The sequence below is a fragment of the Peptococcaceae bacterium 1198_IL3148 genome (assembly GCA_036763105.1).
In the GTDB taxonomy this organism is placed as follows: domain Bacteria; phylum Bacillota; class Desulfotomaculia; order Desulfotomaculales; family Desulfohalotomaculaceae; genus JBAIYS01.
The window spans coordinates 1-115,343 of sequence record JBAIYS010000001.1 but is presented as its reverse complement, the minus strand read 5'-3'; the positions used below and the strand labels follow the sequence as shown (position 1 = coordinate 115,343).

At 43.2% G+C, this 115,343-nt stretch carries 118 protein-coding genes, 8 tRNA genes and 1 other annotated feature (1 of these 127 running past the window's edge); of the genes, 110 read left to right on the top strand and 16 right to left on the bottom strand.

The window, feature by feature from the left end:
• Nucleotides 1-470 carry the 3' end of a metallophosphoesterase gene (locus V6C27_00630; GenBank protein MEG6614932.1) on the top strand. 685 nt of this gene lie to the left of the window's left edge, so the window shows 470 of its 1,155 coding nt (coding positions 686-1,155); its start codon lies beyond the left edge, outside the window; the stop codon is at nucleotides 468-470.
• A gap of 30 nt (nucleotides 471-500) precedes the next feature.
• Here the strand turns inward: V6C27_00630 and V6C27_00625 are convergent, their stop codons facing one another.
• The gene (locus V6C27_00625) at nucleotides 501-761 is read right to left on the bottom strand and encodes a MarR family transcriptional regulator (protein ID MEG6614931.1); all 261 of its coding nucleotides are present in this window, start codon (nucleotides 759-761) and stop codon (nucleotides 501-503) included.
• Between the two features lie 322 nt (nucleotides 762-1,083).
• On the opposite strand from V6C27_00625, the gene V6C27_00620 reads away from it, so the two are divergent.
• Nucleotides 1,084-1,815 (top strand): amidohydrolase family protein, encoded by a 732-nt coding sequence (locus V6C27_00620; GenBank protein ID MEG6614930.1) that lies wholly within the window; start codon nucleotides 1,084-1,086, stop codon nucleotides 1,813-1,815.
• Between the two features lie 57 nt (nucleotides 1,816-1,872).
• Here the strand turns inward: V6C27_00620 and V6C27_00615 are convergent, their stop codons facing one another.
• Complete coding sequence (locus V6C27_00615; GenBank protein MEG6614929.1) at nucleotides 1,873-2,748, bottom strand: pyridoxamine kinase; 876 nt, start codon at nucleotides 2,746-2,748, stop codon at nucleotides 1,873-1,875.
• A 24-nt stretch (nucleotides 2,749-2,772) separates the two neighbouring features.
• A complete protein-coding gene (locus V6C27_00610) occupies nucleotides 2,773-3,105 on the bottom strand; it encodes a CGGC domain-containing protein (GenBank protein ID MEG6614928.1) in 333 nt (110 codons plus the stop codon).
• Nucleotides 3,106-3,226: 121 nt separating this feature from the next.
• Here V6C27_00610 and V6C27_00605 point away from each other — a divergent pair, with 121 nt between their 5' ends.
• The 6 genes from V6C27_00605 (at nucleotide 3,227) to V6C27_00580 (ending at nucleotide 9,832) form a co-directional block, all read left to right on the top strand.
• Nucleotides 3,227-3,907 (top strand): response regulator transcription factor, encoded by a 681-nt coding sequence (locus V6C27_00605; protein MEG6614927.1) that lies wholly within the window; start codon nucleotides 3,227-3,229, stop codon nucleotides 3,905-3,907.
• Nucleotides 3,897-5,315 (top strand): HAMP domain-containing sensor histidine kinase, encoded by a 1,419-nt coding sequence (locus V6C27_00600; GenBank protein MEG6614926.1) that lies wholly within the window; start codon nucleotides 3,897-3,899, stop codon nucleotides 5,313-5,315. The genes V6C27_00605 and V6C27_00600 overlap by 11 nt, the downstream gene beginning before the upstream one ends.
• 182 nt (nucleotides 5,316-5,497) lie before the next feature.
• On the top strand, nucleotides 5,498-6,667 hold the full coding sequence (locus V6C27_00595) for a trypsin-like peptidase domain-containing protein (protein ID MEG6614925.1): 1,170 nt from the start codon (nucleotides 5,498-5,500) through the stop codon (nucleotides 6,665-6,667).
• 33 nt (nucleotides 6,668-6,700) lie between these two features.
• Nucleotides 6,701-7,384 (top strand): polyphosphate polymerase domain-containing protein, encoded by a 684-nt coding sequence (locus V6C27_00590; protein ID MEG6614924.1) that lies wholly within the window; start codon nucleotides 6,701-6,703, stop codon nucleotides 7,382-7,384.
• Nucleotides 7,385-7,414: 30 nt separating this feature from the next.
• The gene (locus V6C27_00585; protein ID MEG6614923.1) at nucleotides 7,415-8,098 is read left to right on the top strand and encodes a DUF4956 domain-containing protein; all 684 of its coding nucleotides are present in this window, start codon (nucleotides 7,415-7,417) and stop codon (nucleotides 8,096-8,098) included.
• A gap of 21 nt (nucleotides 8,099-8,119) precedes the next feature.
• On the top strand, nucleotides 8,120-9,832 hold the full coding sequence (locus tag V6C27_00580) for a CotH kinase family protein (protein MEG6614922.1): 1,713 nt from the start codon (nucleotides 8,120-8,122) through the stop codon (nucleotides 9,830-9,832).
• 47 nt (nucleotides 9,833-9,879) lie between these two features.
• On the opposite strand, the gene V6C27_00575 is transcribed toward V6C27_00580, so the two are convergent.
• Nucleotides 9,880-10,428, bottom strand: coding sequence for an NADH peroxidase (locus tag V6C27_00575; GenBank protein MEG6614921.1), 549 nt, complete (start codon nucleotides 10,426-10,428; stop codon nucleotides 9,880-9,882).
• A 28-nt stretch (nucleotides 10,429-10,456) separates the two neighbouring features.
• Nucleotides 10,457-10,876: a Fur family transcriptional regulator gene (locus V6C27_00570; GenBank protein MEG6614920.1), complete on the bottom strand. Its 420-nt coding sequence runs from the start codon at nucleotides 10,874-10,876 to the stop codon at nucleotides 10,457-10,459.
• Between the two features lie 423 nt (nucleotides 10,877-11,299).
• On the opposite strand from V6C27_00570, the gene V6C27_00565 reads away from it, so the two are divergent.
• The 3 genes from V6C27_00565 (at nucleotide 11,300) to V6C27_00555 (ending at nucleotide 12,884) form a co-directional block, all read left to right on the top strand.
• Nucleotides 11,300-12,208: a VanW family protein gene (locus tag V6C27_00565; protein MEG6614919.1), complete on the top strand. Its 909-nt coding sequence runs from the start codon at nucleotides 11,300-11,302 to the stop codon at nucleotides 12,206-12,208.
• Nucleotides 12,209-12,294: 86 nt separating this feature from the next.
• Entirely contained in the window at nucleotides 12,295-12,573 is a 279-nt protein-coding gene (locus tag V6C27_00560) for a hypothetical protein (GenBank protein ID MEG6614918.1), read from the top strand.
• A gap of 5 nt (nucleotides 12,574-12,578) precedes the next feature.
• Entirely contained in the window at nucleotides 12,579-12,884 is a 306-nt protein-coding gene (locus V6C27_00555) for an HD domain-containing protein (GenBank protein ID MEG6614917.1), read from the top strand.
• A gap of 40 nt (nucleotides 12,885-12,924) precedes the next feature.
• On the opposite strand, the gene V6C27_00550 is transcribed toward V6C27_00555, so the two are convergent.
• The 3 genes from V6C27_00550 to V6C27_00540 all read right to left on the bottom strand — a co-directional run bounded on the left by V6C27_00550 (nucleotide 12,925) and on the right by V6C27_00540 (nucleotide 13,996).
• Nucleotides 12,925-13,305 carry a type II toxin-antitoxin system HicB family antitoxin gene (locus V6C27_00550; GenBank protein MEG6614916.1) on the bottom strand — a complete coding sequence of 127 codons (381 nt, stop codon included), beginning with the start codon at nucleotides 13,303-13,305 and terminating at the stop codon, nucleotides 12,925-12,927.
• Nucleotides 13,306-13,328: 23 nt separating this feature from the next.
• Complete coding sequence (locus V6C27_00545; GenBank protein ID MEG6614915.1) at nucleotides 13,329-13,571, bottom strand: toxin HicA; 243 nt, start codon at nucleotides 13,569-13,571, stop codon at nucleotides 13,329-13,331.
• Nucleotides 13,572-13,919: 348 nt separating this feature from the next.
• A tRNA-Arg gene (locus V6C27_00540) sits at nucleotides 13,920-13,996 on the bottom strand.
• Nucleotides 13,997-14,399: 403 nt separating this feature from the next.
• Between V6C27_00540 and V6C27_00535 the strand changes: the two genes are divergently transcribed.
• From V6C27_00535 to V6C27_00525, 3 genes are read left to right on the top strand one after another with little or no spacing between them, the layout of a single operon-like run.
• Nucleotides 14,400-15,251 (top strand): hypothetical protein, encoded by an 852-nt coding sequence (locus V6C27_00535; GenBank protein ID MEG6614914.1) that lies wholly within the window; start codon nucleotides 14,400-14,402, stop codon nucleotides 15,249-15,251.
• Between the two features lie 28 nt (nucleotides 15,252-15,279).
• Nucleotides 15,280-16,053, top strand: a complete 774-nt coding sequence (locus V6C27_00530; GenBank protein ID MEG6614913.1) for a PRC-barrel domain-containing protein — start codon at nucleotides 15,280-15,282, stop codon at nucleotides 16,051-16,053.
• A complete protein-coding gene (locus V6C27_00525) occupies nucleotides 16,037-17,407 on the top strand; it encodes a VanW family protein (GenBank protein MEG6614912.1) in 1,371 nt (456 codons plus the stop codon). Before V6C27_00530 ends, V6C27_00525 begins: the two co-directional genes overlap by 17 nt.
• 38 nt (nucleotides 17,408-17,445) lie before the next feature.
• Here V6C27_00525 and V6C27_00520 read toward each other — a convergent pair.
• Nucleotides 17,446-17,521: transfer RNA gene (locus tag V6C27_00520), tRNA-Thr, on the bottom strand.
• A 3-nt stretch (nucleotides 17,522-17,524) separates the two neighbouring features.
• Nucleotides 17,525-17,600: transfer RNA gene (locus tag V6C27_00515), tRNA-Val, on the bottom strand.
• 167 nt (nucleotides 17,601-17,767) lie between these two features.
• On the opposite strand from V6C27_00515, the gene V6C27_00510 reads away from it, so the two are divergent.
• From V6C27_00510 to V6C27_00495, 4 genes are all read left to right on the top strand, one after another.
• Nucleotides 17,768-18,775 (top strand): ABC transporter substrate-binding protein, encoded by a 1,008-nt coding sequence (locus V6C27_00510; GenBank protein ID MEG6614911.1) that lies wholly within the window; start codon nucleotides 17,768-17,770, stop codon nucleotides 18,773-18,775.
• Nucleotides 18,776-19,540 (top strand): ABC transporter permease, encoded by a 765-nt coding sequence (locus V6C27_00505; protein ID MEG6614910.1) that lies wholly within the window; start codon nucleotides 18,776-18,778, stop codon nucleotides 19,538-19,540.
• On the top strand, nucleotides 19,537-20,316 hold the full coding sequence (locus V6C27_00500) for an ABC transporter ATP-binding protein (GenBank protein MEG6614909.1): 780 nt from the start codon (nucleotides 19,537-19,539) through the stop codon (nucleotides 20,314-20,316). The genes V6C27_00505 and V6C27_00500 overlap by 4 nt, the downstream gene beginning before the upstream one ends.
• Before the next feature lie 134 nt (nucleotides 20,317-20,450).
• Nucleotides 20,451-20,753, top strand: coding sequence for an alpha/beta-type small acid-soluble spore protein (locus V6C27_00495; protein MEG6614908.1), 303 nt, complete (start codon nucleotides 20,451-20,453; stop codon nucleotides 20,751-20,753).
• An 83-nt stretch (nucleotides 20,754-20,836) separates the two neighbouring features.
• Here the strand turns inward: V6C27_00495 and sigK are convergent, their stop codons facing one another.
• Nucleotides 20,837-21,535 carry an RNA polymerase sporulation sigma factor SigK gene (gene sigK / locus V6C27_00490; GenBank protein ID MEG6614907.1) on the bottom strand — a complete coding sequence of 233 codons (699 nt, stop codon included), beginning with the start codon at nucleotides 21,533-21,535 and terminating at the stop codon, nucleotides 20,837-20,839.
• A 167-nt stretch (nucleotides 21,536-21,702) separates the two neighbouring features.
• Here sigK and V6C27_00485 point away from each other — a divergent pair, with 167 nt between their 5' ends.
• The 14 genes from V6C27_00485 (at nucleotide 21,703) to V6C27_00420 (ending at nucleotide 34,411) form a co-directional block, all read left to right on the top strand.
• Complete coding sequence (locus tag V6C27_00485) at nucleotides 21,703-21,915, top strand: hypothetical protein (protein ID MEG6614906.1); 213 nt, start codon at nucleotides 21,703-21,705, stop codon at nucleotides 21,913-21,915.
• Nucleotides 21,916-21,990: 75 nt separating this feature from the next.
• On the top strand, nucleotides 21,991-22,473 hold the full coding sequence (locus V6C27_00480) for an HIT domain-containing protein (GenBank protein MEG6614905.1): 483 nt from the start codon (nucleotides 21,991-21,993) through the stop codon (nucleotides 22,471-22,473).
• Nucleotides 22,474-22,592: 119 nt separating this feature from the next.
• Complete coding sequence (locus tag V6C27_00475) at nucleotides 22,593-24,305, top strand: diguanylate cyclase (protein MEG6614904.1); 1,713 nt, start codon at nucleotides 22,593-22,595, stop codon at nucleotides 24,303-24,305.
• Between the two features lie 55 nt (nucleotides 24,306-24,360).
• Nucleotides 24,361-24,437 (top strand) — tRNA-His (locus tag V6C27_00470).
• A 19-nt stretch (nucleotides 24,438-24,456) separates the two neighbouring features.
• A tRNA-Gln gene (locus tag V6C27_00465) sits at nucleotides 24,457-24,531 on the top strand.
• 10 nt (nucleotides 24,532-24,541) lie between these two features.
• Nucleotides 24,542-24,617, top strand: a tRNA-Lys gene (locus V6C27_00460).
• Nucleotides 24,618-24,628: 11 nt separating this feature from the next.
• Nucleotides 24,629-24,713: transfer RNA gene (locus V6C27_00455), tRNA-Leu, on the top strand.
• Between the two features lie 283 nt (nucleotides 24,714-24,996).
• Nucleotides 24,997-26,289: a trigger factor gene (gene tig / locus V6C27_00450; GenBank protein MEG6614903.1), complete on the top strand. Its 1,293-nt coding sequence runs from the start codon at nucleotides 24,997-24,999 to the stop codon at nucleotides 26,287-26,289.
• 33 nt (nucleotides 26,290-26,322) lie between these two features.
• Nucleotides 26,323-26,913, top strand: a complete 591-nt coding sequence (gene clpP, locus V6C27_00445; GenBank protein ID MEG6614902.1) for an ATP-dependent Clp endopeptidase proteolytic subunit ClpP — start codon at nucleotides 26,323-26,325, stop codon at nucleotides 26,911-26,913.
• 15 nt (nucleotides 26,914-26,928) lie between these two features.
• Nucleotides 26,929-28,170 carry an ATP-dependent Clp protease ATP-binding subunit ClpX gene (clpX, locus tag V6C27_00440; GenBank protein ID MEG6614901.1) on the top strand — a complete coding sequence of 414 codons (1,242 nt, stop codon included), beginning with the start codon at nucleotides 26,929-26,931 and terminating at the stop codon, nucleotides 28,168-28,170.
• Between the two features lie 111 nt (nucleotides 28,171-28,281).
• Nucleotides 28,282-29,997 (top strand): ATP-dependent protease LonB, encoded by a 1,716-nt coding sequence (gene lonB, locus V6C27_00435; GenBank protein MEG6614900.1) that lies wholly within the window; start codon nucleotides 28,282-28,284, stop codon nucleotides 29,995-29,997.
• 202 nt (nucleotides 29,998-30,199) lie between these two features.
• Nucleotides 30,200-32,614 carry an endopeptidase La gene (gene lon / locus V6C27_00430; protein ID MEG6614899.1) on the top strand — a complete coding sequence of 805 codons (2,415 nt, stop codon included), beginning with the start codon at nucleotides 30,200-30,202 and terminating at the stop codon, nucleotides 32,612-32,614.
• Nucleotides 32,611-33,195: a ribosome biogenesis GTP-binding protein YihA/YsxC gene (gene yihA / locus V6C27_00425; protein MEG6614898.1), complete on the top strand. Its 585-nt coding sequence runs from the start codon at nucleotides 32,611-32,613 to the stop codon at nucleotides 33,193-33,195. The genes lon and yihA overlap by 4 nt, the downstream gene beginning before the upstream one ends.
• A 91-nt stretch (nucleotides 33,196-33,286) precedes the next feature.
• Nucleotides 33,287-34,411, top strand: a complete 1,125-nt coding sequence (locus V6C27_00420) for an endospore germination permease (protein MEG6614897.1) — start codon at nucleotides 33,287-33,289, stop codon at nucleotides 34,409-34,411.
• Nucleotides 34,412-34,584: 173 nt separating this feature from the next.
• Here V6C27_00420 and V6C27_00415 read toward each other — a convergent pair whose 3' ends face one another.
• On the bottom strand, nucleotides 34,585-35,676 hold the full coding sequence (locus V6C27_00415) for an ABC transporter substrate-binding protein (protein ID MEG6614896.1): 1,092 nt from the start codon (nucleotides 35,674-35,676) through the stop codon (nucleotides 34,585-34,587).
• A 146-nt stretch (nucleotides 35,677-35,822) separates the two neighbouring features.
• Here V6C27_00415 and V6C27_00410 point away from each other — a divergent pair, with 146 nt between their 5' ends.
• The 29 genes from V6C27_00410 (at nucleotide 35,823) to V6C27_00270 (ending at nucleotide 64,484) form a co-directional block, all read left to right on the top strand.
• Entirely contained in the window at nucleotides 35,823-36,263 is a 441-nt protein-coding gene (locus tag V6C27_00410; GenBank protein MEG6614895.1) for a TIGR04086 family membrane protein, read from the top strand.
• Nucleotides 36,264-36,670: 407 nt separating this feature from the next.
• Nucleotides 36,671-36,907: a binding site (T-box leader), on the top strand.
• Between the two features lie 78 nt (nucleotides 36,908-36,985).
• A complete protein-coding gene (locus V6C27_00405; GenBank protein ID MEG6614894.1) occupies nucleotides 36,986-39,625 on the top strand; it encodes a valine--tRNA ligase in 2,640 nt (879 codons plus the stop codon).
• Between the two features lie 91 nt (nucleotides 39,626-39,716).
• Nucleotides 39,717-39,944 carry a type II toxin-antitoxin system HicB family antitoxin gene (locus tag V6C27_00400; protein MEG6614893.1) on the top strand — a complete coding sequence of 76 codons (228 nt, stop codon included), beginning with the start codon at nucleotides 39,717-39,719 and terminating at the stop codon, nucleotides 39,942-39,944.
• A 3-nt stretch (nucleotides 39,945-39,947) separates the two neighbouring features.
• Entirely contained in the window at nucleotides 39,948-41,249 is a 1,302-nt protein-coding gene (locus V6C27_00395) for a folylpolyglutamate synthase/dihydrofolate synthase family protein (GenBank protein MEG6614892.1), read from the top strand.
• 54 nt (nucleotides 41,250-41,303) lie between these two features.
• Nucleotides 41,304-43,136 (top strand): spore germination protein, encoded by a 1,833-nt coding sequence (locus tag V6C27_00390; protein ID MEG6614891.1) that lies wholly within the window; start codon nucleotides 41,304-41,306, stop codon nucleotides 43,134-43,136.
• Nucleotides 43,066-44,361, top strand: coding sequence for a Ger(x)C family spore germination protein (locus V6C27_00385; GenBank protein MEG6614890.1), 1,296 nt, complete (start codon nucleotides 43,066-43,068; stop codon nucleotides 44,359-44,361). Before V6C27_00390 ends, V6C27_00385 begins: the two co-directional genes overlap by 71 nt.
• Before the next feature lie 11 nt (nucleotides 44,362-44,372).
• A complete protein-coding gene (locus V6C27_00380; protein ID MEG6614889.1) occupies nucleotides 44,373-44,603 on the top strand; it encodes a hypothetical protein in 231 nt (76 codons plus the stop codon).
• Between the two features lie 134 nt (nucleotides 44,604-44,737).
• Entirely contained in the window at nucleotides 44,738-45,388 is a 651-nt protein-coding gene (locus tag V6C27_00375; protein MEG6614888.1) for a redox-sensing transcriptional repressor Rex, read from the top strand.
• Between the two features lie 99 nt (nucleotides 45,389-45,487).
• Nucleotides 45,488-45,748: a DUF4321 domain-containing protein gene (locus tag V6C27_00370; GenBank protein ID MEG6614887.1), complete on the top strand. Its 261-nt coding sequence runs from the start codon at nucleotides 45,488-45,490 to the stop codon at nucleotides 45,746-45,748.
• A 12-nt stretch (nucleotides 45,749-45,760) separates the two neighbouring features.
• Nucleotides 45,761-46,351 (top strand): Maf family protein, encoded by a 591-nt coding sequence (locus V6C27_00365; protein MEG6614886.1) that lies wholly within the window; start codon nucleotides 45,761-45,763, stop codon nucleotides 46,349-46,351.
• Between the two features lie 37 nt (nucleotides 46,352-46,388).
• Nucleotides 46,389-47,072, top strand: coding sequence for a DNA repair protein RadC (radC, locus tag V6C27_00360; GenBank protein MEG6614885.1), 684 nt, complete (start codon nucleotides 46,389-46,391; stop codon nucleotides 47,070-47,072).
• 18 nt (nucleotides 47,073-47,090) lie between these two features.
• Nucleotides 47,091-48,122, top strand: coding sequence for a rod shape-determining protein (locus V6C27_00355; GenBank protein MEG6614884.1), 1,032 nt, complete (start codon nucleotides 47,091-47,093; stop codon nucleotides 48,120-48,122).
• Nucleotides 48,123-48,136: 14 nt separating this feature from the next.
• The gene (gene mreC, locus V6C27_00350; GenBank protein ID MEG6614883.1) at nucleotides 48,137-48,997 is read left to right on the top strand and encodes a rod shape-determining protein MreC; all 861 of its coding nucleotides are present in this window, start codon (nucleotides 48,137-48,139) and stop codon (nucleotides 48,995-48,997) included.
• Nucleotide 48,998: 1 nt separating this feature from the next.
• Entirely contained in the window at nucleotides 48,999-49,499 is a 501-nt protein-coding gene (gene mreD / locus V6C27_00345) for a rod shape-determining protein MreD (GenBank protein MEG6614882.1), read from the top strand.
• A gap of 13 nt (nucleotides 49,500-49,512) precedes the next feature.
• Nucleotides 49,513-51,483 (top strand): penicillin-binding protein 2, encoded by a 1,971-nt coding sequence (mrdA, locus tag V6C27_00340; GenBank protein ID MEG6614881.1) that lies wholly within the window; start codon nucleotides 49,513-49,515, stop codon nucleotides 51,481-51,483.
• A 150-nt stretch (nucleotides 51,484-51,633) separates the two neighbouring features.
• Entirely contained in the window at nucleotides 51,634-52,026 is a 393-nt protein-coding gene (minC, locus tag V6C27_00335; GenBank protein ID MEG6614880.1) for a septum site-determining protein MinC, read from the top strand.
• A 52-nt stretch (nucleotides 52,027-52,078) separates the two neighbouring features.
• Nucleotides 52,079-52,876, top strand: a complete 798-nt coding sequence (minD, locus tag V6C27_00330; GenBank protein ID MEG6614879.1) for a septum site-determining protein MinD — start codon at nucleotides 52,079-52,081, stop codon at nucleotides 52,874-52,876.
• A gap of 14 nt (nucleotides 52,877-52,890) precedes the next feature.
• Nucleotides 52,891-53,160 (top strand): cell division topological specificity factor MinE, encoded by a 270-nt coding sequence (gene minE, locus V6C27_00325; protein MEG6614878.1) that lies wholly within the window; start codon nucleotides 52,891-52,893, stop codon nucleotides 53,158-53,160.
• 118 nt (nucleotides 53,161-53,278) lie between these two features.
• Nucleotides 53,279-54,457, top strand: coding sequence for a rod shape-determining protein RodA (rodA, locus tag V6C27_00320; protein MEG6614877.1), 1,179 nt, complete (start codon nucleotides 53,279-53,281; stop codon nucleotides 54,455-54,457).
• A gap of 360 nt (nucleotides 54,458-54,817) precedes the next feature.
• The gene (locus V6C27_00315; GenBank protein MEG6614876.1) at nucleotides 54,818-55,663 is read left to right on the top strand and encodes a M23 family metallopeptidase; all 846 of its coding nucleotides are present in this window, start codon (nucleotides 54,818-54,820) and stop codon (nucleotides 55,661-55,663) included.
• 13 nt (nucleotides 55,664-55,676) lie between these two features.
• Nucleotides 55,677-56,549 carry a M50 family metallopeptidase gene (locus V6C27_00310; protein MEG6614875.1) on the top strand — a complete coding sequence of 291 codons (873 nt, stop codon included), beginning with the start codon at nucleotides 55,677-55,679 and terminating at the stop codon, nucleotides 56,547-56,549.
• 207 nt (nucleotides 56,550-56,756) lie between these two features.
• Nucleotides 56,757-58,619 carry a TIGR03960 family B12-binding radical SAM protein gene (locus tag V6C27_00305; GenBank protein ID MEG6614874.1) on the top strand — a complete coding sequence of 621 codons (1,863 nt, stop codon included), beginning with the start codon at nucleotides 56,757-56,759 and terminating at the stop codon, nucleotides 58,617-58,619.
• A complete protein-coding gene (locus V6C27_00300) occupies nucleotides 58,606-59,295 on the top strand; it encodes a TIGR03936 family radical SAM-associated protein (GenBank protein MEG6614873.1) in 690 nt (229 codons plus the stop codon). The genes V6C27_00305 and V6C27_00300 overlap by 14 nt, the downstream gene beginning before the upstream one ends.
• Nucleotides 59,296-59,354: 59 nt before the next feature.
• A complete protein-coding gene (locus V6C27_00295; protein ID MEG6614872.1) occupies nucleotides 59,355-61,022 on the top strand; it encodes an Rne/Rng family ribonuclease in 1,668 nt (555 codons plus the stop codon).
• A gap of 181 nt (nucleotides 61,023-61,203) precedes the next feature.
• Nucleotides 61,204-61,515 (top strand): 50S ribosomal protein L21, encoded by a 312-nt coding sequence (rplU, locus tag V6C27_00290; GenBank protein ID MEG6614871.1) that lies wholly within the window; start codon nucleotides 61,204-61,206, stop codon nucleotides 61,513-61,515.
• A 46-nt stretch (nucleotides 61,516-61,561) separates the two neighbouring features.
• Entirely contained in the window at nucleotides 61,562-61,834 is a 273-nt protein-coding gene (gene rpmA / locus V6C27_00285; protein ID MEG6614870.1) for a 50S ribosomal protein L27, read from the top strand.
• Between the two features lie 232 nt (nucleotides 61,835-62,066).
• Nucleotides 62,067-62,630, top strand: coding sequence for a Spo0B domain-containing protein (locus tag V6C27_00280; GenBank protein MEG6614869.1), 564 nt, complete (start codon nucleotides 62,067-62,069; stop codon nucleotides 62,628-62,630).
• 36 nt (nucleotides 62,631-62,666) lie between these two features.
• Nucleotides 62,667-63,938, top strand: coding sequence for a GTPase ObgE (obgE, locus tag V6C27_00275; protein ID MEG6614868.1), 1,272 nt, complete (start codon nucleotides 62,667-62,669; stop codon nucleotides 63,936-63,938).
• Nucleotides 63,939-64,025: 87 nt separating this feature from the next.
• Entirely contained in the window at nucleotides 64,026-64,484 is a 459-nt protein-coding gene (locus V6C27_00270; protein ID MEG6614867.1) for a hypothetical protein, read from the top strand.
• 27 nt (nucleotides 64,485-64,511) lie between these two features.
• Here the strand turns inward: V6C27_00270 and V6C27_00265 are convergent, their stop codons facing one another.
• Nucleotides 64,512-64,793 (bottom strand): hypothetical protein, encoded by a 282-nt coding sequence (locus tag V6C27_00265; GenBank protein ID MEG6614866.1) that lies wholly within the window; start codon nucleotides 64,791-64,793, stop codon nucleotides 64,512-64,514.
• Nucleotides 64,794-64,918: 125 nt separating this feature from the next.
• Between V6C27_00265 and sfsA the strand changes: the two genes are divergently transcribed.
• The 15 genes from sfsA (at nucleotide 64,919) to holA (ending at nucleotide 80,281) form a co-directional block, all read left to right on the top strand.
• Nucleotides 64,919-65,617, top strand: coding sequence for a DNA/RNA nuclease SfsA (sfsA, locus tag V6C27_00260; protein ID MEG6614865.1), 699 nt, complete (start codon nucleotides 64,919-64,921; stop codon nucleotides 65,615-65,617).
• Nucleotides 65,618-66,055: 438 nt separating this feature from the next.
• The gene (nadD, locus tag V6C27_00255) at nucleotides 66,056-66,661 is read left to right on the top strand and encodes a nicotinate-nucleotide adenylyltransferase (GenBank protein ID MEG6614864.1); all 606 of its coding nucleotides are present in this window, start codon (nucleotides 66,056-66,058) and stop codon (nucleotides 66,659-66,661) included.
• Nucleotides 66,662-66,755: 94 nt separating this feature from the next.
• Nucleotides 66,756-67,010, top strand: a complete 255-nt coding sequence (locus V6C27_00250; protein MEG6614863.1) for an RNA-binding protein — start codon at nucleotides 66,756-66,758, stop codon at nucleotides 67,008-67,010.
• A 75-nt stretch (nucleotides 67,011-67,085) separates the two neighbouring features.
• A complete protein-coding gene (yqeK, locus tag V6C27_00245; protein MEG6614862.1) occupies nucleotides 67,086-67,664 on the top strand; it encodes a bis(5'-nucleosyl)-tetraphosphatase (symmetrical) YqeK in 579 nt (192 codons plus the stop codon).
• A gap of 57 nt (nucleotides 67,665-67,721) precedes the next feature.
• Nucleotides 67,722-68,078: a ribosome silencing factor gene (gene rsfS / locus V6C27_00240; GenBank protein ID MEG6614861.1), complete on the top strand. Its 357-nt coding sequence runs from the start codon at nucleotides 67,722-67,724 to the stop codon at nucleotides 68,076-68,078.
• Between the two features lie 231 nt (nucleotides 68,079-68,309).
• Nucleotides 68,310-68,385: transfer RNA gene (locus V6C27_00235), tRNA-Ala, on the top strand.
• 174 nt (nucleotides 68,386-68,559) lie between these two features.
• Nucleotides 68,560-70,224 (top strand): AMP-binding protein, encoded by a 1,665-nt coding sequence (locus tag V6C27_00230; GenBank protein ID MEG6614860.1) that lies wholly within the window; start codon nucleotides 68,560-68,562, stop codon nucleotides 70,222-70,224.
• A gap of 93 nt (nucleotides 70,225-70,317) precedes the next feature.
• Nucleotides 70,318-72,801, top strand: a complete 2,484-nt coding sequence (gene leuS / locus V6C27_00225) for a leucine--tRNA ligase (protein ID MEG6614859.1) — start codon at nucleotides 70,318-70,320, stop codon at nucleotides 72,799-72,801.
• Nucleotides 72,802-72,923: 122 nt separating this feature from the next.
• The gene (locus V6C27_00220; GenBank protein ID MEG6614858.1) at nucleotides 72,924-73,451 is read left to right on the top strand and encodes a DUF5698 domain-containing protein; all 528 of its coding nucleotides are present in this window, start codon (nucleotides 72,924-72,926) and stop codon (nucleotides 73,449-73,451) included.
• A gap of 74 nt (nucleotides 73,452-73,525) precedes the next feature.
• Nucleotides 73,526-74,197: a DUF421 domain-containing protein gene (locus tag V6C27_00215; GenBank protein MEG6614857.1), complete on the top strand. Its 672-nt coding sequence runs from the start codon at nucleotides 73,526-73,528 to the stop codon at nucleotides 74,195-74,197.
• Nucleotides 74,198-74,431: 234 nt separating this feature from the next.
• Entirely contained in the window at nucleotides 74,432-75,076 is a 645-nt protein-coding gene (locus V6C27_00210) for a helix-hairpin-helix domain-containing protein (protein ID MEG6614856.1), read from the top strand.
• A 73-nt stretch (nucleotides 75,077-75,149) separates the two neighbouring features.
• Nucleotides 75,150-75,818 carry a lytic transglycosylase domain-containing protein gene (locus V6C27_00205; GenBank protein MEG6614855.1) on the top strand — a complete coding sequence of 223 codons (669 nt, stop codon included), beginning with the start codon at nucleotides 75,150-75,152 and terminating at the stop codon, nucleotides 75,816-75,818.
• A gap of 94 nt (nucleotides 75,819-75,912) precedes the next feature.
• Nucleotides 75,913-78,276 (top strand): DNA internalization-related competence protein ComEC/Rec2, encoded by a 2,364-nt coding sequence (locus tag V6C27_00200; protein MEG6614854.1) that lies wholly within the window; start codon nucleotides 75,913-75,915, stop codon nucleotides 78,274-78,276.
• Nucleotides 78,277-78,313: 37 nt separating this feature from the next.
• Nucleotides 78,314-79,204, top strand: coding sequence for a YegS/Rv2252/BmrU family lipid kinase (locus V6C27_00195; GenBank protein MEG6614853.1), 891 nt, complete (start codon nucleotides 78,314-78,316; stop codon nucleotides 79,202-79,204).
• Between the two features lie 30 nt (nucleotides 79,205-79,234).
• Complete coding sequence (holA, locus tag V6C27_00190; GenBank protein ID MEG6614852.1) at nucleotides 79,235-80,281, top strand: DNA polymerase III subunit delta; 1,047 nt, start codon at nucleotides 79,235-79,237, stop codon at nucleotides 80,279-80,281.
• A 472-nt stretch (nucleotides 80,282-80,753) separates the two neighbouring features.
• Here the strand turns inward: holA and rpsT are convergent, their stop codons facing one another.
• The gene (gene rpsT / locus V6C27_00185; GenBank protein ID MEG6614851.1) at nucleotides 80,754-81,017 is read right to left on the bottom strand and encodes a 30S ribosomal protein S20; all 264 of its coding nucleotides are present in this window, start codon (nucleotides 81,015-81,017) and stop codon (nucleotides 80,754-80,756) included.
• A 121-nt stretch (nucleotides 81,018-81,138) separates the two neighbouring features.
• On the opposite strand from rpsT, the gene V6C27_00180 reads away from it, so the two are divergent.
• The 29 genes from V6C27_00180 (at nucleotide 81,139) to V6C27_00040 (ending at nucleotide 109,483) form a co-directional block, all read left to right on the top strand.
• Nucleotides 81,139-81,471, top strand: a complete 333-nt coding sequence (locus tag V6C27_00180; GenBank protein MEG6614850.1) for a phage holin family protein — start codon at nucleotides 81,139-81,141, stop codon at nucleotides 81,469-81,471.
• Between the two features lie 115 nt (nucleotides 81,472-81,586).
• The gene (locus V6C27_00175; protein ID MEG6614849.1) at nucleotides 81,587-82,654 is read left to right on the top strand and encodes a stage II sporulation protein P; all 1,068 of its coding nucleotides are present in this window, start codon (nucleotides 81,587-81,589) and stop codon (nucleotides 82,652-82,654) included.
• A gap of 95 nt (nucleotides 82,655-82,749) precedes the next feature.
• Nucleotides 82,750-83,136, top strand: a complete 387-nt coding sequence (locus V6C27_00170; protein ID MEG6614848.1) for a hypothetical protein — start codon at nucleotides 82,750-82,752, stop codon at nucleotides 83,134-83,136.
• A 66-nt stretch (nucleotides 83,137-83,202) separates the two neighbouring features.
• On the top strand, nucleotides 83,203-85,014 hold the full coding sequence (gene lepA, locus V6C27_00165; protein MEG6614847.1) for a translation elongation factor 4: 1,812 nt from the start codon (nucleotides 83,203-83,205) through the stop codon (nucleotides 85,012-85,014).
• Nucleotides 85,015-85,375: 361 nt separating this feature from the next.
• Nucleotides 85,376-86,509: a radical SAM family heme chaperone HemW gene (gene hemW, locus V6C27_00160; GenBank protein MEG6614846.1), complete on the top strand. Its 1,134-nt coding sequence runs from the start codon at nucleotides 85,376-85,378 to the stop codon at nucleotides 86,507-86,509.
• Between the two features lie 84 nt (nucleotides 86,510-86,593).
• The gene (gene hrcA / locus V6C27_00155; protein ID MEG6614845.1) at nucleotides 86,594-87,625 is read left to right on the top strand and encodes a heat-inducible transcriptional repressor HrcA; all 1,032 of its coding nucleotides are present in this window, start codon (nucleotides 86,594-86,596) and stop codon (nucleotides 87,623-87,625) included.
• Nucleotides 87,626-87,661: 36 nt separating this feature from the next.
• Nucleotides 87,662-89,227 (top strand): TCP-1/cpn60 chaperonin family protein, encoded by a 1,566-nt coding sequence (locus V6C27_00150; GenBank protein MEG6614844.1) that lies wholly within the window; start codon nucleotides 87,662-87,664, stop codon nucleotides 89,225-89,227.
• Nucleotides 89,228-89,243: 16 nt separating this feature from the next.
• Entirely contained in the window at nucleotides 89,244-89,771 is a 528-nt protein-coding gene (gene grpE / locus V6C27_00145; protein ID MEG6614843.1) for a nucleotide exchange factor GrpE, read from the top strand.
• Nucleotides 89,772-89,929: 158 nt separating this feature from the next.
• Nucleotides 89,930-91,783, top strand: coding sequence for a molecular chaperone DnaK (gene dnaK, locus V6C27_00140; GenBank protein MEG6614842.1), 1,854 nt, complete (start codon nucleotides 89,930-89,932; stop codon nucleotides 91,781-91,783).
• A gap of 211 nt (nucleotides 91,784-91,994) precedes the next feature.
• Entirely contained in the window at nucleotides 91,995-93,125 is a 1,131-nt protein-coding gene (gene dnaJ / locus V6C27_00135) for a molecular chaperone DnaJ (protein ID MEG6614841.1), read from the top strand.
• Between the two features lie 22 nt (nucleotides 93,126-93,147).
• A complete protein-coding gene (prmA, locus tag V6C27_00130; protein ID MEG6614840.1) occupies nucleotides 93,148-94,077 on the top strand; it encodes a 50S ribosomal protein L11 methyltransferase in 930 nt (309 codons plus the stop codon).
• A gap of 4 nt (nucleotides 94,078-94,081) precedes the next feature.
• Nucleotides 94,082-94,822, top strand: coding sequence for a 16S rRNA (uracil(1498)-N(3))-methyltransferase (locus V6C27_00125; protein MEG6614839.1), 741 nt, complete (start codon nucleotides 94,082-94,084; stop codon nucleotides 94,820-94,822).
• Nucleotides 94,823-94,978: 156 nt separating this feature from the next.
• Nucleotides 94,979-96,289 carry a tRNA (N(6)-L-threonylcarbamoyladenosine(37)-C(2))-methylthiotransferase MtaB gene (gene mtaB, locus V6C27_00120; protein ID MEG6614838.1) on the top strand — a complete coding sequence of 437 codons (1,311 nt, stop codon included), beginning with the start codon at nucleotides 94,979-94,981 and terminating at the stop codon, nucleotides 96,287-96,289.
• Between the two features lie 86 nt (nucleotides 96,290-96,375).
• Nucleotides 96,376-96,717, top strand: a complete 342-nt coding sequence (locus V6C27_00115) for a histidine triad nucleotide-binding protein (GenBank protein ID MEG6614837.1) — start codon at nucleotides 96,376-96,378, stop codon at nucleotides 96,715-96,717.
• A 195-nt stretch (nucleotides 96,718-96,912) separates the two neighbouring features.
• The gene (rpsU, locus tag V6C27_00110; GenBank protein MEG6614836.1) at nucleotides 96,913-97,101 is read left to right on the top strand and encodes a 30S ribosomal protein S21; all 189 of its coding nucleotides are present in this window, start codon (nucleotides 96,913-96,915) and stop codon (nucleotides 97,099-97,101) included.
• Nucleotides 97,102-97,217: 116 nt separating this feature from the next.
• On the top strand, nucleotides 97,218-97,709 hold the full coding sequence (locus tag V6C27_00105) for an NfeD family protein (protein ID MEG6614835.1): 492 nt from the start codon (nucleotides 97,218-97,220) through the stop codon (nucleotides 97,707-97,709).
• Nucleotides 97,710-97,785: 76 nt separating this feature from the next.
• The gene (gene floA / locus V6C27_00100) at nucleotides 97,786-98,808 is read left to right on the top strand and encodes a flotillin-like protein FloA (GenBank protein MEG6614834.1); all 1,023 of its coding nucleotides are present in this window, start codon (nucleotides 97,786-97,788) and stop codon (nucleotides 98,806-98,808) included.
• 8 nt (nucleotides 98,809-98,816) lie between these two features.
• Complete coding sequence (locus V6C27_00095; GenBank protein MEG6614833.1) at nucleotides 98,817-99,230, top strand: hypothetical protein; 414 nt, start codon at nucleotides 98,817-98,819, stop codon at nucleotides 99,228-99,230.
• Between the two features lie 109 nt (nucleotides 99,231-99,339).
• A complete protein-coding gene (yqfC, locus tag V6C27_00090; protein ID MEG6614832.1) occupies nucleotides 99,340-99,627 on the top strand; it encodes a sporulation protein YqfC in 288 nt (95 codons plus the stop codon).
• Between the two features lie 33 nt (nucleotides 99,628-99,660).
• Nucleotides 99,661-100,908, top strand: coding sequence for a sporulation protein YqfD (yqfD, locus tag V6C27_00085; protein MEG6614831.1), 1,248 nt, complete (start codon nucleotides 99,661-99,663; stop codon nucleotides 100,906-100,908).
• Nucleotides 100,909-100,942: 34 nt separating this feature from the next.
• Nucleotides 100,943-101,920, top strand: coding sequence for a PhoH family protein (locus V6C27_00080; protein MEG6614830.1), 978 nt, complete (start codon nucleotides 100,943-100,945; stop codon nucleotides 101,918-101,920).
• A 5-nt stretch (nucleotides 101,921-101,925) separates the two neighbouring features.
• The gene (locus V6C27_00075) at nucleotides 101,926-104,076 is read left to right on the top strand and encodes an HDIG domain-containing metalloprotein (GenBank protein ID MEG6614829.1); all 2,151 of its coding nucleotides are present in this window, start codon (nucleotides 101,926-101,928) and stop codon (nucleotides 104,074-104,076) included.
• Entirely contained in the window at nucleotides 104,057-104,515 is a 459-nt protein-coding gene (gene ybeY, locus V6C27_00070) for an rRNA maturation RNase YbeY (GenBank protein ID MEG6614828.1), read from the top strand. The genes V6C27_00075 and ybeY overlap by 20 nt, the downstream gene beginning before the upstream one ends.
• Before the next feature lie 4 nt (nucleotides 104,516-104,519).
• On the top strand, nucleotides 104,520-104,879 hold the full coding sequence (locus tag V6C27_00065) for a diacylglycerol kinase family protein (GenBank protein ID MEG6614827.1): 360 nt from the start codon (nucleotides 104,520-104,522) through the stop codon (nucleotides 104,877-104,879).
• Between the two features lie 76 nt (nucleotides 104,880-104,955).
• A complete protein-coding gene (locus tag V6C27_00060; GenBank protein MEG6614826.1) occupies nucleotides 104,956-105,399 on the top strand; it encodes a cytidine deaminase in 444 nt (147 codons plus the stop codon).
• Nucleotides 105,400-105,503: 104 nt separating this feature from the next.
• A complete protein-coding gene (era, locus tag V6C27_00055; protein MEG6614825.1) occupies nucleotides 105,504-106,391 on the top strand; it encodes a GTPase Era in 888 nt (295 codons plus the stop codon).
• 234 nt (nucleotides 106,392-106,625) lie between these two features.
• Nucleotides 106,626-107,969, top strand: coding sequence for a magnesium transporter (gene mgtE / locus V6C27_00050; protein ID MEG6614824.1), 1,344 nt, complete (start codon nucleotides 106,626-106,628; stop codon nucleotides 107,967-107,969).
• 164 nt (nucleotides 107,970-108,133) lie between these two features.
• Nucleotides 108,134-109,078, top strand: coding sequence for a diguanylate cyclase (locus V6C27_00045; protein ID MEG6614823.1), 945 nt, complete (start codon nucleotides 108,134-108,136; stop codon nucleotides 109,076-109,078).
• A gap of 42 nt (nucleotides 109,079-109,120) precedes the next feature.
• Nucleotides 109,121-109,483: a DUF5305 family protein gene (locus V6C27_00040; protein MEG6614822.1), complete on the top strand. Its 363-nt coding sequence runs from the start codon at nucleotides 109,121-109,123 to the stop codon at nucleotides 109,481-109,483.
• Nucleotides 109,484-109,520: 37 nt separating this feature from the next.
• Here the strand turns inward: V6C27_00040 and V6C27_00035 are convergent, their stop codons facing one another.
• Entirely contained in the window at nucleotides 109,521-109,928 is a 408-nt protein-coding gene (locus V6C27_00035; GenBank protein ID MEG6614821.1) for a VanZ family protein, read from the bottom strand.
• A 77-nt stretch (nucleotides 109,929-110,005) separates the two neighbouring features.
• A complete protein-coding gene (locus V6C27_00030) occupies nucleotides 110,006-110,641 on the bottom strand; it encodes a spore coat protein (GenBank protein MEG6614820.1) in 636 nt (211 codons plus the stop codon).
• 259 nt (nucleotides 110,642-110,900) lie between these two features.
• Here V6C27_00030 and galU point away from each other — a divergent pair, with 259 nt between their 5' ends.
• The 5 genes from galU to V6C27_00005 all read left to right on the top strand — a co-directional run bounded on the left by galU (nucleotide 110,901) and on the right by V6C27_00005 (nucleotide 115,301).
• Entirely contained in the window at nucleotides 110,901-111,776 is an 876-nt protein-coding gene (galU, locus tag V6C27_00025) for a UTP--glucose-1-phosphate uridylyltransferase GalU (GenBank protein MEG6614819.1), read from the top strand.
• Nucleotides 111,777-111,943: 167 nt separating this feature from the next.
• The gene (gene recO, locus V6C27_00020; GenBank protein ID MEG6614818.1) at nucleotides 111,944-112,720 is read left to right on the top strand and encodes a DNA repair protein RecO; all 777 of its coding nucleotides are present in this window, start codon (nucleotides 111,944-111,946) and stop codon (nucleotides 112,718-112,720) included.
• 26 nt (nucleotides 112,721-112,746) lie between these two features.
• Complete coding sequence (locus V6C27_00015; protein MEG6614817.1) at nucleotides 112,747-113,175, top strand: DUF4342 domain-containing protein; 429 nt, start codon at nucleotides 112,747-112,749, stop codon at nucleotides 113,173-113,175.
• Between the two features lie 389 nt (nucleotides 113,176-113,564).
• A complete protein-coding gene (locus tag V6C27_00010; GenBank protein MEG6614816.1) occupies nucleotides 113,565-113,903 on the top strand; it encodes a tRNA-binding protein in 339 nt (112 codons plus the stop codon).
• A 114-nt stretch (nucleotides 113,904-114,017) separates the two neighbouring features.
• Nucleotides 114,018-115,301 (top strand): IS110 family transposase, encoded by a 1,284-nt coding sequence (locus V6C27_00005; GenBank protein ID MEG6614815.1) that lies wholly within the window; start codon nucleotides 114,018-114,020, stop codon nucleotides 115,299-115,301.
• The last annotated feature ends 42 nt before the right edge of the window (nucleotides 115,302-115,343 follow it).

Genomic DNA, 115,343 nt, shown 5'->3' with positions numbered 1-115,343 from the left:
GTAACCACGAGCACATTAACGGCCATGTGCAGGAGACGGTGGAGAATTTAGAGGCAGCCAACGTGCAGGTGTTGATAGATGAAACAGTAAAAATAGCCGATAGCTTTTATGTTGTGGGCCGCAATGATTTATCCAGCACCTATACCACTGGGCAACCGAGAAAACCACTGACAGAATTAGTTAAAGAACTAGACAAAGGCTTACCAATAATATTGCTGGATCATCAGCCCTATAATTTAGCTGAAGCCGATCAGTTGGGCGTAGACTTGCAACTGTCGGGACATACTCACCGGGGGCAAATATTTCCCAACCATTTAATTACCCAGAGGATATTTGAAGTGGACTGGGGCTATTTAGCTAAAGATAATCTGCAGGTGATTGTTTCTAACGGTTTTGGTACTTGGGGACCACCCATTAGGCTGGGCAACCGACCTGAAATAGTGGATATAAAAATAACCTTTAAAAAATGACGGCACCCAAACTAAAGGTGCCGTCATTTTTTAAGATAATAACCATTCTTCTTTATAGAGAATGACATTTGGTTCCTCTTTATCTTGACCCTCCCGCACGTCAATGACACCTTGGCTCTCCAGATAATCTATGGCTTGTTTAACTTCAAATTCTGAATAGCCTAACTCACGGGCCATATTTTTAGCAGGGTAAATCAACATTCCGTCCGGCGTTGAATGGTTGGCAATAAACACCAAAACATTTCTCGGCACTTCGTCAAACTTGGCCAGTACGTTAACTGCCTTTAACATCCCTGCACCACCTCCAATCACTGACGTTATTATTCCCGAAAAACAAAGATTAACCACAAAATAATGTGGGTAACCATTTAGACATAAAAAAAACCGCCTGAAAATTAAGGCGGGTAAATCAAGTGAATATGATATTAGCTTATATTTATTTTATCATAAAGGCCATTAGAATACAATATTCAACAAAATACGACTAATTAACAATCCAAACAGAAATTTAGCAAATTATAATGGCTAAGAATTTATCGTAGGCGGCTTTTAACGAATTCTTTGATATAATGTATTTGTCTTTAAAATTTAAAATATATAAGGAGCGATAGTGGTGAAAAAAATTGATGCCCATGCACATATTGGTGATTTTGGTGGTTGGGCCGGTGTATCAATTGATGCCGAGGCTTTAATTAGCCAAATGAATGAATATGAAATAGAAAAAGTGATTTTATGTGGTACCGATATTATTGACAATGATAACGTTGCGGCTGCGTATAAAAAATATCCCGGCAGAATTTTACCCATTGTATTTGTCAGTCCCTTTGAAGGAGAAACGGTGGTTGGAAAAATACAGCATTATGTTAAAACAGAGGGCTTTGTGGGTATTAAATTGCACCCCCTAATGCATGCCTACGTTGCTGATGACGAATTTCTTGATCCCATTATGCAGGCAGCAGAGGATTTGAACATTCCGGTGTTTATCCACTGTGGACACCCCCCATACTCTTTACCATGGAGTATTGGTTTGTTAGCGGAGCGTTTTCCCAAAGTTAAAGTGGTGATGATCCACATGGGACACGGCCATGGTGTTTACATTGATGCCAGTTTAAAAATGGCTAAGCGCTACGATAATCTTTACCTGGAAATGTCCGGCATGCCCATGGGTAGCAAAATCAAACAAGCCTACGATGAAATTGGCAAGGATAGAATTATGTTTGGCACCGATGCCCCCTTCCACCATCCAACGGTGGAAATGCAGAAGGTGTTAACCAGTGGCTTAGATGAGCAAGGTTTAGCAGATGTTTTTTACAACAATGCAGCGAAACTAATGGGTGTGAAATAGATGTAAAGGGGTTATTCTACCATCAAAATGTAGAATAACCCCTTTACATTAGTGCCCTTATTCCACCAACTCATAGCTGTTGATCATCACCGGCAATCTTAGGGTATCTAACACCTTTTCTAGCAATACCCCTTCCCTTTTATCATAATTAAATCCGTAGCTGGCTCTTATGGCGGTGGTGATAAATTGTACTGATTTATCCAAAGCGATGGGTAAACTATTCCCGGTCAGCAAACTGCCAATTAATACACTGGTAAAGGTATCCCCGGTGCCGGGATATTCAGCGGGAATATATTTACAACCAACCTTCCAGATTTTGTTATTTGGTCGGTCGTAGGCCATTACATATGTATTGCCCAATTCATTAATATTCGGCACACTGGTAATAATCGCAATGGAGGGTCCCATAGCGGATAATTCCCTCAGCCACTGTTTAATTTCTTCTACCGTAATAGAATTGACAATGGGTTTATTTAATAAAAAGGCCGCTTCGGTGAAGTTTGGCGTAATTATGTCTGCCTTTTTAATTAATTCCTTCATTTTTTCAACCATGGTTTCATCCATCGTTGTATACAGTTTGCCATTGTCTGCCATCACTGGGTCCACCACAACCATGTTGGACTGGTCTCTAAAGTTGTCAATAAACCTTGAAATAATATCAATTTGTTTTGGTGAACCTAAAAAGCCGCTATAGATACAATCAAATTCTATTTTTTCTCTTTGCCAATGATTCATATAACTTTCCATATGATCGGTGAGATCTATAAAGGTAAAGTCTTTAAAACCCCCGGTATGGGTAGATAAAACTGCCGTTGGGAAAGGGCATACTTGGATACCCATAAATGAGAGCACAGGTATGATTGCGGTTAGGGAGCCTCTGCCAAAGCCTGATAAATCATGAATGGCAGCCACCCTTTTGACTAAATTATGCATAATTTTTGCTCCTTCAACGGGTACTTAGTGTGTATAATCAATGATTTTTATATTATCCCCTAATTTTTTTATAATTGCCGCTTTCATTTGTTCGTTAAAAGGACAGGTGAAAGAAATGGGACTACCTTTGGTGATACAGGAGGCTAAAGCGATGGCATCGGCACCTCTCTTTACCATTTCTGCCGCTCTGGTGACTGCTTTTTTACCGGGGCAGCCGCCGCAGGTATTGAAGCCGACAATTTCTATTTCTTCATTAATACCTTCGAAGGCCGCCTTTTTTTCTTTAATCACTTTGAGGCAGGTAGTGCTAGGACACATATCCTCGGTTTGTGCACATCTAATTAAGCCAAGTTTCATAATTCAAACCACTCCTTAATAAATCTATAACTAATTATACAATAAAATGCGTTTTCTTGACATTGTTCTGACATCTAGACATGATATAGTAAAGTAGATTTTATTGTTTGGAGCAGGAAGTATGAAAAAAATTTTAATTGTTGAAGACGAGTATCCCATTAGCCAGGTGTTAAAGGCATATCTGCAAAAAGCCAATTTCCACCCGGTGCAAGTATTTGCTGGCCATGAGGCCATGGCAAAATTTAAAGAGGTGAAGCCAGCCTTAGTGTTACTAGATGTCATGCTGCCGGGTAAGGATGGCTGGAAGATTTTAAAAGAAATTAGAGAGATAAGCAGTTGTCCCGTTATTATGCTGACCGCTTTGGGAGACATCAATTATCGGTTAAGTGGTTTAAATAAAGGCGCGGACGATTATATTTCCAAACCCTTTGTGGGCGATGAGGTGGTAGCCCGGGTGAAGGCAGTGTTGCGACGATCAGAAAAAAGTGATCATCCGGTAAAGCGCTATGGACGATTAGAGGTGGACCTGCAGGCCCACCGGGTGAAGGTTGACGGTGAAGAAATTGCTTTAACGCCCCGGGATTTGTCTTTATTGCTGTTTTTTGTCGAATATCCAAACCAAACCTTTACCAGGGAGCAATTGATTGAACAGGTTTGGGGCTGGGAGTACGAAGGCAGCGACCGGGCGGTTGATTTATCCATTAAAAGATTAAGAAAAGCGCTGCAAGACTGGCCAGTGTCAGAGGGAGAAATTAGAACACTTCGGGGATTGGGGTATCAGTTTAGTGTTTATGAAAAATAGCGATAAAAAAATACCACTGCAGCGTTACTGGATCACCCAGTATTTAATCACGCTGGTGGTTGGACTGGTGGTGGTGGCGATTATTTCGGCATTGTGGATTCGACATAGCACATTGGAGAACCGCTTAAATTTGATGGAGTTTATGGCCGAAGAAACTGCCAATCGCATTGTAAATAACAATGAAGAGAGAATGCCACCGGAAAGGGACGTCCACCGTTTTTTGGTTGATCGTGGTCGGCTTATAGATATGGAAATTAACCCCTTCATTTATATTGTCAATCCCGGAGGGAAAATACTTTTCAGCAACCGTCCGCCAAATCCAATGGAACAGCGGTTACATCCGGCAATATTAAATAATGAAGATGAAGTGCAAAGGTTAGCCGCTGATGAAAAATTAGGGCATTTATATGTGGTTAAAAAGCCCATTGAAACGGCATCATTTTTGTTGGGCTATGTGGTATTTATGGAATTAGAGCAAAACCTGTCCCGGGTGAATCAGGAATATCGGCAATTGGCCGTTATGATTATTAGCCTGGCTTTACTGGGTTGGGCGGCCATCTATTTTTTATCGGGAAGATTATCTAAACCGATTAAGCAGGTGGCAGCAGCGGCCCGGCAAGTGGAAGAGGGGGATTATAATATTGACCTTCCCAGTGATGTAAAGGAAGCAGAGGTATATGAGCTGATTAATTCCTTTAAAGAGATGTCCCAAAAGCTAAAGCAACTGGAAACACTGCGCACAGAATTGTTGGCCGGTGTTACCCATGAATTAAAGACCCCAGTCACATCCATCAGCGGGTTGTTACAGGCGGTGAATGATGGTGTGGTAGAAGGGGCTGAGGCCAAGGAGTTTTTGGAAATATCTTTAAAAGAAACAGCTAAAATAAAGAAAATGGTGGAAGATTTATTGGCCTTTAACACCTTCGCCGCCAATGCTGTGCCAGTGACAAAGGAAATTCATTCAATCAATAGGCTGGTGAGGGACTGTACTCGCCAATGGCAAATTACCCAGGACGAAGGGGATGTTGAAATAGCGGTGTCATTGCTGGATGAAACGGTAGAGGTAAAAGTAGATCCCATTCGATTTCAGCAAATCATCACCAATTTACTTAATAATGCTAAACATGTCATTGGCAGTGGGGGAACAATTGAAGTCAGTCTGGGAACGGAACAAAATCACGTTACCATTGATGTAACCGACACTGGCATAGGCATTCCCGAAGAGGAGCAAGCCTATATTTTTGAACGTTTTTACCGAGGGGCAAACAAAAAATATAAAGTGGGCGGACTGGGTTTAGGATTACCCTTTAGTAAAATGATTGCCCAATCTCTGGGGGGCGATCTCGAACTGCGAACCAGTTCGCCAGCCGGTACCACCTTCCGCGTTAGCTTACCGAAGGCGGATTAAATTGTAGAGAAGGCTTCCATGCTTGCCTGTGAACGAGCAAATGTTTCTTTAAGCTACTAACTTATGTTGGTAGCTTTTTTATTTTCAATTCCCCTTATATAAAAATTTACCTTGACATTTTCCTGACACATTGGGGGGTTACAATAACAATCGTTAGAGATAGAAGAAAGAGGTGATTAATTGTGGAAACTGCCACAAAAAAACCATGGTTAAAGGTATTTTTAACCAATATCGTTGCCGGTGTAATGGGAGCGGTATTAACCTTGGTAGCAGTACCAAGCATTAACTATTTCAATGGGGGGGTTGTCGATGGCGGTATGCAACAAGAAACATCTGCCTCTGTCAACGTTAAACCGCTAGCGACAACCATATCCTCTACAACCACTGTTTCAGTTGCCGATATTGTTGAACAATCTTCTAAAGCCATAGTTGGTGTGGTAAATATCGGACAGCAAAGCAATCCCTTTACCCGCTCCACTGTGGAACAGAAACAAGGTACTGGATCAGGGGTTGTCTACAAAGTGACCGCTAATGCCGCTTATATTGTGACCAATAACCATGTTATTGAAGGGGCGAAGGAAATTGAGGTTTCGTTATATAATGGTGAAACTGTGACGGCAGAATTGGTTGGCACCGATTCATTAACTGATATTGCGGTATTAAAAATTAGCGGTAACTATGATATTACGCCTTTGACATTTGGCGATTCCGACGCGCTGCGGGCGGGCGACCAAGTGTTAGCCATTGGTAACCCCCTGGGACTGGATTTATCCCGCACCGTAACCCAAGGAATTGTTAGTGCAGTTAATCGGACTATTTCGGTTGATACCTCTGCTGGAGAGTGGGACTTGGAGGTTATTCAAACAGATGCCGCCATTAATCCGGGTAATAGCGGGGGCGCACTAATTAATTTAGCGGGGCAACTGGTGGGCATTAATAGTTTAAAGATCACTGAAAGTGGCGTAGAAGGATTAGGCTTTGCCATTCCCAGCAATGATGTGGCCACGCTGGTTGATGAAATTACAAAAAATGGAGAGGTAGTGCGTCCTTATTTAGGGGTTAGTTTAGCAGGTCTTAATGAAATCTCGCCGTACTACAGGCAAAAATTGGCGCCGGGTTTAACAGATGGGGCAATGGTTGTTTATGTCGCTCAAGCTTCCGCCGCTGCCAAGGCTGGAATTCAACAGGGAGATGTAATTGTAGCCATAGATGGACAAGAAATTAAAGATGATAATGATCTGCGTAAATATTTGTATACCGAATCTTCCATTGGAGATGAAGTGCAAATTAAATTTTACCGCCAGGGTGATTTGCAGACTGTTGATGTTACCCTGACAAGTAATCAGCAATAAATGAGAAACTAAGGGAGTAGAAAGGAGTTTTTTATGACCGGCAAAGGACGGATGGAATTAAAACATGCCATTTCTAAAGCGGATTATTATGTGCTTAAAAACAAGCTAAGGTATTTAATGCCTCTGGATAAAAATGCGAAAAATGATGGCAAATATCTAATTCGCAGTGTGTATTTTGATAACTTTGATAACAAAATTTTAACCGAGAAAAAGGAGGGCTATTATAAACGCGCCAAATTCCGGGTGCGGCTTTATGATCATCAAAGGGATTATATCAATCTGGAAAAGAAAAGCAAGCGAGATTACATGACCTTTAAAGAAAAATGCCGGATTAGCGCCAAGGAATATGAACGCATTAGATGCGGTGATTATCAATGGTTGGAAGATGACAGTCGGCCACTGATGCGGGAGCTATATGTGCAAATGAAGCTCTATCAATTGAAGCCCATTACCATTGTGGACTATACCCGAGAAGCCTATATTTACCCCTATGGCAACGTGCGGGTAACCTTTGACAGTTCAATTAAAACCAGCTTTCGCAACAATGATTTACTAAATCCCAAAATAAATATGGTACCGGCTTTGGAGCCGAATTTAGTCATTCTGGAAGTAAAATATGACCAATATTTGCCGGACTTTATTAAGTATTCGCTGCAAATGATGGATCGGCGTAGAGATGCCTATTCAAAATATCAGCTTAGTAGAATGTATGGGTAAAAATACATATCTTGGAGGCCAGATATAATCATGGAAACCTTTAATTTTAATGACATCTTTAAATCAAGTTTTTTAGAAAAAACAATGAGTTTTTCGCTTGTTGATTCGGTAATTGCTTTAGTGGTGGCCTTTGCAGTGGGATTATTCATTTATGTGGTCTATAAAAAGACATTTTCCGGGGTGATTTACTCCCACACTTTTAACATCTCACTGATTATCATGACCATGGCCACAGCGCTGATCATTATGGGCATCGCATCCAATGTGCTGTTATCCCTGGGTATGGTTGGTGCGCTATCAATTGTACGTTTCCGGACCCCCATTAAAGACCCAATGGATTTAGTCTTTTTGTTTTGGGCCATTGTTTCCGGTATTTTATGTGGTGCCGGTTTTATCCCATTGGTCACCATCGGATCAGTGATGATTGGTTTGGTGATGGTGTTTTTTGTCAACCGCATTACCATTGAGAATCCATACTTATTAATCGTTAAGTACTCGGCGGATACAGTTGAAAAATCAGTGGAGAAAATCATTGCGCGGCAAGCAAAAAAATATTCTTTAAAGTCCAAGTCGGTGATCAGCGGTGAGGAAACGGAAGTTACTTATGAAGTGAGAGTAAAACCAAATCAAACCGATTTCTTAGCTGAATTATCAAAGCTTGCAGGGGTATCCTCTGCCGTTATGTTAAGCTATGATGGCAATTTTACAGCCTAGCCTGGTCAGAGGGGTATGTTGATGATCAAAAACAAATATATTTGGGGTGTCTTCGGCCTTTTGTTCATTATTTTCACTGGTTCAATTATTATTTTGCCACGTCTTGGTCTGGAAGCAAGTGACGTTAATTTTGCCTATGTGGAGCGGGTTTTTGATCAAAGCAAAGTCACCACCGTTAACATCACCCTGGCGGAAAGCGACTTAACAAAGATATTAGAAGATCCGCTGGCAGAAGAGATTGTAGAGGCCACTGTAGAAATCAATGGGGAGAAAGTAGAGCATGTTGGTTTGCGGGTGAAAGGCAATTCCTCATTGAGTTCGGTGGCGAGGATGGAAGATAGCGATCGTTATAGCTTTAAAATAGATTTTGATTACTACAATGGTGAGCAAAATTTGTATGGATTAAAAAAATTAAATCTGAATAATAACTTTAGTGATGCTACCCAAATGAAGGAATATGTTTCCTATAAATTAATAGCGGAAATGGGGTTGCCCAGCCCAGCCAACTCCTATATGTATGTCACCATCAACGGGAAGGAATGGGGACTTTATTTAGGGGTGGAACAGATTGATGAGATATTTATCGCCCGTAATTTTGCTGACAGTGGCGGTGATTTATATAAACCAGAAGGCACTGGCAGTGATCTGAAATGGATTAGTGATGATATAAAAGATTACCCAGGGTTAATATTAAAAACAAATGTGGAAACCTCAGATCAATCGGCAATGATAAATTTTCTCGCTGCCATTAATCATGGGGGAGATATAGCATCCCATGTGGATGTGGATGAGATGCTGCGTTACTTTGCCACCAATACCGCTTTAGTGAGTTTGGACAGCTACCAAGGACCAATGAAACACAATTACTATTTGTATGAGCAGGACGATGTGTTTTCCATTATCCCTTGGGATTACAACATGGCCTTTGGTGGATTCGCTGTCGGTGGAGCAAGAAACCGAGAGATTGATAAAAACGAACAGGTAGATCAGACACAAAATCCGGCCAATAAAAATGCCGACGTGCCCAACCGTAAGTTCATGGGTATGCCTGGCAACCAAAAACTGATAAACGAAAACAGTATTAATTTTAGCATTACTACGCCGGTTTCCGGAACAACATTGGCAGATCGGCCATTGTTAAACGCACTGCTATCGGTGGCTGAATATAGGGAACAATATGAAGCTCATTTGAAAGAAATTGCCATCAATTTATTAACAGAGGAACATATTCAATCCATTACCCAAGAGGTGGCAGCAATTATTTTACCCTATGTGGAAAGGGACCCAACTAAATTTTATACCACCGAGGAATTTAAACAGGGGGTGTCTGGGGAAAACAGCTTACCGGAATTTGCAGCCCAGCGCTCAGCGTCCATACTGGCTCAGCTTTCCGGTGAATTAGTTGTGGAAGCGGAAACCGGTGGTTTTGAACCGGGGAACATGCGGGGAATAATGGAAAAAGGGCCTGACAACATGATGCCGCCCAATCTGGGAGAAAACAATGGGGGAGGTGCTACACAGCCAGATTTTAATGGCGGTGAAAGGCTCCCAATGGAACCCGGCGGGTTTAATAATAATGGCCAGCATAGGGGGGCACCCGGTGGGTTCATGCCTGAGGAGCAAAGGGTTGAAAGCGGCGGCCAAATTTATATGGAAACAGTTGTAGCATCGTCTGCGGTTCTGGTGGGGGCCATTGTTTTTGTGTCTATATTTAAACGCAGAAAGTATCGATAAACAGAAACGGGTAGTTGACTTAACTACCCGTTTGGCTGTTCGGTGTTTTATTTGAAATATCTGTTTAACAGGCCATTAAAGGCTGCACCGTGGCGGGCTTCGTCTTTACACATTTCATGAACGGTGTCGTGAATGGCATCGTAGCCCAGTTGTTTAGCTTTGGTTGCCAAGTCCTTTTTACCTTGGCAAGCACCGTGCTCTGCTTCCACCCTTGCTTGTAGGTTGGCTTTAGTATCGGCAGCCACAACTTCACCTAACAATTCAGCAAATTTAGCTGCGTGTTCAGCTTCTTCCCAAGCAATTCTCTTATATGCTTCAGCCACCTCGGGATAACCTTGACGGTCAGCTTGCCTACTCATGGCCAAATACATACCTACCTCTGTACATTCACCCATGAAGTTATCTTTAAGGGCTTGCACCACCTCTGGATCTAAGCCTTTGGCAACGCCAACTTTATGCTCATCGGCCCAAGCCAGTGTTTCGCCCGCTTGTTTTTCCACAAACTTTTCAGCTTTCACTCCACATTGTGGACATTTTTCTGGTGCAGTTTCTCCATTGTGTACATACCCACATACTGTACAAACAAATTTTTTCATTCTAAATTCCTCCTTATATAATTTTCATTTATTTGTTATTAAGGCACCCATGACAAATGCCTTTAAAATATATGTGCTGTTCATTAACCTGATGCTTTTCTAACTCAGTTAAGTCCACATCAGATAAATCCACACTGATATCATAGACTTTACCGCATTGTTCACATTTAAAATGACCATGGGTTGAGGTATCGGCATCATACCTAGTTTCATTTTCTTCTATCACCAGTAGCTGTACGATACCTTGCTCTAAAAAAAGTTTAAGGGTGTTGTAAACTGTGGTTTTAGAAAGGGTAGGTATTTCATTAATCAATGCTTTGAAGATACCATCAACAGTAGGGTGATTTTTATGCTTAACAAGATAGTCAAAAATCCTAATTCTTTGAAAAGACGGCTTGATGCCATGGTCTTTCAGGTATTCTTCGATAGTTTTATTATTAAAGCTCATAATACCATCCCTTTTTTATAACTGTATTAACTTCAATTTTGTAATAATTACATTTTTATTATATTTACAACCTGCTCAAATGTCAATACTTTTTGTATAGTTTTTTAAAATATTATCCCAAATATTATATGTACAATTAGAAATAAAATATTAACACAATATTAACCACGGTTTAATAGTTAAAGGCTATAATAATATTTATACTTCCTTAATCCCCTCAGGGTTACCGGGCCTCACCGCCCGACCCTTAGGCTAATTAACTGAGCAAACAGCTCAGTTTTTTTTGTTTTTGGCACCACACAAGCGCAACTAAAGCTTGGTGGAAATCAGGTTGTTCTAAATAATTCCTCAAATTTATGGAGGATTTTACAATTTAATACCTAATTAGTAAATACATTTACAATGAAAAGGTGTTGTCTTGATGTGAAATTACCACGTTATATGATTATCATTTTGCTGCTAACTGTATCTTGTATTTATACTCCGCCAGTGTTGGCAACACAACCTAATCCAGTCAATGTTGTCGATATATCACAATATCAATTGCCGCTACCGGGACCAGAAATTCCTGGAGGTATTCATAACACATCCTATTCTGCCCAGTTGGTTGATGGCACCGTTATTCAGCCGGGAGAGGTGTTTTCTTTTAATAAAACTGTGGGACCGCGTACACTGGAGCGCGGTTTTGTATGGTCAGAGTCGATTGGCTGGACCAGTAGGGGGTACGCTCGCATTAAAGATGTAGGCGGTGGTGTTTGCCGTACGTCAACAGCCATTCATCAAGCTGCTTTAAGGGCAGGGGTGGCAGTGATGGAGAGGCACAATCATTCAATACCGGTTGAGTATGCAACTCCCGGTGACGACGCTGCTGTTTGGTATGGCTCTTGGGATTATAAATTTAAAAACAATAAACCTAACCCAATAATAATTAATACTGACAGTGTAGACAATCAGTTAGTTGTTACGTTAAAGGAACTAAGTCCGGTTATGTTACTGGTAGAAGGTGAGCAGGTACCATTAAATGCGGCCCCATTTATTGAAAAGGGCGTCACAATGATTCCGGTTAGACCGGTGTTAAACGCGTTAGCTGCCGAACTGCATTGGGGTCAGCACAACCAAACGCTTGCCGTTAGTTATCGTGGTCGACTGATAGAGTTAGATAATGGCTCGGTTTTAATTAAAAATGACATGATGTTTATGCCTTGCAGAGCATTGGCCGCACTATTGGCATGTGATTTAGAATGGGATTCAACTAACAGGATCGTCAACTTCAAACATCAAATGCAAGACTTTAATATAGAAGATGGTGAAAATGCACAGAGTAATGGATAAAGCTATTTAAACGCCTTTTACTTATGATTCTTAGGGAGAAGTCTTCCTAAAGGAATTATAAGTAAAAGGCGTTTTTTGTTTACAAATTGGAAATTGGCAAGTTAGAAATACACGTTCTTTCTCAACTTCATAGAGAAATGCAACTTCTAGCCAAAGCATTAGGGGTTGAAACAATTGAGTTATTGAAAGTTGCTGGAATAACAGAAAAAAATGCAATAATACAACCGGTTGAGGAATTACTTTCAAAAGAGGAATTTAGTGTTAATGGTAGAGAATTTAATAAACAAGAATACATTAAACTGGTATCAAAATTAAACGATGTAATAAATATGGTTATGTCAATGAGATTGCAGACGATGGCCTAAGGGAGATGGTACAAGCCATCTTGGAGAAATTTGAAACAGACTTAAAACTTGCCCCGGTCGCCGCTTTTCATCATCATGCCTATATCGGTGGGTTGCTGGAACACACAGCAAGTGTTTTATCAATTGCTGTGTCTATCAGTAATGCAACAGAAACCTGCAATAAAGATATGATGATAGCCGGTGCTGTCCTTCATGACCTCGGTAAATTTAGCGAACTGGATTACACCACAATAGATTTCAAATACACATTAGAGGGCAGTTTGCTCGGACACGCCACGCTGGGCAATAATTACGCCTTGTTATTTACTTAAAAAGCAATCCCCTGTTGCAATTGAACAGGGGATAATCAATTTATTTTCTTAACTCCATGTTTTTACCCAAGGCTGAAGAAAGCAAATAAGTAGTAAGCTGGTTTAAACTCACATTTTCTCTTTTGGCCCTATCAGCTAAATCACGGTGTAAGGACTTTGGCAAGCGTAAAACAAATCTGCCACTAAACTCATCATCCTCAGGCACTGGTTCCGGTATTTCGATTCCTAGTTCTATAGCTGTTTCTAGCCAACCAACCTTTGCATCCTCGATCATTGCCAAGGCCTCTTCTTTAGTTTCACCTTGTGATATACAACCCGGTAACTCCGGTATCTCAACGACAAAGCCACATTCTTCCTTATCCGGATGCAAGGTGATTTTATAAGGCAAAGACAGATAGTAGTCTAAATTTTTAACACTCATGTTTATACCTCCTTTAGAGGGGGTTACTCATCAAAGCAATCCCCTATTAGTTCTATTGCCCGTTCAACATATGTAGATTTTATGTGTGGTTGCTTATATGGCACGGATAACATTTTATCGCCTTTTACATAAATATGGTGACTTGAGCCACCCTTAGGTTGTCGTTTTGCAAACCCAGCCGATCTTAGTATTTTATCTAATTCTTCAAATCTTACTGCTTTAGGATTATTTTTGATCCTTTGGTAGAGTTTCTGGAGTTTACTCATTACAATTTTTTCACCCGCCTTTAACTCTTTTCTTTAAGTTTATAGTACCATATATAGTATCACATGTCAATTTTATCTAGGCAAAATAAATAACACTGGCGGCAATAATCTGCAACAATCTGGGGAACCGGCACCAGCGGTAGATTAACACAAACTAGGCTGTCTGGTGGATGAATCACTTGTTAAAGAAAGTGTCGTTTTTGATATAGGGTATTATTAAATCTAATCAAAGTATTTAAAGTATTGTTTTGTTAAGAATGTTCCCAAATTGTTCCCCTTACGCTACTTACGCAAGTTTCGCCAAAAAGCAAAAGACACCGCAAACCTTTGCGGTGTCTTAGTTTTTACTGGCGTCCCAGAAGGGATTCGAACCCCTGACCTACGGATTAGAAGTCCGTTGCTCTATCCAGCTGAGCTACTGGGACAAGATTTTTTTAACATCGAACGCATTACCAATAGTAACAAAAAAAAATAAGTATGTCAACTGCCATTTTTTATTGGTGTTTAAAAGCTGCTGTGGCACTATAATATTTGCTACAAAAATCTGTTGAAGAAAAAGGATTACTATGTTATTTGTAGAACAATATTTAAATTATGGATTTAAATGGAGGTTGTATGGCACCTTATTACATACTGATTTCTATAGTAGCAGCCGTTAGTTATTTTATAATCAAAAGACACCTGCCTATTAAGGGTGCCATTGGTATTAGCCTGTTGGGATTTATAATGACAGCTATTTTTCCTTTGGTAATAACACGGGTTAGTCCGCTGATAATTATAATAATTTATATTATAATCTATTTTTTGGCTGCTATTGTCGTAAAAAGAATGGAACTTACAGACTCTAAAGATAATGATACCACTGAGTTGCCGGAAGTGGCGGCTGGTTTGGCAGAAACAGCTGCCACAGCAGAGCCTGAACTGACAATGCAAGAGCAATATCATTTTGAGACTTCGACAGCAGAAATTGATGAAAGCGCCACAGGCGAAAGTGAGCATATAATCGACACTGATATTGAAGAAGCTAATGCAGAAGATGACATTCAAGACAGCTATTCAAATGAGCAGATCACCAGCTCTATAACTAGCGCCGAGCCTGAACTGCCAATGCAAGAGCAATATCATTTTGAGACTGCGACAGCAGAAATTGAAGAAAGCTCCGCAACCGAAAGCGAGCATGTAATCGGTACTGATATAGAAGAAGCTAATGAAGAAGCTGTAATGGCAGAAGAGCCAGAAGCTATTAATGAAGAGTTAGAACAAACAACAACTGAGGTTATTGAACCTGTGGTGGAGGTATTGACCGTCCAACAATTAGTTTCCAAAGGATTAAGTCAATCTCGCCTGGGTAACTATAATGATGCGGTTAAACTACTGATGGAGGCGTTAAAACAGCAGCCAGAGCCAATGCTAAAGTATTTGGCCGTTTCAGAAATAAGCACTATTTATCAGCATTTGGGTATCTACCAGTTCGCAGCTAACCTACTGGTGGCCTACATTAAAGAAAGCGATTTACAACAACACCCTGGCCTAAAGGCTTGGCGAGAAAAGCTGGTATATTTAAACATTATGATAGACCTATTAAAAGAAAACAAACTACCCAGTTTACCTTACAACCAGGTGCCGGATTTTATCAAAAAGAAGGCATTTTCCATGACTTTGGAGAAAATAAGTAAGTAAATGTGGAGCGGAAGGAGAAGGACACGCTGTGAAAACAAGCAAGGAGATTATTGGCCTGCCGGTTTTTAGCATTGCGGAAGTGTTGAAATTAGGCGAGGTTAAAGACCTGCTAATTAACCCGGAAAATGGTGCAGTAGATTATATTGTAGTGGCGCCCCTAAATACAATTAAAGAAAACGGGCTAATTCCCTTCGCAAATGTAGTCGGAATCGGTGAAGATGCACTAACAGTAAGAACTGAGGACAAAATGATACCATTTTCTACAGATGAAAATGCCTTAATGCTGTTGGATAAAAATGTAAGGGTTATTGGCACTAAGGTGATGACTGAAAAGGGAACCATTACCGGGATCATAAGTGAGCTATTAATAGATGATGAAAATGGTAAAATAGTTGGTTGCCAGTGGGTGCCTAACGGCGAAGAAAGTGCCAGTGGTTATATTCCATCCCAGCATGTAATAACCTTTGGTCGGGATTTAATTATTGTCGATAAGGATTTTAAACAGTACGTTACAGAAACTATTTTACCGGAGGATAACACCTTTAAGCCTGAACCAGAACAGCCTGCCCAACCAAAAATTAGCGATGAGCCAGAATCAGCTAAAAGTGATCCGTTAGAGTTCTTTGCAGACAAACAAAACGAATTTTTAATTGGTAGGAAAGTAACGGCTGATATCATCACAGATGGCGGTGAGGTTATTGCTAAAGAGGGAAGCATTGTAACACCAGAGATAATTGAACAAGCAATAGCTAATGATAAATATATTGATCTAACGTTAAATAACGTTGAAAAAGAAGTTTAATACCCCCGCTTTAATATGGGCACTATTACTTGGGCAATTAATTATTGGTGTTACTGTTGGCACGGCTTCTCTAAAATATAGCTACCAAGACAAAATAATTCCGGGTGTCACCATTAGTGGCGTAGACGTTGGTGGAATGAGGTCGGAGGATGCCCTGGTAAAAATAAAAGATGCATTACCCCAACCTACCCCCACCAGCAACCTGCTGCTTAAAGATCAGGAGGGTAATGGTTGGACGATTCAATACGGGGATGTAGAACTTAGTTATGATTACCAAGGGGCAATATCAGAGGCATACAAATTAAGTAAAAATGCCAACCCGTTGATTGGCATGACAAACTATTATAAATTGATGCAAGGTGACTTTAATTTGCCATTAAAGGTGAAATTTAACGAAGCTGCACTGCGTCAAATATTAGCCCAGCAAAAGGCCACCTATGATATTCAGCCCATTAATGCTAAAATTGCAAATTCTGAAGGAAAAGTGGTATTACTATCGGAAACCCTCGGTAAATTTATTGATATCAATGCCACTGTAGAAAGCTTTGCCAACTTGGATGTCAGAGAACATCAGGTGGAGTTGGTTACTAAAGCCATTGAACCTCAACTGACTGATGAAGATCTAAAGGATATCAATACTCAGTTAAGCATTTATGTCACAGCCTTAGATTCATCAAGCAGTTCAAGAATACATAATATTAAGCTGGCCAGCAATAAAATAGATAACACTTTAATGAAACCGGGAGAAGTATTTTCCCTTAACCAACAACTGGGTCCGCGCATTGAAGCGGAGGGCTATCAAAAGGCCAGCGTGATTGTAGATAATGAGATAGTTGATGATTATGGTGGTGGTGTATGCCAGGTGGCCACCACTTTATATAACGCTGTAAAAGTTGCAGACTTACCTGTGGTTGAACGGCATCGCCACACATTGCCGGTGGATTATGCACCCATTGGAGAAGATGCAACCATTGCTGGGGACATAAAAGATTTTAAGTTTAAAAATGATGGTAAAAAGCCGCTTCTGATTAAAAGTGCGGTGGAAGAAAATAAGTTAACGGTTAGCTTATTTGGCAACAAGGATGATGCCAAGAACGTGCAATATAAGATTGAAACCGAACGCAAATTAATTAAACACGACACTATATATAAAAGTGACAACAGCCTTAAACCCGGAGAAGTAAAGGTCGAAAAACCTGGTCAAGATGGCTACGATATTATTACTTATGAAGTAACCATAATTAACGGTGCCGAGGTTGAGCGCAAACAAATATCAGAACGGCATATCAAACCCGAGACGGCAGTAATTGTTTTACCTGCTGAACAACAAAACATTGATGGATATAAAAAATAAACACCAACCCTTTGGGTTGGTGTTTATTTTATTACAAGTGGAGCCACTGACCGGAATTGAACCGGTGACCTCATCCTTACCAAGGATGCGCTCTACCAACTGAGCCACAGCGGCGTTTGGTGGGCGATGACAGGATCGAACTGCCGACATCCTGCTTGTAAGGCAGGCGCTCTCCCAGCTGAGCTAATCGCCCTTATTGTGGAACGATATTTATCTTAACAGAAAACTATTTGGGGGTCAATGGTTAATTTGACTATTGCAACAAGTTATTATTTTAATAAACTAAATCGCTAATACGGGAAGGTATTATTGTTTTAACGTAGAATCCTTACTAAAGAATTTGTAAGGAGGAATAATATTATGTCGAAAAAACTAATTACCCTTGTTGTAATGCTGTTAATATCTTCACTGTTGCTGATGGGTTGTGGCGGTGAAGATAAAGAAACCACAGCCAATCAGGATCAAGCGGTAGCATTTAAACTGGCCCATGCCACTTGGGTAGGCTATGCCCCACTCTACATTGCCAAAGAGAAGGGATACTTTGAAAAGTACAATATCAACCCGGAACTGGTGCTGATTGAGGATGAATCACAATATGCCAGTGCATTGGCCTCTGGCCAAATTCAAGCTTTAGGTAATGTTCTGGATCGGGAAGTTATCCACTTTGCTAAAGGCACACCAGAAACATTTATATTTGCCATGGATGAATCGGCAGGTGGCGACGGCATAGTAGCTACAAAGGAAATTGCCACCGTAGCAGACCTTAAAGGCGCCACTGTGGGGTTAGATAAGTCATCGACATCATACTTTTTCTTTTTAACGGTGTTGGAGAAGTACGGTTTAAATGAAGAGGATGTAAACATTCAAGAAATGACTGCTGGCGATGCCGGTGCAGCCTTTGTGGCTGGCAAATTGGATGCGGCGGTAACTTGGGAACCGTGGATTACCAATGCGTCCCAAAGGGAAGGCGGTCATGTATTGGTAACCAGCAAAGAAACACCCAGAACCATTGTGGATGTAGTTACCATGCGGTCTGATTTTGTAAAGGAAAATCCCCAAGCGGCTGAAGGTTTAACCAAGGCTTGGTTTGATGCCATTGAATTTTATCGAGCAAACCCTGATGAAGGTAACGAGATTATGGCCCGGGTACTGCAAATAGATAAAGAAGAAGTGGCGGAAATGGCCCAAGGTGTGCAGTTTTTTGGTCAACAAGAAAACCTGGCCTTCTTTAGCAAAGACGGTGACGACACTGTTTATACCACCGCTGAACGGGCCGGTAAGTTTTGGCAACAAAAAGGCATTATTGATAATGAGTTAGATTTGGATGCTTTAATTACCGCAGATTTTGTACAAGAGGTTGCTAAATAAATGTTAAAAGGTCGGTCGCTGTCTTTAATGTCCTTTGCCTTTTTGGCTGCTGCTTGGTGCCTATTGTCCTATGGAGGCATAGTAAAAGAATTGTTTCTCCCCACCCCAGGGGCGGTAATAAAATCCTTAGGCGGCATGCAGCAAGAGGGCATTTTAATAGACTATACTCTGGTCAGTTTGTATCGAGTGCTGGTGGGCTGGGTAATGGCGGTGGTAATTGCTATACCTTTAGGTATTTTAATTGCTACCTCCCAAAGGGCAGAGGCGATATTTGAACCTACAATTGACTTTGCCCGTTATTTACCGGTGGTGGCTTTGGTGCCGCTAACACTGTTGTACTTTGGTATAGGCGACTTACAAAAATTTGTAATTATATTTTTAGGTACTTTCTTTCAATTGGTTTTAATGGTTAGTGATGTGGTGGCTAACGTACCTAGGGATTTAATGCGGGCGGCATCCACTTTGGGTGCCAGCCGATGGCAGACTTATAGATTGGTATTGCTACCGGCTTCATTGCCAGGGATTTTAGATAGCTTGCGCATTACCATGGGTTGGGCGTGGACTTACCTAGTGGTGGCAGAATTGGTGGCGGCCAACTCTGGACTGGGTTATATGATTTTAAAGGCCCAGAGATTTTTAGCTGTGGACCGTATCTTTGCCGGGTTAATCATTATTGGCTTATTAGGCTTACTGACAGATTATCTCTTCAAGTGCTTAGCTAAAGTGCTGGTTCCCTGGAGTGAAAAGGTTGGTGGTAAGGTATGACAAAATTATCTATTCAACAGGTAAGCAAGCTGTTTGGCAATGCCGACAACCAAGTTGAAGCCCTGGCCAGTATTAATCTGGAAGTGGCGGCAAACGAACTGGCGGTAATTGTTGGTCCCAGTGGTTGTGGTAAGTCAACGCTGCTCAACATCGTTGCGGGGCTAGAAACGGCAACCAGCGGTGTGGTTAGCATGAATGGTAAAGAAATTGTGGGACCGGGGGCAGAGCGGGGAATGGTTTTTCAAACCTATACGCTGTTTCCATGGTTAACTGTGCAGAAGAATGTCGAATTTGGTCTCAAGGTAAAGGGTGTTGACCCTGCCGAAAGGGCAAATATTGCTAGGCATTACATTGATTTGGTGGGGCTAAATAGCTTTGCAAATGCTTTGCCAAAGGCATTATCTGGGGGTATGAAACAACGGGTGGCCATTGCCCGGGCTTTGGCCAATAAACCAGAGGTATTGCTAATGGACGAACCCTTTGGCGCGTTAGATGCCCAAACTAGAGTGGTGATGCAAGAACTGTTACTATCGGTGTGGGAGCAAGAACGCACCACCATTTTGTTTATAACCCACGATATTGATGAAGCGGTGCTGCTGGCAGACAATGTCTATGTAATGTCCCGCCGCCCCGGCAAAATTAGAACCAAGATATCGGTGGACATCCCCAGACCCAGGGATCACAGAGTAACTGTTTCCCCACATTTTGCCACAATTAAAAAGGAGATAATGGAAATGTTGTGGGATGAAAGCAAAGACGCTGCGCTACAAAGATAAATGACCGATTTAATCGGTCATTTTTTTGCAAATTTTTTGTTTAATAATTTTAAAAAAATTGGTGATAATAAAAATACAAATTGGGAATAATATAATTTTTTCTTAAAGACCAATAAATGCTAGGGGGGATTATTTTGGCCAAGGATGTAGTTTTAAAGGAATTTGAGCCCACAGAACTACTGAAGATAGTATCTTCTTCAGGCTTGGTGCCCCAAGAATTAAAACCCTACGTTAAACCGGCATTAAATGAGTTCAAGACAGAAATGGCTGCCGAACTGGGAATTGCCGCTTACGATAAAATTGACAAAGGGGATTTACCTAGCAGAATGAATGGTAAAGTTGGTGGTGGCATGACCCAAAAAATGGTGGCCTTTGCCGAAGCGGTTTTGGCTTGGCATTATCGAAACAAAATGCTAACCGAAGGTAAAACTGATTAAACACAGGTTACATTGACGGAGCCAGGCGCCCAACCCAAAGCACGCGGTGCCTAGCTCCAAAATTCCTAATTTAAATTGCTATTTTACGGTGTCAATAATTGAGTTAATCTTTTTAAACCTTTAGTTTCAATGCGGGATACATAAGAGCGGGATATACCCATGTCTTTGGCAATTTTTCTTTGACACCTTGGTTCGGTACCATTTAAGCCGTAACGCTGAATAATTACCGTTCGCTCTTTAGCAGGTAATTTGGCTATTGCCAATTTTAGTCGTTCCATTTCTTGATTGGCCTCAACCTCTTCATACACTATTTCAGAATCGGTGCCTAGACAATTTTCCCAGGTTACTTCGTTGCCTTCCTTATCACAACCAATTGGTTGTTCTAATGAAACCAACAAACTGTCCTTCTGCTTTGACCTAAGACACATTAGTATTTCATTATGAATACAGCGGGATGCGTAAGTTGAAAACTTGGCACGTTCAACATCAAAGGTGTTGATGGCTTTAATTAGACCAATTGTGCCTATGGAGATTAAATCATCGTAGCTTTCCTCGGTCGTTTCCTTATATTTTTTGGCAATATGGGCCACCAAACGCAGGTTTCTTTCCACCAGAACATTAAAAGCTTCCAGATCGCCTGATTGATACTTCTTAAAATAGGCAACTGTTTCTTCGGGGCTAAGGGGCTTTTTAAAACTGTTGTTGACCACATAAGAAATAAAAAAAGTTAACCCGTTGACAATGGATAAACTTAACAAAACAGAGCCCAAGGTAGCTAACATTAAACCCCTCCTTAGGAAATGGTCAGTGATTTATTCTATGTGGGGGTTCATCTAATGTGACTAATTTGTCGAAAAAAATTAATAAAAATTAAGCGCTTGATACTGAAACGGAAAAGCATCTCTTGCCGTCTTAATTACAAGCCCAGAAATTTGGAACGAGGTGTTGTATGTTTAACCCGCTGTATGCAAGGGATTGCTTAACTGATAGGAATGCTAAAGTAATGGATCAAAGAATAATACATAACCATGTGTTAATCCTGCCTGACGGTCGGGAGATATTAATTGACTATTATCATCCTAATCAAGGTGGTAATGGTTGGTTAAAATATCCCTTTGCCCACCTAACTTTTAAAACTATTTCCGAATTGTTGGACAAATAGAGTATTTGTCAGCAGGAAAACACTGGTTGACCTCGAAAGGATAATGTAAAATTTCACAAACGGGAGGTCTAAATAATGGAACGTATTTGGGCACCTTGGCGTACAGTATACATCGGTAAAGATAACGGCTCACAGTGTATTTTTTGCGATAAGCTGGCGTCCACCGCGGATGAAGAGAATTATGTACTCACCCGCGGAGAAAAAGTTTTTGTATTACTAAATATTTACCCCTATAATAATGGTCATCTGTTGGTGGCACCTAAAAGGCATGTGGGGGATATTGCCGATTTGACTGCAGAGGAATCTCTAGAGTTGTTTCAAACCACTCAAAAAATGGTGACTTTGTTGCGCAAAGCCTTTAATCCTGAGGGCTTTAATGTTGGTGTAAATGTCGGTAAAATTGCTGGGGCAGGTATACCAGGGCATTTTCATATTCACATAGTACCCCGCTGGGGTGGAGACACTAATTTTATGCCGGTTATCGGTGATGTTAGGGTAATATCCGAGGGGTTAGAAATGACTTACCAAAAATTAAAAGCAGCGCTGGCCAGCGACTAACCATTAAAGACTCCATCCAAAGGAGTCTTTTAATTTTGATTTAATAAATTTATTGTTTTATTAACAAATTATATTCTATAATTAACAGGATATAACTTTGGCAATAGGTGGTAAATAACATGCTAAAAGTAATTGCACAAGGCAAAATTAGAAACACTCTTCTGTTGGGCCTAGTGATTTTGATTATTGTGCCCACCTTCAGTGCTGTTGGTGTATATTTCCACTCTACAAAGACCAGTATAGAACAACAAACCTATAATTCGCTGGTGGCGGCGTTGGACAAGCAAGTCTATTTTATCAATCACTGGTTTTGGCAGCAGCGGCAATATAGCTTATTGTTAAGTTCTTCAGGAAAAGTTAGCTCTATGGATCCTAAAATTATTGAAGATTACCTAATAAATATTGCTTACACCAACCCAGTGGTTGAAGATCTGGGGGTGGCAGATAAAAATGGCAATGTTATCGCTGGCACTACTCCCAGTGATGGCATCAGTATTAGTGATCGGGAATATTTTAAACAGTCTATTAAAGGTAAAACCTGGATTTCAGATGTGATTACTAACCGCTTTTCAGGGAACCCGGTTATAGTATTTTCAGCTCCTGCATATTACGACCATCAACTGGTGGGTGTACTTTTTTCAGCGGTTTCTTTAGATAGCATTTCCCGGTTGATGCAGAATTTTAATTTAGATCAATGGACAGAAAGCTACTTGGTTAACGCTGATGGTGCCCTAGTGACAGAATCTAAGTATAAAAGCCAACTGGTTAATCAAGGGCTGATTGAAGAAAGTAGCTTGGGTTATAAAGTCAGCAGCTTTGGCATTAAACAAGCACTGGCAGGAAATAGCGGCGCAGATAAATATATCAATTATCTAGGCCGAGAAGTTTACGGAGTATATAGACCCATCAGCACCAACCGGATGGCAATTATAATTGAAAAGGACGCCGATGCTGTACTTAAAAAGGAGATCAGGCAAGCATATTATTCAATCTTTAACACTGGCGTGTTAATAACCTTTATATTCTTGCCGGTGGTGGTGTGGTTATCCCGTCGGTTTGCCAAACCATTAGAGAAATTAGCTACGGCTGCCAAGCAGATAGGTAATGGACACTATGGGTATGTGGTGGACATTCAATCTAACCAAGAAATTAATGAGTTGGTTGCTGCCTTTAATAAAATGTCAATACAAATTAAAGCAATGCACCATCAATTAAATGAACAAATTAAACAATTAAAAACACAACAGCAGGAGATTCAATGTCAAAATGAAGAGTTGGCTGCGTCCCAAGATGAACTAATTGCGGTCAATGAAAAATTAGAGCAGGTGGCCTGCACCGACCCGTTAACACATTTATATAACAGACGGTACCTATTTAAAAAAATGAAACAGTATATTGAAAGTGCCTGTAAAGATAACATTCCGGTTTCGGTAATTTTATTTGATATAGATTACTTTAAAAGGGTGAATGATACCTACGGTCATCAGGTGGGCGATCAGGTGTTGGTGCAATTAACCAGCTTAGTGGCCAAATCCATTAAGGCTGAACATTTACTTGCTAGATTTGGTGGTGAAGAGTTTGTCATTCTATTACCTAATGAAAAATTGGCTGAGTCAGCAAAGTTTGCTGAATACTTGAGAAAACTGGTTGAAGAACACATATTTAAAACCGATGGTGGGGATATTAAAATTACCATTAGCCTTGGTGTAACATGTTTTACTGGCGAGTATTGTAGCATCTATGGAAAAGAATTGGATCGACTATTAAGCGTAGCCGATAACCTACTATATGAGGCTAAGAGATCGGGCCGTAATAAAGTGGTGAGTTCTTAACAAAAAATGTTGACAAATGAGAGCGGCTTTGTTAATATAGTTTTTGCGAGCTGTGGTGGGTATAGCTCAGTTGGTTAGAGCGCCAGATTGTGGCTCTGGAGGCCGTGGGTTCGAGTCCCATTATCCACCCCATTTTAACCTCAAAATTCGCTGGGGTGTCGCCAAGTGGTAAGGCACCGGTTTTTGGCACCGGCATTCGTAGGTTCGAATCCTGCCACCCCAGCCAATTTATATTTGAGCCATTAGCTCAGTTGGTAGAGCACCTGACTTTTAATCAGGGTGTCACTGGTTCGAGTCCAGTATGGCTCACCATCTATAAGCAAGCGGATGTGGCGGAACTGGCAGACGCGCTGGACTTAGGATCCAGTGGTTCACCCCGTGTGGGTTCGACTCCCACCATCCGCACCAAACTTAATTTAAGCCTTCAATTAACAGGTTAGTTAATTGAAGGTTTTTTGCATTTGTTTTTATGATGTAAATCACCACATTGACAACAGTTAACATTTACTAGATAATATCAAACATAGTATAATACTTTAGAATGTAAGTAAAAAACCAGTGAAGGAAATTACCACTTAATGTAGAATTAAACTTGTTATTGTGGTATTTTTTTGGGTACAATAGATAGTGGTGTATTCTATTGGAAAATTTATCTGGTTATAATACATATATTAAGGGGGAGCAGTAGATAATGAAAGCAACTGCAGAAAAGTTAGAAAAGAATGAAGTAAGATTAGAAATACAAGTGGATGGCGAACAATTCTCAAAAGAGATTTATAAGGCATACAAAAAAATTGCCAATCAAGTAAACATCCCAGGATTTCGTAAAGGCAAAGCGCCAAAAATGATTATCGAACAGCGCTTTGGTAAAGAAGCTTTAGTTCAAGAAGCGGTGGAACAAATGTTTCCAACCATTTATAAGGAAGCATTGGAACAAACCAACATCAAGCCCATTGATCAACCACAAGTTGAAGACATACAGGGTAAAGACGGAGAGCCTTTGGTATTAAAATTAAAGGTTGCTGTTCAGCCAGAGGTTAAACTTGGCCAATACAAAGGTTTTGAAATAAACAAACCTTCTGTTGAAGTAACCGAAGAAGACGTACAAAAAGAACTGGAAATGATGCAAAACCGTCATGCTAAGCTCATTAGCGTAGAGGATGGGGCTATTGAAAATGGCGACACTGCCATTATTGATTTTACAGGTTACATTGATGGTGAAGCCTTTGAAGGCGGCAGTGCTGAGGGTTTTTCTCTGGTAATTGGCTCCGGCACCTTTATTCCAGGTTTTGAAGAGCAAATGATAGGTGTCAAAACCGGGGAAGAGAAAGACGTTAATGTTACCTTCCCAGCAGATTACCATGCAGAAGATGTTGCTGGTAAAGAAGCTGTATTCAAAGTAAAGGTTAGTAGCATTAAACGCAAGGAATTGGCTGCTTTAGATGATGAGTTTGCCAAAGATGTAAGTGAATTTGACACCCTGGAAGAATTAAAAGCAGATTTGGTGAATAAGTTAAAGGAAAGAAAGGAAAGTCAAGCTAAAGCAGAAATTACTCGGCAGGCAATTGAAAAAGCCATTGAAAACGCAGAGGTAGAAATCCCAGAAAAAATGGTTAACAACCGCGTTGAAGATATGATTCAAAATATGAGTAACAGACTGAGAACCCAAGGCATAGAGTTAGAACAATACCTAAAATACACCAATTCAGATCTAGACGAGCTGCGCAGCAACATGAAGGGTGATGCAGAAAAAGAAGTGCGTCGCGATCTGGTTTTAGATGAAATTGCTAAAGTAGAAGGTTTATCAGTGAGTGATGAAGAAGTAGATACTGAAATTGCCATGATGGCTCCTCAGTTCCAGCAAGAACCAGCACAACTAAAACTGACCTTAGAATCGGTAGGAGATTTAAATATTATTAAAGAAGATATACTAAGACGTAAAACTATGAGTCATCTTTCTGAAAGTGCCAACATTGTAGAATAGTTTTTAATAAATTATTTTAGGAGGCGAACTCTTGTGTCCCATTTGGTTCCGATTGTAGTTGAGCAAACAAATAGAGGTGAACGGTCATACGATATTTATTCTCGATTGTTGAAAGACCGCATTATCTTTATTGGTGGGGCAATAGATGATACTGTAGCTAATTTGATCATTGCTCAAATGTTGTTCCTGGAAGCAGAAGATCCCGAAAAGGATATTCATTTGTATATCAATTCACCCGGTGGGGTGGTGACTGCTGGCATGGCCATTTACGACACCATGCAGTATATTAAACCTGCAGTATCAACCATATGTCTTGGTCAGGCAGCCAGTATGGGATCATTCCTGTTGGCAGCAGGTGAACCTGGTAAGCGCTATGCGTTACCATATTCCAGAATTATGATTCACCAGCCGCTGGGTGGTGTCCAAGGGCAAGCCACAGATATCGATATTCACGCCCGTGAAATTTTGCGGATGAAAGAGACATTAAATGAATTACTGTCTAAACATACTAGAAAACCACTAAGCGTAATTAGTAAAGATACAGAACGTGATTTCTTTATGTCCGCAGAGCAGGCCAAAGAGTATGGAATCATCGACGAGGTGATCTCAAAACGCAAGAAATAAAAAAGAGGTGAAACAATGTTGAATGAAAAAGGCCAACTAAAATGTTCTTTCTGCGGCAAATTACAAGATCAAGTTAAAAAGCTTGTTGCTGGGCCTGGGGTATACATTTGTGATGAGTGTATTGAGCTCTGCAATGAAATTATAGAAGAAGAACTGAATGAAGATCTTGGTTTGGATATTGGTGAAATACCAAAGCCCCAAGAAATCAGAGAGATTCTAGATCAATATGTTATTGGTCAAGATGAGGCTAAAAAGTCCCTTGCGGTGGCGGTATACAACCATTATAAGCGGATTAATCTTGGTGGCAAAATTGATGATGTAGAGCTGCAAAAGAGCAATATTGTAATGATGGGGCCAACTGGTAGCGGTAAAACACTGCTGGCCCAAACCCTAGCTCGTTTGTTAAATGTGCCTTTTGCCATTGCCGATGCAACCTCTTTAACCGAAGCTGGTTATGTTGGTGAAGATGTTGAAAACATCTTGCTTAAACTTATCCAGGCTGCCGACTATGATGTTGAACGGGCAGAAAAAGGTATTGTTTACATTGACGAAATCGATAAAATTGCTCGTAAGTCCGAAAATCCTTCCATCACCAGAGATGTGTCTGGTGAAGGAGTGCAGCAAGCTTTATTGAAAATTTTAGAAGGAACCGTTGCCAGTGTACCACCACAGGGTGGGCGGAAACACCCACATCAAGAGTTTATCCAACTTGATACTACCAACATCTTATTTATTTGTGGTGGTGCCTTTGATGGTATAGACAAGTTAATTCAAAACCGTACCGGCAAAAAGTCCATGGGCTTTGGTGCAGATATTAAAACCAAACAAGAAAAGAAAATTGGCGAAATTTTAAAGAATGTGCTGCCAGAGGATTTGCTCAAGTATGGCTTAATTCCAGAATTTGTCGGCCGTTTGCCAGTAATTGTTACCTTAGAAGCTCTGGATGAAGATGCATTGGTGCGCATTCTTACTGAGCCTAAAAATGCCCTCACCAAACAATATGATAAATTGTTTGAACTGGATGGGGTGCAATTAGAAATTCAGCCAGAGGCGTTGCAAGCAGTGGCTAAAGAGGCCATTAAACGTAACACCGGTGCCCGGGGTTTGCGTGCCATTCTGGAGGAGGTAATGTTGGACATTATGTACGACATTCCATCCAGAACTGATATTAAGAAAGTAGTAATCACTAAGGATTGCATTTTAAAAAAGGAAGCCCCGATTATTATTTCGGCAAAGAAAAAAGAAGAATCAGCATAAAAAAGTCGCGTTCATAGAACGCGACTTTTTTGCGTGTCGTTAAATGGATAATTTTTGCAGAGTTTAGTAATACTACCTGGTATAAAGTCTGTAGAGGAGGATTTAAAGTAAATGGATGGATTTGGCGGCTTAGGTAGTATTTTTATGTTTACTCAATTCTTTTTTGCCATAGTAATTGGTCTATATTTTTGGAACCTGTTAAAAACCCAGCAAGGAAATAAAAATGCAGTGGAGCGGGAATCCCGTAAAGAACTGGAAAAATTGCAACGTATGCGGTCCATTGCTTTAACAGAACCACTGGCAGAAAAGACGCGGCCCACCAAGTTTCAAGAAATTATTGGGCAGGACGAGGGTTTAAAGTCTTTGCGGGCGGCATTGTGTGGACCTAACCCACAACATGTAATTATTTATGGGCCACCGGGTGTTGGCAAAACTGCTGCTGCACGCATAGTATTAGAAGAGGCTAAAAATAATAGTCAATCCCCATTCAAAGAAAATGCTAAATTTGTTGAAGTTGATGCCTGTACTGCACGATTTGATGAGCGGGGTATTGCCGACCCTTTGATTGGTTCGGTGCACGACCCTATTTATCAGGGAGCCGGGGCTATGGGAATGGCCGGTATTCCTCAACCCAAAGCCGGTGCTGTTACCAAGGCCCATGGCGGCATGCTGTTTATTGATGAAATAGGTGAATTACATCCCATCCAAATGAATAAGCTTTTAAAGGTGCTGGAAGATAGAAAAGTGATTTTAGAAAGTGCATACTATAGTTCTGAAGATACCAATATCCCGCAACATATTCATGATATTTTTCAAAATGGTTTACCTGCTGATTTTCGGATGGTGGGTGCCACCACGCGCACTCCCGAAGAAATACCACCAGCCATTCGTTCCCGTTGTTTGGAAATATTTTTTCGGCCGCTATTAAGCGAGGAAATTGGTATAATTGCCAAAAATGCAGCTAATAAAATAAATATCCCCATGCAATCGGAGGCACTGGATGTTCTTAAACGTTATGCCACCAATGGCCGGGAAGCGGTGAACATTATTCAGTTGGCCGCAGGTATCGCCATTGGAGAGCAACGAAAAGAAATTAGTGTTGCCGATGTGGAATGGGTGGTGAACAGCGGCCGATACACCCCGCGAATGGAGAAAAAGATTGCTGCCACTCCCCAGGTGGGTGTAGTCAATGGGCTGGCGGTTTACGGCCCCAATTTAGGCATGATATTAGAGGTGGAGGCCACTGCAATTCCAGCCACCAAAGGATTAGGCAAAATTATTATTACCGGCATGGTAGAACAAGAAGAAATGGGGGGGGGAGGGCGAACATTAAAACGAAAGAGTACTGCCATGGGATCAGCGGAAAATGTTTTAACAGTATTGCGTCGGGTGATGGGGGTAGATTATCGCGACTATGACCTACATATCAACTTTCCCAGTGGTGTACCTGTGGATGGCCCCTCGGCTGGAGTAACCATTGCCACTGCTGTCTATTCTGCCATTACTGGCATTCCGGTGGATAACAAAGTGGCGATGACCGGCGAGCTGTCCATTCGAGGCATGGTCAAACCGGTGGGCGGGGTAGTGGCTAAAGTTCAGGCAGCTCAAGTGGCTGGAGCGTCTAAAGTATACATTCCAGCTGAAAACAATCAAAAATTATTTTCTGAAATTGCAGGAATTGAAGTTGTACCAGTGGAGAAACTAGAAGAAGTGATCAGTGGATCACTTCTTTACCAAGTTAGTTTGGATAAACAAAGTAATCTTAACAATCCAGTTGAGGTATTGACTGCCACAGTTTCTCCGTTGATGAGCAGTCAGAAACTATAAAAACAAAAACAATGGGTGATGGGTAATGGTGGGGTTGTATTTTTTAAGATTATCTCTATAATAATCAATAAACCCAGCTCATGCTGGGTTTATCTATGTTTTAGCATTTATTGTATGGATGGCTAATTTTGATTATGATAGAATAATCCTATCTTACATAAGTTTAATAAGCACTGAACGCTAGTGCTGGGAGGTGCAGGACATGAATTCAATTGAAAAAGTATTGCCAATGTTGCCCTTACGAGGTATTTTGGTTTTCCCTTATATGGTGATTCACCTCGACGTGGGACGGGAAAAATCTGTTCAGGCCATAGAAGAAGCAATGATTCAGGAACGCCATATCTTCCTGGCCACGCAAAAAGAGGCCCAAACCGATGATCCAACAGAAGAAGATATTTATACTGTTGGTACAGTGGCGGAAGTAAAACAGTTGCTAAAGCTACCAGGCGGTACCATTAGGGTGCTGGTGGAGGGCATTGCCAGGGCAAAGATTCTGGATTATGAGGAACAGGAGCCCTTCTTTAAAGTGCGGCTGGAACAGTACGATGAAGAAGTGACCAAAGACAGTGAAATTGAAGCTTTAATGCGCAATCTTGTCTACCAGTTTGAGCAATATGTAAAACTGTCTAAAAAGATTCCACCGGAGACTGTGGTGTCGGTGGTTAACCTAGAAGAACCAGGTAGATTGGCTGATGTGGTGGCATCTCATTTGACTTTGCGCATTGAAGACAAACAGCGGCTGTTAGAAGCAATTGATATTGTAACCCGTTTGGAAAAACTGTGTACCATTGTGGCTAAAGAATTGGAAATAGTTGAATTAGAGCGCAAAATTAACATTCGTGTGCGCAAGCAGATGGAAAAGAATCAAAAAGAGTATTACCTGCGGGAACAGATGAAGGCCATTCAAAAAGAATTGGGGGACAAAGACGACCGCACTGCCGAAGCAGAAGAACTGCGGGAGCGGATTGCTAAAACTAAACTGCCTAAAGATGTGGAAGAAAAGGCTTTAAAAGAAGTGGATCGACTGGAAAAAATGCCTCCCATGGCGGCAGAGGCAGCAGTGGTGCGCAACTATGTAGAATGGTTGTTGGCGGTGCCCTTTAGCAAAACCACTAAAGACCGCATAGACATTAAAAAGGCCGAAGAAATTTTAGATGCTGACCATTATGGTTTAAGAAAACCAAAGGAAAGAATTATTGAATATTTGGCCATTCGCAAGCTGGCCAAAAAAATGAAGGGACCCATTTTATGTTTGGTGGGCCCCCCAGGGGTAGGGAAAACTTCCCTTGGCCGATCGGTGGCCAGAGCCCTTGAAAGAAAATTTGTGCGTATATCCCTCGGCGGAGTGAGGGATGAGGCAGAGATCCGAGGCCACCGCCGCACTTATGTGGGGGCAATGCCTGGGCGCATTATGCAAGGAATGAAACAAGTTGGCACTAAAAACCCGGTATTTCTGCTTGATGAAATAGACAAAATGAGTAATGACTTCCGGGGTGACCCTTCTTCAGCGCTGCTAGAAGTGCTAGATCCCGAGCAAAATAGTACCTTTTCGGATCACTATATTGAAGTGCCCTTTGATTTGTCTAATGTTATGTTCATTACTACAGCTAACAACATGTACAGCATCCCGCGGCCACTGTTGGATAGAATGGAGATCATTAATCTCTCTGGTTACACCGAAGAAGAGAAAGTGCAAATTGCCACGCGGCATCTGTTGCCTAAACAACTAAAAGAACACGGATTGCCAGAGGGCTCAACCCAGATTTCTGAAAATACCATTCGTAAGGTTATCCAAGGATATACCAGAGAATCTGGAGTACGCAACCTAGAGCGCAATATAGCCAGTTTGTGTAGAAAGGCCGCCAAACAGATTGTTGAAGACAAAAACAAAAAAGTAAAAATTACACCCCAGAACCTGCAGAAATACCTGGGTATCCCCAAGTTTAGCTATAACATGGCCGAAAAAACAGACGAAGTTGGTGTGGTCACCGGCTTAGCTTGGACCGAGGTTGGTGGGGATACATTGAGTGTTGAAGTTACCACTTACCCTGGTCATGGCAAACTGACGCTGACCGGTAAGCTGGGTGATGTGATGAAGGAATCGGCCCAGGCGGCGTATAGTTATGTGCGCAGTCGGGCGGTGCAGTTAAATATTAATCCCGAGTTTTTTGATAAATATGATGTGCATGTGCATGTCCCGGAAGGGGCTATTCCTAAGGATGGTCCTTCGGCAGGTATTACCATGGCCACCGCTTTGGCCTCTGCCATTACCAAGCGCAAAGTGCGCTGGGACGTAGCCATGACCGGAGAGATTACGTTGCGGGGGAAAGTGTTGCCGGTGGGTGGTCTTAAAGAGAAGGTGTTGGCTGCTAAACGGGCAGGCATTAAAACTCTGGTAATGTCCAAAGAAAACAAAAAGGATATAGCTGAGGTTCCTAACAGCGTTAAAGGCAAGTTAGAATTTAAGTTTGTAGACCATATGGATAGAGTTTTGGAAATTGCTTTACTGCCACCAGAAACCAACGTGCAAGACGAATCCAGCGAACCGGATTTGTCATATGAGCCCCCTCACCAGCCAGAGGAAATTCAGCAAGGGAGTTCTGTAATACCCTCATGAAAATAAAAACAGCAGCATTTGTTACCAGTGCAGTGGAACTTAAAGGTTGTCCAGACGTAGATCTGCCAGAAGTAGCCTTCTCTGGTAGATCTAATGTCGGCAAGTCATCACTGTTAAATAAGCTGGTTAATCGTAGAAAGTTAGCCCGCACTAGCCGCGAGCCTGGTCGTACACAACTGATTAACTTTTTTATTGTTAATGATAGTTTTCATTTGGTGGATCTACCAGGGTATGGCTACGCCAAGGTTCCCCAAAGGGTCAGAGAAAGTTGGGGCAAGATGGTGCAAAGTTATTTAGAAAAACGTGAAAATTTGCGGGGAGTGGTTCAACTGGTGGATGTCCGGCATGATCCCACCAAGCAAGACCTGCAAATGTATCAATGGCTGTGCCATTATAATGTACCAACGGTAATTGCCATGACCAAAATTGATAAACTGTCAAAAAGCCAACTCATAAAGCAACAGGCCCAGATTAAAAAAGTACTACAACTGCAGCCTCGGCATCAGTTGATAGCCACTTCATCCGAAACTGGAGCTGGGCGAGAAGAATTACTGCAAATAATCGAAGAGTGGGTATACTAAAGGACGCTTTTAATAAAGCGTCCTTTTGAATTTTATAGTTAAAGTTGGAAAATACTATGCAAGGATGAAAGAATATGCCAGGAGTGACTTTATGTCTCGTTCAATGGATGTGTTTACCTTAGATCCCGGTAAAATATCTGCCCGCCAGTTATTGTTTATTATCATCACTGTAATTATTTCCACCGCAGATGTTTTTTTACCAGCAATTGTGGCTGCCATTGCCGGCAGGGACGCCTGGATTTCAATAATTATTGCCACAGCGGAGGCTTTAGTGGTGGCAGCGGTGGCGCTGGCTTTGGCTAACAGATTCCCGCAAAAAAATCTAATTCAAATAATACAAATTGTGTTGGGCAAGTGGTTAGGTTGGGTAACGGCCTTTGTATTTTTATTTTTTTACTTTGTTGTGCTCACCGGTAACAGCGTTGCTCAAATTAGTGTGATTATGAAAGTAGCTTTTATGGGGAGCACCCCACTAAGTGTTTTTGTTATTTTAATGATATTAATTGCTGCCTATGCAGTAAACCAGGGCATTGAAGTGATTGCCCGGGTAACAGAATTATTGCTACCATTGGGGATCGGTTTGCTCTTTTTAGTGGGTTTTTTGCTTATACCGCGGTTAGAAATGGAAAATTATTTTCCTATTATGACCGAGGGCATTGGTCCAATTTTTAACGGCGCCACTAGATTGTTATCCTTTTTAGCAGAAGCGATAATTATTTTAATGTTGGCTCCCTACTTAAATGAACCTAAAAGGTTGGGCAGCACACTCATTTGGTCAATATTGTTGTTGGGTGGCTTTATGTTTATTGGGGTATTGGCCATTGGTGTGTTTGGAGTGCAACAAACTTCAATTATGACTTTCCCGGCTTTAGAAATGGTCCGCAGAATTGAAATTGGTCAATACTTTGAACATTTAGATGCCATTATTGTTACCATATGGGTCAGTGGTATCTATCTAAAAGTGGTGGTGCTATATTACATCAGTTGCATTGGTTTGGCCCAATTAACTGGCTGTCAGAGTTATCGCTCTTTAGTTATCCCGCTGGGGGTCTTTGTTTCCGCATTGTCATTGTCCTGGACATACGATATTAACAGCTTAATTAATGTTATAACAAACAGTTGGCCTAGCGAGGCATTGTTATTCCAATTTTTAATACCACTAATATTGTTAGTAATTGCGGCAGTAAGGGGATTAAAAGATGAGAGAGAGCAATGATACAAGGGCAATTATGAATTAAACCATGGTATCATTCTGAGTTTAAATCGTAGGGGGCGGTTTCCACGCCGCCCCGCCCAAATTAATATGGATTTGTTTTGCGGTCAGGCTGTGGAAGCCTGCCCTATACTGCATGTAATAACGAATGACATTTTATTCCTATGCTTGGTAGCCTATGAAAACAAACTCTTAATGTACCGCCAATTTAATCCCGGCTTAGGCTTTTGTTTATCCTCCGGCACATAATGCACCGTTCTGACCGCCCTTTGGGCGTAGTGATTGGTTACCGCTTTACTGTAAGAACTTTTGTTAACTAATTCTCCGGAACTTTCAATGGCTGTATACAGGTTATCATAACTGACTTTATCAATGATTGGATTGTCGCTCCACAAGTCAATATTTTTATACCTTTTTATAATGGCTATTAGCAAATCCCGCTCATAATCCGGAAAATAATCGGCAACGAGATTGGCCATTTCCTCCACGCTATGATACATCATCCATTGTTGGGTTTTGTGCAAGCCATTAACTAGTCCTTGCACCACTGTGGTTTTGCTGTCTAAATATTGCGGGTTGGCCATGTATACTGCCGCTGGCATATTGCCAGCATCGTTACCCAAAGAGGCCACTACCTTTCCCATCTGCTGGTTTTCCAGTAATGTGGCATTTGGTTCATCTACAACTATAAAACTGCCACTGCCGGACTTAAAGGCACCGGGGCGCAATTCTATGGGTAAATTTTCAATTACATTGCAGTGCCAGTTGGGGGCAATTTCATGCTGCCTCAGAATATATTCCAATATCAGACTGGTGTCTTCGGTGGGATAGCCAGAGATAATGGTACGGTTTTTGACATCGGTCCATTGAAAATTTTCATTGGTTTCTCTAGCTATAAAAAAGGAACCGTCCTTTTGGGTGATCTCAGCAAAGGCCTTAGGGGAATTAACCCCTTTGATGGGGTCAGCTAAAATTACTTGGCCAGGTCCAGCTATAATGACATCGGCTTTGCCCTCATCTAAAATATTGTGGGCGGTCTCACCCGGGGGCACTGTTTTTAGTTGTACATCAATATTTTGTTCCGCAAAGAATCCCAACTCCATAGCTAGGTAGTGGGGTAAAAACAGAATATTTCTTCTCTCTTCCAGCACCCGGACGACGGGAATTTTTTTTTCTGGTTCAGAATCCTTGGTCAGCATATATTTGGTTAATACCAACCCGCTAACAGCAATTAAAAAAATTGCCAACCAGATTAGTTTTTTATTCACCTTTGCTCCCCCTCACTTTTTGGAAATATCCTCATATAATTCTATTAATTAGTTAATATTTAATGATTATTTTTTAGGTTGTCCGCATAAAAACTATACTGTTGCATACTTATATAGAGAAAGTTTCCAGTAACTAGGAGGTAATTATGAAACGGTTAACATTTCTTAGCTGGTCTGCACCAATTAAAGGGCAAAAAAATGTTTATCCCGGGGCAGTTTTATTGGGGGTAACCTGGTCCATCTGTATCAGTATTGCAGTGGTGTTAGCGCTGGGTGTGTATATAATGGTTACGGCGGCGCCAGTTTATCACTTGACCACCATTATTTTTATTAGCGTAGTGATCAGTTCGCTGTTAGGGGCAATGATTTGTGGTGCAGTGGCAAATAAACAGGGTATGAGGCATGGGCTACTGGTGGGGAGCTTGTATGCCTTGTGCTTTGCCGCAGTGTCGGTGTATTTGGGTGTGTATACCCTAGAACTGGGTCTGTTGCTGGCTATATTACCGCTAATAATGGCCGGGGTAATTGGTGGTATTTTAGGAGTGAACCTACCCAGCACCCGAAGAATGAAAAGAAGGGCAGTTTAAACGCTGTTATGCCGGTGTCTTTTGCTTGGTTTAATTTTTGTTTTGTTGTTGAGATATAGGTTGCGTTTAAAAACCCGTCACCTGCTGCCCGCTCACTTTTGGGATAGTTTTGCAGACCTCACCAAGCTCATTCGGCTGTCTACGGCAGGGTTCCCGGCAGATTCGTCTTCCATGACTCAGCTGCCAGTGGCGCACGTCCTATGCGCCACCCTGCCTCCGACCTGACATGCAAGGGCAAAAGCCACCTATCTTGCGGTGCCTGATTTCAGCTGTTGGAATAAAGTTGACGTACCCACAACAATTTGCCCAGGCTGGTGTCTGGCTCCGTTAAGCAACTTTTGCTATGTTCAACGAAGAAGTTGACAGTTTAGCTCAAAATCAGTAATATAGTGGGTGAAAACTATATTCTTAATGCGTTGAAGGGGAGGGTTTGCGAACCCTTGGGCTGGCAGAGAGGGAAATTCTTGGCTGAAAAATTTCCTGCCCAAAACGTAAACTGTCGCCCCGGAGCAGTTGAGCTGAACTAAAACTGGTGGTAGTAGGTTCAACCGGGTATGCCCGATATAGCTATATTGAGGGTCGGTTATGTGAATGTAACCGGAATCAAGGTGGTACCGCGAAATAAAGCTCTTTTCGTCCTTGTTTGTTCGAAAGGGGCTTTTTTGTATTTAACGCTAAATGTAGATGAAATGTAATAATTTTTGAAAAACAGGAGGTCAAAAATGTCACAGGAATTAAACAAAGTTTACAATCCCCGGGAAGTTGAGGACAAATGGTACCAACACTGGGAAGAAAGTAAGTATTTTAAAGCAGAGGTGGATACCAAAAGGCAGCCCTTCTGTATTGTAATGCCACCACCAAACGTCACTGGACAATTGCACATGGGACATGCCCTAGATAACACATTGCAGGACATCCTTACCCGTTGGCGTCGCATGCAAGGCTATAATGCTTTATGGTTGCCTGGAACCGATCACGCTGGTATTGCTACCCAGGCGAAGGTGGAGGAGCAACTGAAAGAAGAAGGCACCAACAAGTATGAGGTGGGCCGTGAAAAGTTTTTAGAACGGGTATGGGATTGGAAAGAGCAGTACGGAAACCGCATTACCACTCAATTGCGCAAACTGGGTGCCTCCTGTGATTGGAACCGGGAACGGTTCACTATGGATGACGGTTGTTCTGCAGCGGTGCAGGAAGTATTTATTAAGCTGTACAACGAAGGCTTGATTTATCGGGGCAACTATATTACCAACTGGTGCCCTCATTGTAGTACCACCATCTCTGACATTGAAGTGGAACACAAAGATCAGCCCGGACACCTGTATCACTTTAAGTATCCTTTTAAAGATAATCCAGAGGAGTACATTGTCATTGCCACCACCAGACCGGAAACAATGCTTGGTGACGTGGCGGTGGCGGTACACCCCGAAGATGAACGTTACCAACATTTGATTGGCCGTACCTTGGTGCTGCCGCTGGTTGGTAGAGAAATGCCGATCATTGCGGATGATTATGTGGATCCATCCTTTGGTACCGGTTGTGTAAAAATAACGCCAGCCCACGACCCCAATGACTTTGAAATGGGTAAACGTCATAACTTGGAAGAAATTCAAGTAATCGATAAAGATGGCCGGATGAATGCAATGGCGGGAGAAAAATATCGGGGTATGGATCGGTATCAGTGCCGCAAGCAGATTGTTAAAGATTTGGAAGCCAGCGGTGCACTGTTAAAGGTAGATGATCACGATCACGCGGTGGGCCATTGCTATCGCTGTGACACTGTAATTGAGCCGATGCTTTCTAAACAGTGGTTTGTTAAAATGCAACCTTTGGCAGAACCAGCCATTGCCGCCGCCAAAAATGGAGATGTGCGCTTTATACCAGAGCGGTTCACTAAAATTTATTTGAACTGGATGGAAAACATTCGGGATTGGTGTATTTCTCGGCAGCTATGGTGGGGTCACCGGATTCCGGTGTATTACTGTCAAGACTGTGGTGAAATGGTGGCAGCAAAGGAAGCGCCGGCCCAGTGTGGCAAGTGCGGTGGTCAAATGGAGCAGGACCCCGACGTATTGGATACCTGGTTCTCATCAGCGCTGTGGCCCTTTTCCACTTTAGGTTGGCCAGAACAAACTGAGGAATTAAAACATTTTTACCCCACCAGTGTGCTGGTCACCGGTAGAGATATTATCTTTTTCTGGGTGGCCCGGATGATTTTCTCTGGCCTGCACAACATGAAAGAAGTGCCCTTTAAAGAAGTGTTTATTCACGGCTTAGTTTTGGATGCCCAAGGACGGAAAATGAGTAAATCATTGGGTAACGGTGTAGACCCATTGGAAGTAATTGAAACCCACGGTGCCGATAGCCTGCGCTTTATGCTGGTAACCGGTAACACCCCCGGCAATGATTTGCGTTTCCACTTTGAACGCTTAGATGGCGCCCGCAACTTTGCCAACAAATTGTGGAACGCATCTCGCTTTGCGCTGATGAACTTAGAAGATTACGATAACAATGCCGCAGGGGGAGAATTAACACTGGCTGATCGCTGGATATTGAGTCGTTATCACCAAGCTATCAGCGAAGTGACAGATTACCTGGGACGTTATGAATTGGGTGAGGCTGCCCGGGTGATTTATGAATTCAGCTGGAGCGAATTGTGTGACTGGTACATTGAACTGGTTAAACCCAGACTGTACGGCAAAACCACCCCAGAGGATCGGGTCACCGCCCAACAGGTACTGGTAACAGTATTAAGGGGTACCACGGAATTATTGCATCCATTTATGCCCTTTATCACTGAGGAAATTTGGCAACATTTGCCCCACCAGGGTGAAACCATCATGCTGCAACAATGGCCACAGTACAACCCAGAACTGCGTGACCCAGATGTGGAAAATGCCATGGAATTGCTGATGGAGGTAATTACCGAAGTAAGAAGAATTAGGGGCGAAATGCAAGTGCCACCAAGTAAAGTAGCAGAGGTAATTTTAGCCACCGCCGATGAAAACAGTCAAGCAGTACTACAACAAAATGCCAGTTACATTGCAGATTTAGCTAAGGCCGAGGTCACTGTAACAGACCAATTGGCTGAAAAGCCTGATCAAGCAGCGGTGGGCATTGCCAAAGGGATAGAAGTGGTGGTACCGCTAAAGGGCTTAATTGATATCGATAAAGAAATTGCCCGTTTAAACAAGGACTTGACCAACATTGAAAAGGATTTGCAGCGGGTACAGGGTAAACTAAACAACCAAGGCTTCCTGGCCAAAGCCCCGGCAGAGGTAATAGAAAAGGAAAAAGCCAAGCAGCAAGAACTAACCAACAAGAAAAACGCTTTAACCGAACGGCTAGAAATGCTTAAGTAGCAAGCCATTCAAAATTCATAATCCTAATTCATAAGACACGGGACCTGTCCCCTTGTCTTATGAAGAAAAGGAAAAGGGGGAGAAGTCAAAAGTGGCTCTTAAATGGGATACGGTTTTAAAGGAAGAAAATGGCAAGCAGGTTGGTACCATCAAAATGACTGTGAACGTAATTGTAGAGAAGGATGAAGAAGAGAACCGTTATATGGCGCTGACAGCGGATTTGCCTGGTTGTGCCACCGTTGGTGCCACACCGCAGGAAGCTATGGAAAACATGCGTCTAACCATTCAAGATTGGTTAATTAAGGATAACTGCGGCTAAACGATGAACTATCAAACAGCTATAGGTTACTTACAGAATTTAACCAAATTCGGCATTAATTTGGGCTTGGATCGAATTAACGCATTGTTGAAACGATTGGGCGATCCCCACCTAAAACTAAAAGTAATCCATGTGGGTGGCACCAATGGCAAAGGTTCAACCAGCGCCATAATAGCTGCCATTTTGCAGCAGGCCGGTTACCGGGTGGGCGCCTTCACTTCACCCCACTTACACCGCTATACTGAGCGTTACCGCGTTAATGGTACCGAAATCAGTGAGCAGGCGGTAAGCGAACTGGTACAGCAGCTTAAACCACATCTGGATGCTATGGTGGCAGAGGGTGTGGAGCATCCCACTGAGTTTGAGGTTAGCACTGCCATGGCTCTAACTTACTTTTACCAAGAGCAAGTGGACTATGTGGTTATGGAAGTGGGGTTAGGGGGAGCAATAGATTCCACCAATGTGGTGCAACCGCTGGTGTCGGTAATTACCAATGTCAGTATGGATCATATGAATTTGCTGGGTAATAGCATTGCAGAAATTGCTCAGGTAAAGGCTGGTATTATCAAACCCCAAGTGCCGGTGGTCACTGCGGCGGCAAATAAGGCAGCGTTGGCAATAATTAAAGAAACCTGCAACAAAAATGGGGCACCCTTAACAGTGGTGGGGCAAGACATCACCTGGAGTGGACAAGGGGACAGCACCATTAAAGGGCAGTATTTAACCATTAAAGGTAAATTGCACAACTACCAGCACTTGTTTTTACCGCTATTGGGCGAACATCAACAGGCCAATGCTGCCACCGCCATAGCTACTTTGGAGGCTTTGGAACCCCACGGGGTAATTTTAACCCCAGCCATCGTGAAAGCCGGCATGGCGAAGGTCAGCTGGCCGGGGCGCTTTGAAGTACTGGACACCACTCCCACAATTGTATTGGATGGTGCCCATAACCTAGCTGGAGTTAAAGCGCTGGTGGCTACACTAAATCGATATTTTCCTCAGCGGGGTATAGTGCTGGTGTTGGGCATGCTGGCCGATAAAGAGCGGCAACGGGTAATAGCAACACTGACCCCGATGGCAGAGGCAGTGGTAATTACCAAACCCAATAACCCCCGGGCGGGAGATTGGCAGCAGGTGGCCAATTGGGCCAAGGGTTACACTAAAAACGTATATGTTTATGAACAGGTGGCCGATGCTGTGGATCAAGGCATAGCACTGGCTAAAGACCAACAACTGCTGTGTGTTACGGGATCATTGTATATGTTGGCGGAAGCCAGAGCACACATATTTAAAACTGTAGAATAAAATAAACCACCCCTACCAATAATAAACATGCATATTATTTGGAGGGGTTTTTTTATGAAAAATAAAGGGGCGTTGCAAAAACTGTTGGGATTTATGCCCAAAATGAAGCGTCCGCTCAGCACCAAAAAGCCATCTCAAATTCCAGCAGATCCCATCCCTCATATTTTTCAAGCCAAAGAACTGGAGGGTATGGAAGTTGTCTATCAGTTAGATGTGAACGTTAATGCATTGCGCAGTATCATGGCCGGTAATAGCGACTTTGTGGTGCGCAAATTTAGTATTGGCCCCAACGGGGATACCCAGGCGGCCATTGTCTATTTGGACGGAATGACCGATGCAGACATGATTAATAAATCCATTATGAAACCGCTGATGACTAATCAAAATTTGTCTGGCAATGGCAAAGGCGGTGGCATACCCTTTGAGCAGGTGCTCAATGCCATGCTGGCTGCTTCTGATGTGCGCATTGCCGATGATTATAAAGCCATCCTTGGTGGTGTACTCTATGGTGATGCGGCGGTCTTTATAGATAAGCACAAAAAGTGTCTGTTAGTTAGCGTCAAAGGCTTTAACTACCGCAGCATTAGTGAACCATTATCCGAAGGCGTGGTGCGGGGCCCCAGAGAAGGGTTTGTGGAAAACCTGCGCACCAACACAGCCATGGTGCGCAGGCGGGTGCAGTCTCCCAATTTAATTATCGAGAGTATGACCATTGGTCGAATTTCTAATACCAGTGTGGCCATTGGTTATATCCGTGGTTTGGCTGACCCTAAGTTGGTGGCAGAGGCCAAAAAGCGTTTGGCCCGTATTGAAATAGATGGGGTGCTGGAAAGTGGTTACATTGAGGAATTAATTGAAGATAACCCTTATTCACCCTTTCCCCAAATTATTCATACCGAGCGTCCAGATAAGGTGGCCGATGCTTTAATGTCCGGTCGCGTGGCAATTTTTACTGACAATACCCCCTTTGTATTGGTGATACCAGGGGAGTTTGTTTCTTTTCTTCAAGCCTCGGAGGATTATTATGAGCGTTTTCTTATTGGCACTTTCATCAGGATATTGCGCTATACAGCTTTGGGGGTATCGCTAGTGTTGCCATCCCTGTATATTGCCATCACTACTTTTCACCAGGAAATGATTCCCACCCCGCTATTAATCAGAATTGCCGCCAGCCGGGAAGGGGTGCCCTTTCCGGCGCTGGTGGAGGCACTGCTAATGGAATTTAGTTTTGAGGCGCTGCGGGAAGCAGGACTAAGATTACCCCGACCCGTTGGCCAGGCGGTAAGCATTGTGGGAGCTTTGGTGGTGGGTGAGGCTGCGGTTTCCGCAGGAATAGTATCACCCTTAATGGTTATTGTTGTGGCGGTAACTGGTATTGCCTCCTTTGTTAATCCCGCCTTCAACATGTCCATTGCAATGCGGATTTTGCGATTTCCAATGATGCTTTTAGCTGGTACACTGGGGCTTTTTGGCATTATGGTTGGTTTAATGGTTATTTTGGTACATATGGCGGGATTGCGCAGCTTTGGGGTCCCCTACTTGGCACCCTTTGCTCCCGTAGACCAATCCGGCCTAAAGGATACTGTGGTCAGAGCACCCCTGTGGGCTTATAACCGGCGCCCAGAACAATTAAGTAAAGACAACCCATACCGGCAGTTGCCAGATTTAAAACCCGGACCTTGGCAAAATAAATTGAGTGATCAGCACCAAGAGGTGGATAAAAAAACTGAAGACGATAAAAGTGCTTGGCAGGGAGAACGCCAGCGTCATTATGAAACTATGAACACCAGGAGGGACCAACAAACTGAAGGGCAAAATGAAGAGGCAGATAAATCACAAACTGGCACCAAAAAACGGCGCAGCCACCGCAGGCATAAAAGCAAATAATTTGTTATGTGCTGGCTTAATTGTTCTGATGATGCTGACCCAAACGGCTTGTTGGGACAAAGTGGAAGTGGAACAGTTGGCGATAGTGCTGGCCATAGCTTTAGATAAAGGTGAAGATGGTAACATTGAGGTGATTGTACAGACCATCAATCCCACCGGCCTCACCGGAGGTGGTGGCGGTGGCATGGGTGGTGGCGGCGGAGGTGGTGATGGCCCGGCTGCCTATCGCAATTTTGCTGATCAGGGCAAAACGATTTTTGAAGCGGTGCGAGGGATGAGTTCCAGTATCCCTAGAGAACTGTATTTTTCTCACAATCAGGTGATTATTATTTCAGAGCAATTGGCCCGGGAAGGGGTTGTGGATTTAATGGATTTCTTTGATCGCAACCCGCAAATTCGACGCAATAACTGGGTGATAATTAGTAGCGCCCAAACAGATCAAAGCCAATTGTTGGAGGCAGCTAACCCCCTCGAAATATCGCCGGCCGGACGGATAGTGGAGATTATTTTAGAACAAGACCGTGAACCGGTATATGCGCCGACCCAATTGGGAGACTTTTTAGAGATGTTGGCAGATACAGGAATGTCCGCTTATACTGCTGGAGTAGATTTAGCTTTAAATCGGGCAGTTGTGCCCACTAAAACCGGTGCAGAGGGCGGACAAGTTAATCCCCAAGATATTAATCTCTCTGGCACTGCCATATTTGATAAAGGGCGAATGGTGGGGTGGTTAGGGGAACGAGAAACCAGAGGACTATTATGGGTTAGAGAAGGCCTCCAGGGAGGAATATATACCTTCGGTCTTGGTGGCCAGGAAAATAATGTATCCTTGGAAATTATTAATAGTAGCAGTGACATGTCCCCTACAGTGACTGCTGAAGGTGATATTATATTCAACATCAATATAAAAACCGAAGCCAATGTGGCGGAATCCCGAGTTTATGTGGATTACAGTGAACCAGAAAATTTGATAAGGATAGAACAATTGCTAGCAAATGAAATTAAACAGGACATAGAAATGGCTTTAGAAACTGCCCAACAGGAGCATCATGTTGATGTTTTTGGATTTGGCGGAGCGGTATACCGGCATTATCCCCAGTACTGGAAGCAAATATCTGACCAGTGGTATGAAATTCTCCCCAATGTAGAAGTGGTGATTAATGTACAAACAGAAATTCCGCGCACCGGTTTGGTATCAAAACCTATTAGGCCTGACGTTAACTAGGAGAATAAAAGATGATTATTTTTGGCTTGACAGTGTTATTTTTGGCAATTATTGCCTTTCAAGTACCAACTTTAATTAAAAAACAAATGTGGCGTGACCTAATTTCCTTTAGTGTATTGATGGTTGTGGGCATAGTATTAAGTTTTAGTATTGTACTAGATATTTCATTGCCCAATCCCCTTCAGTTTATAGCAGCAGTTTTCACTCCGGTCACTCAGTATTTTGACAATTTATTTGGTTAAACAATAATTATTAAATGATAGTTTACACAATAGCACTTTTCAGATTTTTGATTTATGATTATAATAGACTAGGTGAAGTGTTTGCGAAACTTTTTTAATTACTGTATATATTGGTAGAAAGAGAGGCGACCGAGGTGAAAGCAATAAAAATACCAGAAGCTACTGTCACCAGGTTATCAGTATATTCTAGGTTCCTTAAGCGTTTGGATAAAAAAGGAGTTACTACGATATCCTCTGGGGAAATTGCTGAAGGTGTGGGAGTTAGTCCAGCTCAGGTACGTAAAGACCTGGCTTATTTCGGGGAATTTGGTACTAGGGGTGTCGGTTATAACGTAAAAGACTTAATTCGTTATACCATTAAAATTTTAGGCTTAACTGAACCTTGGAACTTAATTATGGTTGGTGCTGGTAACATGGGTTCTGCATTGGTAACCTATGGTGAATTTCGGGACCGTGGCTTTAATATTATAGCTGTATTTGAGAATGACTTAACTAAAATTGGCAAAAGCATAGCCGATGTAGAAGTGCTACCGACTGAAAAAATGGGTGAAGTGATTAAAGAGCATAATGTGCGCATTGGCATAATTGCGGTGCCAGCACGGGCAGCCCAAGAAGTGGCAAATCAATTTGTTGAAAATGGTATCGAAGGCATACTAAACTTTGCTCCCATTAGCTTGCACGTACCTGATGGGATAGAAGTGCGCAATGTAGATTTATCTGTTAAGCTAGAAATTCTTACCTTTAACCTGACAATGAAGAAACAATTAATGGGGAGCAATAATTAATAGGCCCTTGCCCTTGTTAATAACTGGAGAGACATAGATACTGCTTGTCTGATTTTTGTAGTGATGATAAACTGATAGTAAAAAAATCAGGGGGATCTTATGGCCAGAGGTGGATTCAGTAAAGGCCGTAGTGCTTGGTTGTTATTTTTACTATTACTGAGCGGCGGTGTGGCAGGCAGTGCATTGGGAGCAACTTTAGCACCGATACTACCGCTAGCTAAAAACTTTTTTGATATAGGGTTAACCACCACCAGTTTAGATATGAATTTTTTTAGTGTTAGTTTTGGGTTAACTTTGGCGGTGGGGCCATTTACTGCCTTGGGATTAATATTAGGCTATGTAGGTTACCGCAAACTTTAGGAGGTATACTTAGTGTTAATTCTAGCTTCTTCATCGCCCAGACGTCGGGAACTATTACAGAGTCTAGGTCTAAAGTTTGAAGTGGCAGTAAAACCAGTGTCGGAAGCAGTGCCTGCAGAAATGGCACCAGGTGCTGTTGTGGAGCTATTATCACTGCGCAAAGCCCAGACGGTGGCAGCAGAAAGGGAAGCTGGCCTGGTTATTGGATCAGATACTGTGGTGGTACATAATGGCCAGATATTGGGTAAACCACAGGACCATCATCATGCTAAAGAAATGTTGACCAAGCTGCAAGGCAGCGCCCACTATGTTTATAGTGGGGTAGCCATTGTCGATGCTGCCACTGGTAACCAGCAGGTTACCCATCAAAGAACAAAGGTTTTTTTAAATCCAATGACCACCACAGAAATTGAAGCATATGTCTCCACAGGAGAGCCGATGGACAAGGCCGGCGCCTATGCCATTCAGGGAGTTGCTTCAATTTTTGTTGCAGGTATAGAAGGTTGTTATTTTAATGTGGTGGGATTACCATTAGAACGCCTAGCATACCTACTAAAAAAAATGAACTATCACGTATTAGATAATGTCTGCTTAAACCAATAGTTTTTAATGTATTAGCTGGGCTGTTGGGGGGATTAATTTGCAATATCTAACCCTTAAAGAAATGCCAGCTGAATTGCGTCCACGGGAACGGTTATTAAGTGTGGGGGCAGTTTCACTTTCTAACATTGAATTATTGGCGATACTGTTACGAACCGGTACTAAGCAGATGTCTGCCCTAGATTTAGCCAGCCAGTTATTTGTGCACTTTAAAGACTTGGCAGGATTATTAGATGCAACAGTGGAAGAACTAGCAGCGCTCAAAGGAATTGGACAAGTTAAAGCGGTGCAAATTAAGGCTGCATTGGAAGTTGGTCGCCGCCTGGCTTTAATGCCTGCGGCCGAGAGAACTACCATTCAATCGCCCGATGACGCAGCTTTACTAATGATGGACGATATGCGGTATTTAGATCGAGAGCATTTTAAGGCAGTGTTATTAAATACCAAAAACCAGGTGCTGGCGATAGAAACAATTAGTGTTGGTACCCTAAATTCCTCAGTGGTACACCCCCGGGAACTGTTCAAGGTAGCCATTAAAAAAAGTAGTGCCCATATTATTTTGGTGCATAATCATCCCAGTGGTGACCCAACTCCCAGCAGAGAAGATATTGAAATTACCAGGCGCATTCAAGAGGGTGGAGAAATTTTAGGGATATCAGTCTTAGACCACCTGATTATTGGAGATAATAAATTTGTCAGCTTAAAAGCAAAAGGAATAATATGAGTAGGAAGGTGCTAGGCAATGAGAATAGGAATGTTTTCCAAAGATATGGGTATCGATTTGGGTACTGCTAACTCTTTGGTTTATGTAAAGGGTAAAGGTATAGTTTTAAGGGAACCATCGGTGGTGGCTATTCAAAGGGAAACTAATCAAGTGTTGGCGGTGGGGGAAGAGGCTAAGCGGATGATTGGCCGCACTCCGGGCAATATTACCGCCATCAGACCAATGAAAGATGGGGTAATTGCTGATTTTGATATCACCCAGGCCATGATTAAATATTTTATCAACAGAGCCATTAGAGGGACGACTTTTTTAGTTAAACCAAGGGTAGTGATCAGCGTTCCTTCCGGGGTTACCGCGGTGGAAGAGCGGGCAGTGCGGGAGGCGGCGCTACAGGCAGGGGCCAGAGAAGCGTATTTAATCGAAGAACCAATGGCGGCAGCCATTGGAGCAGGCCTGCCGGTGCATGAACCCACTGGTAATATGATCGTCGACATTGGTGGCGGCACTACCGAAGTGGCGGTTATTTCGCTGGGAGGCATTGTCACCAGCCGTTCCATTCGGGTAGCTGGTGATGAAATGGATGACGCCATCATTCAACATGTCAAAAAGGCCTATAACCTGATGATTGGTGAACGTACCGCTGAACACATTAAAATTGAACTGGGCACGGCCTATCCTCTAGATGAAATTGAAACCGAAGAAGTGAGAGGTCGCGATTTAGTTACTGGGTTACCCAAAACAGTAACCATTACCTCGGAAGAAATCTATAAGGCGCTGTCCGAGCCAGTGGCCAGTATCACCGAAGCCATTAAAGTGACACTGGAAAAAACCCCACCGGAACTTTCGGCTGATATTATGGATCGCGGTATTATGATGGCTGGCGGCAGTTCGCTATTGCGGGGATTGGATCATTTAATCAGTGAACAAACCGGTATGCCGGTACACTTGGCCGAAGAACCTTTAATTGCCGTGGCCTATGGGGCTGGTCAAGTGCTGGAGAACATTGATGTATTAAAACGGGTGCTAATTAAGCCTAAGAAGTTGGCGTAAAAGGTGTGTTTTGATTGTCCCGTAATAATTATAAAAAAGTTTTTTTGCTGGTAGTTTTTATAGTGATTGTTTTGATTGTAATAAACATGACTACCCTTTCCCGCAGTGCCCAGACCCCTTTGGAAGTGGCGGTTAAAGACAGTTTAGCGCCACTGCAAAAAGTTACTATGGGTATCAGCAGTAGTATCAAAGAAAACATATCCTTTATTGGTTCATTGGGCCACTTAAAGGAAGAGAATCAGGCCCTAAAGGATGAAATTAGAAAACTGAAGAGTGAATTGAATCAAGTAGAGGAATATAAAGTACAAAATCGCCAGTTTAAAGAGCTTCTGAATTATCGTGAAGCCACTGCAGAAAATTACCAACTGATGTCTGCCACTGTTATTGGCCGTGATCCCGGCAATTGGTTTGGCACCATTACATTAAACCGGGGTGCTGCCGATGGGGTAGAACGGGATATGGCGGTGGTGGTACCGGAGGGTTTGGTTGGCAGAGTAGTGGCTGTCTCTAACCAAACTGCGGAAGTACTTTTAATAACTGACCCCAGAAGTGGCGTCGGATCACAGGTGCAACAAAGCCGGGTGCCTGGCGTGGTGGAGGGCATTGCCAACAGCACTGGAGTAGTGCGCATGGTTCACTTACCTAAGAATGAACAGGTGAAAAATAACCAGGTGGTAATTAGTTCTGGTGTTGGTGGCGTTTATCCCAGTGGCATTAGAATTGGTAAGATATTTTCGGTGGAGGATGACCCGGCTGGACTATTTAAAATAGCTACCATTAAGCCCTTTGTGAACTTTAACGTACTGGAGAATGTTTTTATAGTAAAGACTGTTTATAAGCCGGAGGTTAATCTCTCAGTGGAGGGTATGGAATAAATTGCGTGTATTATTACTTGCAGGAATCTTAGGGGTGGCACTGGTATTACAGGCCACCATCTTTGATTTTGTTAGGTTTCTTGGCGTTAAACCCGATTTAGTACTGTTAGTGGTGATCTACTATGGTTTTATACATGGCCCGCGTGAGGGGGCCTATTTGGGGTTTTTAGGCGGCTTGTTAACAGACTTTTTAACTGGCCATTATATCGGATTAAATGCCCTTTCTAAAATGGCTGCCGGTTATGTGGTGGGAATTGGGAAAACCAGTTTATACAAGGAGAGTATTATCATTTCCACAACAGTTACCTTTGTGGGCAGCATCGTTGGACAAACGGTGTATTATTTGATATTGTTATTTATTGGGATTAAAACTGCTCCCATGTCAGCAATTTTCCAAGTGATAATACCAGTGGCATTTTACAATGCCATTTTGACACCGATATTTTACGGACGCTTTTATCATTCCAATACCAAAGGCCTGCTGAAAATGCCCGAAATTTAGAAGGGGTAATGAAATGGAAAGTAAATTACTAAAAAGAAATAGTAAAGTTATGTTAGTGCTGGTAGTATTGGTTTTTACCATTCTTGTTGGCCGATTGGCTTACCTGCAGCTTTACCAGGTAGAAAAATTTAAAACCAAAGCGCAGCAAAACCATATGCGGTTAATACCTATAGAAGCACCTCGGGGAGAGATTTATGCCAGTGACGGCAAAACTAAACTGGTCAGTAACAAGCCAGTTTACACCGTTTCTTTGGTTTATTTAGGCTTAAAAAACACTCCTGAAGTGGCTGAAAGGTTAGCTAAAATATTAGACATCCAGGTGGAGGAAATTCAAGAGAAATTAGACGCTCAAAGTTTGCGCTTGTATGAACCGATAAAAATTTCTACCAACGTACCATTGGAAACGGTGTTAGAAATAGAACAGCACAGATTAGAATTACCCGGTGTGGTTATAGACGTGGAACCGGTGCGCAATTATCCCCAAGGACCCATTGCCGCCCATGTGGTGGGTTATGTGCAGCAAATTCAAGAAAGTCAACTAAATAAACTAAAAGATAAAGGCTATCGTTTGGGGGACAAGTTTGGGCAGGCTGGGCTAGAATATCAATACGAGGAGTATTTGCGCGGTACCGCCGGTGCTCGACAAGTGGAGGTAGATGCCCAAGCTAGGCCGATACGGGATTTAGGAATTTCTCAATCGGTGCCGGGCAGTGATCTGGTTTTAAGTATAGATCATAAAGTACAAAAAGCAGCTGAATCCGGTCTGGAAGCGCAAATCAAAACGTTGCAAAGTAAATATCCCGATGCCAAGTGGGGATCGGTGGTGGCGGTGGATGTGCGTACTGGCGGTGTTATTGCCATGGCCAGTTACCCCACCTTTGACCCAGAGGTGTTCACTAGACCAATCACCCAGGTAGAAATAGAGGAGTTATATGATCCTGCCGCCATGCGTTTTATTAATCGGGCTTTAAGTGCCTACCCCCCTGGTTCTACCTATAAAATGGTGGTGGCAACGGCAGGTTTGGAAACTGGTGTTATAAATCCCGATGCCAAAATGAGTGACCCTGGCTATGTAACGGTGGATGGACAAAGGTTTAACGACTGGCAGGCCGGTGGTCATGGTGCAGTGGATTTGCGTAAAGCCATTCAGGTTTCTTGTAACACATATTTTTATACCTATGGTTTAAAAATTGGCCAAAGTGCCATTGCAGATTATTCCAAACAATTTGGGCTAGGTGTAGAACTGGGTATTGATTTGCCCAATGAACAGGTCGGCACCGTACCCACGGCGGGGGAAAAATATAATCTTTATAAGGTGTATTTGAATAATAAACAACAGGCAGATCTGCAAGAACTGGAAGAAAAATATGAAGCATTAATTGCCGCCGCTGAAACTGATGAAGAAAAGACAAAGTTACGCAGACAACTGCAGAACCAACGGATGGCCATCAACTATGATTTGGTGTGGCATAATTATGACACAGTAATTTCTTCCATTGGCCAAGGCATAAATAACTACACGCCGTTGCAGTTGGCTACTTATACTGCAGCTATTGCTAACGGAGGCACAGTTTACCAACCTCGATTGGTGCAAGAAATTAAGGATCATCAAGGGAAAACCATAAAAAAGTTTAGCCCTAAAGTAATCAATCAGGTGGATGTGTCGCCAGAACATTTAGCCATTATTCGTGATGGTATGCATCGGGTAAGCCTGCCGGGCGGAACTGCCTATCCATTGTTTGCTGATTTACCAGTGGAAGTAGCCTCCAAGACTGGTACCGCCGAAGTAAAGGGCAAAGATAACCATGCGGTGGTTGTGGCCTTTGCTCCGGTAGAAAATCCAGAAATTGCTGTGGCCGCTGTGGTGGAACATGGAGCCCACGGTGGCAGTGGAGCTGGACCGGTGGTTCACGATGTATTGGCAGCATATTTTGGTTCCGACGAACTGATGGAGGGTAAAATCGTCTATACTGCCGAGGAATAATCCAACTACAATTTGTCACATAAAATAAGAATAACCAGGAATATCCAAGAATAGCGGGGTAAAAACCCGTTATTTTTGTGTTTTAACTAGCAGGATTTGGTTTACATGTGTAGAATTGTATATTCAGTCAAAGTACAGGAGGTTTTGGCGTTGTACGAGGATAATCATGAGCAAACAGATTTGGATACCTTTTATGACGATAACACAATCCTAGTGCAGCGCACGCTGCGTTCTGGTCAAAGTATTTCCTATGATGGCAATGTAGTAGTGTTGGGAGATGTCAATCCGGGGGCAGAAGTGGTAGCCACCGGTGACGTGATCGTGATGGGCTCAGTTAGGGGTGTGGTACATGCTGGGGCTGGTGGCGATTTAAGTTCGGTGGTGGTGGCCTTTAAACTGTTACCGACCCAATTGCGAATTGCCAATCATATTACCAGAGCACCGGATGATGAAATATCCGCGCTACCTACCTCGCCGGAGGTGGCCAGCGTAAAAAATGGCGTTGTAACAATTGAAGCTTTTAGCGCCTTAAAGGCAGAATAAATAGCTTTAAATTACCCATGACTATCGCTTTACGTAAGGGGGAAACAGCAGTATGGGGGAAGTAATTGTGGTAACCTCCGGTAAAGGAGGGGTGGGCAAAACCACCACCACTGCAAATATCGGCACAGGTCTGGCAGCACTTGGTCATAAAGTGGTGCTGGTGGATGCTGATATCGGTTTAAGAAATTTGGATGTTGTGCTCGGTTTAGAAAACCGTATTGTTTACGATATTGTTGATGTTGCCAATGGTAATTGCCGGCTTCGTCAGGCCATTATTAAGGACAAGCGTCTAGAAGGTTTGCATTTATTACCGGCAGCACAAACCAAAGATAAAACAGCACTAACGCCGGAACAAATGAGAGAACTCTGTGAAGAACTTAAAAAAGAATTTGAGTATGTAATTATTGACTGTCCAGCAGGAATAGAACAGGGTTTTAAGAATGCCATTGCTGGTGCAGAAAGGGCCATTGTAGTTACCACCCCTGAAGTTTCTGCAGTCAGGGATGCCGATCGAATTATTGGTTTGCTGGAAGCGTCAGAATTAAGAGACCCTAAATTAATTATCAACCGCTTACGGGTACGGATGGTTAAGGCTGGCGACATGATGAGTATTGACGACATGATCGAAATCTTAGCCATTGACTTACTAGGGGTAGTGCCTGACGATGACCAGGTGGTAATTAGTACCAACAATGGGGAACCAGTGGTACGTGATGAAAAGTCTTTGTCCGGCCAAGCTTATCGCAATATTACCAGAAGAATTAAAGGCGAAAACGTACCGCTAATGAACATGGAAGCCGAGGGCGGCGGCTTCATGAATGCGTTAAAAAGAATAATTGGCTTGAAGTAAAGGGAGGGGGAAAATTGTTAGCAGATTTTATAAGCCGCGTTTTTGGGAAAGAAACCAATAGCAGTAAAAATGTCGCTAAAGAACGCCTACGCTTAGTATTGGTTCATGACCGAGCCAACGTATCACCCCAATTGCTTCAATCCTTAAAGACAGATTTAATAGCTGTCATATCAAAATACATGGAAATAGACGAAGGTGCGCTAGAAGTAAATTTGGATAGTAATGATACACAAGTGGCGTTAGTGGCAAATATACCAGTGAAGAAGATGAAAAGAACAAGCTAGAAAGGGGCCGTAAGGCCTCTTTTTATTGCTCCCATTGTCTTACTATTGGTTTTTTAACGTGCCTGTTGTAAAATAAAATAATGATTTGCAAAGAAAGATAGCCCAGTAGGAGGAAAAAATGTCTTATCAAAGAGTATTGCGCAGAATGGACTATGTATTGTTAGGTACCGTTCTGTTGATAATCTGCTTTAGCCTGATTACCATTGCCAGTGCCACCCATGTAACCACGCCGGTACATTTAGGTGATGAAGTTGACTATATAATGGGACTGAATTTAGATGCGATGGGAACTGTAATTAAACAGGCCATTTGGGTGTGTTTTGGTTTAGCCATAATGTCACTGGTAATCGCCATTGGCTATGAAGACTGGCCAGAATATACTAAAATGTTGTACGCCATTAACATAATTATGCTATTAGCCGTTGTTTTTCTTGGCAAATCTGCCCTTGGTGCCCAACGTTGGATTGCCATTGGCCCCTTTGTGTTACAACCGTCGGAATTTGCTAAAGTAATCATTATTATTACCTTTGCCAATTTTTTGGCCAACAAAGAGGGGCGCCTTAACACAATTAGAGACTTAATACCGGCCTTTGCCTTTATTGGCTTTCCAATGCTGTTAATTCTTATGCAACCAGATTTGGGAACATCATTAGTGTTTATAGCCATTATGTTTGGCATGCTGTTTATGGCTGGGGCTAACCCCAAAATTTTAGGCGGACTAATTGCAGGCGGTGGGTTAGTGGGTGTCGGTTGGCTGAGTGCATATTTTAAATATCCCGATAAAGTCTGGATACCACTGCATGATTACCAGGTGGACAGATTAACCATATTTGTAGACCCCTATCGTGACCCGTTGGGTGACGGATATCATATTATTCAATCCCAAATTGCCATTGGTTCTGGGGGATTATCTGGCAAGGGGCTTTTTAACGGTAGCCAAAATCAGCTTAACTTTTTGCCGGAACAACATACCGACTTTATCTTTTCAGTGGTGGGTGAAGAATTTGGATTTATTGGTACACTGGTAGTGTTGGTAATGTTCTTCATTGTCATGTATCGGGGGATTAAAATAGCCTCACAGGCGAAAGATACCTTTGGCACGTTGCTGGCAACAGGAGTAGTGGCTATGCTCACCTTCCATGTGTTGGTAAACGTAGGAATGGCAATAGGTATTATGCCAGTAACCGGTTTGCCTTTGCCATTATTCAGCTATGGTGGCAGTTCAATGTTAACCAACATGATTGCCATCGGCATACTACAAAACGTCTACATCCGAAGGAAGAAATTGGTGTTTTAATAAATTGATTATGAATTAGGAATGTTGAATTTTGAATTAAGAAGCTCTGGACCTTTTAAAGTGTACCCTTTGTAAAGGACATTTTATTTTGGTCTGGAGCTTTTTTAACAACTATATTTATAGCAGGATAGGCTGTTTTGCAAGTAGGGCCAGGTTTCCACGCCTGCCCGCTGGTACAAACTGATGTTGCTTTGGAGGGTCGGCATGGAAACCGACCACTACGGAAAATGCCAAATTCCTAATTCAAAATTCAAAATTGCCTCTGGGCTGGTCATATTCTGCCCCCATGAAAAATATATTGTATTGACAAGTTGTCCGATAGAAATGTAACGGTACTAAATATAACAGGGGGGCTCAAAATTGAATTTCAAATTTCCCAAATTACCTAGACTGCCTAAAATAAAGATTGGTAAAAAAAATACTCTTAATAACTACCCATATAACTATAGTAATAGCTATACCAGCAAAAATTATAGCAACTATAACCGTTTAAATTCTGATGATTGGGAGTCATATTATCGCTACAGTGGCCAGAAGGGCTACAATAGGAAAAAACCAAGGGGGCGATTAACAAACTTCTACCGCGCAGTGGTGGCCTTTGCCTTGTTGCTGGTGGTAATATCGGTGCGAGAAAGTGATAACCCCATGGCGGTGGAGGCCCGGGATGGTTTGCGATATGCTCTAACCACCGAGTGGAACTTTCAACCGGCATTAGATAAAGCAGTTGCTTTAGGTTTAAGGGCGGTCAATATGGATATGCCGTTTTTTAACGATGTGCCTGGCACCACTCCGGTGTTGGCTCCCAAAATAACTGGCGAATATGCATTGCCAGTTTCGGGACAGGTTACTAAGCGCTATGGTTGGATAACGGATGATGATGGGTTAGAACAATTTAACTCCGGCGTATTCATCAGTTGTGAGGCGGGCACCTATGTCAGAGCCTCCCGCAAAGGCAAAGTGGCCAGAATGGGTGCAGATAAAGCGCTGGGCAATTATGTATTGCTGGATCATGGCTCGCAAGATTACACGCTATACGCTGGCATGGAAGAAATACTGGTTAAAGAAAATCAACAGGTTAATGTGGAAACAGTGATCGGTGTGGTGGCTGAGGGTGAAAGTGCTACAGAAACCGGTATTCATTTTGAGATTAGAGAAAACAACAAATTGGTAGACCCCCTTAGCAAGCTACAAGTTACCAACGATTGAAGGGGTGAGTAATATGAAAGTGGGGCGGGTTCACGGCATCGATCTGTATATAAACGGCTGGTTTATATTTCAACTCAGCCTGTTTTTTGTTGCCGGTATTTTGGACAAAGGTTTAATTTTGTTTGCGGTGGTATTACTTCATGAATTGGCCCACACCGTCACCGCCATACGCATGGGAGTAAAGGTACTAGAAATAGAACTGTTACCCTTTGGTGGCGTGGCCCGCTTGGGCAGCGATTTGGCTTTAAATACCAAAAAAGAAATTATAGTGGCCCTGGCGGGGCCACTTTCCAATCTAGTGCTGATTGGTTTAGCATTGGGTATGCGCAACTGTAGTTTTTGGGATGAAGAGCTGGGGCGTTTTTTTATTCAGAGTAATATTATGCTAGCGCTATTTAATATGCTACCGGCGCTACCCCTTGATGGGGGGAGGGTACTTAGGGCCTATATTGCTCCCTGGATGGGATTAAAACAAGCCACCTACCTGTGTACCGCCATGGGCCAAGCCTGGGCAGTGCTAATTACCGCTTTGGCAACCTTAGGCCTAATGATTGGTATCAGTGGTTTAGACTTGCTAATTTTAGGATTATTCATCTTTTATGCCGCCACCAAAGAAAAGAGTGCTGCCCCCTATCTGTTTGTTCGTCAACTGACCCAGAAAAAAAGAGAACTGGCAGAAAGTGGGGTAATGCCTGCTGAAACGATAGTGACTTTAGAAAATGTTCCGCTGCGGGAGGTTAGCAAAACCTTTGTGCCACAAAAATTCCACCTGGTTTTACTGCTAAATGAAGAAATGAAATACAAGGCGCTGCTAAGTGAAACTGAAGTGGTGGATGCGTTATTAACCAACGGCATGGACTATCCGGTGGGGCGAATTGTCAAATAAATGAAATTATGAATTGTGAATTTTAAATGTGAAATTTCTTTGGCGGGCAAAAGTCCTAATTCCCAAATCATAATTGATACATAGCTGCTATGCAGGGAAATATAAATTATTGTAGAATGTTTACAGTTACGGATATTTTAAATGTTTTCAAATGGCAATACTAAAAACAATGCCATTGTTTTGTTTTAGCAGGGGAGGTCCTTATATATGCAGCAAAAATTGGAAAGACTATTACCCCAGGTGCAGAAACCGGCACGTTATACTGGGGGAGAATGGAATTCCGTTACTAAAGATTGGGATTCAGTGGATGTGCATATGGCCTTTGCCTTTCCCGACGTGTATGAAGTGGGAATGTCATTTTTAGGCCTACAAATAATTTATAACCTGGTAAACCAACGTCAGGATGCATTAATGGAGCGCACCTTTGCTCCCTGGGTAGACATGGAAGAGCTAATGCGCAAGCACGATATTCCATTATTTACCTTAGAATCAAGGCGACCAGTAAAGGATTTTGATATCTTAGGTTTTACACTACAGTACGAAATGACCTTTACCAATATTTTAAATATGCTTAACCTGTCTGGTCTACCCTTAAAGAGTAGTGACCGGGATGAAAGCATGCCACTGGTTATCGCTGGGGGACCGTGCGCTTTTAACCCAGAGCCAATTGCAGATTTCTTTGATCTGGTTGTACTGGGCGAAGGCGAAGAAGTAATTAATGAAATGCTCGACGCCTATAAGGATGCCCGCGCTGCCAATTTAACTAGACAGCAACTGCTGTTAAAGTTGGCTAAAATTGAGGGCGTTTATGTGCCGTCACTTTATGAGGTTGAATACTTAGAAAGTGGCAAAATAAAGTCTGTCACGCCAAAACAACCAGATGTTCCGGCTAAGATAAACAAAAGACTAATGCGGGATGTGGACAATGCTCCCTTTCCTAACCAACCAATAGTGCCGAACATTGGTGCCATTCATGATCGGGTAATGCTGGAAGTGCAGCGCGGATGTACCCGGGGTTGTCGCTTTTGTCAGGCCGGGGTATTGTATCGTCCGGTTAGAGAAAAAACTCCGGAAACATTAATGAAACAGGCAGAAGAAATTATTAAAAGTACTGGCCACGATGAAATATCTTTAACTTCGCTGTCCACTGCCGATTATTCAAAGGTTGGCCCGCTGATCACCGGTCTTTTGGATCAACATTCCGGTAAAGGGGTAAATGTTTCGCTGCCTTCGTTGCGAGTAGATGCATTTTCAATTGATTTAGCTAAAGAGGTGCAAAAGGTGCGCCGTTCTACCCTAACCTTTGCCCCGGAGGCTGGTACTCAACGGTTAAGGGACGTTATCAACAAAGGGGTAACAGAAGAAGACTTAATAAAGGCAGTTTCCGCAGCTTTCGAATCTGGTTGGCATGCCATTAAACTGTACTTTATGATTGGACTGCCCACAGAAACTTACGAGGATTTGGACGGTATTGCTGATATGGCCAAAGCGGTGGTAAAGGCCGGTTTAGAAAAGGGTGTAAGCCGCGGTCGCCTAAAGGTGACCGTTAGTACTTCGTCCTTTGTGCCTAAGTCCCATACAGCCTTTCAATTTGAACCCCAAGACACTTTGGAAGAACTAAAGAACAAACAGCAATATCTAAAGAGCAAACTGAAGGATCGGTTTGTTTCATTTAACTACCATGATTCATCCACCAGCTTTTTAGAGGCGGCGCTGGCTCGGGGTGATCGCAGATTGTGTGCTGTTGTGTCCCGTGCCTATGAACTGGGTTGTCGGTTTGACGGTTGGAGCGAGTGCTTTAAGTATGATTTATGGTTAAAGGCCTTTGCAGATGTGGGTTTGGATCCCAAGTGGTATGCCTACCAGCGTTATGATTATGAGGATGTGTTGCCTTGGGATCATCTAAATGCTGGAGTTAGTAAACGTTATCTATCTTTGGAGCATAAAAGAGCAATTAAAGAGCAACCAACCATTGACTGCCGTGGAGGTAAGTGCCCTGGTTGTGGCCTGTGCCCCAGCATGGATATAGAACCGCTAGTGCTAGGGGGTAATGACGATGGCCAAGTATAGAATTATGTTTTCTAAAACAGGGGCGGCCAAATATGTGGCACATCTTGATTTAAACAGAATATTTGAACGGTCTTGCCGGCGGGCAGAATTACCATTAGCCTTTTCCCAGGGCTTTAATCCACATCCTAAAATTAGTTTTGCGGTGCCATTGGCAGTGGGGGTTTCCGGTGAGAAAGAATTTATGGACATTGAACTGACAGAGGATTTAAAAACCGAAGATATACTAAATAGATTGAATGACAGTTTGCCCAGCGGAATTAAAGTGCTGGATGTAAGGCGAGTGGATGAAAGCATCAAGGAAAAGCCACTAATGGCTAGGGTTAATAGTGCGGATTATCGGATAGAGTGCGAAGTCGAGGCTGCCATTGATCAACAACAGGTAGACAAAGCGGTGACCGCACTTTTAAGTAGTGAAAGTTTACCTATTGAACGGGTAACAAAGGGTAAGACTAAAGTGGTGGACATTAGACCCGGGGTGCTCAATTTAAAGGGCCAAGTGACCGATAACATCATTGTAATTGAAACTGAATTGCGCACTGGTAGCAATGGCAATGTAAAACCGGAAGAATTGTTAAAGCAACTGCAAATGGTTGGTTTACCAATTGATGATTGCTATTGCAACATAACTAGAATTGGTGTTTATAGTGAAGGTGAAGCTAATAAAGAATTATGGTAAGCATGACAGTTTAGGTGAAACGTACCTGAGCGTGAGTTTTACCTCAGGAGAGGATAAAAATGTATAAAGAGATTATAGTGAATGTAACCGAAGAGGAAACCAGGGTTGCGGTTTTAGAAGATAAACAGTTGGTAGAAATACTAATTGAAAGGTCCCAAAGCCAACGCCTGGTGGGCAATATTTATAAAGGTAGAGTGGAAAATGTGCTGCCTGGGATGCAGGCGGCCTTTGTAAATATTGGTTTGGAAAAAAACGCCTTTCTTTATGTAGAGGATGCGATACCGCAGCGTACCGATCATCCCCATGGGGTAGGGCCTAACATAATGGACGTTTTAAAAAAAGGTCAAGAAATTATTGTCCAGATTATTAAAGAACCCATAGGTAGTAAAGGCCCCAGAATAACAACCCACATTACGTTGCCGGGTCGCTACTTGGTATTGATGCCCAACGTAGATTATATTGGCATATCGAGGCGTATTGAAGACGAAAAAGAACGGGAGCGGCTGAAAGAAATTGCCGCTAGAGTGAAGCCGGAGGGGATGGGCGTAATTGTGCGCACCGTTGCTGAAGGTATGGATGAAGATGAAATTGAACATGATATGCAAGTGTTGAATAAGTTGTGGCAAAAAATTGATTATAAGTCTAAACGTGGTTCGGTGCCAAACCAGCTACATCGCGATTTAGAATTAGTTCAAAGAATCCTCAGGGATGTCTTTAGCGAAGATGTTGACAGACTAACTGTAGATTCACGGGATACCTATGAAAAGGTAAATGAACTGTTGGATATTATTGACCCTAAGTTAAAGATTAAAGTTGCCTACGAAGAAAGAGACAACATCTTTGAAGATTATGGTATAGAAACAGAACTGCATCGGGCACTGAAACGCAGAGTGTGGTTAAAATGTGGCGCCTATTTAGTGATAGATCAAGCCGAAGCCTTAACGGTGATAGATGTTAACACTGGTAAGTATGTGGGCAACACAAATTTAGAAGACACTGTACTTAAAACTAATTTAGATGCCTGCGTAGAAATAGCTAGGCAAGTTAGACTGCGCAATATTGGTGGCATAATCATCATAGATTTTATTGACATGATGGAAGAAGAACACCGCCAGCAAGTGATTCAGGCTTTAGAAGAAGAAATTAAGAAAGACAAAACCAAAGGCAACGTGTTGGGCTTTACCCAACTGGGTTTGATCGAAATGACCCGTAAAAAGGTGCGCCCCAGTTTAAACGAAATCATGCAAAAATCCTGTCCCTATTGCGAAGGGCGGGGCAAAGTGTTATCTGAAGAGACGGTGGCCATAAATTTAAAGAATGAAATTTATCAATTGGCCAAGCGAACCACAGCGGATACCATTATGGTGGAAGCTAACCCCCTGGTGGCTGCTAAACTTATTGGTACCGGGGGCACGGTTTTAAAGGAATTGGAAAAGGTTATTGGCAAAAATCTGTTTATCCGGGGTTATGATAACTACCATATTGAGGAAGTGGTGGTGAAACCCCTCTATGACCAGCAAGAGGTAGTAACTATACCAGTGCAATCGGGGCAAACTATTGAAGTTCAAGTGGAAGAAACCCATGTCAGTAACAATAAAGACGGCATTGCCAGGCTAAACGGCTACATCTTAGATATTGAAGGAGCCGGAACATTGGTGGGCAAAACAGTTTTGGTGGAGATTGTAAAAGTGTTTAGAACCTATGCTAAGGCTAGACTAGTGGAATAACGTTAAGAAGGCACTTAGAACTTCAAACATTGATAACTTCTTGACAAAACACCTGGTTGTGATAAAATGTTGAGATGTAGGTGCTAGCCTACGACCACCGCACGGGATGGGTTCCTAAATGACCCCATGGGGTCTGCCCATGTTGCTCGGCGAGTCCTAAAAATAGGGGAGGTGTAGAGTAATGTATGCAGTTTTAGAAACTGGTGGTAAGCAATTCCGCGTTCAAGAGGGCGATACTCTCTTTATCGAGAAGTTACCAGCTGAAGCTGGTCAAACCTTTGAAATCGACCGTGTATTGATGGTGGAAAAAGATGGGGAACTGAAAATTGGTACCCCCAACGTAGAAGGTGCTAAGGTAACCTTTGAAGTGGTTCGCCATGGTAAAGGCAAAAAGATTATTGTTTTCAAATACAAGCCTAAGAAAAACTACCGCCGTAAGCAAGGTCATCGTCAGCCGTTCACCGAGGTAGTAGTTAAAAGCATTCAAGCATAATAGGTAAATTTCGATAGAACCTCAAATATAAAAGGAGGTGGGATTAATGGCTCACAAGAAAGGTGTCGGTAGTTCCAGGAACGGCCGGGATTCAGAATCGAAACGGCTTGGAGTCAAGCGTGCAGATGGTCAGTTTGTAAGCGCTGGTAGCATTATTGTTCGCCAACGTGGTACAAAAATCCACCCTGGTAATAACGTAGGTAAAGGTGGAGACGACACATTGTTTGCAATGGTAGACGGTGTGGTTAAGTTTGAACGTAAAGGTAGAGATAGAAAGCAAGTTAGCATTATCGTAAATGATGCTGCTGTTGCTCAATAAGTTTTAACCGACCTCGAATGAGGTCGGTTTTTGTATCGCTTACATAAAGTATAAAACTATAAAAATATGTGTACTATCTTTTTTAAAAATATAAAGATAGTACAGGTAACCAAAGGCTTCCGCCAAAAACTTGGTGGAAGCCAGTTTTCTATGGGATAAATTAAAGGGAAAACTAAATAATTTGTTGAATAACTTCCCAATGGCTGGTAAAAAGTTTTAGGGGTTGATTTTTGTGAAAATACCCGGTTTGCTGGAAGTTATTCAAGTGCAAAGACATGACTTTTTAAACCACTTTCAGGTTATTTCTGGTCTGCTGCAGCTAAAAAAACCAGAACGTGCCCAAGACTATATCAACCAAGTGTGTGCAGAAATGGGCACCTTTAGTGCAATTAGCAGATTGCAGGTGCCAGAGCTACAGGCTGTTTTGTATATTGCTACAAACGAAGCCAATACGCACCTAATCGAATTTGACTTCAATATTAATACAAAGTTTGCTGATTGTAGCGTTCCAGGAAATATTATTGCTACTGCGGTGGAGGAATGTATTAACGAGGCGATAAAGCTTCTATCTCCCCCTGAAGTGGAAGATAGGCGATTAACTTTAAACGTGGTTGAACTAGAAAAGAAGATACACTGTAAATTCGGCTTACCGGGCTTGTCGGCTGATATAGTGGCTGACTTAGAAAGCAATTTGAAATACTGTCGCAGTTTATTAGCCTATGGAATACAAGTTAGCTTAGTGATCAAAGCTGAACAGGCAGAAATTCATTTATCATTGCCCCGTGAAAGTCTATAATTAAAAAATAAGTACATAATATAGATGGGTGATTAAATGTTTTACGATAAAGCGAAAATAAATGTTAAAGCAGGAGACGGCGGCAGTGGCTGTGTGGCCATGCGCCGAGAAAAATATGTTCCCGAAGGTGGCCCCTGGGGTGGCGATGGTGGCCGGGGTGGCAGCATCTATTTAGTGGCCGACGAAGGCCTTAACACGCTGGTGGACTTTAGATACAAACGCCATTTTAAAGGAGAACGAGGCCAACACGGCATGGGCAAAGGTATGCATGGACATTCTGGGGAGGATCTTGTTCTGAGGGTACCGGTGGGTACCATCGTCAGAAATGCTGAAACTGGCGCATTTATTGCCGATATCAATAAGCCCGGCCAAAGGGTGATGGTGGCTAAAGGTGGCCGAGGTGGTCGGGGTAATATGCGTTTTGCCACCGCCCAAAATAAAGCCCCCACCATAGCAGAAAAAGGGGAACCGGGGGAAGAACTATGGATTAGTTTGGAATTAAAATTGATTGCCGATGTTGGATTAGTGGGTTTTCCCAATGCCGGTAAATCAACAATTATATCCAGTGTTTCAGCGGCTAAACCGAAAATAGCGGATTACCCCTTTACTACCATTGTTCCCAATTTGGGTGTGGTGCGGGTTGCTGATGGCGACAGCTTTGTAATGGCCGATATCCCTGGCTTAATTGAAGGTGCCCATACCGGCATTGGTCTGGGACATGAATTTTTACGGCATGTAGAACGCAATCGGGTGTTAATTCATGTCATTGACACAGCTGGCACCGAGGGTCGAGACCCAGTGGAAGACTTTTATGTTATTAACCAAGAACTGGAAAAATACAACCAAAGGCTTGCCAGTAGGCCAATGGTGATTGCTGCCAATAAAATGGATATCCCCGAAGCTCAACAAAATCTAGAACGCTTAAAGGCGGAACTGGGTGCTAAATATGAAATATTCCCAGTTTCAGCGGTTACTGGTCAGGGTTTAGATGAGTTATTGTTAAGGGTCGCTCAAATGTTAACTGAAATACCAAAAGAAGAGCTGGACTTGATGCCACCGGAAGAGGAAGTGGTTACTTACAAACCGGAACCTAAGTTCACATTGGAAAAGGATGGGGATGTGTTTGTAATTGCTGGCAAGGAAATAGAAAAGCACTTGATTATGACTGATTTGAATAGCGAGCAATCGGTGCAGAGGTTAGGTATGATTATGGACAAAATGGGTATCTATAAAGCATTGGAAGAAGCAGGTGCCAAAGAAGGCGATATTGTAAGGGTGCTGGAGTTTGAATTTGAATATGTGGATTAGTGCAATAATGAATTCTGAATGTTGTAACGCAAAAACCGGGTGTTACCCGGTTTTTCTGTATCCCATGTTTAAAGGAAGTAATTTGAAATGAAGATTGTCAATAGACAAAATATTATTACCAACAAGCAAATCGAGAGTATTGTTAAACTGTTGGGTAAGGATTATAAACCAGCTAAAATTGTTGTTTATGAAACACGGCTTGACATGCTTAGGTACTACCCCAATTGTTTGAATTTTACGTTAGAGGAGTTTTCGGGACAATTAGAAGGTAGCTATGATCCTGTTGGTGATGTGGCATATCTTTGCGTATTTGCCCAAACAGATGACGGTGATGATGTACATAGTAAACAGTTGTATTCACTACATGCTTTGGTACATGAGCTGCGACATCGATATCAATTTGTTAATAACTATCTGATCAATAATGATGAAAGAGCCGAGCGGGATGCCGATGCTTTTGCCACTGGGTTTATCAATGGCAAGTCGCGAAAGATTAGTAAAATAATGGGCTGGAAAGATGAATGGACTGTGGAAGAGGAAGATTGAAGTATAAAAACGGGCGTCAGCCCGTTTTTATACCAGTTCTTTTCCCTTTTCAAAGGCTTCTTCCTTAGCATAAAGCAATTGAAAATCAATCTGGCTTTCTAAATTAGCAATCAGTTCACTCTCGTGTTTGTGGGAATAATAGAAACCGTGGTTAATAGCTTGATCCTTAAAAGAAATGGCATACAAATCGCCGCTTTGCCAGAAACGGCAAGGTAAATTAAACCTTTTTGATAAATTAAGAGCCACCGGCAACGCCTTTTCAAAGTTTTCATGGTCTACAGCAAATGTAGGGTATAAATGATAGCGCACAAAAAAACTCCCTTTCGTATTTATGTATTACCCCTAACACTATTCAACAATTATTTGCTGTACCCTTTAAGCAATTGCTGGTAGTCTTGACACCATCATACATTATATGATAAACAAGTATTGCTATGATAAATATAAAAACCCCTACTACTATAATATATGCTACCTTTGTTAAACGTGAAAATAGATTTGTAGCAACTGTGGAAAAAAATAACAACCATTACCGCGCTCATGTTCCCAGCTCTGGCCGCATGCAAGAGTTATTGGTTAAAGGTGCCGAGGTAATTTTAACCCCTTCTGCACCCGGTGGCCGTACCGACTATAAATTATTGTTAGTAAAGTATCAGGGCAATTGGGTTTCAATAGACTCACTGCTGCCCAACCGGATTATCAAAAAAGCACTATTGAGTGACCAGCTGACCGAGTTAAGTGGCTACCAAAATGTAAAAAGTGAACATTCCTTTGGCCACAGCCGTTTTGATTTCTTTTTACAAGCCGGCAGTGCCAGCGATTGTTGGTTGGAAGTAAAATCGGTGACATTGGTGGAAAACGGCATAGCCAAGTTTCCCGATGCCCCAACAGAAAGGGGCGCCAAACATGTCCTGGAACTAATTGAGGCGGTTAAACGGGGCTATCGCGCAGTGGTAATGTTTGTAGTTCAACGTAGCGATGCTGGCTGCTTTAAGCCCCATGGGGATAAAGACCCCCAGTTTGCCCACGCCCTTTCATTAGCAGCTACCACTGGCGTAGAAATTTATGCCAGAAAATGTGATGTCAGTCCGGAAGGAGTTATTCTTGGGGGGCAAATTCCTGTTAGATTGTAATTTAGTTGTTGTATACGTTATAAGTAACCTTTGCTTGTTAAGATACCAGTGTCTTTTGCTGTGGTTTGATATTTGTTTTACTGTTTAAAGTTAGGTTACGGTTAAAACCCGACACCTGCTGCACCGCTCACTTGGGGATAGTTTCGCAGACCGAACTAACACTCATCCGACCGGCTCCGGCAGGGTTCCCGGCAAATTCGCCGTCCATGGCTCAATTGCCGGTGGCGCACGTCCTATGCGCCACCCTGCCTCTGCCGGTCTACTTCGCTAAGTTCGGTTCACTGCTCAACTATATGTCGTTCGCTATTGCAGCATGTGTCGGGTTTTTAAATTAACCTTTTTTCGTGAAGCAAGGGCAAAAGTCACTTGCATTTTTGCTAAAGGCAAAATAACAAGTTTCATAGAACAAAAAATGTAAGAACAAAAGTTGGTGTAATAATGAAATCCCTTGCCATCATGGGTGGAACCTTTGACCCAATACACAATGGTCACTTGGTGGTGGCCGAACAGGCCCGGCATAAGTTTGAATGCGATAAAGTTGTGTTTGTACCGGCGGCTCAGCCACCCCATAAAGATCAAGCGGCCATCACCACATCAGTTGACGATCGGTTGACCATGACCCGGTTAGCGGTGGCATCGAATCCTTGGTTTGAAGTTTCTACGCTAGAGATTGAGCGACCGGGGCCATCTTATACCATAGATACCGTTAAGGCGGTCAAAGAAGTATACCGTCCGGAAAAATTATACTTTATTACCGGTGCCGATGCAGTTTTAGAAATCCTTACCTGGAAAAGTGTTGAAGAGTTACTGGGTCTTTGCTATTTTATTGCTGCCACTAGGCCAGGCTATGATTTGAGCGATTTGCAAAAGAAATTAAATATTTTACCCAATGTATGCTTAAAAAAGATCATTCCGTTTTATGTACCTTCGTTGGCGATATCCAGCACTGATATTCGCAACAGAGTGCAGCGACGGGAGCCAATAAAATATTTATTGCCCGAGCCGGTGGAAAACTATATTAAGGAACATCTCCTATACCTGTAAATATTAGCAAATGTTACTTACACATATTTGTAATCACTTTTTTCAAACTGCAAATACTACCTTTAAGAACCAAGAAAGAGGTGATTTTACAAGGATGGCTCGCACACTATATGTTGGTAATCTACCATGGGCAACCAAGGCTGAGGATTTGCAAGAACACTTTGCCGCTCATGGTGAAGTTTTATCCAGCCGGGTAATTACCGATCGTGAAACCGGTAGATCAAGGGGCTTTGGCTTTGTTGAAGTAAACGATGGCGATGCTGAGGCCATGATCGCTGCCCTAAATGGCAGTGAGTTGGATGGCCGAGTTATTACCGTTAATGAGGCCAAGCCAAGAGAACAACAATAACAATACAAATACCTTGGGACCTCCACCCTTTGGGCTAGGAGGTTTCCTGTTTCGCCATTATAGAGGAGATTGAAGATGAACCTTGAAGTAATTAAAGAACAATTAAAGCAAGACATTCCAGAAAAAAGGTATCTCCATACCTTGGGAGTAATAGAAACCGCTGAAAAATTGGCCAAAAGATATCAGGCGGACGTGGCTAAAGTAAAATTGGCGGCACTGCTGCACGATTGTGCCCGGGGATTTAGCGACGAAGAATTAATTCAGTTTGCCCATCACCACGACATTAATGTCGACTATGTATATGAAAGCTTTCCCGCCCTGTTGCATGGTCCGGTGGGGGCGGTGGTGGCCAAAAATAAATATCATATAACAGACGAAGAAATACTACATGCAGTGGCAGTGCATACCTTAGGTGATGTGGGCATGGGTGATGTTGCCAAAATACTGATGATTGCCGATGCCATTGAACCTGGAAGAGCGTATCGGGGCATAGAAGTATTGAGAGAACAGGTTGCCGGTTGCCATAACAACATAAATCAAGCAGTGCTCTGTTGCCTTGAACATAAGATCCAAGTTGTGTTAAAATCCAAATATCTGTTGCATCCACTGGCAGTGGATGCCCGTAACGACCTGCTACTGAGTATTTCAAAGTAACTGATTTAGTAATTATAGAGTATAATTTAGCAAGTAATAAATTAGGGAGGAATTCTTGTGGCATTAAGCATCCAGCAAATGGCCGATCTAGCCTATAACGCTGCTGGCGAAAAAAAGGCAAAAGACATTACTGTACTAGACCTAAGCAAAATTTCAGCAATGTGTGATTACTTTGTGATTTGCAGTGGGGGATCTGGCCCCCAGGTAAAAGCTATTGCAGAAAATATTGAGGAAAAGCTTAGTGAACAAGGTATTGAACCATTAAGACGAGAAGGATTGCGTGAAGGTTCATGGATACTACTGGATTACGGTGACATAGTTGTTCACGTTTTTAAAGAGGAAGAGCGGGAATTTTATAAGTTGGAAAAATTATGGGGAGATGCCCCGGTGGTAGAAGTTTCCTCGGAAAGTTAAAACAAAAAAACAAAATATTATGTTGACAAAAATCAAACCCTATCTTATAATATGTTTCATCACGGCAAATATTGAAAGTCAATGATGAGGAGTAGTAAATGGTATCACTCTGCAGAGAGCCGCTGGTTGGTGCAAAGCGGTGAGTGTAACGTTGAACTCGCCTCTGAGATGCATGGGGGATATGTACTTCATGTCGGATTGTGTCCGTTAAACACATTAAGCCGGTAATTTGGGGCTATAGCTCAGCTGGGAGAGCGCTTGAATGGCATTCAAGAGGCCAGGGGTTCGAGCCCCCTTAGCTCCACCAAATTACAATTAGGGTGGTACCGCGAGATTGACCTCTCGTCCCTATCAGGGATGAGAGGTTTTTTGTATCCATTAAAGACTGACTATTATGAAAAAAAGAGATATAAAAAGAAAAAGCGGTACATTCCCAGAAAAAGTATCCAGAATATTCTGTTATTATTTAGGAGGGGATAGTATGCAAAATATTGACAAAATAACCATGGGGCAATTGTTAGAAAATATCGCCAGGCAATATCCAGATAATGATGCACTGGTATATGTAGACCGGGATCTGCGCTATTCATACCAACAATTTAATCAGTTATGCCGGAAAGTGGCCAGAGGATTAATGGCTTTGGGCCTGGAAAAAGGAGATCATATTGCCGTTTGGACCACCAACGTACCAGAATGGCTGTTACTACAGTTTGCCATTGGTAAAATGGGGGCGGTATTGGTAACGGTAAATACCAATTATAAAGCCTTTGAACTGGAATACCTAATGAAACAATCGGACAGCAACAGTTTATTCTTAATTGAAGGCATTAAAAATTCTAGTTATATCGATACAATTTATGAACTATGTCCCGAATTAAAGGATGCTCAGCCTGGCCAGCTGAGCAGTGATCGTTTGCCACTGCTCAAAAAAGTGGTGCTGATCGGTGCTGAAAGGCAACCGGGCATGTTTATTTGGGACGACATATTAAAACTGGCCGATCAAGTATCAGAAGCGGAGTTAGATGCTCAGATGGCCACTGTGGATCCAGATGATGTGACTAATATGCAATATACCTCTGGTACCACTGGTTTCCCCAAGGGTGTAATGTTGACACACATCAACCTAATTGGTAATGCCAGCAGTATTGCGGACTGTATGAGGTTCACCGATCAAGATCGTTTGTGTATCCCGGTACCATTTTTCCATTGCTTTGGCAGTGTGTTGGCCACCCTCGCCTGTGTGGTCAGTGGGGCCACCATGGTGCCTTTGGTATCATTTAACCCCATCAAGGTATTGGAAACGGTGGAAAAGGAACGGTGTACCGCGCTCCATGGAGTACCGACGATGTTTATTACTGAGTTAGAGTGCTTGTCAAAGGGTATCTACGACCTGTCCAGTTTGCGCACCGGCATTATGGCCGGCTCACCCTGTCCGATAGAAGTGATGAAAGCGGTAATTGAGCGGATGAACATGAAAGAAATTGTTATTACCTACGGTCAAACTGAAGCATCGCCGGGTATTACCATGACCCGTACCGATGACCCCATCGAGTTGCGGGTAAATACCGTTGGCAGGGCATTGCCCGGTGTGGAAATGCGGATTGTTGATCCGGCCACAAATCAAGAGGTTGCCGCTGGGGTACAGGGTGAAATTTGTGCCCGGGGATATAATGTTATGAAAGGATATTATAAGAACCCCGAGGCAACGGCGTTGGCCATAGATGAAGAGGGTTGGTTGCACACCGGTGATTTGGGGGTGGTGGATGAAAATGGATATCTTAAGATCACTGGGCGGCTCAAAGAAATGATTATTCGCGGTGGAGAAAATATCTATCCCCGGGAAATAGAAGAATTCATCTATACTCACCCCCATGTTAAAGAAGTGCAGGTTATTGGTGTGCCCAGTGAAAAATATGGCGAAGAAGTACTGGCCTTCATTAAGTTAAAAGAGGGTGCCAGTTGCACCAAAGAGGATATCCAACAGTTTTGCGAAAACAAAATTGCCCGTTATAAAATACCCAAATATGTATTATTCGTCGAGGACTACCCCACCACCGCCAGTGGCAAAGTGCAGAAATATAAATTGCGCCAGCAAGCCATTGAAATGCTAAACTTAAAAGATATAGAAAAGATAGAAACTGCCTAAATTGCATACGATTGTTTACTTTGACAAAATATGATAGAATGTCGGGGGTAAAACCAATGGTTTACCCCCGAATATTTATGGGAGGCTGTACTAGTGGAAGAACGTTACATAGCTAAAGATATTGAAGAAAAATGGCAACGGCAGTGGCAAAGTGAACATTTATATCAGGTGCCGGATTTTTCGGATAAGCCTAAGTATTATTGTTTAGAGATGTTCCCGTATCCCTCGGGCAAACTGCATATGGGACACGTGCGCAACTATTCCATCGGTGACGTGGTGGCTCGCTTTAAAACCATGCAAGGTTATGATGTGCTACACCCCATGGGCTGGGATGCCTTTGGCTTGCCGGCAGAAAATGCGGCCATTAAAAACGCTGTGCCCCCAGCTAAGTGGACCAAGGAAAACATTGATAACATGAGAGCGCAACTCAAACAATTGGGTTTAAGCTATGATTGGAGTCGGGAATTAGCCACTTGCCATCCAGATTATTATCGCTGGACCCAGTGGATTTTTCTTAAATTATATGAACAAGGCAAATGCTACAAGAAAACAGCCACAGTAAACTGGTGTCCGGATTGTGCCACTGTACTGGCAAACGAACAAGTGGTGGAAGGTGCCTGTGAACGCTGTAGCACCACCGTACAGCAGCGGGAACTGGAACAATGGTTTTTCCGCATTACCGATTATGCTGACCGGTTGTTGTCAGACCTAAAGCTACTGGATGGTTGGCCGGAAAAAGTAAAGCTGATGCAAGAAAACTGGATTGGTCGCAGTGAAGGTGCGGAAGTAACCTTTAAAATTGCAGGTGCTGAAGATGAATTAAAAGTATTTACCACCAGGCCGGATACAATTTTTGGTGTTAGTTATATGGTGCTGGCCCCGGAACACCCACTGGTGGAAAGTTTGGCCCAGGGTACTGACCATGAAGAAGAAGTGGCTGATTTTGTGCGCAAAGTACGCAGCATGACAGTGAGGGATCGGACCACAACCGCTGAAAAAGAAGGGGTATTTACCGGCTCATACTGTATTAACCCGGTAAACGGAGAACATATTCCCATTTTAGTGGGCAACTATGTACTGCTTGAATATGGTACCGGAGCAGTTATGGGTGTGCCGGCCCACGACCAACGGGACTTTGATTTTGCCAGCAAATATAAATTGCCGATCCGCCCGGTAATTAAGCCTAAAGACCGAGATATCGAAAATGAGGAACTTACTGAGGCTTATACTGGTGAAGGCGTATTAATTAACTCCGGCGATTTTAATGGGTTGCCAAATAATGAGGCCATTAAGGCCATTACTAATTTCCTTGTGGATAAAAAACAGGGTCAAAGGGTGGTCAACTACCGCCTGCGGGATTGGTTAATTTCTCGGCAGCGCTATTGGGGCACCCCAATCCCCATTATTTACTGTAAAGAATGTGGCACTGTGCCGGTGCCGGAAGATCAACTGCCGGTGCTATTGCCAACAGATGTGGAATTCAAACCATCTGGCAAATCACCGCTGATGGATATTCCGGAATTTGTTAACTGCACCTGTCCCAAATGTGGCGGAGAAGCCAAACGGGAAACCGATACCATGGATACTTTTATGGATTCCAGTTGGTACTACCTACGCTATACCAGTGCCCGAGACAAAGAGCATGTATGGGGTAAAGCCAATGTGGATCGGTGGATGTCCGTTGACCAATATATCGGTGGCGTAGAACACGCTATTTTGCACTTGTTGTACTCTAGATTTTTCACCAAGTTCTTTCAAGATATTGGTTTGCTAGATCAACCAGAACCCTTTAAAAACCTACTTACCCAGGGCATGGTGCTTAAAGATGGTGCCAAAATGTCAAAATCCAAGGGCAACGTAGTTAGTCCAGAGGAGATTGTCGGTAGGTATGGTGCAGACACTGCCAGACTGTTTATTTTATTTGCAGCACCACCGGAGCGTGATTTGGAGTGGAGTGACCGTGGAGTAGAGGGTTGTCATAGATTTTTAAACCGGGTATGGCGGTTGTTTCATTCACTGTTGACAGAAGTAAAGGATGCCCCGGCATTGCAAAATGTTGATAAGCTGGTGGGAGTACACAAAGAATTGCGCCGCATTACTCACCAAACCATTAAAAAGGTTGGTGAAGATGTTGATCAGCGGTTTAACTTTAATACCGCCATCAGTTCCATTATGGAATTGGTTAACGCACTCTATACTTACCGGGATAAAGTGCCCCAAGTCGAAAGAAATGCCGCAGTGTTGCGGGAAGCGTTGGAAAATGTGACTATTTTGCTGGCGCCCTTTGCTCCGCACATTACTGAAGAACTTTGGCAGCTGCTGGGTTACAATAATAGTGTGCATAAACAGCTTTGGCCACAGTATGATGAACAAGCATTGGTTGAAGATGAAGTTACCATTGTGGTACAAATTAATGGTAAAGTACGGGAAAGAATGCTGGTACCAGCTAATATCAATGCTGAGCAACTGAAAGAAAATGTCATGAATCAACAAAAAATTAGTGAACTACTGGCCGGCAAACAAGTGATTAAAATAATTGCTGTGCCAGGGAAACTGGTTAATATCGTAGTAAAATAATACCAAGCATTTTATGCAGGTTCCCTTCTTTGTTTTGTAGAACCATACAGCGACGAAGGGGATCTTTCTTTCTTTATACGTAAATTATAGTTTTAATGTTTTAACACGGGGGGAATTTATCTTTGGCAGAGGTTATTTTTGGTTACTTGTTTATCTTTGTGGCCCGGGTGGCGGACATGTCTTTGGATGTAGTCAGAATACTAATGCTGACAAAGGACAAAAAGTTAGCAGCGGCGCTAATTGGCTTTGTGGAGGTTTCTATCTTTGTGGTGGCCTTGAATGAAGTTATGTCCGGAGGATTGGATGACCCCTTAAAGGTAATTGCCTACGCAGGTGGTTTTGCCACCGGCAACTATGTTGGGGCGATAGTTGATAATTATTTAGCGGTGGGTTATTTGTCCATTCAGGTATTTCCTAAACGGGACAAAGTTGGTGATACCATAAACAAATTGCGGGCTGCTGGGTATGGTGTCACCAGTGTTGTAGGCGCCGGTCGTGGCGGCCCCCGGACGATACTGTTTGTGATTTTAAAGCGCAAAGACTTAAAAAAATTGCTTGACATCCTCGATCAAGTGGACCCCAAAACCTTTTACAATGTCTCAGATGCTAGGAACATCAGAGGTGGAGTGTTCCCTAAAAAGCGATTATGATATTGTATGCTACATAAGCCAACTACACATACTACACTTTGCATGCTATTGCTTAAAGGTAGGTGGGAGTTGACTTGTGGGAAATTGTTTTTCGTGTAATTGTAATTTATTTTTTTGTATTAATTGTATTGAGGTTAACTGGCAAACGGGAAATAGGACAACTTTCACCCTTTGACTTTGTGGTGGCCATTATTATTGCTGAACTGGCTGCTATTCCCATGGAGAGACCGGATATTCCAATTTGGCATGGCTTGGTGCCGATGACAGTATTGGGCCTGTTGGAAGTGGGCCTTTCCTACTTAACTATGATCAGTAGACCGGTGCGCATGGTTATGTGTGGGCATCCGCAAATAATTATCAAAAATGGCAAATTGCTGCGCAGTGAAATGAGAAAGGCCCGCTATAACCTAGATGATCTGTTATCCCAACTGCGTGAGAATGGTGTAGCTAATATTCAAGATGTGGAATTTGCAGTGTTGGAATGCTCAGGCAAGCTAAGTGTGATACCAAAATCGCAAAAACGCCCAGTGACCCCGGAGGATTTAGGCATTGCAACCAAATATGAGGGTTTGCCAGCAGTATTAATAATGGATCGTGAAATTATGAATAAAAACCTCCAAGATATCAACTTGGATGAAAATTGGTTAAAAGAGAAGCTGGCAGAAAAAGGTTTTACCGTAGACCAAGTATTAATTGCCACATTGACTAAAGATGGTGAATTGTTTATTAATGAAAGAAACACGTAGAAAATCAATTAAGAATTAGGAATTTTGAATTAGGCTGGGCTGTTGCAAAAACCTACTGTAGTAGCAGACAATTAACTAATTAAAAAACAAATTTTGGCAGGATTTTTTGTTTTTACCGCGAACATTAAATCATTTGATAGATATATGTTGAACTGATTAAAATTCATAATTCATAATTCAAAATTCCAAAGCTGGATTTTAAAGAACATTAACATACCAATTCCGACAAACAGCATGAGTTGGATAGAGGTGTTGAGTGTGTTTCAAATGGGGCGCCGAGAACAACTGGTTATTCTTATCATTTTGGCAGCACTGCTTTTTGGTGGCGGCTATCGCTATGCAGTTTATAAAGGAAACCTAGCCAGTGACCAACCCACTATAGTGGTGGCAGCGGAAGAAACTGAGCAAAGTGATGTCAAACCGGAGGAAATTGTAATCCATGTTAGTGGTGAGGTGGCGAAACCAGGTGTTTACCACTTGCTTACTGGGGATAGGGTGATAGATGCCATTGAAATGGCCCAACCCAATGCCGAGGCAGATTTGGATAGTTTAAATTTGGCTACGCCATTAGCCGATGGGCAAAAAATTTCGGTGCCACCTAAAATGGAGTTGATGGCAGGCGACTCGGCAATGCCCGGCGGCAATACTAGCCAATTGATTGCCTCCACCGTCAATGCCACCGGAGGCAAAGTTAACCTAAATACCGCTGATCTGTTCCAATTGGATACACTACCTGGTATTGGTCCAGCTTTAGCCCAGCGAATTATAGATTATCGCCAAACCAATGGAGGTTTTAAAACAATAGAAGATCTTAAAAATGTGTCTGGCATTGGTGATAAAAAATATAATGACTTAAAAGATATGATCTCAATATATTAAAGGATACGGGTGAATGGATATGGATGTTTCATTATGGGCACAATTAATGGTTATACAGGCCCAAAACCCTTCAATGACTAGTTCGACAAGTGATAGTCAAATGTCAGAGGTCTTTGCCCTGATGCTGGCAGAGGCCATTAGCAATCAAGGTGGCACCACTGGAATAGGTAATGGCCAAGATAATAATAAACAACTGGCAGAATTAGCGCAACTGATGGCAGCGATGTCAGGAGCCAGACCCGAAGGCTATACTGCACCGGTAACCTATTATCAGCGGCAAAGTCAACCGCAAAATACTCGCCCAGTGGTTGACATCTCTGCGGTGTACAATAGCTACCAAAGCAATCAAAAGGGTGCCGAAAGGTATGACGCAATAATTGAAAGGTTAGCCAAGAAGTATGGGGTCAACCCAGCGCTGGTGAAGTCGGTGGTGCGCAATGAATCGAGCTATAATCCCAATGCCGTTTCTGCCGCTGGAGCAATGGGATTGATGCAATTAATGCCGGCAACCGCAAAATCACTGGGGGTAACTGATCCCTTTGACCCAGTGCAAAATCTAGAGGGCGGTATTAAATACCTAAATCAAATGTTAAATAAATACCAGGGCAACGAAACGCTGGCCCTAGCGGCATATAACGCTGGCCCGGGTAATGTGGATAGGTATAACGGCGTTCCTCCATACAACGAAACCCAAAATTATGTACGCAAAGTCTTGGCCACAAAACAACAATACATCGGCTAGCAAAAGCACCCCTTTAGCTTTAGGGGTGCTTTTAATTCTATTAAATCCAACATTCAAAATTGATAATTAAAATTGAATTTGAGGTGGTTTTCCTATGACCAGCCGACCACTGCTACAGTTGTGCATTGTTTTTACCATCGGTGTATTAATCGGTTCCTTTTTTACGGTGCCGCTGGCGCCAATGTTAGCGCTTATGGCAGTGGTATTGGTGGTGACTGCTTGTTGTTTTTTCAAGGCAGCTGATTTGACCCGTTGGCTGTTGGTGTTACTTTGCCTGTTGCTAGGTGTGTTTCATATTAACATGTGGGACCATTGGCACCAGACAAACTTAGTTAAATACGGCGATCAAATGGTGACGATAACTGGGGCGGTGGTGCGGGAGCCAGATGTCAGGCCGGACAGAGTTATATATCAGGTGGAAGTTAGTCAGTTGCAGGTTCAAGAACAAAGGAAATCCGCCCAAGGGTTGCTGAGGTTGACTGTATATCAGCCCCAGCAGATATTTCGTTATGGAGATATCATTGAGAGCCAAGGGCAACTACAAACCCCCTCAAGCCCAGGGAATCCGGGGCAGTTTGATTACCAACAATACTTAACCCGCCATGGTATTCAAGTGATTATGTCGGTTTGGCAACAAGAAAATGTAAAGCGGTTGGGCCAAGTTGATACCGGAATAATGGGATGGGCTTTGGTTGCCAAGGAACATTTATTGAAGGTGTTGGCAAAAACGTTGCCTGCGGAACAGGCGGCGTTAGTACAAGGGATTTTGTTTGGTAACCAGGGGATGATCGATGAGGATATCTGTGCTGATTTTCAAACCACCAGTTTGTATCACATATTGAGTGTTTCTGGTTTTCATATTGCGTTGGTGCTGGGGGCCATTGTGTTTTTGCTACATATCTTAAAGGTACCGCTAAAGTTGCAAGCTCCACTCAGTACAATGGCAGTAATTTTTTATGCCGCCATCACCGGCTTTGTGCCCACCGTGGTGCGGGCGGTGGTGATGGGTTTAATGGTGGTGTGGGCCAGGCATTTTGGCCGGGAGCGGGATTGGCCCACTGCCATGGCTTTGGCGGTGGTTATTATTTTATTTGATGCGCCTAGGGCAATGTGGGAGGCGGGTTTTCAGCTTTCCTTTGTGGTTACTTGGGGCATATTATACCTTACCCCCACCGTTGAAAAAATGTTGTCCCGCTGGCCCAGAATGCTTGTGGTGGCCGTTTCGGTACCGGTGGTGGCAGAGATTACTGCTATCCCCTTAGTTGCTTACCATTTTAACATGATGTCGCTAGTGGGCGTTGTCACCAATATTTTAACTGCACCAATAATTACCGGGGTGATGTTGTTCAGCAGTATCAGCGTGTTGGTGGGCCTATTGTTTGCCCCACTGGCCGCAATCATTAATGTTACCACCGGCGTGCTGCTGGACTTGTTGCTGTGGTTGGTGCATGGTATGGCCGGCTTGCCCCACGCGGCGTTGTATTTACCATCGCCCCCTTGGTGGGGAGTGGTGCTATTTTATTTATTACTGGCTTGCTTGCCCTATTTTTCGCTGTCTAAGATAAATATACCCCAATATCTGTTGGGGGCCGGTGTCATAGTAAGCCTAGTGGTTATTGTTCTGTTGGCGAGGATAGATAACCACTATTTAACTGTGCATTTCATTGACGTTGGTCAAGGTGATGCTGCTTTGATTCAGACCCCTGGTAACAAAAATATGTTGATTGATACCGGTGGTTGGACCGGTGAATTTGTAGATGGCAGTGGCGCTGGGGATATGGTGGTGTTGCCATATTTAAAACGATTGGGTATTAATAACCTAGATGTATTAATGCTTAGCCATCCCCATGAGGACCATTGTGGTGGTGCCCGGACGATAATAGATAATATGCCTGTAGGGTTGGTGTTGACTACTCCGTTGGCGAACAGTGCTGATCGGCAAGGGGAAGTGGTGGAAGAAGCTTACAGCCATTTGTTAGAATATATGCATCAGTCAGGACTAGCGGTATTGTCTGCTAAAGCGGGACAAGGGCTGCAGTTGGATAATAACCTAACGGTGACAATATTGTCCCCGGCGGCGGCTCAGCAAAACTTAAACAACGGTTCACTGGTGGTAAAAATTAGTTATCAACAGGCCAGCTTTTTATTTACCGGCGATATAGAAGGGGATCAGCAACAAATATTAGTTAACACTAATAATAATTTAAAGGCAGATGTGCTAAAGGTACCGCACCATGGCAGTGGCAATTTTGCGCCGGAATTTTTAGCTGCTGTCAACCCGAAAATAGCGGTAATTTCAGTGGGCGAAAAAAATCGATTTGGTCATCCGGCGCCAGCTGTATTAGAGGTGTTGACAGATATGGGAACAAAAATTTATCGCACCGATGTCCACGGTGCGGTGATAATAAATACAGATGGTCAATCAATATGGGTTGACACTGGCAGAAAAGGTGAATGATAATATAAGCTGATAATAATTATAGGATGTGGCATTTTTGAAAAAAGCGTTAGTGATATATAATCCGACAAGCGGTAATCATAGTTTTCCGAGGCAAATAGATCAGGTGGTGGAAGCCTGTCATCAATGTGGCTATCTGCCAACATTTTATCGGATTGGTCCTGAACTTGACTATGATCGAGTGTTTGATTTGGTGGAACAATACCATGTTTTGTTATTATCTGGTGGGGATGGGTCGGTAAGCCGAGCGGTAAACCGACTGCTGCATGCCAAAGCGGATTTGCCAGTGGGCATTATTCCCTCTGGCACTGCCAATGACTTTGCCACTGCTTTAGGGTTGGAAAAACAGCCTGGATTAGCGGTAAAAAGACTGTTATCTGGAGATGTCTTAAAGGTGGACATCGGCAGCATTAATGACCGCTTCTTTCTGAATGTTGCCAGTGCCGGTGTATTAACCAGTATCTCCCAAGAGGTGGACAACGCCATTAAGAGTCGGCTGGGGGTGACCGGTTACTACCTAAAGGGACTGGAACACCTATGGCAGGCGGCACCTATATCTGTGACCATTGAAGGGGATGGCTTTAAAATAGAAGAAGAGGTAATGTTGTTCTTGGTGCTCAATTCTACCACCGCTGGCAGCATTAGAAATATTGCCCCTAATGCCAGCATAGCAGACGGTTTGTTAGATGTGGTGGTGTTAAAAAAATGCTCCCAAGCTCAGTTGGTGCCGCTGTTAGTTAAGGCCTATGAAGGTCGGGGCACCCATTTAAACAGTCCGCTGGTTAAGTACCACCAAACCCGCTGGGTGAAAGTAACATCCAATGAAGAAATTAAAACTGATATTGACGGAGAGCCGGGTCCCAACTTACCGTTGGATATCGAAGTGTTGCCCGGCAGGTTAAAGTTATTAATGCCAAATATCAAATAAAGGGAGAATTGAAGATGGTGGTCAAAAATAATGCAGTACTATGAAAAATTAGTCAACAGTGCTAAGCGGGGTGTGGTGGCGCCGGTTTATCTATTTTATGGTGATGAGGTTTACCTGCGGGAAAAGGCAGTGGAACAATTTAAACAAGGGCTGTTGCTCCAGGCGGCAGATTTTAATATGGATATTTTAGATGGTGAAACTACTGACGTCCATGATGTGGTAAATATGGCCGGTACCCCACCTTTTATGGCTGAAAAAAGACTGGTGTTGGTCAAAAATCCACCATGGTTTAGTGCCAGCAAACGAAAATCATCCAAGCAAAATGATAATGTCGAAGACAGCAAGCAAGCAGGGTTAGAACCATTAATTAAATATCTAAACAACCCATTGTTAACCACCTGCCTAATCTTTAATTGCCATGACGCCGTCGACCGTCGAAAAAAAATCTTTAAACTGGTGGAAAAGGTCGGCGAAGCAGTTAACTTTGAAATCCTTAAACCCAAAGACATAGCCAAGTGGTTGGAGGTTCAAGCCAGAAAACACCACAAGAAATTAGACCCCCAAGCCAAAGAATTATTGATAACCAGCACCACCATGGGTTTAACCGGTTTAGTGGCTGAATGGCAGAAATTATTAACTTATGTAGGTAAAAATGAGACCATTACAATAGAGGATGCAAAAAAAGTGGTGCATCAGTCCGTTGAGTACCGGATTTTTGATGTATTAGATGCCATTGGCGCCTGCAAATATGATTTGGCCCTAAAGGGAATTAGGGAACTGCTGGCCAACAAAGAGCCACCACAAATTATTTTAGCCATGGTTGCCAGACAATTTCGGCTAATGTTACAGGTTAATGAATTGGCCCGTTATGGATTGCCGGCATTGGAAATCGCCAAAAGAATAAATGAGAAACTTTACCCGGTGCAAAATGCCCTAAAGCTGGGCAAAAACTTTAACCGCGATCAATTAATAGCCGCCCTGAGCGCACTGGCTCAACTGGATGCCGATGTAAAAACAGGTCGGCAAGAGTTTTACCCAGGTTTAGAGCGCTTGTTGCTGGATCTGGCAGTTAGTTGAGAGGTGAGATGTGAGAGGTTGGAAGTGAGAGACATAGTTTCTTTGACAGGCTATTGTTAGAAGTACAAACACAGTGGCTTTTGCCCTTGCTTCAAGAACTAAGTTTAGTAGAAAACCCTGCTCCTGCGCAAGTCAAGCGAACGACGATATAGTTGAGTAGTACACCGAACTTAGCGAAGGAGATTGGCGCATAGGACGTGCGCCACCGGCAACTGAGCCATGGACGGTGAATTTGCCGGCGACCCTGCTGGAGCCGATCGGATGAGCTTAGTGAGGTCTGCGAAACTATCCCAAAAACCACCGATGTCCCATTTCAAAATTTCACTAACCGTTGTTAATAACAAAACAACAAACTGGTAACAATAACAGAAATACAAAAAGGACACACCTTAATGATGTGTCCTTTTTACCATGGTTAATTATGAATTCATAATTAAAACTTGCAAAACTAAAACACCCGATGGGTGCTTTATTAGCTGGCTTTATTAAACCGCTTGGTTAGACGAGACTTTTTGCGGGCTGCAGTGTTTTTGTGCAGAATACCCTTGGTTACAGCCTTATCCAGTGCTTTAGTGGCTTTTTGTAAAGCAACCTTAGCGTTATCTAGATCAGCCGAAGCCAGAGCCTCTTCAAACCGGCGGATAGTTGTACGCAGTGCTGATTTCAAGCTGGCATTGCGTAATGTGCGCTTATGAGTAATGCGAACGCGCTTAGCCGCAGATTTAATGTTAGGCATTTACCTTCACCTCCCCAACATGCCCAATTTTACCACGCTGATTAAAAAAATGCAAGAACCTTTGGTATATCATTCCCCAAAATGGTCAAATATATAAATAGCTTATAAAGGGGGTGAAGAAATGGTTGGTTTAATCGTTAGGTTTATTGTGTCTGCTTTAGTATTACTGGCTGTAAGTTGGCTTTCTCCAGGCTTTGTAGTACGAGGCGGTTTTACTGGAGCACTCATAGCTGCCGTTGTCATTGCAGTTTTAGGCTATATAGTGGAAAGTTTGCTGGGTGACAAAGTATCACCCCAACGTCGTGGCATCGTAGGTTTTATCACAGCTGCTGTTGTAATTTATTTATCCCAGTTTATTATTCCTAACCTGTTAAGCGTAAGCCTAATGGGCGCACTAATTTCAGCTTTTATAATTGGTATTATAGATGCCGTTGTACCCACAGTGGTACGATAAAAAATATTTTTCTGTAAAAGGAGTGCTAAACCATAGCGCTCCTTTTTGTGTTACATTCATAATTGTTACCCCCCAGCATATCAATAGCAGTAGCAAATGCTTTGGGGGAGTAGAAATGAGTTACAGTAAAGTGGTTCGTTACCATCGTCGTAAACTAATTGCTCATAAAATGCGCACATATGCTTATTGGTTGTTGGCCATCGTAATGATGGTGGTTTTGTGGTGTAACCCCTATCGCCCAGTGGTTGCTCAACAGGTCTCTGCATTGGCGGGGGGATGTATTAATACATCCCTGTTGAGCGGTGATGACCCATGCAATATTGTTAACTACGCGATACCGATAATGGCTTGGAGCAATCAAGATATTTATAAATCTCCTCTGGAAGCGATATTTTCAGCGCTGGGATTAATGACCATAGTGAACATCAATCAGCCCGAAAAAATATTGACTTCTCAAATGCCATTATTGGCAGCTGCCACTGGCAGTACTGAAATAATTAGTCCAGATACAGCGGCAATACCAAAGGAAGAAGTAACAATTCCGCAGGAAGAAAAAGCTGCGTTGGCCCCGCTGAATGGTCCGCCGGTGGTGGCTATTTATTGTACCCACACCGGAGAGACCTACTCCCTCACAGACGGAGTAGATCGGCTAAATGGTAAACAGGGTGGGGTGGTAAAGGCTGCGGCGGCATTAAAGGATAGTTTAGAGCAAAACCATAAAATTAAGGTGGTAATGACAGATAAAATTCACGATGAAATCTATAACGATTCTTATATCCAGTCAGAAAAAACGGTACAGGCTTTAATTAAAGAAAATCCTGAGTTAAAATTGCTGTTAGATATTCACCGGGATGCCGAGCGTCCCAGGGCGGACTCCTTTAGAGAGATAAATGGAAAAAAGGTGGCCCGGATTATGATAGTAGTGGGCTCTGATGCTCGCATGCCCTTTCCTCACTGGCAACAAAACTTAGCTCTGGCGCGCCAGATAACCAGCAAAATGGATGAGCTGTATCCTGGCCTTTCGCTGGGCATTAGAGTTAAAGAAGGTAGATATAACCAACATTATCATACCGGAGCTTTATTAATGGAAATAGGGACGGTGGAAAACAGTACCGAAGAAGCCAAAAATGCTGCCCAACTATTGGCGGAGGTATTGGCAGCAGTGCTTGAGGAAGAAAAGTAAGAAATATGAATTTTGAATTATGAATTAGGAATGACTTGTTGGGTACGTCTAATCAAGACAAAAAAAGCACATCCTTATAGAGGAGGTGCTTTTTTATGCTAAACCGCAAAAGGAACATTGTTATATTTCTCACACTGGCGGTAATAGTGGTATTTATGGGTATCCAAACATCCTTAGTCAATTTTAATCAAGACCTTGGTTATCAACAACCGGTTAAAGCCTTTGAATGTTACCAAACCACCGAGGGCTTATATATATCTGCCCTTAATATCAGTACCCATGTTCAAAAAGACCAGTTGGCTTCATTGCTGCAGCCTGTAACTGCCGCTATTAATAATTTTCCTAAGGAAGAAATAGAACAATACCAACAAATTGCAATAATTAAAATAACCACTTGGTGGGAGCAAATAACTAACAGCAATCCGTTAGAAACAGTGCGCTGTTTAACCCAGGATATACTTGATAAAGTTGATAGCAAGTAAATATGGTGCTATAATTAGATGTTGATTGTCTAATTATGTTTTTAGAAATAAAGGAGGAAAGTCTTGATGTCAATTAGTCAAGACCGAATACGCAATTTTTGTATTATAGCCCATATTGACCATGGTAAATCCACCTTGGCTGACCGTCTACTGGAGTCCACTGGTTCATTAACCAAACGGGAGATGGACGAACAGGTTCTCGATACAATGGATTTAGAAAAAGAACGTGGCATTACTATCAAACTACAGGCTGTTCGTCTGGTATATAAAGCTAAGGATGGCCAAGAGTATTTGCTTAACTTAATCGACACTCCTGGACACGTAGACTTCACCTATGAAGTATCCCGCAGTTTAGCCGCCTGTGAAGGGGCGTTGCTGGTGGTAGATGCTTCCCAAGGTATTGAAGCCCAGACATTGGCCAACGTTTACTTGGCATTAGAACACGATTTGGAGATTATTCCTGTCATTAACAAAGTAGATTTACCCAGCGCTGACCCCGAACGGGTCAAAAAGGAAATAGAAGACGTGATTGGACTAGATGCTTCCAATGCTGTACATGCATCTGCCAAAACCGGCCTTGGTGTAGAAGAAATCCTAGAACAAATTGTTCATAACATACCTGCCCCCCGGGGTAATAACGATGAACCGCTGAAAGCACTCATCTTTGATTCCCACTATGATGCCTATAAAGGGGTTATCGCCAACATCCGGGTGATGCAAGGTACATTAAAAAAGGGTATGAAGATCCGCATGATGGCCACCGGTGCCGAATTTGAAGTTACCGATGTTGGTTTTTTCCGTCCGACCATCACCCCCACGGAAGAATTGAAATCCGGTGAGGTGGGCTTTGTGGCTGCCAGCATCAAAAACGTTAAAGACTGTCGGGTGGGGGATACCATCACCGATGCCAATAATCGAGCGGACCAGCCCTTGCCAGGTTATCGCAAAGCTACCCCCATGGTATACTGTGGTATTTACCCAGTGGATAATGTGGAATACGGAGATTTACGGGATGCGTTGGACAAACTGAGCCTAAACGATGCTGCATTGGCTTATGAGCCGGAAACATCCGATGCCCTGGGCTTCGGCTTCCGTTGTGGTTTCTTGGGTCTGCTGCATTTAGAAATTATTCAAGAACGGTTAGAGCGGGAATATAAACTAAACATTATCACCACCGCCCCCAGCGTTGTTTACCATGTGTATACCACCGGTGAGGAAGTGCTCCACATTTCTAACCCATCTAAAATGCCTGAACAGAGTAAAATTGACCATATGGAGGAACCTTTTGTTAAAGCCACCATTATGGTACCCAAAGATTTTGTTGGCTCGGTAATGGAATTGTGCCAAGAGCGGCGGGGTGTATTTAAAAATATGGAATATCTTGGTATGACTAGGGTAATGTTAGTCTATGATTTGCCGCTGTCCGAAATTATTTTTGACTTCTTCGATCAGTTAAAAACCCGCACCAAAGGATATGCCTCCTTTGATTACGAAATGAGTGACTATCGGGAAAGCAAACTGGTTAAAATGGATATCCTGCTTAACAATGAGCCAATGGATGCACTATCTTGTATTTTGCACAAAGATAAATCCTATTACCGTGGCCGAGCATTGGTGGAAAAATTGCGCAGTCTGATTCCCAGGCAGCAGTTTGAAATTCCCGTTCAGGCCGCCATCGGCAACAAAATTATTGCCAGAGAAACAGTGCGGGCGCTGCGCAAAGACGTACTGGCCAAATGTTACGGCGGTGACATCAGCCGTAAGCGCAAACTGTTGGAGAAACAAAAAGAAGGTAAAAAACGCATGAAACAAGTGGGTAACGTAGAAGTGCCCCAAGAAGCCTTCATGGCAGTGCTGAGCATTGGGGACGACAAATAAACATTATGCATGTGGGCCTTTGGGGTCGAATTAGGAATTACGAATTTTGAATTGGTTGGTGTGATGTAGTTATATATAGTACAGTAAAAGGTGTGCATGCCTTGGTGTGCACATCTTTTTGTAGTGTAATACTAACTTTGGCTAGTGGTAAATACGCAGGTGGTTTTTGCCTCTGCTTCCAAAATAAAGGTGAGTTAAAAACCCGGCACATGCTGCAGTAAGCGAACGATATATAGTTGAGCAGTGAACCGAACTTAGCGAAGTAGGCTGTCGGAGTCAGGGTGGCGCATAGGACGTGCGCCACCGGCAATTGCTTTTAAAATTAACTAAATCAGGAAACACTAAAATAGGAGAATTATAAATGATTAGTCTATATGTCCATGTGCCCTTTTGCGTGCAAAAATGTACTTATTGTGACTTTGTCTCTTTTCCTTATAAACCGGACATAGCCCACAGATATTTACGGGCATTGGAACAAGAGATGTGTTACTATGCTGAGCGTTTGTCTGCAGGACAAAAACAAGTGGGCACGGTATTTATTGGGGGTGGCACGCCCTCGATACTGCCGGCAAAGGATTTAGCTTGGTTATTGGAAAAACTACAACATTACTTCCACTGGCAACCAGAGGCAGAGGTGACGGTGGAGGCTAACCCCGGTACATTGGACAAAGAAAAATTGCTAACCCTATACCGCGGGGGGGTAAACCGCCTGAGCTTAGGAGTGCAGGCTTGCCAACCCCAGCTATTGCAGGTGCTGGGACGGATACACAACCTCAACCAAGCACTACAGGCGGTGGATGTTGCTCGGCAGGTGGGTTTTAATAACCTAAGCATGGATTTAATCTTTGCCGTTCCCGGCCAAAGCTTAACCCACTGGCAACAATCGTTAAAAATATTAACAGAGTTGGAACCACAACACATATCATGTTATAGCCTACAATTGGAAGATGGCACTCCGTTAACGGCAGCGGTGGATCGCGGAGAACTGGTCCGCTGCGACGAGGATTTAGAATTGGCCATGTATAATGAAACAATTAGTTTTTTGCATCGCTTAGGTTACCAACATTATGAAATATCAAATTTTGCCCAACCCGGTTTTCAATCCAAACACAATTTAGTTTATTGGCACAATCAGGAATACCTTGGCTTAGGGCCAGCAGCCCATTCCCATTTAAACAGCCAGCGGTGGGCCAACACCGGAGATATTAACCAATATGCTGACGCCATGAAAAAAGGAACCCCTTTGTTAACGGAACACATCCAACTTACTGTGGCAGCTAGCATGTCCGAAACAATGTTTATGGGCTTGCGGTTGTTGGCCGGTGTAAACCTAAATGCATTTTATCGACGGTTTGGTCGCAGTGTCTTTGATGTCTGGCCTGAGGAAACAGCTAAGTTAATTAAACAGGGATTAATTGAAAATACCGGTAGTCACCTGCGGCTAACCCCCAAGGGGTTGCCGTTGGCAAATATTGTTTTTGCCGAATTCGTGTAGCTTGACAAATAACAAGTCAAGTGCTATTTTATTGATAGTACTTAGCACTCATCAAGATAGAGTGCTAACAGGAGGCGGTTCGTAATGAAAATGGATGACCGCAAGAAAAAAATATTGCTGGCAATCATTCAAGATTACATCTCCACTGCAGAACCAGTGGGCTCCAGAACCATTTCCCGTAAGTACAACCTGGGCGTCAGCCCAGCCACCATTAGAAATGAAATGGCAGACTTAGAGGATTTGGGATTGATAGAGCAGCCCCATACATCGGCTGGCCGTATTCCATCAGATTTAGGATATCGCTACTATGTAGACTATCTAATGGAGCCGGAAAAGCTGTCCGTTGAGCAAATGCAGTTTATTAATAGCAGTTATAAAGATAAAGCCCAAGAACTTGGTAAAGTGATTAATCGCACCGGTCAATTGTTATCGGATCTTACCAATTACACTTCCATCGTGACGTCACCGCAAATGAGCCAGGCTCAAATTAAATATGTGCAACTGGTGTCAATGGCGCCAACTTTAGCGATGGTGATAATAGTGTTAAATTCGGGTGCGGTATATCATCACCAAATTGAAGTGGCCGAAAGTATTACGCAACAGGACTTAGAGCAGATCTCCAGAGTGCTTAATGCTAAGCTATCTGGCGTAAATATGGAAAACATTAAACTGACCTTACTAAATGAAATCTACCTGGAGTTATCCCGTTATCGAGATTTTGTGGACGTGGCGTTAGAGCTAATGCAAAATAATCTCGCAAAACAGGTGGAAGGTAAGATTTATTTGGGTGGGGTATATAATATCCTCAACCAACCGGAGTTTCACAATATCGAAAAGCTGAAAACTTTGTTATCGCTGTTGGAAAAAGAAAGTTTACTGCAAGACATTATGATGGGTAAAAAAGATGGTCTGTCGGTACGCATTGGGGTGGAAAACAACCAAGAGGAGATTAAAGACTGTACCATGATTACCGCCACATACAAAATCGGTAATCACATGCAGGGTACCATTGGTGTACTGGGGCCCACTCGGATGGAGTACTCCAAAGCGATTACCATAGTGGAGCATCTTTCTAAAATATTAAATTATACATTGGAAAAACTAAACAGAGGTTAGTAAACAGATTTAGCCATATAGAGGAGGAACCCAGTTTTGAGTTTGAAACAACAGGTAAGCCGGGGGTCCGAAGTAGATGAAAAAATGTCTGCCCTGATTACCAACGCCAATGCGGTGCGGGCCATCGCCTCGGCAGTGGAGGGTACCCTTGGTCCAAAGGGCTTGGATACCATGCTGGTGGATCGCTTTGGTGAGGTGGTAATTACTAACGATGGGGTAACTATTTTAACCATGATGGAGGCCAACCATCCAGCGGCAAAAATGTTAATTAACATTGCCAAAGCCCAGCAGGAAGAAATTGGCGATGGCACCACCACCGCCACGGTGATGGCCGGGGCACTGGTTAGTGCTGGCGTTGATCAGGTGGCCAAAGGGGTGCCGGTGGCCAGAGTAATTGAAGGTTTGCGGGCTGGGCTGAATAAAGCCCAACAAGTAATTAGAGAACAAGCCACACCTTTAACCAGTCTGGAGAGCCCACAGATACACCAGGTGGCGTTAGTTGCTGGCCGTGAACATCGGGATATTGCTGAACTGGTGGTTAAGGCGGCAGGTTTAATTGGTGAGGAAAAGTTAAAAGACAGCAGTTTTAAACTGGCGGACACCATTATGGCAGAAGAAGGGGCCGAAAATCGCGTATTTATGGGTGTTATCATTGACAAAGAGCGCCTAAACAAACAAATGCCCAGAGATCTACAAAATGTAAAGGTACTGGTTATTGATGATGCCCTAGAGCCAGAAGAAATTGGCGAAGAAGCCCTCAGTACTGAATCGGGATTTGCCCGTTATTTAGAGTTACAAAATGAATTTAGAAGCAATTTGCAAAAAATTATAAAATTAGGCGTCGGTCTGGTGCTGGTGGATCGCGGTGTTGATGATACTGTAGAAGAACTGTTGACAGATGCCGGTATTATGGTGGTGCAGCGGGTTACTCATAAGGAATTGCGCAATGCTGCAGAACACTGCGGAGCCAGGATGATTAAACGTACTGGACTGAAAAAGAGCAAAGAAGATCTAGCTAAATATTTGGGCCACGTTGAGCAAATAAAAAGTGAAGAAAAATTAGAACAGGTTTGGCTAATGGGTGGCAGCGGTAAGCCCATGGCCACTGTGCTGGTGGGAGCAGCCACCACCGAAGTGGTGGGAGAACGGCAGCGCATTGCCAAGGATGCCGCATCGGCGGTACAAGCGGCGGTGCGTGGTGGTTTGGTGCCCGGTGGTGGATCACTGGAGTTGGCAGTGGCCCGGGATGTGGAAAAATTGCGTGAAGGTATGCGCGGCATGGCTGCCTTTGGCGTAGACTGTGTAGTTGAGGCCCTAAGGCGTCCCATGTCTCAAATAGTGGCCAATGCCGGTTTTAACCCTCTGGAAAAGTTGGGTGATGTTAACGTGGCTCAATTGGAACAGGATAAAAACTCATTGGGAGTAGATTGTGATACCGGGGAAGTGGTTGATATGCTGGCCCTGGGAGTGGTGGACCCAATGTTGGTTAAAGCCCATGCCTTAAAAGCGGCAGGTGAGATAGCAGAAGCTATTTTACGGATAGACACCATCATCAAAATGAGAGATGAAAAAGGTGACAAGGATTTAGCCTTTGAAGGCTAGAAAATGAGGTGATGATTTGTCAGAAGAAATCAAAACTGAAGAGGTAAATTCCGAAAAAGAAATAAAATCAGAGCAAACTAAAACTGACATTTCAGTGGAGGAATTGCAGCAACAGTTAACTCAAAAAACTGCCGAAGCCGAAGAACACTATAATCGTTTGTTGCGCGTCCAGGCGGATTTTGATAATTTCCGTAGACGCACCCGTCAAGAAAAGGCAGATTTAATTAACTTTGCCAGCGAAGAGCTAATTACCGCCATATTGCCGGTACTGGACAACTTTGAACGGGCGCTAAGTGCAGCACCGGCCGACGAGTTTGCCTCGGGGGTAGAAATGATTTACCGACAGTTGATGGATGTGCTAAGTAACCAAGGGCTGGAAGTTATTCCAGCAGTGGGTGAAGAGTTTGATCCCAACTACCACGATGCAGTGATGCAAGTGGCCAGTGATGATTATAAAGAAAACACTATAGTGGAAGAACTAAGACGGGGTTACATATTAAAGGGTAAAGTGATTCGCCCCGCTATGGTGAAAGTGGCTCAGTAGGAAAATAAGACCTAAACAGACAGTAGGGGTCGGCACGCCGACCTACCAAAGTAACATGGGTTTACCTGGGGGCGGGCATGGAAACCCGCTCTATGAAAAAGAATGTGTTTATGTAATGAAGCATGTAAATTTTGCAAACATATGGAGGTTGAAATAATATGAGTAAAGTTATCGGCATTGACCTTGGCACCACAAACTCTTGCGTAGCCGTAATGGAAGGTGGCGAAGCAGTGGTTATCCCCAACCCAGAGGGTGCCCGGACCACTCCTTCGGTGGTGGGTTTTTCTAAAACCGGAGAACGTTTAATTGGCCAAGTGGCTAAACGACAAGCAGTGAGCAACCCTAAAGGTACCATTAGCTCTATTAAGCGTCACATGGGTACCGATTACAAAGTAGAGGTGGATGGCAAAAAGTATTCACCCCAAGAAGTGTCAGCGATGATTTTGCAAAAACTAAAATCAGATGCCGAAGCCTATTTGGGTGAGAAGGTAGATAAAGCTGTTATTACCGTACCGGCATACTTCAGTGATGCTCAGCGTCAAGCAACTAAGGATGCTGGTAAAATTGCTGGTTTAGAAGTTTTGCGGATTATTAACGAACCAACCGCTGCTGCACTGGCTTATGGCTTGGACAAAGAAGATGACCAAACCGTACTGGTATACGACCTAGGTGGCGGTACCTTTGACGTATCCATTATGGAACTGGGTGACGGCGTATTTGAAGTTAAATCAACCAGTGGCAACAACCGCCTGGGTGGGGATGACTTTGATCAACGAGTCATTGACTGGATGATTGCCGAGTTTAAAAAAGAGAGCGGCATCGATCTGAAAAACGACGGTATGGCCATGCAACGCTTAAAAGAAGCGGCCGAAAAAGCTAAAATCGAATTATCGGGGGTTATGACCACTAATATCAACTTGCCCTTTATTACTGCCGGCGCCGACGGCCCCAAACACTTAGACTTAAATTTAACCCGGGCTAAGTTTAATGAGCTGACTGCAGATTTGGTAGAGAAAACCATGGGCCCAACCCGGCAAGCACTAGAGGATGCCGGCTTGCAGCCTAACCAAATTAATAAAATACTGTTGGTTGGTGGTTCCACCAGAATTCCGGCGGTGCAAGAAGCCATTAAAAACTACTTAGGCAAAGAACCGCACAAGGGCATCAACCCAGATGAATGTGTGGCCCTAGGTGCTGCTATCCAAGCTGGGGTGCTGGCTGGGGAAGTTAAGGACGTATTACTGTTAGACGTAACCCCGCTGTCCCTAGGTATTGAAACTTTAGGTGGTGTATTTACCAAATTGATCGAACGCAACACCACCATCCCAACATCCAAAAGCCAAGTGTTTTCCACTGCTGCGGATAACCAAACTTCGGTGGAAATTCATGTGCTACAAGGGGAGCGTCAAATGGCAGCCGGTAACAAAACCCTGGGCAGATTTACGCTGTCTGACATTCCACCGGCACCACGGGGTATTCCACAAATCGAAGTTAAGTTTGACATCGATGCCAACGGTATTGTTAACGTGTCAGCTAAAGATAAATCCACTGGTAAAGAGCAAAGCATTACCATTAATAACACCAGCAGCTTAAGTGATGAAGATATCGATAGAATGGTTAAAGATGCAGAAAAGTATGCTGAGGAAGACAAAAAACGCAAAGAAGAAGTGGAAGTGCGCAACAACGCTGACAGCATGATTTATCAGGCAGAAAAAACCATTAAAGACTTTGAAGATAAAGCGGATAAACAACAAGTGGATAACGTAAAAACCGCCATTGAGGCTTTGCGCACCGCACTGGCTGGCACCGATATTGAAGATATCAAACAAAAAACTGAAGATCTTACTAAACCGTTGCATGAACTGGCCACAGCCATGTATCAGCAAAATGCTGGGCAACCGGGTGCCGAAGGCGGTTGCGCCGGTGGCAGCTGCGACGGACAACAGCAACAACCACAGGACGATAATGTAGTGGATGCTGAATACGAAGTAAAAAAAGATGATAATCAATAAAGACAATTAAAGCATAATATAGTACAATAATGAAATGAACTGCAGGGGAGGTATTAAGCTCCCCTGCAATTTCTGCTGTAAAAGAAAATTGATCTATCAGGGGTACAGTTTCCTTGTGTCATAGGTTTTCTGTTACATGAGTGTAGCTAGGCACCGCTAGATAGAGCCTAGCTATTTGAAGTAATTCAAAATTAATAAGGTGGTGACACCATTGAGTAAGAGAGACTATTACGAGGTGCTGGGGGTCTCTAGGGATGCTTCGCAAGATGAACTTAAAAAGGCCTACCGTAAGCTGGCTCGTAAATACCATCCGGATGCCAATCCAGATAATAAAGAAGCGGAAGAAAAGTTTAAAGAGGCAGCTGAGGCCTATTCTGTCCTCAGTGATGCCGAAAAACGTGCCAACTATGACCGCTTTGGTCATGCCGGTGCTGACGGTCAAGGTTTTGGTGGTTTTGACTTCAGTGGTTTCGGTGGGGACTTTGGTGGTATTAACGATATATTTGACATATTTTTTGGTGGTGGCGGCGGTGGTCGGCGTAACGGGCCCCAAAAGGGTGCTGACTTACGGCTAAACCTAGAGCTATCTTTTAAAGAGGCAGCCTTTGGAGTGGAAAGAGATATTAAAGTACCCCGCAGTGAACATTGTGAAACCTGTAGTGGTACTGGCTCTGCTCCGGGTACCCACACCAAAAATTGTGGCGTTTGTCATGGTACCGGGCAGGTGCAACAGGCCGTCAATACACCCTTTGGCCGGATTATGCAATCCTCAACCTGTCGCAACTGTAATGGTACTGGTAGAATTATTGAAAAACCTTGCCCCACTTGCCACGGAAGTGGCGAAGTGCGCCGTAACCGTAGTATTCATGTTAAAATACCTGCCGGTGTCGACAATGGCAACCGCATTCGCTTAACTGGTGAAGGTGAACGGGGAGTGCGAGGCGGCCCCCCCGGAGATCTGTATGTATATGTTACGGTGCGTCCGCACAAGCTATTTAAGCGAGATGGCAACGACATTTTCTGTGAAATTCCCATTAGCTTTGTGCAAGCAGCCATGGGCGATGTCATTACCGTGAAAACGCTAGAAGAAGAAGTGGAAATGAAGATACCGGAGGGTACCCAAACCGGAGCGGTCTTCCGCTTGCGGGGCAAAGGTATACCCTACCTTAACGGTGCCGGACGCGGCGATCAGCATGTGCGGGTAAAAATAATTACCCCCACCAAGCTTAGCGATAGACAGCGGGAGCTCCTGAAGGAATTTGCTAAAGCGTCAGGGGATCATATCCCAAAGGGGGCGGAAAAAAGTTTTTTCGCCAAGGTAAAAGACGCCTTTACCGGGTAAAGTAAAAGGGGAGAATATTACGGTGAATTGGTTAGAAGTGGCGGTACACACCCCCACCGAAGGGATAGAAATAATATCTTTTATATTTGAAGATTTGGGCACAGGCGGGGTAGCCATTGATGACCCCGCCCTTATTTATAAGTATATAGAGTCTGGAGTTTGGGATTATTGGGAGTTTCCGGACGAAGTGCTCAATCGGGAGATGCCAATAGTTAAGGGCTATTTTCCGGCCACCGAAGCGGCCGAGCAAAAAGTGACCCAGTTAAAAGAACGGCTGAGTAAACTGGATTTAAAAACCAAACCTAAAATTTATGTCAGAGAAATCAAAGAAGAAGACTGGGCCACTGCTTGGCAAGCCTATTACAAGCCAGTTAAAGTGGGCCAACGTTTTATAGTTAAGCCAACTTGGGAAGAAATAAAGGTAGAGCCAAACCAAGTGGTGCTGGAAATGGACCCCGGCATGGCCTTTGGCTCCGGCACCCATGCCACCACCACCATGTGTCTGGAATTTATTGAAGACTGCATCATTGGAGGCGAAATGGTCTGCGATGTTGGCACTGGCACGGGAATTTTAGCCATTGCTGCTGCTAAGGTGGGAGCAAAGAAGGTGTTGGCAGTGGATGTGGATGAAGTGGCTGTGAAAGTGGCCAAAGAAAACATTGCCGGCAACATGGTGGCCGACAAAGTTCAAGTGGTGCAAGGTAACTTACTGGATCACTTTGCCGGCGAAGCTGACGTGATCATCGCCAACATTGTGGCTGATGTGATTATAAAATTGGCTCCCGATGCCCTTGAGGCTTTGCGACCGGGTGGGTATCTAATTACCTCTGGTATTATTCGTGACCGGGCAGAGGAAGTGTTGTCAGCATTACAGCAAACTGGTTTTAAGTTGCAGGGGCAACGGCACCAGGGCGAATGGGTAGCCTTGCTGCTGACTAAAGTTAGGGGGTAAGGGTTTGGCCCGTTTTTTTGTAGAACCCAAAAACATTAAGAAGAACCAGGCTTTTATTACCGGACAGGATGCTAAACATGCACAAAAGGTATTGCGGTTAAAGGAAGGAGATTTGGTAACAATATTGGATGGAGTTGGCAACCAATTTCGCGCCCAAATTCGGGATTTTAACCGGGAATTAATTACCTGTGACTTGCTGGAACAACAGCCGGCAGTGGGTGAGCCGCCGATAGCCATTACGCTCGCCCAATGTTTGCCGAAGGCAGATAAAATGGAACTGGTTATTCAAAAGGGAACGGAATTAGGGGTGACGAAATTTATTCCCATCAAGTGCCAACGTTCGGTAGTTAAATTGGATCAAAAAAAAGGTGCCGAACGCCGTGAAAGATGGCAGCGGGTAGCAATGGAGGCAGCCAAACAATGCCGTCGTCCAATGGTACCCATGGTAGAAGCGCCAATGGAGCTAAAGGACCTTTTTGAACAGATACCAGCAGATGCCCTGGTGGTGATGCCCTACGAAAACGAAACCACCCGGTCATTACAAGAGATTGTCAAGGAATACAGTGACCAAAAGAACTTTTACATAATTATCGGCCCTGAGGGTGGATTTGACCAAGAAGAAGTGGCCCTTGCCCAACAACATGGAGCCAAGTCCATTTCACTAGGGCCAAGAATTCTGCGTACAGAAACCGCCGGCTTAGCGGTGATTAGCGTTATTATGTATACATATGGGGATCTGGGGTAAGAGCAATTATGAATTTTGAATGTCTTCCTAAATCGTAGGGGTCGGTTTCCACGCCGACCCGCCAAAGAAACATAGATTTGTTCTGCGGGCAGGCATGGAAACCTGCCCCTACACTGGACGAATAAAGATGATTGTTTGTTTTAAGGGGGGAGAACCGTGAAAAAGGTAGCAATTCATACATTGGGTTGTAAAGTCAACCAAACGGAATCTGCGGCCATTGGAGAAATGTTTAAAGAACATGGTTACCTCCTGACAGAATTTGGTCAGCCAGCAGACGTATACATTATCAACACCTGCACCGTTACCCACCTGGGGGATCGCAAAAGTAGACAGATGATTCGGCGGGCGGCCAAAATCAACCCCCAAGGGCTGATCGTGGTTACCGGATGCTATGCCCAAACCTCCCCCGGAGAGGTGATGGAAATACCAGGGGTTGATCTGGTAGTGGGAACAGCCGATAAAAACAAAATTGTCCAATTGGTGGAGCAAGAGGTGGCTAAGCCCGCCGGTCCAGTAAACGCTGTGCTGGATGTCTTTCAGCAGCACGAATTTCAAGAGTTACCCACAGTGACCGAAAGCGGCAAAACCAGAGCCTTTATCAAGGTGCAAGAGGGTTGCAACAACTACTGTGCCTATTGCATTATCCCCTATGCCCGGGGGCCATTGCGCAGTCGCAGTTTAACCAACGTTGTGGAAGAAGTACATAAACTGGTTAAAGAGGGCTTTAAAGAAGTGGTGCTCACCGGTATTCACACCGGAGCCTACGGCCTTGATTTTAAAGATGGCACTGAATTGTCTACACTAATAAAGGAACTGGTGCATATAAATGGGCTAAAGCGGTTACGTTTAAGTTCGGTGGAACCAAATGATATTACACCGGAGCTAATAGGTATTGCTCAGTCATCAAAGGTGTTTTGTAATCACCTACATATACCAATGCAAAGTGGCGATGACCAAGTGCTGAAATCCATGGGCCGTCGCTATACCACTAAACATTTTGAACAACTGATTGCCGACATTAGAAACCAAATACCAGATATCGCCATTACCACCGATGTAATTGTTGGCTTTCCTGGCGAAACCGAAGAGCTTTTTGAAAACACCTACAAATTTTGTCAGAAGATGGCTTTTTCCGGCATACATGTATTTAAATATTCACCCAGAAAAGGTACTAGGGCAGCTGACTTCCCCAACCAGGTGGCCGCCGAGCAAAAAGAAAAGCGCAGCCATCGCCTTATAGCTCTAGGCCAGCAAATGGCCAAAAGTTATGCCGAAAGGTTTTTGGGTCAAACTGTAGAAGTACTGGTTGAACAACCGGTAAAGGATAACCCTGGGTGCTGGGAAGGTTTAACCGAAACCTATCTGCGGGTGGAATTTTCGGCCATTGGAGATTTGCATGGACAACTGGTACAGGTACGATTAAAGGAACAGCAGGGTGATAAACTGTTTGGAAAATTAAATCAATAATGGGCAGGATTTATCGCCCCTTCGTTGAATATGTTTTAGTTGTGAGTATATTTGTAGAGAAGAGTTTTGGGAGGAGGTGCAAGTTAGTGGACTGTATCTTTTGCAAAATTATCAACAAAGAAATACCTTCAGAAGTGGTATACCAAGATGAGCGTATATTAGCTTTTAAGGATATTAACCCAGAGGCACCCACCCATATTTTAATCATCCCCAAAAAGCATATTCCGACATTACTTGATTTACAGCCTGAGGACAGCGATATTATTGGTCACATAGTTCTCACCGCCAATAAATTGGCTTCACAATATGGGTTAGCAGAGCAGGGCTATAGACTGGTATCAAACTGCAAAGAACAAGCAGGCCAAACAGTCTTTCATATCCATTTTCACCTATTAGGTGGTAGACCCTTCGCCTGGCCTCCAGGTTAAGGATAAAGTTTTAGTTGCAAACGTAACACAGTCAAAGGTTTTACTGGAAAAAACGGTAGTTATAAATGGATTAAAAACCAAACCGATTGACTTGTGGTACTAAACAGTATATAATTTTATAGTGTGTTTGATGGGGTAAAAAAACTCCCTTACATACTCTCTGTGTTTCACCCATTGGCGGAGGGAGGGAAGAAAGTGGCGGAAATAAGAGTAGGTAAAAATGAAACACTGGATAGTGCCCTCCGGCGCTTTAAGCGTTCTTGTCAAAAGGCTGGGGTATTGTCCGAAGTACGTAAACGTGAAGTTTACGAAAAGCCTAGTGTTAGACGTAAGAAAAAATCAGAAGCAGCACGTCGAGCAGCTGCACGCAAGCGCTTTAAATAACTTAATTAAAAAAACAACAATGCCTGGCAATAACTTTGCCAGGCATTCTTGCACATTAGGATTAATTAATAACCATTTGTGGACATATTGATAGATAGGGAGAGGGGGGTGAAACAATGAGTAATGAAATAGCGGTATGGGTAGCGGTACTGGTAATGATTTTGGGTGTGCTGTCTTTGATTATGGAAGTGTTTGTATTTCCTGGTTTTGGTTTTTCTGGTATTGCTGGTGTACTACTACTGGCTTGGGGCATAATACTGTTATCAACCGATTTAATCCAATCATTACAATCATTGGTTATTGGCCTTATTTTAACCATTGCTTTTTTTGCCTGGGGTATCCGCATGGGTTACAAAAGAAAACTGTGGCACAGGTTTGCCCTCAAAGACCGCCAAGCCCGTGAGCAGGGTTACTCCTCTGCCCGTCAAGAATTAAAACAACTACTGGGCAAAGAAGGAGTGGTAATTTCTAAACTACGTCCGTCCGGCGCAGTGGAAATAGAGGGGCAAAGAATAGACGTTGTTTCTGAAGGTGGTTACATTATGCCCGGAACAAAAATTGTTGTGGTGCGAGTGGAAGGCAGTCGAGTTGTGGTGAAAGAAATTTAGACGAATTATGAATTATGAATGACATAAGACTGTTACAAATGATTTAAATAAAATTTATCTAAGGAGGTCCCAAAACATGGCAGAACTTATTTCATCGTTGATTTTTCTAGGCCTAATTCTATTGGCTGTGGTGACAGTGTTCAGCTTTATTCCGGTGGGCCTGTGGATATCCGCTTTGGCTGCTGGGGTGAAAATTGGTTTAATTACTTTGATTGGCATGCGCTTAAGACGGGTGCCTCCGGCTAGAATTATCAATCCATTGGTTAAGGCTGATAAAGCCGGAGTTCAAGTGACAGTAAACCAATTGGAAGCCCATTATCTGGCCGGTGGTAACGTCGATCGGGTGGTAAATGCACTGATTGCCGCAGAACGGGCGGCTATCGATTTACCCTTTGAACGGGCAGCGGCCATTGATTTAGCTGGTAGAGACGTGTTTGAGGCGGTACAAATGAGTGTTAATCCCAAAGTAATAGAGACTCCTTTGATATCGGCAGTGGCTAAGGATGGCATTGAGGTGAAAGTAATCGCCAGAGTGACAGTGCGGGCCAACATCGACCGATTGGTGGGTGGCGCTGGGGAAGAAACAGTGCTGGCCCGGGTTGGCGAAGGTTGTGTATCCACGGTGGGTTCGATGGAAAACCACAAAGAAGTGTTGGAAAACCCAGATTCCATCTCCCACACTGTCTTAAACAAAGGTTTAGATGCAGGAACCGCTTTTGAAATCCTATCCATTGATATTGCCGATGTGGATGTTGGTCGTAACATTGGTGCTCAACTGCAAACGGACCAAGCGGAAGCAGATAAAAAGATCGCCCAAGCCAAGGCGGAAGAACGGCGCGCCATGGCAGTGGCCAAAGAGCAAGAGATGCGAGCAATGGTAGAAGAAATGCGGGCCAAAGTGGTGGAAGCAGAAGCCCAAGTGCCGCTGGGTATTGCCCAGGCGCTGCAGGCAGGCAACCTGGGCGTAATGGACTACTACAACATGCAAAACGTGATTGCCGATACCGAAATGAGAGTAGGTTTTGGTAACATTGGTGGCCAAAAAACTAAAGACGGTAGCTATAGCACACCAACTTCCACTGAAAAAAGAAACGAGTAGGTGGTTAAATGAGTGAAAACCGCCGTTTCAATTGGGATGTGTTATTAGAGCAAGAACCAGATAAGCCCCCCCTCAGGACAGAGCCAAGTACACCGAGAGTAGAGGTGCCATTGGAATTTGATTCGGTACCGGGGGATATGGATGTTCCGGATGATATGACAGAACAGCAAACGGTAGCAATGCCTAAAAACAAAGAGCCTAAAAAGTCAGTGATCAAAATAGAAACGGAAAAACTGACTGAAATCAAAAGACAATTAGGGATGCCAGAGCCAAAGGCAGAAGCGATAAATGTAAGTCAACAAAAACAACCGGGTCTGGACTTACTAACAGGCAACATTACCCCCAACCAAATAGTAAACGCCTTCATTCTATCAGAAGTCTTTGGCAAACCCAAGGGCTTGAGGCGTCGGAGATATAGGTAAAAAGCAACAACAAAAATCAATCCACTCTAAAAACACAAACGACAATGATAAAAAATGGTACTTTTTTCCCCTCCCCAGGCATATTGTTAGCCTGGGAGGGGATTTTTTTATGGCCTGGCAAAAGCTAAAAAAACAACTTAAAAGACAGGTTTCAGATTTTTTAGAAATTCCCAGTGACGTCATGCTGGATCTACCCAAGGTGGTGCTGGTGGGAAATTTGCAGGTGTTTATAGAAAATCACCGGGGCATCGTTGAGTATACACCGGAAATAGTCAAGGTTATAGTGGGGGAAGGAGAAATTGAAATCACTGGTGAGGGTTTATCTTTGCGCAACATGACAGCCGATGAAATTATGGTGGAAGGAAAAATTGACAATCTAAAGCTGTTAAATGAATAAAAAGTATCAATTAACTGGTTGGGGGGATTTAACTTGTTTCTGTTTAGATTAATGTCATATTTGTTTGGACATGTTTCCCTGTTGGTTCAAGGGGAATCGTTGGAGAAATTTATTAACATGGCTGCCAGTCGGGGTATCTATCTTTGGGACATTACCAAGGTGGGAGCTGATAAAATGCTGGTACGGGTGCGATTGTCTGGAGTTAAACCGTTAAGGCATATCGCCAGGGGTACCGGTAACAAATTTAAAATTAGCACCAGAGAAGGTGTGCCCTTTATCGTTGGCCGAATGAAAAAAAGAAAATTATTAGTCATCGGGGCGGTTGCCTTTATGGCGGTGCTGTACATGCTATCATCATTTATTTGGTTTATTGAAATAGAAGGCAACCAGAACCTCTCTGACCAACAAGTATTAAAGGTGGCCCATCAAGCGGGGCTAGCCAAAGGGGTGCTTAAACACAACATAGATCCCGCAGTGGTGGAAAGGGCTATTAAAGATCAAATCCCCATTGTTTCTTGGGCTGGTGTCTATATTAATGGGACAAAGGCTCGCATCGAAATTGTGGAAAAGAAGATGCCTCCTGGCTTAGAAGATAATCATCCAACCCATGTGGTGGCCAAAAAAGCGGGACTGATTAAAGAAGTATTAATTCTTTCTGGCCAGGCGGCAGTAAAGGAAGGAGATACCGTGGTACCAGGGCAAATACTAATATCCGGTGAAATACTGCCTGAGGTTAAACCAGAAGAAACAGTGCCACTGTCTCCGGAAGAAATGGCTCCAACCCCCATCGACATGCCCCAATATGTTCATGCCAAGGGAATGGTGCGGGCCAGAGTATGGTATGAAGGCTATGGCGAAACGCCACTGGTGGAAAGTGGACAAAGGATCTCCGGTGAGCAAATAGAGCGGGTTAGTATTAAAATTGGTGGCAAGGAAATAATTCTAAAAGGGCCTAAAGAGGTGCCTTATCAAGAATATCAAACCAAAGGGCAAGTGAAAACATTGCCCCAATGGAGGAATATTGCAGTTCCTGTAGAATTTAATAAAGTACAATATTTGGAATTAGTTAACTACCGGGAAGAACGTACTCGGTCCGAAGCTCGCCAGTTGGCAGAACAAAAAGCCTTAGCAGCGGTGAAAGCAAAACTGCCCAAAGAGGCTAAAATATTAGAACAAAGGGTGGAACGGGTAGAGACCGGCCAGCAGGAAAACCTGGTGCGGGTGAAAGTATTTCTAGAAACACTGGAAGATATTGGTGTAGACAAACCATTTCAGCCTTAATTGAAGCAGTATCTAAGGGAGGGTTTAAACTATATTGGCAGACAGTGGTGAAATAAGAATAACACTGGAAGATATCAGGCTGGCCGCTGAAATATTTGGTCGGAATGATGAAAATCTAGCTTACATTGAAAAAACATTAGCAGTAAAAATTGTGGCCCGGGGTGATGAGTTATTGATTAACGGTGATCCCCAAGCGGTTGATGAAGCAGCACAACTCATCAAGCAGTTAAAAGAATATATTGCTACCGGCAACCACATTACCAGGCATGAAATTAGGTATGCCCTCAGCCTGGTGCGGGCCCAGGGCAGTGAAAAACTGGCTGACTTGGCCCATGATGTAGTGGTGATGACTGCCCGGGGTAGACAGATAAAACCGCGATCCCAGGGACAAAAGCAATATGTCAATGCCATCAAGAGTCATGACATTGTCTTTGGTATTGGCCCCGCTGGCTCTGGTAAGACCTATTTAGCGGTGGCCCTGGCGGTGGCTGCGTTGAGAAATAAAACGGTATCCCGCATTGTTTTAACTAGGCCGGCGGTGGAAGCAGGAGAAAAATTAGGTTTTTTACCCGGTGATTTGCAGGAAAAGGTTGATCCCTACCTGCGACCCATTTATGACAGTTTGTATGACGTTTTAGGCAATGAAAATACTCAAAAATATTTAGAACGGGGCATTATTGAAATTGCCCCTTTAGCCTATATGAGAGGGCGCACTTTGGAAGAATGTTTTATTATTTTAGATGAAGCCCAAAACACCACCCCAGAGCAAATGAAAATGTTTTTAACCCGCCTGGGTATGGGCTCAAAAGCAGTGATTACCGGGGATATCACCCAGGTGGATTTACCCCGGGGACAGAAGTCTGGCTTAATTGACGTCAGCGAAAAACTGAATAACGTTGAGGGATTAGCTTTCCATTACATGACTGGTGCAGACATAGTACGCCACCCCCTGGTAGCAGAAATAGTCAAGGCATACGAGTTGGCGGGAAAGGCCAATGACAGTAGGGAGTGAAATAAATGGTTCCCTTAAACAAAGTTGGCGGCACGGTGGTGCAGGGATTAAAGTATCTCGTCAAACATCGCCGCGTGCGCCGGGGAAGTGCTGCGGTATTCTTTTTGCTAATCTTCACCTTAATGCTATACCTAGACTTCTTCCCCAGTAAAGTAGATTTAAAGGCAGGGGAAGTAGCCCCTTATGATGTTACCGCTCCGCGCAGTGCTGAGTATGTAGATACCGTTAAAACGGCAGAATTAAAGCAACAGGCAGCGGAAGCGGTGGACGATGTTTATACGGTGGATCTTAATGTAATACTGGATGTAAAGACCGATATTGATCACTTGACTGAAAACATCATCCAAATAAAGGAAAACCCTGATTTAACCGAGGGGGAAAAACTGGAAAATTTAAAACCAGTACTCCCCTTTACTTTACCTGACAATGCAATGAAAGAAATTATCTTGGGAGCCACCGACGACTTAAACAAAGTGGCTGAAAACATCAACAAGCTAATTTCTGATCGCATGCAGCAAGGCATTACCGATGAACAACTGCCACAGGCCGAGTCAGAAATATTGGCCGACATTGAGAAGCTTAATTATAACAATAGCTATAAACAGTATGCAGTGGCATTAGCTAAAGAATTTTTGCGTTCTAATCGCTTTTACAATGAGGAACAGACCAACCTGTTGCGCGAACAGGCGATGGATGCCGTTGAGCCGGTAACCATCCCCATTAAAGCCAACCAAAAGGTGGTTAAAGCCGGAGACATAGTTACCCAACAGGATATTCAAGAGTTACAGGCCCTGGGGTTGTTGCAAAAAAAATTGCCCTGGACAAACCTGTTAGGTTCATTGCTATTAATCGCTACTTTAATGTCAGCGGTATTGTTTTACCTGCGCCAGCAAAACAAAGAAATTTATCACAACATTAGTCAGCTCTATTTGTTAGGGATTGTAGCCTTGATTGTGATACTCTTTGCCAAAGTGCTGGCGGCCATTGAAATATCCCGTTGGCCAGAATTTAGCGATTTGTTTGGTTATCTAGCGCCAGTGGCCGCCGCTGGCATGTTGACCGCCATTTTGTTAGAATCCAGGTTGGCGGTATTGATGGTGGCGGTAATTAGTTTGTTTGTTGGGATGATGAATGGCAACAATTTGAATTTTAGCATGGCTGGTTTTTTAGGTGGAGTTACAGGGGTTTACAGTGTCTCTAAACTCAGCCAGCGGGGGGACTTAGCCCGGGCGGGACTATATACCGGGTTGGCCACTATGCTGGTGATATTGATGATCGGCCTGATTGAAGATACCACTTGGCAGTTAATGTTGGCGGCTGCTACTATCTTGGGATTAACAAACGGTCTGTTGTCTTCAATTTTAACCAATGGAGCACTGCCATATCTGGAATCAACCTTTGGCATCACATCGTCAGTTAAACTGTTGGAGTTATCTAACCCCAGTCATCCGCTATTAAGAAAGATGCTGCTGGAAGTGCCGGGCACTTATCACCACAGTATTATGGTGGGCAATCTGGCAGAAGCCGCCACCGAAGCGGTGGGTGGTGACAGTCTGTTGGTGCGGGTGGGAGCACTGTACCATGATATTGGCAAAATTAAGAGACCCTACTTTTTTATTGAAAACCAAATGTCCGGTGATAACCCCCACGATAAAATTGCCCCCAACCTGTCAACATTGATATTGACTTCCCACGTTAAGGATGGGGGAGATATGGCTAGAGAACATAAACTACCGCAACGGGTGATTGATATCATTGAGCAGCATCATGGTACCACTTTGGCTCGGTTCTTTTATAATAAAGCCCTCGAAGGGGAACATGCCGAAACCATTAAAGAAGATGATTTCCGCTATGACGGTCCCAAACCACAGACCAAAGAGGCGGCCATAGTGATGCTGGCAGATTCGGTGGAGGCGGCGGTGCGGGCGCAAAACAATCCCACCTCTGGTCAAATAGAGGGTCTGGTGAGAAAGTTAATTAAAGGTAAATTAATGGACGAGCAGTTGGACGAGTGTGATTTAACCCTTAAAGACCTAGATAAAATCGGCAATGCCTTTTTAAAGGTTTTATCAGGCATGTATCATTCCAGAATTGAGTATCCAGATATTAAAGAGATGGAGAGGAGAAAGTCTCGCCGTGCCAATAATCGTAAATAATATGCAGACAAATATTCCTGTGCAATCAGCTTGGGAAAACACTGTCGATCAAGTGATTACCAAAGCGCTGGAACTGCATCAGCGTGTAAACAGTGAAGTGAGCGTCACCTTTGTGGATGACCAGTACATCCACCAATTAAATCGTGATTATCGGGGAGTGGACAGACCCACCGATGTGCTGTCCTTTGCCATGGATGAAGGAGAAGAAATGCCTGCCGCGCCAGAAGAAGTGCATATGCTGGGGGATGTGATTATTTCTTTGGAAACCGCCCAAAGGCAGGCTAAAGAGTATGGTCATACCTTCGAGCGGGAACTGGCATTTTTAGCAGTACACGGGGCACTACACCTGTTGGGTTATGACCATCAAACCGAAGAGGAAACCAATGTGATGCGTTCCAAGGAAGAGAGCATCTTAACGGAATTGGGTATTAATAGGTAAAGTTATGTGGTCTAGATTTAGCCGCAGCTTGGGCTGGGCATTTAAGGGTATTATTTGGGCGCTTAAAACTGAGCGTCACATGCAGTTTCATCTGTTGGCTACAGTGGCTGCAATTTTAGTGGCCTATTGGTTAAAGATATCTGTAACCCAGTGGTTGTTTATTATTTTCGCCATTGCGTTAGTTTGGATGGCAGAACTAATTAACACCGCCATTGAAGCGGTGGTGGATCTGTGCACCCAAGACCATCACCCCTTAGCCAAAGTTGCCAAGGATGTAGCCGCTGGCGCAGTATTGATAGCAGCGGTCAACTCGTTGGTGGTGGCTGCGTTGGTGCTGTTGCCAAAATTGTTATCCCAATTATGAAACTGCTGCGCATAATTAATGAGTGATTTGTTAAGGGCGGACTTCCACGTCCGCCCGGTTGCACAGGAGGGATGAAATGACCACGGTAGCAGACAAATATATCAGCGTCCAACAAGGGATGATGTTTCCGGTAGAAAAGCTAATTGCTGAAGCTAAAGCAGCTATGGAAACGGCCTATGTACCCTACTCCAATTTTCCGGTGGGAGCAGCGCTGATCACTGACGACGGTAAAATATATCAGGGCTGTAACATTGAAAACGCCTCCTATGGGCTAACTTGTTGTGCAGAAAGGGTAGCCATATTTAAGGCGGTGGCCGACGGCAACAAAAATATTAAGGCGCTAGCGGTGATCGCCAACACCGACCAGCCCTGCAGCCCCTGTGGTGCCTGCAGGCAGGTAATGACTGAGTTCAATCCCGATATGGAAGTCTACATGGTGTCTAAGCACGGTGATGTGGAAAGAACCCACGCCAGCCAACTGTTGCCAGGGTTCTTTGATAAAAAAGCAATGGAAGAATAAGAAGAAGACAAGGGGACAGGTCCCTTGTCTTCCCCGAAGACGCCGGACCTGTCCCCTTGTCTTCGTCCCCTTGTCTTCGAATTACACAATTGGAGGTTGCGCTATTGAGCTACAAATCAGGTTTTGTCGCGCTGGTGGGGCGCACTAACGTGGGCAAATCAACATTGATGAATCAACTTATCGGTACTAAAATTGCCATTATGTCTGACAAAGCCCAAACTACCCGGCACAAAATACATTCGGTACTAACCAAAGATAATGCCCAGGTGGTATTTCTTGATACCCCTGGCATTCATAAACCTAAGCATAAGCTAGGTGAACACTTAGTTGACATTGCTTTGGGTACACTGAAGGAAGTTGACATAGTGTTATTTTTGACCGAAGCCAATTGTCGCCCCGGCAGCGGTGACGAATATATATTAAAGCAGATGCAGGGCCTGAAAACTCCTGTCTTTTTAGTGCTGAACAAAATTGATTTGATTAAAAAAGAAGAATTATTTAAAGTGATAGAACAGTATAAAAATCTCTATCCCTTTGCTGAAATTGTTCCGGTATCAGCATTGAACGGGGAAAACACTGACCGTTTGGTGGAAGTGTTAATTAACAATTTGCCTGAAGGGCCACAGTACTATCCGGCGGGCGTAGTTACCGACCGTCCTGAAACCTTTATCATGTCGGAACTAATTCGGGAAAAGGTGCTGCACCTAACCAGTGAAGAAATCCCCCATTCGGTAACGGTGGTGATAGATAACATTGAGCAACGTCCCAACGACGTGGTGGCAGTACAGGCAGTGATCTATACCGAACGGGAATCCCAAAAGGGCATTTTAATTGGCAAGGGTGGCAGGATGCTAAAGGAAATTGGTAAACAAGCCCGGGAAGAAATAGAAAAATTGTTGGGCTCCAAAGTTTACCTAGAGCTATGGGTCAGAGTGAAAAAAGACTGGCGCAATCGTCTTGATCAACTTAAAAATTTCGGTTACAATGAATAAGTATTTTATTGACAACGCTAACATTAATTTGATACGCTACAAAAGGAACACCTAACAAGCCTTCACAGACTTCCGAAGGCTTGTTTTTAGTTCCAATACCCAATGTTTATGAAAAGGAGTGGTAAGTCCATGGACGCAGACCCAGGGAGGGTCAATGCAAAACAATTAAATAGCGGGCGTCTATGCTTACCTTGGTATGCAAAGGGCGCCCCGTAAGAGAGGAGTGTGCCCATAATGAACAAAGAAACTAGAGGGCAACAAATTCTGGACTGCTTAGCTCAAAATTCGATGCTAAAGTTGCGTCAATGCTTAGAAGAACTACACGCAGCCGATATTGCAGAATTTTTGCCGCAATTACCTCTCCCCCAGCGCATCAAAATATTGCGTCTGGTAGAGCACAGCAAAGCTGCTGCCATTCTTTTTGAATTGGACAGAGACCTATTACCTCCTCTACTTGAAGGTTTAGGCCCCAAGCGCACGGCAGATATCATGTCACAAATGTTTACAGACGATGCTGCCGACTTATTAGGTGAACTGCCGGAAGAACAGCAGAATAAACTGCTGGGTTTGATGAAAGCTGCAGAGGCAGAAGATATTCGTGATCTACTTAGTTATGATGTAGATACCGCCGGTGGCTTGATGGCCACAGAATATGTTGATGTGCGCAAAGACTTTACTGCTAACCAGGCCATTGAACGATTGCGCCGCATTGCCCCAGGTGCCGAGACTGTTTACTATGTTTACGTCACCAATGACGATGAACAGTTGGTGGGAGTGATTTCCCTCAGGGAATTAATTATTGCCGACCCAGAAGAAAAGATTGAAAACATCATGCGCACTCAAGTGGTGAGTGTTCATGTGCGCACCGACCAAGAGGAAGTAGCTAAACTGGTATCAAAATATGACATGTTGGCAGTACCTGTGGTCAATAACGACAAGCAACTATTAGGGATTATTACCTTTGACGATATTATTGACGTTATTGAAGAAGAAGCCACCGAAGACATGATGCGGTTAGCCGGTAACATCGAACCGGAAGGGCAAGACTTAGAAAGCAGCTTTTGGCGCCGGGCAGGCAACAGGTTGCCATGGTTAATTGGTTTGCTGTTTGGCGAACTGGTGGCGGGCAACGTCATCCACGGCTTTTCTGCCACATTGGAACACATCACCGCCTTGGCCTTTTTCATTACCGCCATGGCCGGTGGACCTGGTAATGCTGCCACCCAATCGCTAACAGTGGTGGTGCGGGGTCTAGCAACTGGTCAAATTGATAAAAGCAAAATTTGGTCAGTGGTCTGGAAAGAAACCCAAGTGGGAATATTAGTGGGATTAACCTGTGGTTTAACGCTAGCAGTGATGGCCTACATTTGGCAGGGTTCGCCAACGTTAGGTTTGGTGGTGGGCTTATCCATGACCTTCTCCATCACCACCGCCACCGTATTGGGTAGCCTGGTACCGGTGGTCATTAGCCGCCTTGGAGTAGATCCGGCCATGGCCTCGGGCCCATTTATTGCTACTTTAATGGATATTACCAGTATGATGATCTACTTTGGCTTGGCCACGATGTTTTTGATTTAACGTACAAAGATGCAACTTTATATCATTAAAAACGCTGTCATTTCAAGACAGCGTTTTTTTGCGCCCTAAAATTATTGATAAATATTGTAAAAACAGTTGCAATTGTCAAACAAATGGCTGTAAAATAATTCCAGACTATAAACATCCAGGCATTGGAGGATATAATGTCTAGCTATAATATCAAAAAGAACAAACAATTAAGAACCCTATCTATTGGTAGAGGTATTGATATTTGTAAACGCTATGAAAACATATTTATCGATATGTTAGACAGCATTAACGAAGCCTTTTGTTATATAGATACAAAGTGGAAATTAATATTTGCCAATTCCGCAACAGAGAAATATTTAGCAGTGCCTAAAGATCAACTACTGGGTGATAACGTTTGGAAATTTTTTAGTAAAAATTTTAGTTTGGATTTTCAAGAGAGGCTAAAAAAAGCGGCCACCGAAAAAAACAGCTTACAGTTTGAAGAATACTACCCGCCACTGAACAATTGGTATGAAGTGCGGGTTTACTCATGCCGCTATGGATTAGCAGTATACTTTAACGATATTACCGAGCGCAAAAGAAATGATGAGTACATAAGGTATTTAGCCTTTCATGATTCCCTCACCGGCATACCCAATCGCGTTCTGTTACAAGACCGTCTGGAGAACGCCATCGCCAGGGCTAAAAGAAACAATGAGGTACTGGCGGTAATGTATTTGGATCTGGATAATTTCAAACAGGTTAACAACACCTTAGGCCACCATGCCGGCGACTTTGTGCTGCAGAATGTGGCCAAAAGATTAACTAATTGTTTAAGGGAAGGGGATACCGTTGCCCGGATGGGTGGAGATGAGTTTATTATCTTACTGCCCAACATTGAAACTAAAGATAACGTCGCCTTAGTGGCCAATAGAATTATTGAAACTATGCAACAACCATTGGACTTAAATAGACAGGAGTTTTATGTGACCACCAGCATTGGCATTAGCAATTACCCTGATGACTCCAGAAAGCGCCAAGAACTTTTAATAATGGCTGACACAGCGCTATATCGTGCTAAAAAAGCCGGCAAAAACAACTTTAAATTCTATAACCCCTGTAATCACCAAAGTAAATAAATATGCCAGAATAAGTAAAAACATTACACAAAATAGGTAAAAATAAGCATTTTTAAAAAACATGGCACCCGTTTTGTGGCCCTAGATAAAAAGATAGACTCTTCATATTACAACTATAATCAGGTTAGTTCCATTGAGGACCTGGTAAAAATAGCTGATGATAGAGAAAGGCCAATTACGTACCAGTACAGTGCTAATATTCAAATCAACGAGGAGAATGCTATCCATAGCTTAAATGAAACCCATTACATAATTAGCATTGACACAGAGAACGATCAGTTTGAACCCGATGTAATGTACAATGCCTACTTGTATGATATTGATACAAAAGAAACAATAATTGGGCCCATTAATTTTACAGTGGAAATCGCCAACGGAACCAGCGGCCACAGCCATAAAGAGTAAACAGTGCCACCCCAGTATCAATCATGGGGTGGCCTTTTTATTTGTGGGTGTTATGTTTATGGCGTGGTGGGGCATTGGGCCACAGTATTCTACTTACAATGTACATGCTAACCACAACGCCAATGGTGTCTTTGGTAAAATCCCAAAGGGTAGCTGATCGGTATGGCACAAAGGATTGATGGATCTCATCGATTAAACCGTAGGCAATTGCCAATAGCGCCGCCGTTTTACTGCCTTTGGGGGTGATTGGCCCTTTGGTTGAGAAGGCCAGCAGCCACAGGCCATATAATACTGCAAACTCTATCAGGTGCAGGGATTCTTTAAGGGTAGCGTCAAAAGTAAGCCCAGTGTTAACAATGGCATCACTGGGCTTACTTGATAGGTACCAAATTAAACTCATGTACAGAAAGGGTAGTGTTCTAATTAGCAATTGTAATAATTTCATAAGTAGTTATTCTAGGCAGAGGGCAGAAACTCCTTCTATAGTGCTACCTCTGTATTAAACACCACCTTAAACTGTGGCTACTGGTTATAACTGAGATCCATGCCTAAATTCAAAATTCCCTTGTTTGTATTGTCCATATCACCCATCTGATTCATATTATTCATGGGGCCCATATTTGCGGGGGTATAAGTATTAATCATAGTATTGGTAGTCATTTGTTTCATGGTTGGCACTTGGTAGTAACCATTTTGGTTCATATATTGCCAAACTTCGTAAGCCATTTCGGAACAATTGATGGAGCCTTGCTGCACCATTCTTCTCAGATTCAAATCAGCGCATTCTAAAGCCGCCATGGATTTCATAATGGCAGATGATTTATGACAACCTAACATACCACTGGCGATATCCCGATCATTTAGCTTGCCGGTGGCAGTGTGAGGACTTTGGGGAGCGGGGTTATTTAAACCATAAATGGGTTGGCTGGTGATGGGAGCGCGATATGGACGAGCTTCAGCCATGCCTTGTTGATTTAGGGCTTGAACCATCATATTGTATTCATTGGTCATAAAATTAATGTGTTTGTCAATCATAGATGATAGTTGTTGATCAGTGACATGGGGTTTGTACAGTTCAAACTGATTAATTCCATCGATAGCATCAGTAAGTACTTCATGTAATTCCATTACTTCGTGGGCACCGTATTGTGCGGCCATTAAAATCACTCCTTAGTTTTAAAATTAATAGTAAGTTGCCCATTTCAGGAAAGTTTATGCGCTGCGGTATAACACTGGCAAGGGAAAGTGACAAAAAGTACATAATTAAAATTTAAGCAGGAATTCACAGCTGGTTTGTATAAATTAATAAGAAGCAACGCAGTGTCTTTTGCGTTGTTTTTTACACTGGTACATAAATGTTTAATAGAGATAGGTTTTAACTAAAAATTTAACCTAGGCAATTAGGAGGGAAAAATAGGTGAAAGTGCGTAAGGCAGTAATACCAGCAGCTGGGTTGGGAACCCGGTTTTTGCCGGTCACCAAAGCTTTACCTAAAGAAATGTTACCAATAGTAGATAAACCCACAATTCAATACATAATTGAAGAGGCTGTAAATTCTGGTATTGAGGACATTTTGATTATTACCAGCAGAGGAAAGTGGCCAATAGTGGATTACTTTGATCGTTCACCGGAACTGGAGACATCTCTGGAAGATAAGGGTAAAGTAGAACAGTTGGAAATGATCAAGAGGTTGTCCAGCTTGGCCAACATTCATTACATTAGGCAGAATGAACCGCTGGGACTGGGCCACGCCATTTATTGTGCCAAGTCATTTATAGCCGGTGAACCCTTTGCGGTGTTGTTGGGTGATGATATTGTTAAGTCCGATGTGCCGGCTTTAAAGCAATTAATTATGGTTGCCGAGCAACACAACTCCAGTGTAGTCGGGGTCAGAGAGGTGCCGGAAGCAGATGTTAACAAATACGGGATTGTAGATACCTCGGATCAAGAGGGGCCCATTTATCAGGTTAGGGATTTTATTGAAAAACCAGCGTTAGAGGACGCCCCTTCGAGATTAGCCATTATGGGTAGATACATTTTAAATCCGTCTATCTTTAAGTGTTTAGAAGACTTGCCCGCCGGTGCCAATGGAGAAATTCAGTTGACGGATGCTTTGCGGGTGCTGAGAATGTTAGAACCAATATATGCCTGCCAGTTTGAGGGCACCCGTTATGACGCCGGGGATAAATTGGGTTACTTAAAGGCCACAGTGGAATTTGCTTTAGAATCCCCAGATTTAGGGCCTGGGTTTGCCCGGTATTTAGCAGAGTTGTATCAAAATAGAACTAAATAACTTTGTAAGGGGCTGTTGTAAAAAGCAGTATTCTGTTTTGCAACAGCCTTTTTATTGCTTGTGGTTGAAATTATTGTTAACAGGGAAAAACAATTGCCATGTAGAATCTAATGCAGGTTAAGAAGTTTAGCGTCCAGAATGCAAAATTCTCTTTTGAGGTGTAATATGTGAGGCAATACGATGTAGAAGCGGTGGTTTTGCGCTCCAAAACCATTCGCGAAGCGGATAAATTGGTCACTATTTTTTCTCGGCAACGGGGTAAGCAAAGGGTAATGGCCTATGGCGCTGCCAAAGCCAATAGCCGCAAGCGGGGGGCGGTGCAACCGCTGTGCCATTCCCAAATGATGCTCAGCCGGGGTAAGGTGTTGGATTCTATCACCCAGTGTGCTGGCATTAGTTTTTTTACTGAAATTGTTAGCAATTTAGAAAAAATGACTGTGGCCTTTTATTTTTGCGAATTAATGGATATCTTAAATGAAGAAAACGAGCCCAATGAACCATTATTTATCTTGCTGCTAACTACCCTTAAATGGTTAAATCAGCCCACAATAGATTTTGCCGCGGTAGAAAAACTACAGGCCGGCTTTGAAATGAAGATGTTAGGTTTGCTGGGCTATATGCCGGAACTGGGCAGTTGCGTAAATTGCGGTGGGGATTTAACGGGTAAACTGACCTTTAGCGTTGATGAAGGGGGCGTTATCTGTGGCCACTGCTATCAACCGGAAAACAGGGTGTTTGCCATTAAGTATCCCACAGTGCAGTTGCTAAGACAGTTACTTACCACCAAGCCCGGTGAGCTGGCTTTATTGCAGCCGGATAAATGGACTTTTGAGCAAACAAAGAACATTTTAAAGGCTTTGACACGGTACCACTTGGAAAGACGGGCTAAATCGTTGGATTTTCTGGAAGTGTTGCATAAAAATACTCCAAATAGGGATAAATAATAGTAGATTTACAGGGGGTGTGCAATATGACCAATGAGTTAGAAAACATAGATCTACTGCGGGCTCGGGTTGGAGTGGGTTACCGAGAGGCCAAAGAGGCTCTAGATGAAGTGGATGGAGATGTTGTGCAAGCATTAATTAACCTGGAGGAACGAGGTCGACATTTATCGGAAAAACTACAAGGCCGCAGCAAAGAAGTGATGGGTCAATTTCGCCAATTTTTGAGCAAAGGTCACAACACAAAGATTAAAGTGAAAAAGGACGGCGAAACAGTGCTAGAAATTCCCGCCACCGTAGGCGTGGCCGGAATAGTTGGCGCTATGTACAGTAACGAATTGGCACTACTGGGGGTGGCCGGTGCTGTTGCGGCCATGGCCAACGACTACCGCTTTGAAATAGAAGTGCCAATGGAACAGGCTACCGACTATACTAGCAATTATCGATCCTATCTTTAATTATTGACAACCCAGTGCCTGTTTGTTAAAATTTTTCTGTGTAGCTAAGTTTAATATTTGGCAATGAAGGAAAGAGTAGCCGGATTAAGTTTTTACAGCGAGCTGGGAATGGTGTAAGCCCAGTAAAACCATTCGTGTGAAGGGAGTTCCTGAGCCTTTATTCATTTGAAGGTGGATTGCTTAAGTTAAGGCAGTCAACCAGGGTGGAACCGCGGGAGCAACCTCTCGTCCCTGGGCTTAAATAAAGCCTGGGAACGAGAGGTTTTTTATTTTTTGAATCCTGAATAATAACCAAAACTAGCCACTAAAAATTAACAATTACAACCTAACCTATTTGCAACAACAAGCAAAAGACATTGCGGCTAAGTAAAATTAAGGAGGCTATAAAAATGGACTTAGCAAATGTAGATGATTTTTTCAAGGTGGATATTCGCATCGGCACTGTGATTAAGGTGGAAGATTTCCCCGAGGCCCGACGGCCGGCTTATAAAATTTGGGTGGACTTTGGTGCAGAGGTGGGAGTGAAGAAGTCCAGCGCCCAAATTACCGATTTATATACAAAGGAAGAATTACTCAACCGTCAGGTGGTGGCGGTGGTTAATTTTCCTCCGCGGCAAGTGGGGCCTTTTCGCTCAGAAATTCTTATTTTAGGCACCGCCCAAAGTGATAAATCTGTGGTGCTGCTGCAACCGGAGCGTCCGGTGGCCAACGGCTTAAGAATATGTTAATGGAGCATTCCTGTAATGAAATAAAATGCACTTTGAAAAAATAAGTACCTCACAGTAGAATTTAAATGTGCAATCGGCCAAAAGCACAAAATTAAATTCACGGAGGTACTCAAAATGAAGTATAACCAGAATGATAAAATTAAGCAAATCACAGAAGACACGCTAGTAGTGGGTGTAGATATTGCTAGCGAGGTCCAATACGCTAGAGCTTTTGATTACAGAGGAATTGAAGTTGGCAAACTTTTTAAATTTAACAATGATGATAGTGGTTTTTCTTCATTTGTAGAGTGGATTGAAGAGCTAAAAGCAAAGTATCAAAAAAATTATGCCATGATTGGAATGGAACCTACTGGCCATTATTGGTTTCCTATAGCTCAATATATAAAAGATCTTCAAATGAAAGTAGCACTGGTTAATCCATTTCATGTCAAACGAAGCAAAGAATTAGACGACAATAACCCAAGCAAGAATGACCGAAAGGATCCAAAAACCATAGCAATGCTGGTTAAGGATGGCCGATACTGTGTGCCGTATATAGCGGAAGGTATTTATAGCGAGTTGCGCAACTCAATGAGTACTCGTTCGAGATTAGTGAAAGAACTGAACATTATTCGTAACAGAGTAAAGCGGTGGATAAGTATATACTTTCCGGAGTTCAATAAGGTTTTTGGAAAGTGGGAAGGGAAAGCTGCTTTAATGGTATTAAAAGAGTTTCCTACCCCTGAGAAAGTAATAAAACTTGGTATTGAAGGCATTGTAGCTACATGGAGAAAAGAGATCAAAAGAGCTGTTGGAATTAAACGTGCAACCAAGCTAGTTAAAGCTGCAGAAGCTACAGTGGGTGTGCGTCAAGGGTTAAGATCTGCAGAAAACGAATTAAGCTGTTTGCTAGAAGAATATGCGTTAGTTATGCGGCAGTACGAAAAAACGATGGTCTTAATCGAAGAATTAGCAATGCAACTGCCAGGTATGGAAGAAATGCTAAAGATAAAGGGTGTCGGATTAGCAACTGCAGCAGGATTCATAGCTGAAGTTGGTGACATCACAAGATTTGAACATCCAAAGCAAGTGCAGAAACTAGCTGGGCTATCGCTCAAAGAGAACAGCTCAGGAAAGCATAAGGGAAGAACAACCATCAGCAAACGAGGCAGGAAAAGGTTAAGGGCTCTACTGTTTCAATGCATAATGCCAATGGTTGCTAAAAACAAAGAATTTAAAGAATTGCACTGGTACTATACAACCAGGGAGCAGAATCCACTAAAGAAAAAACAGTCATTGATACTTCTTTGCTGTAAGCTGATTAGAATCTTCTTTGCGTTGTTGACAAAAAATGTAGTGTATAATCCACAAAAAATGATAAATGACATAAAGAGACCTGCAAAGCAATTAGCAGCGTAATAGTTGTAAGGAATGTTTTCAAGGTACTGTGATCCGTTAGTA

Excerpts from the sequence above, each read along its gene's own strand:
- V6C27_00030 (MEG6614820.1), bottom strand. The coding sequence starts at position 110,641 with ATGGCCGCACAATACGGTGCCCACGAAGTAATGGAATTACATGAAGTA.
- mrdA (MEG6614881.1), top strand. The coding sequence starts at position 49,513 with ATGGAAAGTAAATTACTAAAAAGAAATAGTAAAGTTATGTTAGTGCTG.
- V6C27_00535 (MEG6614914.1), top strand. The coding sequence starts at position 14,400 with ATGGAACTTACAGACTCTAAAGATAATGATACCACTGAGTTGCCGGAA.
- V6C27_00605 (MEG6614927.1), top strand. The coding sequence starts at position 3,227 with ATGAAAAAAATTTTAATTGTTGAAGACGAGTATCCCATTAGCCAGGTG.
- V6C27_00410 (MEG6614895.1), top strand. The coding sequence starts at position 35,823 with ATGAAACGGTTAACATTTCTTAGCTGGTCTGCACCAATTAAAGGGCAA.
- V6C27_00170 (MEG6614848.1), top strand. The coding sequence starts at position 82,750 with ATGCTAAACCGCAAAAGGAACATTGTTATATTTCTCACACTGGCGGTA.
- V6C27_00210 (MEG6614856.1), top strand. The coding sequence starts at position 74,432 with ATGAGTTGGATAGAGGTGTTGAGTGTGTTTCAAATGGGGCGCCGAGAA.
- lonB (MEG6614900.1), top strand. The coding sequence starts at position 28,282 with ATGGATGGATTTGGCGGCTTAGGTAGTATTTTTATGTTTACTCAATTC.
- V6C27_00510 (MEG6614911.1), top strand. The coding sequence starts at position 17,768 with ATGTCGAAAAAACTAATTACCCTTGTTGTAATGCTGTTAATATCTTCA.
- V6C27_00230 (MEG6614860.1), top strand. The coding sequence starts at position 68,560 with ATGCAAAATATTGACAAAATAACCATGGGGCAATTGTTAGAAAATATC.
- clpX (MEG6614901.1), top strand. The coding sequence starts at position 26,929 with ATGTTGAATGAAAAAGGCCAACTAAAATGTTCTTTCTGCGGCAAATTA.
- V6C27_00295 (MEG6614872.1), top strand. The coding sequence starts at position 59,355 with ATGTATAAAGAGATTATAGTGAATGTAACCGAAGAGGAAACCAGGGTT.
- V6C27_00105 (MEG6614835.1), top strand. The coding sequence starts at position 97,218 with ATGAGTAATGAAATAGCGGTATGGGTAGCGGTACTGGTAATGATTTTG.
- V6C27_00615 (MEG6614929.1), bottom strand. The coding sequence starts at position 2,748 with ATGCATAATTTAGTCAAAAGGGTGGCTGCCATTCATGATTTATCAGGC.
- V6C27_00385 (MEG6614890.1), top strand. The coding sequence starts at position 43,066 with ATGAAGAGGCAGATAAATCACAAACTGGCACCAAAAAACGGCGCAGCC.
- V6C27_00045 (MEG6614823.1), top strand. The coding sequence starts at position 108,134 with ATGTCTAGCTATAATATCAAAAAGAACAAACAATTAAGAACCCTATCT.
- V6C27_00550 (MEG6614916.1), bottom strand. The coding sequence starts at position 13,305 with ATGAGTGTTAAAAATTTAGACTACTATCTGTCTTTGCCTTATAAAATC.
- rpsT (MEG6614851.1), bottom strand. The coding sequence starts at position 81,017 with ATGCCTAACATTAAATCTGCGGCTAAGCGCGTTCGCATTACTCATAAG.
- V6C27_00590 (MEG6614924.1), top strand. The coding sequence starts at position 6,701 with ATGACCGGCAAAGGACGGATGGAATTAAAACATGCCATTTCTAAAGCG.
- nadD (MEG6614864.1), top strand. The coding sequence starts at position 66,056 with ATGAAATCCCTTGCCATCATGGGTGGAACCTTTGACCCAATACACAAT.
- obgE (MEG6614868.1), top strand. The coding sequence starts at position 62,667 with ATGTTTTACGATAAAGCGAAAATAAATGTTAAAGCAGGAGACGGCGGC.
- V6C27_00205 (MEG6614855.1), top strand. The coding sequence starts at position 75,150 with ATGACTAGTTCGACAAGTGATAGTCAAATGTCAGAGGTCTTTGCCCTG.
- minD (MEG6614879.1), top strand. The coding sequence starts at position 52,079 with ATGGGGGAAGTAATTGTGGTAACCTCCGGTAAAGGAGGGGTGGGCAAA.
- V6C27_00575 (MEG6614921.1), bottom strand. The coding sequence starts at position 10,428 with ATGAAAAAATTTGTTTGTACAGTATGTGGGTATGTACACAATGGAGAA.
- hrcA (MEG6614845.1), top strand. The coding sequence starts at position 86,594 with ATGAAAATGGATGACCGCAAGAAAAAAATATTGCTGGCAATCATTCAA.
- V6C27_00200 (MEG6614854.1), top strand. The coding sequence starts at position 75,913 with ATGACCAGCCGACCACTGCTACAGTTGTGCATTGTTTTTACCATCGGT.
- dnaK (MEG6614842.1), top strand. The coding sequence starts at position 89,930 with ATGAGTAAAGTTATCGGCATTGACCTTGGCACCACAAACTCTTGCGTA.
- V6C27_00475 (MEG6614904.1), top strand. The coding sequence starts at position 22,593 with ATGCTAAAAGTAATTGCACAAGGCAAAATTAGAAACACTCTTCTGTTG.
- V6C27_00390 (MEG6614891.1), top strand. The coding sequence starts at position 41,304 with ATGAAAAATAAAGGGGCGTTGCAAAAACTGTTGGGATTTATGCCCAAA.
- mgtE (MEG6614824.1), top strand. The coding sequence starts at position 106,626 with ATGAACAAAGAAACTAGAGGGCAACAAATTCTGGACTGCTTAGCTCAA.
- sigK (MEG6614907.1), bottom strand. The coding sequence starts at position 21,535 with ATGTTAGCTACCTTGGGCTCTGTTTTGTTAAGTTTATCCATTGTCAAC.
- V6C27_00075 (MEG6614829.1), top strand. The coding sequence starts at position 101,926 with ATGGTTCCCTTAAACAAAGTTGGCGGCACGGTGGTGCAGGGATTAAAG.
- V6C27_00180 (MEG6614850.1), top strand. The coding sequence starts at position 81,139 with ATGGTTGGTTTAATCGTTAGGTTTATTGTGTCTGCTTTAGTATTACTG.
- V6C27_00370 (MEG6614887.1), top strand. The coding sequence starts at position 45,488 with ATGGCCAGAGGTGGATTCAGTAAAGGCCGTAGTGCTTGGTTGTTATTT.
- V6C27_00395 (MEG6614892.1), top strand. The coding sequence starts at position 39,948 with ATGAACTATCAAACAGCTATAGGTTACTTACAGAATTTAACCAAATTC.
- V6C27_00270 (MEG6614867.1), top strand. The coding sequence starts at position 64,026 with ATGAAGATTGTCAATAGACAAAATATTATTACCAACAAGCAAATCGAG.
- V6C27_00545 (MEG6614915.1), bottom strand. The coding sequence starts at position 13,571 with ATGAGTAAACTCCAGAAACTCTACCAAAGGATCAAAAATAATCCTAAA.
- hemW (MEG6614846.1), top strand. The coding sequence starts at position 85,376 with ATGATTAGTCTATATGTCCATGTGCCCTTTTGCGTGCAAAAATGTACT.
- rplU (MEG6614871.1), top strand. The coding sequence starts at position 61,204 with ATGTATGCAGTTTTAGAAACTGGTGGTAAGCAATTCCGCGTTCAAGAG.
- V6C27_00310 (MEG6614875.1), top strand. The coding sequence starts at position 55,677 with ATGAAAGTGGGGCGGGTTCACGGCATCGATCTGTATATAAACGGCTGG.
- V6C27_00305 (MEG6614874.1), top strand. The coding sequence starts at position 56,757 with ATGCAGCAAAAATTGGAAAGACTATTACCCCAGGTGCAGAAACCGGCA.
- V6C27_00005 (MEG6614815.1), top strand. The coding sequence starts at position 114,018 with ATGAAGTATAACCAGAATGATAAAATTAAGCAAATCACAGAAGACACG.
- V6C27_00480 (MEG6614905.1), top strand. The coding sequence starts at position 21,991 with ATGGAACGTATTTGGGCACCTTGGCGTACAGTATACATCGGTAAAGAT.
- V6C27_00380 (MEG6614889.1), top strand. The coding sequence starts at position 44,373 with ATGATTATTTTTGGCTTGACAGTGTTATTTTTGGCAATTATTGCCTTT.
- V6C27_00610 (MEG6614928.1), bottom strand. The coding sequence starts at position 3,105 with ATGAAACTTGGCTTAATTAGATGTGCACAAACCGAGGATATGTGTCCT.
- V6C27_00250 (MEG6614863.1), top strand. The coding sequence starts at position 66,756 with ATGGCTCGCACACTATATGTTGGTAATCTACCATGGGCAACCAAGGCT.
- yihA (MEG6614898.1), top strand. The coding sequence starts at position 32,611 with ATGAAAATAAAAACAGCAGCATTTGTTACCAGTGCAGTGGAACTTAAA.
- V6C27_00035 (MEG6614821.1), bottom strand. The coding sequence starts at position 109,928 with ATGAAATTATTACAATTGCTAATTAGAACACTACCCTTTCTGTACATG.
- V6C27_00600 (MEG6614926.1), top strand. The coding sequence starts at position 3,897 with ATGAAAAATAGCGATAAAAAAATACCACTGCAGCGTTACTGGATCACC.
- V6C27_00010 (MEG6614816.1), top strand. The coding sequence starts at position 113,565 with ATGGACTTAGCAAATGTAGATGATTTTTTCAAGGTGGATATTCGCATC.
- V6C27_00555 (MEG6614917.1), top strand. The coding sequence starts at position 12,579 with ATGGTACAAGCCATCTTGGAGAAATTTGAAACAGACTTAAAACTTGCC.
- V6C27_00585 (MEG6614923.1), top strand. The coding sequence starts at position 7,415 with ATGGAAACCTTTAATTTTAATGACATCTTTAAATCAAGTTTTTTAGAA.
- V6C27_00175 (MEG6614849.1), top strand. The coding sequence starts at position 81,587 with ATGAGTTACAGTAAAGTGGTTCGTTACCATCGTCGTAAACTAATTGCT.
- V6C27_00095 (MEG6614833.1), top strand. The coding sequence starts at position 98,817 with ATGAGTGAAAACCGCCGTTTCAATTGGGATGTGTTATTAGAGCAAGAA.
- V6C27_00505 (MEG6614910.1), top strand. The coding sequence starts at position 18,776 with ATGTTAAAAGGTCGGTCGCTGTCTTTAATGTCCTTTGCCTTTTTGGCT.
- V6C27_00060 (MEG6614826.1), top strand. The coding sequence starts at position 104,956 with ATGACCACGGTAGCAGACAAATATATCAGCGTCCAACAAGGGATGATG.
- yqfC (MEG6614832.1), top strand. The coding sequence starts at position 99,340 with ATGGCCTGGCAAAAGCTAAAAAAACAACTTAAAAGACAGGTTTCAGAT.
- lepA (MEG6614847.1), top strand. The coding sequence starts at position 83,203 with ATGTCAATTAGTCAAGACCGAATACGCAATTTTTGTATTATAGCCCAT.
- sfsA (MEG6614865.1), top strand. The coding sequence starts at position 64,919 with ATGATAAATATAAAAACCCCTACTACTATAATATATGCTACCTTTGTT.
- V6C27_00500 (MEG6614909.1), top strand. The coding sequence starts at position 19,537 with ATGACAAAATTATCTATTCAACAGGTAAGCAAGCTGTTTGGCAATGCC.
- lon (MEG6614899.1), top strand. The coding sequence starts at position 30,200 with ATGAATTCAATTGAAAAAGTATTGCCAATGTTGCCCTTACGAGGTATT.
- V6C27_00570 (MEG6614920.1), bottom strand. The coding sequence starts at position 10,876 with ATGAGCTTTAATAATAAAACTATCGAAGAATACCTGAAAGACCATGGC.
- tig (MEG6614903.1), top strand. The coding sequence starts at position 24,997 with ATGAAAGCAACTGCAGAAAAGTTAGAAAAGAATGAAGTAAGATTAGAA.
- V6C27_00015 (MEG6614817.1), top strand. The coding sequence starts at position 112,747 with ATGACCAATGAGTTAGAAAACATAGATCTACTGCGGGCTCGGGTTGGA.
- V6C27_00580 (MEG6614922.1), top strand. The coding sequence starts at position 8,120 with ATGATCAAAAACAAATATATTTGGGGTGTCTTCGGCCTTTTGTTCATT.
- V6C27_00065 (MEG6614827.1), top strand. The coding sequence starts at position 104,520 with ATGTGGTCTAGATTTAGCCGCAGCTTGGGCTGGGCATTTAAGGGTATT.
- V6C27_00300 (MEG6614873.1), top strand. The coding sequence starts at position 58,606 with ATGGCCAAGTATAGAATTATGTTTTCTAAAACAGGGGCGGCCAAATAT.
- V6C27_00405 (MEG6614894.1), top strand. The coding sequence starts at position 36,986 with ATGTCACAGGAATTAAACAAAGTTTACAATCCCCGGGAAGTTGAGGAC.
- V6C27_00355 (MEG6614884.1), top strand. The coding sequence starts at position 47,091 with ATGAGAATAGGAATGTTTTCCAAAGATATGGGTATCGATTTGGGTACT.
- holA (MEG6614852.1), top strand. The coding sequence starts at position 79,235 with ATGCAGTACTATGAAAAATTAGTCAACAGTGCTAAGCGGGGTGTGGTG.
- rodA (MEG6614877.1), top strand. The coding sequence starts at position 53,279 with ATGTCTTATCAAAGAGTATTGCGCAGAATGGACTATGTATTGTTAGGT.
- rpmA (MEG6614870.1), top strand. The coding sequence starts at position 61,562 with ATGGCTCACAAGAAAGGTGTCGGTAGTTCCAGGAACGGCCGGGATTCA.
- V6C27_00485 (MEG6614906.1), top strand. The coding sequence starts at position 21,703 with ATGTTTAACCCGCTGTATGCAAGGGATTGCTTAACTGATAGGAATGCT.
- yqeK (MEG6614862.1), top strand. The coding sequence starts at position 67,086 with ATGAACCTTGAAGTAATTAAAGAACAATTAAAGCAAGACATTCCAGAA.
- floA (MEG6614834.1), top strand. The coding sequence starts at position 97,786 with ATGGCAGAACTTATTTCATCGTTGATTTTTCTAGGCCTAATTCTATTG.
- V6C27_00420 (MEG6614897.1), top strand. The coding sequence starts at position 33,287 with ATGTCTCGTTCAATGGATGTGTTTACCTTAGATCCCGGTAAAATATCT.
- V6C27_00625 (MEG6614931.1), bottom strand. The coding sequence starts at position 761 with ATGTTAAAGGCAGTTAACGTACTGGCCAAGTTTGACGAAGTGCCGAGA.